At 41.1% G+C, this 115,343-nt stretch carries 113 protein-coding genes, 1 tRNA gene and 1 pseudogene (2 of these 115 cut by a window edge); 69 read left to right on the top strand and 46 right to left on the bottom strand.

Going from position 1 to position 115,343, the window contains the following annotated elements; genetic code table 11:
• The 4 genes in view from mnmC to MST16_RS14105 are tightly spaced (at most 37 nt apart) and all read right to left on the bottom strand, a layout consistent with a single transcriptional unit that may run on beyond the window.
• Nucleotides 1–1,624, bottom strand: partial view of an FAD-dependent 5-carboxymethylaminomethyl-2-thiouridine(34) oxidoreductase MnmC gene (mnmC, locus tag MST16_RS14120; protein WP_180012063.1) — the 5' portion only. The gene continues 323 nt to the left of window position 1, outside the view; only the first 1,624 of its 1,947 coding nucleotides appear in the window; it begins with the start codon at nucleotides 1,622–1,624; the stop codon falls past the left edge of the window.
• Between the two features lie 37 nt (nucleotides 1,625–1,661).
• Nucleotides 1,662–2,177 (bottom strand): hypothetical protein, encoded by a 516-nt coding sequence (locus MST16_RS14115; protein ID WP_180012061.1) that lies wholly within the window; start codon nucleotides 2,175–2,177, stop codon nucleotides 1,662–1,664.
• Between the two features lie 5 nt (nucleotides 2,178–2,182).
• Nucleotides 2,183–2,485 carry a YciI family protein gene (locus tag MST16_RS14110; protein ID WP_078191312.1) on the bottom strand — a complete coding sequence of 101 codons (303 nt, stop codon included), beginning with the start codon at nucleotides 2,483–2,485 and terminating at the stop codon, nucleotides 2,183–2,185.
• Between the two features lie 28 nt (nucleotides 2,486–2,513).
• Nucleotides 2,514–3,125 (bottom strand): inner membrane-spanning protein YciB, encoded by a 612-nt coding sequence (locus MST16_RS14105; RefSeq protein WP_078191311.1) that lies wholly within the window; start codon nucleotides 3,123–3,125, stop codon nucleotides 2,514–2,516.
• 44 nt (nucleotides 3,126–3,169) lie between these two features.
• On the opposite strand from MST16_RS14105, the gene MST16_RS14100 reads away from it, so the two are divergent.
• Nucleotides 3,170–4,027, top strand: coding sequence for a PHP domain-containing protein (locus tag MST16_RS14100; protein WP_180012059.1), 858 nt, complete (start codon nucleotides 3,170–3,172; stop codon nucleotides 4,025–4,027).
• On the opposite strand, the gene MST16_RS14095 is transcribed toward MST16_RS14100, so the two are convergent.
• The 3 genes from MST16_RS14095 to radC form a co-directional block, all read right to left on the bottom strand.
• Complete coding sequence (locus tag MST16_RS14095) at nucleotides 4,014–5,063, bottom strand: hypothetical protein (protein ID WP_180012057.1); 1,050 nt, start codon at nucleotides 5,061–5,063, stop codon at nucleotides 4,014–4,016. The two genes, MST16_RS14100 and MST16_RS14095, sit on opposite strands and share 14 nt — an antisense overlap.
• 77 nt (nucleotides 5,064–5,140) lie before the next feature.
• Entirely contained in the window at nucleotides 5,141–6,052 is a 912-nt protein-coding gene (locus tag MST16_RS14090; protein ID WP_078191309.1) for a bestrophin family protein, read from the bottom strand.
• A gap of 75 nt (nucleotides 6,053–6,127) precedes the next feature.
• Entirely contained in the window at nucleotides 6,128–6,829 is a 702-nt protein-coding gene (radC, locus tag MST16_RS14085) for a DNA repair protein RadC (RefSeq protein WP_180012055.1), read from the bottom strand.
• Nucleotides 6,830–6,941: 112 nt separating this feature from the next.
• Here radC and coaBC point away from each other — a divergent pair, with 112 nt between their 5' ends.
• Nucleotides 6,942–8,213, top strand: a complete 1,272-nt coding sequence (gene coaBC, locus MST16_RS14080; RefSeq protein ID WP_180012053.1) for a bifunctional phosphopantothenoylcysteine decarboxylase/phosphopantothenate--cysteine ligase CoaBC — start codon at nucleotides 6,942–6,944, stop codon at nucleotides 8,211–8,213.
• Between the two features lie 390 nt (nucleotides 8,214–8,603).
• A complete protein-coding gene (locus tag MST16_RS14075; RefSeq protein WP_078194199.1) occupies nucleotides 8,604–9,125 on the top strand; it encodes a hypothetical protein in 522 nt (173 codons plus the stop codon).
• Between the two features lie 118 nt (nucleotides 9,126–9,243).
• Here the strand turns inward: MST16_RS14075 and dusA are convergent, their stop codons facing one another.
• Nucleotides 9,244–10,278 carry a tRNA dihydrouridine(20/20a) synthase DusA gene (gene dusA / locus MST16_RS14070; protein WP_180092395.1) on the bottom strand — a complete coding sequence of 345 codons (1,035 nt, stop codon included), beginning with the start codon at nucleotides 10,276–10,278 and terminating at the stop codon, nucleotides 9,244–9,246.
• Nucleotides 10,279–10,397: 119 nt separating this feature from the next.
• Here dusA and MST16_RS14065 point away from each other — a divergent pair, with 119 nt between their 5' ends.
• Nucleotides 10,398–11,591, top strand: a complete 1,194-nt coding sequence (locus MST16_RS14065; protein WP_180092397.1) for a site-specific integrase — start codon at nucleotides 10,398–10,400, stop codon at nucleotides 11,589–11,591.
• Nucleotides 11,592–11,610: 19 nt separating this feature from the next.
• Here the strand turns inward: MST16_RS14065 and MST16_RS14060 are convergent, their stop codons facing one another.
• The 9 genes from MST16_RS14060 to MST16_RS14020 all read right to left on the bottom strand — a co-directional run bounded on the left by MST16_RS14060 (nucleotide 11,611) and on the right by MST16_RS14020 (nucleotide 15,159).
• On the bottom strand, nucleotides 11,611–11,955 hold the full coding sequence (locus tag MST16_RS14060; protein WP_180092393.1) for a hypothetical protein: 345 nt from the start codon (nucleotides 11,953–11,955) through the stop codon (nucleotides 11,611–11,613).
• Nucleotides 11,952–12,317 (bottom strand): hypothetical protein, encoded by a 366-nt coding sequence (locus tag MST16_RS14055; RefSeq protein WP_180092399.1) that lies wholly within the window; start codon nucleotides 12,315–12,317, stop codon nucleotides 11,952–11,954. Before MST16_RS14055 ends, MST16_RS14060 begins: the two co-directional genes overlap by 4 nt.
• Nucleotides 12,318–12,374: 57 nt before the next feature.
• The gene (locus MST16_RS14050) at nucleotides 12,375–12,803 is read right to left on the bottom strand and encodes a hypothetical protein (RefSeq protein WP_180092401.1); all 429 of its coding nucleotides are present in this window, start codon (nucleotides 12,801–12,803) and stop codon (nucleotides 12,375–12,377) included.
• Nucleotides 12,800–13,051 carry a hypothetical protein gene (locus tag MST16_RS14045; RefSeq protein WP_257245655.1) on the bottom strand — a complete coding sequence of 84 codons (252 nt, stop codon included), beginning with the start codon at nucleotides 13,049–13,051 and terminating at the stop codon, nucleotides 12,800–12,802. Before MST16_RS14045 ends, MST16_RS14050 begins: the two co-directional genes overlap by 4 nt.
• Before the next feature lie 181 nt (nucleotides 13,052–13,232).
• Nucleotides 13,233–13,529 carry a pyocin activator PrtN family protein gene (locus MST16_RS14040; protein WP_373691584.1) on the bottom strand — a complete coding sequence of 99 codons (297 nt, stop codon included), beginning with the start codon at nucleotides 13,527–13,529 and terminating at the stop codon, nucleotides 13,233–13,235.
• Nucleotides 13,526–13,717, bottom strand: a complete 192-nt coding sequence (locus MST16_RS14035) for a hypothetical protein (RefSeq protein WP_180092407.1) — start codon at nucleotides 13,715–13,717, stop codon at nucleotides 13,526–13,528. Before MST16_RS14035 ends, MST16_RS14040 begins: the two co-directional genes overlap by 4 nt.
• A 157-nt stretch (nucleotides 13,718–13,874) precedes the next feature.
• Nucleotides 13,875–14,099 carry a hypothetical protein gene (locus MST16_RS14030; RefSeq protein WP_180092409.1) on the bottom strand — a complete coding sequence of 75 codons (225 nt, stop codon included), beginning with the start codon at nucleotides 14,097–14,099 and terminating at the stop codon, nucleotides 13,875–13,877.
• Entirely contained in the window at nucleotides 14,096–14,413 is a 318-nt protein-coding gene (locus tag MST16_RS14025) for a hypothetical protein (protein WP_180092412.1), read from the bottom strand. The genes MST16_RS14030 and MST16_RS14025 overlap by 4 nt, the downstream gene beginning before the upstream one ends.
• A gap of 104 nt (nucleotides 14,414–14,517) precedes the next feature.
• On the bottom strand, nucleotides 14,518–15,159 hold the full coding sequence (locus MST16_RS14020) for a LexA family transcriptional regulator (protein ID WP_180092415.1): 642 nt from the start codon (nucleotides 15,157–15,159) through the stop codon (nucleotides 14,518–14,520).
• 100 nt (nucleotides 15,160–15,259) lie between these two features.
• On the opposite strand from MST16_RS14020, the gene MST16_RS14015 reads away from it, so the two are divergent.
• From MST16_RS14015 to MST16_RS13870, 30 genes are all read left to right on the top strand, one after another.
• Nucleotides 15,260–15,472, top strand: a complete 213-nt coding sequence (locus MST16_RS14015) for a ribonuclease D (protein ID WP_120367366.1) — start codon at nucleotides 15,260–15,262, stop codon at nucleotides 15,470–15,472.
• Nucleotides 15,473–15,501: 29 nt separating this feature from the next.
• Nucleotides 15,502–15,999, top strand: coding sequence for a phage regulatory CII family protein (locus MST16_RS14010; protein ID WP_180092418.1), 498 nt, complete (start codon nucleotides 15,502–15,504; stop codon nucleotides 15,997–15,999).
• Nucleotides 15,999–16,928: a primase-helicase zinc-binding domain-containing protein gene (locus MST16_RS14005; RefSeq protein WP_180092421.1), complete on the top strand. Its 930-nt coding sequence runs from the start codon at nucleotides 15,999–16,001 to the stop codon at nucleotides 16,926–16,928. The genes MST16_RS14010 and MST16_RS14005 overlap by 1 nt, the downstream gene beginning before the upstream one ends.
• Nucleotides 16,925–18,691 (top strand): DUF5906 domain-containing protein, encoded by a 1,767-nt coding sequence (locus MST16_RS14000; protein ID WP_180092424.1) that lies wholly within the window; start codon nucleotides 16,925–16,927, stop codon nucleotides 18,689–18,691. The genes MST16_RS14005 and MST16_RS14000 overlap by 4 nt, the downstream gene beginning before the upstream one ends.
• Before the next feature lie 343 nt (nucleotides 18,692–19,034).
• A complete protein-coding gene (locus MST16_RS13995) occupies nucleotides 19,035–19,505 on the top strand; it encodes a hypothetical protein (RefSeq protein ID WP_180092427.1) in 471 nt (156 codons plus the stop codon).
• 166 nt (nucleotides 19,506–19,671) lie between these two features.
• A complete protein-coding gene (locus MST16_RS13990) occupies nucleotides 19,672–19,863 on the top strand; it encodes a hypothetical protein (protein WP_075167504.1) in 192 nt (63 codons plus the stop codon).
• Entirely contained in the window at nucleotides 19,838–20,440 is a 603-nt protein-coding gene (locus MST16_RS13985) for an HNH endonuclease (protein WP_180092430.1), read from the top strand. The genes MST16_RS13990 and MST16_RS13985 overlap by 26 nt, the downstream gene beginning before the upstream one ends.
• 322 nt (nucleotides 20,441–20,762) lie before the next feature.
• Nucleotides 20,763–21,242, top strand: coding sequence for a P27 family phage terminase small subunit (locus MST16_RS13980; protein WP_075167502.1), 480 nt, complete (start codon nucleotides 20,763–20,765; stop codon nucleotides 21,240–21,242).
• Nucleotides 21,239–22,999, top strand: coding sequence for a terminase large subunit (locus tag MST16_RS13975; RefSeq protein WP_180092433.1), 1,761 nt, complete (start codon nucleotides 21,239–21,241; stop codon nucleotides 22,997–22,999). The genes MST16_RS13980 and MST16_RS13975 overlap by 4 nt, the downstream gene beginning before the upstream one ends.
• A complete protein-coding gene (locus tag MST16_RS13970; RefSeq protein ID WP_180092436.1) occupies nucleotides 22,996–24,249 on the top strand; it encodes a phage portal protein in 1,254 nt (417 codons plus the stop codon). The genes MST16_RS13975 and MST16_RS13970 overlap by 4 nt, the downstream gene beginning before the upstream one ends.
• On the top strand, nucleotides 24,239–24,988 hold the full coding sequence (locus MST16_RS13965) for an HK97 family phage prohead protease (protein ID WP_180092439.1): 750 nt from the start codon (nucleotides 24,239–24,241) through the stop codon (nucleotides 24,986–24,988). The genes MST16_RS13970 and MST16_RS13965 overlap by 11 nt, the downstream gene beginning before the upstream one ends.
• 63 nt (nucleotides 24,989–25,051) lie before the next feature.
• Nucleotides 25,052–26,353, top strand: a complete 1,302-nt coding sequence (locus tag MST16_RS13960; RefSeq protein WP_180092442.1) for a phage major capsid protein — start codon at nucleotides 25,052–25,054, stop codon at nucleotides 26,351–26,353.
• Between the two features lie 75 nt (nucleotides 26,354–26,428).
• Nucleotides 26,429–26,725 carry a head-tail connector protein gene (locus MST16_RS13955; protein ID WP_180092445.1) on the top strand — a complete coding sequence of 99 codons (297 nt, stop codon included), beginning with the start codon at nucleotides 26,429–26,431 and terminating at the stop codon, nucleotides 26,723–26,725.
• A 1-nt stretch (nucleotide 26,726) separates the two neighbouring features.
• On the top strand, nucleotides 26,727–27,053 hold the full coding sequence (locus MST16_RS13950) for a head-tail adaptor protein (RefSeq protein ID WP_180092448.1): 327 nt from the start codon (nucleotides 26,727–26,729) through the stop codon (nucleotides 27,051–27,053).
• Complete coding sequence (locus tag MST16_RS13945) at nucleotides 27,050–27,553, top strand: HK97-gp10 family putative phage morphogenesis protein (RefSeq protein WP_218951713.1); 504 nt, start codon at nucleotides 27,050–27,052, stop codon at nucleotides 27,551–27,553. The genes MST16_RS13950 and MST16_RS13945 overlap by 4 nt, the downstream gene beginning before the upstream one ends.
• Nucleotides 27,540–27,905 (top strand): hypothetical protein, encoded by a 366-nt coding sequence (locus MST16_RS13940; RefSeq protein WP_180092451.1) that lies wholly within the window; start codon nucleotides 27,540–27,542, stop codon nucleotides 27,903–27,905. The genes MST16_RS13945 and MST16_RS13940 overlap by 14 nt, the downstream gene beginning before the upstream one ends.
• Before the next feature lie 8 nt (nucleotides 27,906–27,913).
• The gene (locus MST16_RS13935) at nucleotides 27,914–28,393 is read left to right on the top strand and encodes a hypothetical protein (protein ID WP_075167492.1); all 480 of its coding nucleotides are present in this window, start codon (nucleotides 27,914–27,916) and stop codon (nucleotides 28,391–28,393) included.
• Between the two features lie 77 nt (nucleotides 28,394–28,470).
• Complete coding sequence (locus tag MST16_RS13930) at nucleotides 28,471–28,857, top strand: hypothetical protein (protein WP_180092454.1); 387 nt, start codon at nucleotides 28,471–28,473, stop codon at nucleotides 28,855–28,857.
• 5 nt (nucleotides 28,858–28,862) lie between these two features.
• On the top strand, nucleotides 28,863–29,168 hold the full coding sequence (locus tag MST16_RS13925) for a hypothetical protein (protein ID WP_180092457.1): 306 nt from the start codon (nucleotides 28,863–28,865) through the stop codon (nucleotides 29,166–29,168).
• Entirely contained in the window at nucleotides 29,149–29,358 is a 210-nt protein-coding gene (locus MST16_RS13920) for a hypothetical protein (RefSeq protein ID WP_180092460.1), read from the top strand. The genes MST16_RS13925 and MST16_RS13920 overlap by 20 nt, the downstream gene beginning before the upstream one ends.
• A 40-nt stretch (nucleotides 29,359–29,398) precedes the next feature.
• Entirely contained in the window at nucleotides 29,399–30,052 is a 654-nt protein-coding gene (locus tag MST16_RS13915) for a type VI secretion system-associated protein TagO (protein ID WP_180092463.1), read from the top strand.
• 56 nt (nucleotides 30,053–30,108) lie between these two features.
• The gene (locus MST16_RS13910; protein WP_180092465.1) at nucleotides 30,109–32,502 is read left to right on the top strand and encodes a hypothetical protein; all 2,394 of its coding nucleotides are present in this window, start codon (nucleotides 30,109–30,111) and stop codon (nucleotides 32,500–32,502) included.
• Between the two features lie 3 nt (nucleotides 32,503–32,505).
• The gene (locus MST16_RS13905) at nucleotides 32,506–33,135 is read left to right on the top strand and encodes a DUF2460 domain-containing protein (protein WP_180092495.1); all 630 of its coding nucleotides are present in this window, start codon (nucleotides 32,506–32,508) and stop codon (nucleotides 33,133–33,135) included.
• Nucleotides 33,132–33,989: a DUF2163 domain-containing protein gene (locus MST16_RS13900; protein ID WP_180092468.1), complete on the top strand. Its 858-nt coding sequence runs from the start codon at nucleotides 33,132–33,134 to the stop codon at nucleotides 33,987–33,989. The genes MST16_RS13905 and MST16_RS13900 overlap by 4 nt, the downstream gene beginning before the upstream one ends.
• A 58-nt stretch (nucleotides 33,990–34,047) precedes the next feature.
• Nucleotides 34,048–36,126, top strand: coding sequence for an SGNH/GDSL hydrolase family protein (locus MST16_RS13895; protein WP_180092471.1), 2,079 nt, complete (start codon nucleotides 34,048–34,050; stop codon nucleotides 36,124–36,126).
• A 16-nt stretch (nucleotides 36,127–36,142) separates the two neighbouring features.
• On the top strand, nucleotides 36,143–36,565 hold the full coding sequence (locus MST16_RS13890) for an NlpC/P60 family protein (RefSeq protein WP_180092474.1): 423 nt from the start codon (nucleotides 36,143–36,145) through the stop codon (nucleotides 36,563–36,565).
• Nucleotide 36,566: 1 nt separating this feature from the next.
• Nucleotides 36,567–39,056, top strand: coding sequence for a phage tail protein (locus MST16_RS13885; protein WP_180092477.1), 2,490 nt, complete (start codon nucleotides 36,567–36,569; stop codon nucleotides 39,054–39,056).
• Between the two features lie 60 nt (nucleotides 39,057–39,116).
• Nucleotides 39,117–39,473: a hypothetical protein gene (locus tag MST16_RS13880; protein ID WP_180092480.1), complete on the top strand. Its 357-nt coding sequence runs from the start codon at nucleotides 39,117–39,119 to the stop codon at nucleotides 39,471–39,473.
• Nucleotides 39,470–40,216, top strand: coding sequence for an N-acetylmuramoyl-L-alanine amidase (locus MST16_RS13875; protein WP_180092483.1), 747 nt, complete (start codon nucleotides 39,470–39,472; stop codon nucleotides 40,214–40,216). The genes MST16_RS13880 and MST16_RS13875 overlap by 4 nt, the downstream gene beginning before the upstream one ends.
• Nucleotides 40,217–40,219: 3 nt before the next feature.
• On the top strand, nucleotides 40,220–40,483 hold the full coding sequence (locus MST16_RS13870) for a hypothetical protein (protein ID WP_180092486.1): 264 nt from the start codon (nucleotides 40,220–40,222) through the stop codon (nucleotides 40,481–40,483).
• Between the two features lie 553 nt (nucleotides 40,484–41,036).
• Here the strand turns inward: MST16_RS13870 and MST16_RS13865 are convergent.
• Together MST16_RS13865 and MST16_RS13860 are read right to left on the bottom strand one after the other, a co-directional pair.
• Entirely contained in the window at nucleotides 41,037–41,522 is a 486-nt protein-coding gene (locus tag MST16_RS13865; protein ID WP_227554803.1) for a transposase, read from the bottom strand.
• A 47-nt stretch (nucleotides 41,523–41,569) separates the two neighbouring features.
• On the bottom strand, nucleotides 41,570–41,875 hold the full coding sequence (locus MST16_RS13860; RefSeq protein ID WP_087547287.1) for an IS630 transposase-related protein: 306 nt from the start codon (nucleotides 41,873–41,875) through the stop codon (nucleotides 41,570–41,572).
• Between the two features lie 40 nt (nucleotides 41,876–41,915).
• Here MST16_RS13860 and MST16_RS13855 point away from each other — a divergent pair, with 40 nt between their 5' ends.
• The 3 genes from MST16_RS13855 to MST16_RS13845 all read left to right on the top strand — a co-directional run bounded on the left by MST16_RS13855 (nucleotide 41,916) and on the right by MST16_RS13845 (nucleotide 44,615).
• Nucleotides 41,916–43,268 carry a methylenetetrahydrofolate reductase C-terminal domain-containing protein gene (locus tag MST16_RS13855; protein WP_180010919.1) on the top strand — a complete coding sequence of 451 codons (1,353 nt, stop codon included), beginning with the start codon at nucleotides 41,916–41,918 and terminating at the stop codon, nucleotides 43,266–43,268.
• Between the two features lie 194 nt (nucleotides 43,269–43,462).
• Nucleotides 43,463–43,873: a hypothetical protein gene (locus MST16_RS13850; protein ID WP_180010992.1), complete on the top strand. Its 411-nt coding sequence runs from the start codon at nucleotides 43,463–43,465 to the stop codon at nucleotides 43,871–43,873.
• A 97-nt stretch (nucleotides 43,874–43,970) separates the two neighbouring features.
• Nucleotides 43,971–44,615 (top strand): HEPN domain-containing protein, encoded by a 645-nt coding sequence (locus MST16_RS13845; RefSeq protein ID WP_180004612.1) that lies wholly within the window; start codon nucleotides 43,971–43,973, stop codon nucleotides 44,613–44,615.
• A gap of 54 nt (nucleotides 44,616–44,669) precedes the next feature.
• Here MST16_RS13845 and MST16_RS13840 read toward each other — a convergent pair whose 3' ends face one another.
• The gene (locus MST16_RS13840) at nucleotides 44,670–45,866 is read right to left on the bottom strand and encodes an MFS transporter (protein WP_180010921.1); all 1,197 of its coding nucleotides are present in this window, start codon (nucleotides 45,864–45,866) and stop codon (nucleotides 44,670–44,672) included.
• Nucleotides 45,867–45,993: 127 nt separating this feature from the next.
• Nucleotides 45,994–46,911 (bottom strand): DMT family transporter, encoded by a 918-nt coding sequence (locus tag MST16_RS13835; RefSeq protein ID WP_180010923.1) that lies wholly within the window; start codon nucleotides 46,909–46,911, stop codon nucleotides 45,994–45,996.
• Nucleotides 46,912–47,852: 941 nt separating this feature from the next.
• Between MST16_RS13835 and MST16_RS13830 the strand changes: the two genes are divergently transcribed.
• The 5 genes from MST16_RS13830 to MST16_RS13810 all read left to right on the top strand — a co-directional run bounded on the left by MST16_RS13830 (nucleotide 47,853) and on the right by MST16_RS13810 (nucleotide 53,079).
• On the top strand, nucleotides 47,853–48,980 hold the full coding sequence (locus tag MST16_RS13830) for a Re/Si-specific NAD(P)(+) transhydrogenase subunit alpha (RefSeq protein ID WP_111885447.1): 1,128 nt from the start codon (nucleotides 47,853–47,855) through the stop codon (nucleotides 48,978–48,980).
• An 11-nt stretch (nucleotides 48,981–48,991) separates the two neighbouring features.
• Entirely contained in the window at nucleotides 48,992–49,312 is a 321-nt protein-coding gene (locus tag MST16_RS13825; protein ID WP_078191287.1) for a proton-translocating transhydrogenase family protein, read from the top strand.
• Nucleotides 49,313–49,315: 3 nt separating this feature from the next.
• The gene (locus MST16_RS13820) at nucleotides 49,316–50,770 is read left to right on the top strand and encodes an NAD(P)(+) transhydrogenase (Re/Si-specific) subunit beta (protein ID WP_180010925.1); all 1,455 of its coding nucleotides are present in this window, start codon (nucleotides 49,316–49,318) and stop codon (nucleotides 50,768–50,770) included.
• A 346-nt stretch (nucleotides 50,771–51,116) separates the two neighbouring features.
• The gene (locus tag MST16_RS13815) at nucleotides 51,117–52,448 is read left to right on the top strand and encodes an ammonium transporter (protein WP_180010927.1); all 1,332 of its coding nucleotides are present in this window, start codon (nucleotides 51,117–51,119) and stop codon (nucleotides 52,446–52,448) included.
• 13 nt (nucleotides 52,449–52,461) lie between these two features.
• The gene (locus MST16_RS13810; protein WP_180010929.1) at nucleotides 52,462–53,079 is read left to right on the top strand and encodes a hypothetical protein; all 618 of its coding nucleotides are present in this window, start codon (nucleotides 52,462–52,464) and stop codon (nucleotides 53,077–53,079) included.
• A gap of 92 nt (nucleotides 53,080–53,171) precedes the next feature.
• Here MST16_RS13810 and rsfS read toward each other — a convergent pair whose 3' ends face one another.
• The 5 genes from rsfS to MST16_RS13785 form a co-directional block, all read right to left on the bottom strand.
• A complete protein-coding gene (gene rsfS / locus MST16_RS13805) occupies nucleotides 53,172–53,564 on the bottom strand; it encodes a ribosome silencing factor (RefSeq protein WP_086178424.1) in 393 nt (130 codons plus the stop codon).
• A gap of 73 nt (nucleotides 53,565–53,637) precedes the next feature.
• Complete coding sequence (locus MST16_RS13800) at nucleotides 53,638–54,435, bottom strand: hydroxypyruvate isomerase family protein (protein WP_078191282.1); 798 nt, start codon at nucleotides 54,433–54,435, stop codon at nucleotides 53,638–53,640.
• A 42-nt stretch (nucleotides 54,436–54,477) separates the two neighbouring features.
• Nucleotides 54,478–55,347, bottom strand: coding sequence for an NAD(P)-dependent oxidoreductase (locus MST16_RS13795; protein ID WP_180010931.1), 870 nt, complete (start codon nucleotides 55,345–55,347; stop codon nucleotides 54,478–54,480).
• Between the two features lie 32 nt (nucleotides 55,348–55,379).
• The gene (locus MST16_RS13790) at nucleotides 55,380–56,168 is read right to left on the bottom strand and encodes a crotonase/enoyl-CoA hydratase family protein (protein WP_180004603.1); all 789 of its coding nucleotides are present in this window, start codon (nucleotides 56,166–56,168) and stop codon (nucleotides 55,380–55,382) included.
• Between the two features lie 111 nt (nucleotides 56,169–56,279).
• Nucleotides 56,280–59,087: an ATP-binding protein gene (locus MST16_RS13785; RefSeq protein ID WP_180010933.1), complete on the bottom strand. Its 2,808-nt coding sequence runs from the start codon at nucleotides 59,085–59,087 to the stop codon at nucleotides 56,280–56,282.
• Nucleotides 59,088–59,240: 153 nt separating this feature from the next.
• On the opposite strand from MST16_RS13785, the gene cysM reads away from it, so the two are divergent.
• The 5 genes from cysM (at nucleotide 59,241) to MST16_RS13760 (ending at nucleotide 65,478) form a co-directional block, all read left to right on the top strand.
• Nucleotides 59,241–60,161, top strand: a complete 921-nt coding sequence (cysM, locus tag MST16_RS13780; RefSeq protein WP_078191278.1) for a cysteine synthase CysM — start codon at nucleotides 59,241–59,243, stop codon at nucleotides 60,159–60,161.
• Nucleotides 60,162–60,193: 32 nt separating this feature from the next.
• The gene (locus MST16_RS13775; protein ID WP_180009011.1) at nucleotides 60,194–61,012 is read left to right on the top strand and encodes a 3'-5' exonuclease; all 819 of its coding nucleotides are present in this window, start codon (nucleotides 60,194–60,196) and stop codon (nucleotides 61,010–61,012) included.
• 6 nt (nucleotides 61,013–61,018) lie between these two features.
• Nucleotides 61,019–62,407 carry a 23S rRNA (uracil(1939)-C(5))-methyltransferase RlmD gene (gene rlmD, locus MST16_RS13770; RefSeq protein WP_180010935.1) on the top strand — a complete coding sequence of 463 codons (1,389 nt, stop codon included), beginning with the start codon at nucleotides 61,019–61,021 and terminating at the stop codon, nucleotides 62,405–62,407.
• Between the two features lie 33 nt (nucleotides 62,408–62,440).
• Nucleotides 62,441–64,747 carry a bifunctional (p)ppGpp synthetase/guanosine-3',5'-bis(diphosphate) 3'-pyrophosphohydrolase gene (locus MST16_RS13765; protein ID WP_180010937.1) on the top strand — a complete coding sequence of 769 codons (2,307 nt, stop codon included), beginning with the start codon at nucleotides 62,441–62,443 and terminating at the stop codon, nucleotides 64,745–64,747.
• A gap of 80 nt (nucleotides 64,748–64,827) precedes the next feature.
• Entirely contained in the window at nucleotides 64,828–65,478 is a 651-nt protein-coding gene (locus MST16_RS13760; protein ID WP_180010939.1) for a hypothetical protein, read from the top strand.
• A 62-nt stretch (nucleotides 65,479–65,540) separates the two neighbouring features.
• On the opposite strand, the gene secF is transcribed toward MST16_RS13760, so the two are convergent.
• The 8 genes from secF to queA form a co-directional block, all read right to left on the bottom strand.
• On the bottom strand, nucleotides 65,541–66,503 hold the full coding sequence (gene secF, locus MST16_RS13755; RefSeq protein WP_111885820.1) for a protein translocase subunit SecF: 963 nt from the start codon (nucleotides 66,501–66,503) through the stop codon (nucleotides 65,541–65,543).
• 10 nt (nucleotides 66,504–66,513) lie between these two features.
• Nucleotides 66,514–68,412, bottom strand: coding sequence for a protein translocase subunit SecD (secD, locus tag MST16_RS13750; protein ID WP_111885819.1), 1,899 nt, complete (start codon nucleotides 68,410–68,412; stop codon nucleotides 66,514–66,516).
• A 54-nt stretch (nucleotides 68,413–68,466) separates the two neighbouring features.
• Nucleotides 68,467–68,796: a preprotein translocase subunit YajC gene (gene yajC, locus MST16_RS13745; protein WP_078191271.1), complete on the bottom strand. Its 330-nt coding sequence runs from the start codon at nucleotides 68,794–68,796 to the stop codon at nucleotides 68,467–68,469.
• A gap of 106 nt (nucleotides 68,797–68,902) precedes the next feature.
• A complete protein-coding gene (gene tgt / locus MST16_RS13740; RefSeq protein ID WP_078194179.1) occupies nucleotides 68,903–70,033 on the bottom strand; it encodes a tRNA guanosine(34) transglycosylase Tgt in 1,131 nt (376 codons plus the stop codon).
• A gap of 80 nt (nucleotides 70,034–70,113) precedes the next feature.
• Nucleotides 70,114–71,010 carry a DUF4303 domain-containing protein gene (locus tag MST16_RS13735; RefSeq protein ID WP_180010940.1) on the bottom strand — a complete coding sequence of 299 codons (897 nt, stop codon included), beginning with the start codon at nucleotides 71,008–71,010 and terminating at the stop codon, nucleotides 70,114–70,116.
• Between the two features lie 81 nt (nucleotides 71,011–71,091).
• On the bottom strand, nucleotides 71,092–71,658 hold the full coding sequence (locus tag MST16_RS13730; RefSeq protein WP_180010942.1) for a LemA family protein: 567 nt from the start codon (nucleotides 71,656–71,658) through the stop codon (nucleotides 71,092–71,094).
• Between the two features lie 54 nt (nucleotides 71,659–71,712).
• Nucleotides 71,713–72,741: a hypothetical protein gene (locus MST16_RS13725; protein ID WP_180010944.1), complete on the bottom strand. Its 1,029-nt coding sequence runs from the start codon at nucleotides 72,739–72,741 to the stop codon at nucleotides 71,713–71,715.
• 21 nt (nucleotides 72,742–72,762) lie between these two features.
• Entirely contained in the window at nucleotides 72,763–73,803 is a 1,041-nt protein-coding gene (queA, locus tag MST16_RS13720) for a tRNA preQ1(34) S-adenosylmethionine ribosyltransferase-isomerase QueA (protein ID WP_078191326.1), read from the bottom strand.
• Nucleotides 73,804–73,981: 178 nt separating this feature from the next.
• On the opposite strand from queA, the gene MST16_RS13715 reads away from it, so the two are divergent.
• Nucleotides 73,982–74,068: transfer RNA gene (locus MST16_RS13715), tRNA-Leu, on the top strand.
• A gap of 270 nt (nucleotides 74,069–74,338) precedes the next feature.
• On the opposite strand, the gene MST16_RS13710 is transcribed toward MST16_RS13715, so the two are convergent.
• Together MST16_RS13710 and MST16_RS13705 are read right to left on the bottom strand one after the other, a co-directional pair.
• The gene (locus MST16_RS13710; protein ID WP_168378735.1) at nucleotides 74,339–74,638 is read right to left on the bottom strand and encodes an HNH endonuclease; all 300 of its coding nucleotides are present in this window, start codon (nucleotides 74,636–74,638) and stop codon (nucleotides 74,339–74,341) included.
• A gap of 191 nt (nucleotides 74,639–74,829) precedes the next feature.
• On the bottom strand, nucleotides 74,830–77,064 hold the full coding sequence (locus MST16_RS13705) for an NADP-dependent isocitrate dehydrogenase (RefSeq protein WP_180004594.1): 2,235 nt from the start codon (nucleotides 77,062–77,064) through the stop codon (nucleotides 74,830–74,832).
• 1,465 nt (nucleotides 77,065–78,529) lie between these two features.
• On the opposite strand from MST16_RS13705, the gene MST16_RS13700 reads away from it, so the two are divergent.
• The 13 genes from MST16_RS13700 to MST16_RS13640 all read left to right on the top strand — a co-directional run bounded on the left by MST16_RS13700 (nucleotide 78,530) and on the right by MST16_RS13640 (nucleotide 93,282).
• Complete coding sequence (locus MST16_RS13700) at nucleotides 78,530–79,831, top strand: sensor histidine kinase KdpD (RefSeq protein ID WP_180010946.1); 1,302 nt, start codon at nucleotides 78,530–78,532, stop codon at nucleotides 79,829–79,831.
• Nucleotides 79,832–79,923: 92 nt separating this feature from the next.
• Complete coding sequence (gene glnE, locus MST16_RS13695; protein ID WP_180010948.1) at nucleotides 79,924–82,683, top strand: bifunctional [glutamate--ammonia ligase]-adenylyl-L-tyrosine phosphorylase/[glutamate--ammonia-ligase] adenylyltransferase; 2,760 nt, start codon at nucleotides 79,924–79,926, stop codon at nucleotides 82,681–82,683.
• A gap of 18 nt (nucleotides 82,684–82,701) precedes the next feature.
• The gene (locus MST16_RS13690; protein WP_078191262.1) at nucleotides 82,702–83,628 is read left to right on the top strand and encodes a branched-chain amino acid transaminase; all 927 of its coding nucleotides are present in this window, start codon (nucleotides 82,702–82,704) and stop codon (nucleotides 83,626–83,628) included.
• A gap of 84 nt (nucleotides 83,629–83,712) precedes the next feature.
• On the top strand, nucleotides 83,713–84,603 hold the full coding sequence (locus MST16_RS13685; protein ID WP_180010950.1) for a mitochondrial fission ELM1 family protein: 891 nt from the start codon (nucleotides 83,713–83,715) through the stop codon (nucleotides 84,601–84,603).
• A 12-nt stretch (nucleotides 84,604–84,615) separates the two neighbouring features.
• Entirely contained in the window at nucleotides 84,616–85,422 is an 807-nt protein-coding gene (locus tag MST16_RS13680; RefSeq protein WP_180010951.1) for a polysaccharide deacetylase family protein, read from the top strand.
• Between the two features lies 1 nt (nucleotide 85,423).
• Complete coding sequence (locus MST16_RS13675) at nucleotides 85,424–86,419, top strand: glycosyltransferase (RefSeq protein ID WP_180010953.1); 996 nt, start codon at nucleotides 85,424–85,426, stop codon at nucleotides 86,417–86,419.
• Nucleotides 86,412–87,440 carry an ELM1/GtrOC1 family putative glycosyltransferase gene (locus MST16_RS13670; protein WP_180010955.1) on the top strand — a complete coding sequence of 343 codons (1,029 nt, stop codon included), beginning with the start codon at nucleotides 86,412–86,414 and terminating at the stop codon, nucleotides 87,438–87,440. Before MST16_RS13675 ends, MST16_RS13670 begins: the two co-directional genes overlap by 8 nt.
• A complete protein-coding gene (locus tag MST16_RS13665) occupies nucleotides 87,437–88,501 on the top strand; it encodes a glycosyltransferase family 4 protein (protein WP_180010957.1) in 1,065 nt (354 codons plus the stop codon). Before MST16_RS13670 ends, MST16_RS13665 begins: the two co-directional genes overlap by 4 nt.
• A 30-nt stretch (nucleotides 88,502–88,531) precedes the next feature.
• The gene (gene rfbB, locus MST16_RS13660) at nucleotides 88,532–89,590 is read left to right on the top strand and encodes a dTDP-glucose 4,6-dehydratase (protein ID WP_180010959.1); all 1,059 of its coding nucleotides are present in this window, start codon (nucleotides 88,532–88,534) and stop codon (nucleotides 89,588–89,590) included.
• Entirely contained in the window at nucleotides 89,590–90,474 is an 885-nt protein-coding gene (gene rfbA / locus MST16_RS13655; protein ID WP_019836454.1) for a glucose-1-phosphate thymidylyltransferase RfbA, read from the top strand. Before rfbB ends, rfbA begins: the two co-directional genes overlap by 1 nt.
• Entirely contained in the window at nucleotides 90,471–91,325 is an 855-nt protein-coding gene (locus tag MST16_RS13650) for a WxcM-like domain-containing protein (RefSeq protein ID WP_180010961.1), read from the top strand. Before rfbA ends, MST16_RS13650 begins: the two co-directional genes overlap by 4 nt.
• A complete protein-coding gene (locus MST16_RS13645; RefSeq protein ID WP_180010963.1) occupies nucleotides 91,322–92,449 on the top strand; it encodes a DegT/DnrJ/EryC1/StrS aminotransferase family protein in 1,128 nt (375 codons plus the stop codon). Before MST16_RS13650 ends, MST16_RS13645 begins: the two co-directional genes overlap by 4 nt.
• Nucleotides 92,449–93,282, top strand: coding sequence for a glycosyltransferase (locus MST16_RS13640; protein ID WP_019836457.1), 834 nt, complete (start codon nucleotides 92,449–92,451; stop codon nucleotides 93,280–93,282). The genes MST16_RS13645 and MST16_RS13640 overlap by 1 nt, the downstream gene beginning before the upstream one ends.
• On the opposite strand, the gene MST16_RS13635 is transcribed toward MST16_RS13640, so the two are convergent.
• A complete protein-coding gene (locus tag MST16_RS13635; protein WP_180010965.1) occupies nucleotides 93,266–94,351 on the bottom strand; it encodes a glycosyltransferase in 1,086 nt (361 codons plus the stop codon). The genes MST16_RS13640 and MST16_RS13635 overlap by 17 nt on opposite strands.
• Before the next feature lie 224 nt (nucleotides 94,352–94,575).
• Here MST16_RS13635 and MST16_RS13630 point away from each other — a divergent pair, with 224 nt between their 5' ends.
• Nucleotides 94,576–96,558: an acyltransferase family protein gene (locus tag MST16_RS13630; RefSeq protein ID WP_180010967.1), complete on the top strand. Its 1,983-nt coding sequence runs from the start codon at nucleotides 94,576–94,578 to the stop codon at nucleotides 96,556–96,558.
• A 136-nt stretch (nucleotides 96,559–96,694) separates the two neighbouring features.
• On the opposite strand, the gene MST16_RS13625 is transcribed toward MST16_RS13630, so the two are convergent.
• From MST16_RS13625 to MST16_RS13610, 4 genes are all read right to left on the bottom strand, one after another.
• A complete protein-coding gene (locus MST16_RS13625; protein ID WP_167846268.1) occupies nucleotides 96,695–97,567 on the bottom strand; it encodes a lysophospholipid acyltransferase family protein in 873 nt (290 codons plus the stop codon).
• A gap of 185 nt (nucleotides 97,568–97,752) precedes the next feature.
• On the bottom strand, nucleotides 97,753–97,974 hold the full coding sequence (locus MST16_RS13620; RefSeq protein WP_180010968.1) for a hypothetical protein: 222 nt from the start codon (nucleotides 97,972–97,974) through the stop codon (nucleotides 97,753–97,755).
• A gap of 115 nt (nucleotides 97,975–98,089) precedes the next feature.
• Entirely contained in the window at nucleotides 98,090–99,874 is a 1,785-nt protein-coding gene (aspS, locus tag MST16_RS13615; protein ID WP_180010970.1) for an aspartate--tRNA ligase, read from the bottom strand.
• Between the two features lie 160 nt (nucleotides 99,875–100,034).
• Nucleotides 100,035–100,814, bottom strand: a complete 780-nt coding sequence (locus MST16_RS13610; protein ID WP_180004577.1) for a DUF4184 family protein — start codon at nucleotides 100,812–100,814, stop codon at nucleotides 100,035–100,037.
• A 147-nt stretch (nucleotides 100,815–100,961) separates the two neighbouring features.
• On the opposite strand from MST16_RS13610, the gene znuD reads away from it, so the two are divergent.
• Both znuD and MST16_RS13600 read left to right on the top strand, forming a co-directional pair.
• Nucleotides 100,962–103,046: a zinc piracy TonB-dependent receptor ZnuD gene (gene znuD, locus MST16_RS13605; RefSeq protein WP_180092134.1), complete on the top strand. Its 2,085-nt coding sequence runs from the start codon at nucleotides 100,962–100,964 to the stop codon at nucleotides 103,044–103,046.
• A 109-nt stretch (nucleotides 103,047–103,155) separates the two neighbouring features.
• Entirely contained in the window at nucleotides 103,156–104,622 is a 1,467-nt protein-coding gene (locus MST16_RS13600; RefSeq protein ID WP_180010974.1) for a phospholipase D family protein, read from the top strand.
• Nucleotides 104,623–104,710: 88 nt separating this feature from the next.
• Here the strand turns inward: MST16_RS13600 and MST16_RS13595 are convergent, their stop codons facing one another.
• Entirely contained in the window at nucleotides 104,711–105,169 is a 459-nt protein-coding gene (locus tag MST16_RS13595; protein WP_180010976.1) for a hypothetical protein, read from the bottom strand.
• 183 nt (nucleotides 105,170–105,352) lie between these two features.
• On the opposite strand from MST16_RS13595, the gene MST16_RS13590 reads away from it, so the two are divergent.
• Nucleotides 105,353–105,835, top strand: a complete 483-nt coding sequence (locus MST16_RS13590; protein ID WP_373687872.1) for an RcnB family protein — start codon at nucleotides 105,353–105,355, stop codon at nucleotides 105,833–105,835.
• Nucleotides 105,836–105,903: 68 nt separating this feature from the next.
• On the opposite strand, the gene MST16_RS13585 is transcribed toward MST16_RS13590, so the two are convergent.
• The gene (locus tag MST16_RS13585) at nucleotides 105,904–106,401 is read right to left on the bottom strand and encodes a phosphate-starvation-inducible protein PsiE (RefSeq protein ID WP_180010978.1); all 498 of its coding nucleotides are present in this window, start codon (nucleotides 106,399–106,401) and stop codon (nucleotides 105,904–105,906) included.
• 170 nt (nucleotides 106,402–106,571) lie between these two features.
• Between MST16_RS13585 and MST16_RS13580 the strand changes: the two are divergent.
• Nucleotides 106,572–107,207: pseudogene (locus MST16_RS13580) on the top strand (FMN-binding negative transcriptional regulator).
• A 44-nt stretch (nucleotides 107,208–107,251) separates the two neighbouring features.
• Here the strand turns inward: MST16_RS13580 and MST16_RS13575 are convergent.
• From MST16_RS13575 to MST16_RS13565, 3 genes are all read right to left on the bottom strand, one after another.
• Nucleotides 107,252–109,033 carry an acyl-CoA dehydrogenase C-terminal domain-containing protein gene (locus MST16_RS13575; protein WP_180010979.1) on the bottom strand — a complete coding sequence of 594 codons (1,782 nt, stop codon included), beginning with the start codon at nucleotides 109,031–109,033 and terminating at the stop codon, nucleotides 107,252–107,254.
• Between the two features lie 192 nt (nucleotides 109,034–109,225).
• Nucleotides 109,226–111,028: an acyl-CoA dehydrogenase C-terminal domain-containing protein gene (locus tag MST16_RS13570; RefSeq protein ID WP_078194152.1), complete on the bottom strand. Its 1,803-nt coding sequence runs from the start codon at nucleotides 111,026–111,028 to the stop codon at nucleotides 109,226–109,228.
• A gap of 318 nt (nucleotides 111,029–111,346) precedes the next feature.
• Complete coding sequence (locus MST16_RS13565) at nucleotides 111,347–111,976, bottom strand: hypothetical protein (protein WP_180010981.1); 630 nt, start codon at nucleotides 111,974–111,976, stop codon at nucleotides 111,347–111,349.
• A 134-nt stretch (nucleotides 111,977–112,110) separates the two neighbouring features.
• On the opposite strand from MST16_RS13565, the gene baeS reads away from it, so the two are divergent.
• The 3 genes from baeS to MST16_RS13550 all read left to right on the top strand — a co-directional run.
• Entirely contained in the window at nucleotides 112,111–113,781 is a 1,671-nt protein-coding gene (gene baeS / locus MST16_RS13560; RefSeq protein WP_180010983.1) for a sensor histidine kinase efflux regulator BaeS, read from the top strand.
• Between the two features lie 12 nt (nucleotides 113,782–113,793).
• Entirely contained in the window at nucleotides 113,794–114,480 is a 687-nt protein-coding gene (locus tag MST16_RS13555; RefSeq protein ID WP_180010985.1) for a response regulator, read from the top strand.
• An 86-nt stretch (nucleotides 114,481–114,566) separates the two neighbouring features.
• Nucleotides 114,567–115,343 carry the 5' portion of a hypothetical protein gene (locus tag MST16_RS13550; RefSeq protein ID WP_218946169.1) on the top strand. It continues 630 nt past the right edge of the window, so 777 of the gene's 1,407 nt are visible here — the first part of the coding sequence; it begins with the start codon at nucleotides 114,567–114,569; the stop codon falls past the right edge of the window.

Raw genomic sequence — 115,343 nt, 5'->3', positions numbered from 1 at the left:
TGGCAAAGTCGGGGAACACACTGTGGATAAGTTCATAGTTATGCACATGATCTTCAGTGAGAGCGTCGGTGTCATCACGGCCGGGATAAAATGACGCGCCCATAATCATCTGTTCGGCATCCAGTTGCATACAATAGCCCCCATAACTATAGGCGGTATGCATATCCATTTGTTGAGCGGGATTGTTCAACCAACTGACTTGTCCACGAATGGCACGCAGTTCTGGATAATCTGTTTGTAGCTGCATACTGTCACGTGCCGCACAGAGAATGACATGCTCGGCAGATGGAAGCTGCTGATCCTGGGTAAATAGCGCAACGCCATTTTGTTGTTGCTCAATGCGTTGAATATCTGCTTGTAACAACTCAATGTGCGGATGTGCCAAGATTTGGTCACGAAGCTGATGTGGACTGACTGCGCCTGCTTGTTTTAAGAGCAGGGTTGGAAATACTGAAGCTAATTGATTTAGCGTGCCTTCTTCAGCAGCTAACACCTCTGAAGGATAAGCTTGAGCTAAATCAAGGTGTTCTACTTTATTTTTTAAAATAGATTGGTGAATCTGTAAGGGACGAAATGCCTTGAAGTTTTGATAATGCTTGAGCGCATATAACCAACTCAGGGTCATCAGATGCTCAGCACTTTGTTCAATTGGACAGAGTTTAGGGTTGAGTAAGGCAAGAGGATTGCCCGACCCGCCGCTGAGTGGTGCTGATTTCTCGTAAATACGCACTTGATGCCCACGTTGAGCAAATGCCCAAGCACAGCTTAAACCAGCGATGCCAGCGCCAATAATCGCGATTTGACGGGGCTTATGTCCTAGAGCGATTTCAGGATTTTTTTTTTCGTCTAAAGTGGGTATGTCAGCAACTTCGGATTGATCATCTGATCTTTCAGGTGCGAGCCAAAAAGCTTTGAGCATTTCACGTTTATGAGCAAAGCCACGTGGTCGTGTAATGGTAATACCATGCTCACGTAAGCCGCGTTTGAGTACACCTGCCACACTAAATGAGGAGAAGGTCGTCCCAATGTCTGATAGACGCACGATATTTTTGAGTACGTTTTCTTCCCACATGTCAGGATTACAGGCAGGTGAAAAACCGTCCAAGAACCATGCATTGACCGTAGCAGTTTTTGCCATGACCGGAAAAACGTCGTGTGCATCGCCTAACCAAAGATCAATTGACAAACGTTCTTCTGGAAAATTGAGTCGATGACATCCCGCAATGGGTTCAGGGTATTGCGCAATCAGTTGCTGTGCCAAAGGTTGTAATTCAGGCCATGCATTTAATGCACGAATGAGGTCTGCTTTAGATAAAGGGAATTTTTCTACAGAAATAGCATGCAGATGACTGTGATTATCTGGACGAACCTGTTGCCATAATTGCCACAGGGCCAAAATATTTAAGCCTGTACCAAAACCTGTTTCGCCGACACTGAAATATTCAAAATCAGTCAGTGCCGCAAGACGAGTGTCGAGGTCATTCCCTTTTAAAAACACATGACGTGTTTCGAGTAGGCCATTGTCCTTCGAAAAATACACATCACCAAACTGTTTAGACACTGGAATATCAATGCCATCGATCATTTGCCAATCGAGATCGGCCGTCTGAATTGCACCTGACAAAACTCAAGCAACCTTTAAATTGAAGTAGAAAAAAGAATTACCATTGACGACGACGTTTGGTATAGACGTAACTGGCCAACAAGAAACCTAAAATCACGCCAACACCAAGTGTGGTCCCGCCATATAAAAACATCTGCGCGCTACGTTCACTTTGTAGCACTTGTACTTGTACGCCCAAGCTATCATTTTTAAGTTGTAATTCTTGGTTTTGCGCCAAGGCTTCAAGGTTAGCTTTTTCTAACTGTTGTAAGCGTACAGATTGGTCTTTGACCATCGCTTTGACTTTGGCATCTTGCAGCGCTTTATTTTTTGCCAGTTGCTCAATGGTCAATGGATTTGCATCTTGAGGTTGACCATTAGGATTGACGGTTGCCGCCACTTTAATGATGCCCGGTTTATTGGCAGGAATGGTATGCGGCACAGGATTGGGAGGAGGTGTTGCAGTCGTTACTTGAGCAGCAGGGGCTACAGCAGGTGCAGGAGCCGGTTCTTCAGCCCATGCAGTTGAACAAATTAAAGATAAGCCCAGTAAACTAGAAACAACGACGCGCATGAACCTTATCCTTTAGGAAATGCTTTGTTAAATGGTTTGACATCAATTTGGCCATAAACCCCTTCTTTGAGGAAAGGTTCATCTGCCAACCATTGGTCTAGGGCTTCACGACTATCAAAATCGACAATGATCGTACTGCCATAAAAACCAGCTTGCGGGTTTGCCGGATCTTTAGGCATCGCACCTGCAACAATCAGACGACCTTCATCATCAAGTTTTTGTAGACGTTCAAGATGTTGAGGACGAACCGCAAGGCGCTTTTCCACTGTACCTTCATTATCTGTACAGCTTACGACGAATAATGGCATGACTTTTCCTGATTTTTGACCGAATGGATTATTCTGAGGTCTTAAAGTATTTACGTAATACAATAAACTGAATAATGATAAAGGAAAACATCACGATCATGTCACCAAAAGCAGTGAATTCACCCCAATATTTTCCGTCTGCAAACAAATAAGCGAAAAAGGTGTGTAAACATGACATCACCACGAACATTGCAGCCCATGCATAGTTCAATCGTTTCCAACCGACAGCGGTTAAATTTAAGACTGGACCAAATAAACGTTCGATGAGTGGTTTCTTATCTTTACTAAACAGTGGAGAAAGTAAAAACGCCCCAGCAAACACTAAGTTCAGTAAAACGGCTTTTAACCGAATATAAAAATCATCGCTTAGCATCAGGGTAATACCACCAAAAATCACGGTCATGAACAACACAATCCATTGTTGTTTATCTAGACGGAATTTTTGCATGACAAACAATGCACCATAAACCACAAGCATGGAAATGATGAGACCTGATGTTGCCACAAGAATGTTATTGTTATCGACACCCCCAGCAGAACCAATTAATTGTAATAATGGGTGCTGCGTATCTTTTGGATCTACAGTTTTATATAAATAAAAGAAAATAATGAGTGGCACAAAGTCTAAAAGTGCTTTCATGTTAGAGTATCTAAATCTGATCAAATAAATGACATAGTATAGAGATGCAAGGCGTAGATTTACATACACACAGTAATATTTCTGATGGTACTTTGTCACCAGAGGCTCTGGTGCAGGCCGCAAGTGCTATTGGAATTCATACGCTGGCTTTGACTGATCACGATACGATGGACGGTTTGTTGGCTGCAGAGCAGGTTGCGCATGAATTAAAGCTGCAATTAATCGCTGGTGTGGAGATTTCTAGCCAGTGGTCGAGACCTGCGACCAAAAAAAGTTATGGTGTGCATATCGTCGCTTTAAATATGCAAAATCCTGCGCCCTTACAAGCCTTATTAATGGATCAAAAGCGTATTCGAGCGGAACGTGCTCGGCAGATTTGTGACTTACTGATACCGTTAATTGGTCAAGATATTTATAGCGATGTGGTTGCCAAAGTCGACCATATTCCAGATCGGGTAACACGTACCCATATTGCCAAAACTTTGGTGGAAAAGGGGGTAGTTTCACGTCCACAACAAGCTTTTGATAAATATATTAAAGAAGGCAAAAAAGCTTTTGTAAAATTTGAAGGTCCGAGTCTTGTTGAGACCATTGAGGTGATTCATGCCAGTGGTGGCTTTGCAGTGTTAGCGCATCCAACGCGTTATGATTTATCTGCGACCAATATTCGTTATTTGATTGAAATCTTTGCTGAAGCGGGCGGTGATGCAGTGGAATTACCACCGGCAATTGAGCCATTATCGACTCGTCAAATGGTGGATCGTATGATTGCTGCCTTTAACTTAAAAGTTTCTGTTGGGAGTGATTTTCATGGTGACAATATGCCATGGATCAAACTCGGCAACATCCCTCGAGTGAAAGAAGGGCAAGTTGGAATCTGGGACAGTTTTAAGTCACATTGACATCAGGATCTTCGATAAACGGTGAAGTTCGATAATGCTGAATGTTACGGTAAAGCAGATAGAGGCAGCCCACGGCAACGCATGCCCAGAACCATGCCTTGAACAAAAACGCGATGATAAAAACACTGATGGCGATTATGCACAACAGTAGACTTGTCACGCGTTGAGGATGCCTCTTGGTCAGCAAGGCAGATTGCATGGTAGGTTGATGTTTAAAATTGCGATAAGGAATAAAATCAATGGCGCTTGAGAGTGCCAATTCGAGTTTATCAAAATGCCGTGCCTGTGAACTGATACGATAGCTCTGCCCATAACTGGTTTTCAGTTTGAGGAGATAACCGGGTTGATCTTCTTCACGAACGGCATGAATTTCCGATAAATAAGGTAAATCCAACGTAAGCCGTGTTGGAATCTGCTCAAAATAGATATTCCCCGTATAGGGCATGGCAAAGTAGTTTTTCATTTGATGAAAATCATCAAGCTGATCATGCGCATATAACTGCACGATGGTGCGCGTACGTGCCAAATAATGCACCCAAATCTGTTGCCCAATGAGGGCAGAATTCAATTGCACATGAATGTTTAAAAACAAAGTACTCGCAAAGACTTGATGGAGATCGACGCTAAACCATTTCGCCTCTTCAAGTTCATTGAGCTTTAAGAGCAATTGTTGCTGTTTGCCTTGCCACCAATGTTCACGGACCTCTCGATAATCCACAATCACAGCATCTGAACTGCGTAAGGCGTGTTCTTTTAAATCCAAAGCCAATTTGGGATCAATCAAATGCTGTTGAATCCAAAATGGAAATTTGATTCTTTGCGATTTGTCACGAAATATACTGATGACCAATAGAGCACTCATCAGGAATAAGAATTGCCAATTGCTTTGCCATGATGTGAATAATATGCCTTGCCATGCTAGGAGTAATGCGATGCTAAACAGCAACACAACGAACATGAAAATCACAGCAAGCGCTTTGCAAGGATGCAGAATCGGTTGTGGCTTATAAGTGAAAATCCGTTTTTTTATTTTCATGATTTTTCCTTATTATGGGTGTTGTATGGATCATGGATCTGAATGCGATCCGTGCATTCAGGCGAAACGCATACCAATTATAATAAATTATGATCTTTAGCTTGAATCGGTGGTGGGGTGGGTTTTCCTAAAGTTCCAAGAAGTTCAATTTCAATAGTACGCACCATCGAGTCCAATGGAAGGTCATTACTTTGTGTACCAAAGGGCTCTTCAATCTCAGAACTCAGCGCATCTAAGCCTAAAAAGGTATAGGCCAAAATCCCGACCAAAAGGGGGGTCGCAAGGCCTAAAGTAGAACCCAAGCTAAAGGGTAAGACAAAACAGAAAAAATAAACGGTTCGATTCAGCAAGACTGAATACGCAAACGGTAATGGCGTGGTGGCAATACGGTCACAGCCGGTTTGTACGGTGCTGAGTTCCATCACATGCTGATTCATCTGGGTATAAATAATATCTGAAATCTCACCATCTTTGAGCGCTTGCATTAGCTCCCATTGAATCAAACTCAACGTGTACTGCGGTGCATTGGCCTGTTGGTATAACTGGGTGATGGCATTCGCACTCATGCCGCTGGTTTCAACCAGTTCAGTGGGATTGGCGGTTTGATGGCGGAGTCGGTCACGTAAAACGTTGGCAAAGACGATCACATGTTGAATCACACGTTCACGACGGCCTTGACTGAGTAAACGGCAGTCACGGTCAAAATGTCGCGCGTTGGCAATCAAAATGCCCCATAAACGCCGAGCTTCCCACCAACGGTCATAGCAGGCTGAGTTTTTAAAGCCCAAGAAAATCGACAGCACGACACCAATTAGGGTAAAGCCGACCAAAGGAAATTCGGTAAAATGGAAGATATCGACATAGGATAAGCCGCCCACAATGGCAGACAGCAACATAACGATCCCAAGCGGCGGTAAAACCTTAGGTAAAATCGTTCCTCGCCAAGAAAATAGCAGTTTAAAAATACTCGGTTGGTCACGGACGATCATGTTCGAATGATAATTTCTAGTTTTAAAAAATTATGATGATCTTCGGGTTTGCTCAAGCACTTGTCAATAACTGTTTCATGCAGATAAGTGTGCTTGGAGCAAGCCATGTTCAGCAAAGGAAAAACTCCCTTCTGTGGAGATAATGCAATGATCGATCAGTCGAATTTCCACCAGCTGACAAGCCTGCTGAATGAGTCGAGTCAATTCCAGATCGGCAGCAGAGGGTTCTGCACGACCGAAAGGATGATTATGTGCAATGACAATACTGCTGGCGTGTTCAGAAATGGCATAACGCAGCAGTTGATTGATGGAAATTTCACAGGTATTGAGGCTGCCATAAAAAAGTTTTTTAAAGTTTATTTTTCTTAAATGCGCATCTAGACAGAGCACGCCAAAGACTTCTTGACGTTCCGCTAAAAATTCAAAGCGAAGAAAATTTTGTAATTGTTCAGAATGTTGCAATTCTAAGGCTTCATTTTGAAAATGTTGACTCACATAGCGTTTACCGAGTTCTTTTACCGCCATGAGCTGCGCATATTTACTGTTTCCGATGCCATGAAACTGGCGCAAATCCTCAAGTGAAGCATCCATCAGCGCTTGCAACTGACCAAAATGTTGGATCAGGAGTCGTGCGAGTTCGACAGCAGAGTGCTGCTGGGAACCAGAGCGTAGGAAAATAGCCAGTAGCTCAGCATCGGATAAACTTTGTGCGCCTTTTTGAATCAGGCGCTCACGTGGGCGCTCTTGTTCAGGCCAATTTTTAATTGAATTATTCATTATTCTTAGACTTTTTTATTATCAGTCAATCGGCTTTTTCAAAGCAGATTGTTGGGTCAGTGCATATTTAATGCTATTGTGAGCGCCACTGCAACAGATAGGTATCCTGTTCGTGAGCTTTGATTTAAGTGTAATGCCCACAAAAAATATTCTTTTAGGTGTCACTGGTGGTATCGCAGCCTATAAAAGTGCCATTCTTGTCCGTCGGTTAAAAGATGCCGGATTTGATGTGCGCGTGGTGATGACTCAAGGTGCGCAAGCCTTTGTGACCCCGCTAACATTTCAGGCGCTTTCAGGCAACCCTGTGCATACCGAATTACTCAATCCCGAAGCAGAAGCGGGCATGGGGCATATTGAATTGGCACGTTGGGCTGATTTGGTATTGGTTGCTCCTGCAAGTTGCGACACGCTGGCAAAATTTGCGGCGGGTTTAGCAGATGATCTTCTTTCGACACTTTATCTTGCTACAAAAGCACCCGTCTGGGTTGCCCCTGCGATGAATCAGCAAATGTGGGCAGCCAAAGCGACACAGCGTAATTTAAATACACTGGTTGAAGATGGCGTACATGTGATCATGCCCGATGCCGGTTCTCAAGCATGTGGAGATGTGGGCTTAGGACGCATGCCTGAGCCAGAAGATTTGGCGGATCAAGTGACGGCCTATTTTCATCAAGCACAGCGAGCTATTGCTGAAAAATTTGGCATGCTTGCAGGCAAACATGTGGCGATTACAGCCGGTCCAACACGTGAGTCGATAGATCCTGTACGTTATATTTCCAACCACAGCACAGGTAAAATGGGTTTTGCACTGGCAGCGGCTTGTTATGCGGCTGGGGCTAAAGTAACGCTGATCGCAGGCCCCGTCAGTTTAGATACACCAAATGGTGTACGACGGATTAATGTGCAGTCTGCAATTAAAATGTTAGAGACTAGTCTGCAAATGTTAGATGAAGGCTGTGATATTTTTATCGCAACAGCAGCCGTTGCGGATTATCGCGTGGCAGAAGTTGCGGAGCATAAAATCAAAAAAGCTGGTGATGAACTCAATGTGGCTTTAATTAAAAATCCAGATATCGTTGCAACGATTGCGCAGCAGTCAAAACGTCCATTTATGGTGGGATTTGCCGCTGAGACACGCAATGTCGAAGAGTATGCAGCAGGTAAACTTGTGGCAAAAAAACTCGATATGATTGCGTGCAATGATGTCTCACGTAAAGACATTGGCTTTGCTTCTGACGAAAATGCCATGACCGTGTTCTTCGCAGATCAATATCAAATGGACAAGCGTGATTTAGAGAAAGCGTCAAAACAAGAAATTGCACAGCAATTGGTGGAAGCCATACATGATGCGCTACATCATGAGCCTGAAATGGACGATGAATAATTTCAGTTGATTCCTTAAAAATCCCCGCAATGTTCGGGGATTTTTTATGGCGCTTTTATGATGTTTTGTTTAAGGCTCTATATTGAATAAATCACGAGGTGTTCAGTTTCATGTTGAAAATTTGAAGATTAGGAAACCACTACCAAAATGGTCATTTTCAACAAAAATATGTCAGCAACAGACCAAGGCTGCCAGTGTTTTAAAACAGCAAAAATGCAATTTAAGTGATTGATATCAAAATTAAATATAAAATTGAGAAATCTTGATAATTTGGCTTGTACTGTGTGTTTTATTGGCTATTATGAAGCAAACAATGAGGAATGTTTGGATCGCAATCTGTGATCGGTCTGACTTTTTCATCAAGAATAAATGCATCATGGGGGATGCAATATGTTTCGATGGCTCACCATTTTTTTACTGTTGAGTTTGGCTGGTTGTAGTTATTTTGTCTCGACAGATGAATTATCTCGGCAGATTGAGCAGCAGATGCAGCACGAGTTTGATCAGAATCCAGATTATCGGCAGTACCATTTACGGATTCAAAATATAAAAGTGTTAGAGCGTAAGGGATTAAGCTTTAAGGCTCAGGCGACGTTGCAGTACGATGGTCAGCCTTATACTGTTTTGGTCGATATTTACAAAGATTTGCAAGGTTATGCATGGAAAATAGATGAAGAACAATTTGCCTTCATTGACGAAGCTGAAATTGCAAAATATCAGGCGCAGTTAGATCAAGAGTTGAATCATTTGGTTGAAGAATTGGAACAACCAACCGAAGAAATTGAACCTGTTACATCGACGCCTGAGAGTTACGTGGGGTTGCGTGAGGAAGAAGATCCATCCGATTATCAATGGACTGGCTATGATGATGAACCTTTTCCCAAAGGGAACATTACGGTCAATAGTCATTGAGTGATGATGTGACTGTTTAGATGATTTAGCTGAGTTGTCGATCTTACCAAGCAAGCACTTTAAGAAACATGAAAAATAAAAAAAGCCCGCAAAATAGCAGGCTTTCACTTTTTGAAGATTAATCTTCTAAAACGACTTTAGGATGATCACGTAAATAGTCTTCAGTACGTTGCATTGCATCTTTAATATTTTGGATGGCATTTTCCACATCTGCAAAGGTTTTGGCATTGCCACCACTTAAAGCCTGACGCCATTTTCGAGCACCTGGTAGATTTTGGAATAAACCTAAAATATGACGGGTAATGATAGAAAGCGGCGCACCTTCTTCCATGCGTTTAGCAATATACGGTAGCATCTGATCGATAATATCGAAACGGTTGGGTAATTCGAGATCCCAAAGCTGACCGATCTCAGCCAATAAATACGGGTTGTGATAAGCCTCACGGCCAATCATCACGCCATCAACATGTTGTAAATGTTGCTGTGTTTCAGCAAAGGTTTTCACCCCGCCATTAATTTCGATCAATAAATTTGGACGTTCTTGTTTCAGACGATAAACATCTTCATAACGTAAAGGTGGCACATCACGGTTTTCTTTTGGCGACAAACCTTGCAGCAGGGCAATACGGGCATGCACGATAAAATTGTCACAGCCAGTCTTTGCCACGGTATCGACAAAATGCAGCATTTCTTCATAAGACTGCATGTCATCAATCCCGATGCGGTGTTTCACGGTCACTGGAATATCAACAGCATTTCGCATTTCAGCAATACATTCAGCCACCAAATCAGGCTCTGCCATCAAGCATGCACCAATTTTATTGTTCTGAACGCGGTCACTCGGACAGCCGACATTGAGGTTCACTTCATCATAGCCCCAGTCCTGTGCCATCTTGGTACAAGTTGCTAAATCTTTAGGATTTGAACCGCCAAGCTGTAACACAATCGGGTGTTCTTCGTTGTTATAGTCCAAATGACGATTCGCACCACCAAATAAAATCGCACCTGTGGTGACCATCTCGGTGTAGAGAATCACATTAGGGTTAAACAAACGTGCAAAGAAACGATAGTCACGAGTCGTCCAATCCATCATAGGTGCAACGGATATACGTGGAAGCCTTGATATATCAGTGTTTTGTTTTAAATCAGTCATTTAAGCACCTATGAGCATTCGTATCATTTACGATAAATTTGTATCTTTTCCTATCTTTTTGCAACTCTTGCAACTATATTTGCAACCATTCCCCGTTCATTTGAGAAATAGTTGCAAGCATGGGCTATATCACAGAGTTAAAATCCAAAACTAAAGGTACCAGATACAAGGCTGTGATCAATATTCGCAAGCCAAGTGAGGGTATCGAGTACTTTGATACTGAAACATTTAGTACGAGAGCTTTGGCAAAAGCGTGGCTAAAAAGAGAAGAGGACAGATTAGAAAAGAATCCTCACTTGTTGTCAACAGACAAAGATGCTGTGGCATCTGCAGCCATGTCTTTGGCATCGGCAATTACCAGGTATAAATCTGAAATTTCAGACTATGGCAGGACTAAGGCATTTACTCTTGAGATGCTGAAAAAGTTCGATATTTCTCAAAAGTCTTTGGCAGATCTGAAGCGTACTGATTATGCACAACATGCTTTGCGTAGACGTGACGGCTATAAGAATGAAAATTATGATTTAGATCCTGTTGAGCCTAGTACTATTCTTTTCGAGTTCCAGTGCATCAAATCAGTATTGGATCATGCAGAATTGCTTTGGGGTGTCGAGATCGACTTCAATGAATATGAAAAAGCAGTCAAAGGTCTGAGAAAGTCCCGTGTCATTTCAGAATCTGAAGAGCGTAACCGGTTGCCAACGTCCAAAGAATTGCAGGATCTGACCACGTATGCGTACATGGATTTTCATTTAAAGAATTATTCAAATACGCCACTATATTTGATCATGTGGCTTGATATTTACACGGGTCGTCGTTTGGGTGAGTTGCCACGGCTTGAAATTCAGCACTATGATCGTGAGCATAAGAAATGGTACCTGGAAGCAGTGAAGCATCCAACGAAAAAGAACAATGACAAATGGTTTGTGGTCTCGGATGAAGCAGCAGAAATCATTGATGAATTACTCAAGCCTGAAATCCGTAAAAAAATGCTTTTACGTGGCGGTGATGATCGGTACCTGATCCCAACACATGAGGAAAATATTGCACGTCATTGGCAGAAAATTAAGAAACGAACCGGCATTGATGATTTACGTTTTCATGACCTTCGCCATGAGGCAGCAACACGTTTGGCAGAGCAGGGTTTAACGGTACCACAGATCCAGCAATACACATTGCACGATGATTGGAATAGTCTGAAACGATATGTCAATTTAGATATTATTCGAAAGGATCTGCTCACATATAAGCAAGCGATTGAATATGCAAAAACCACTGGCATTGCTGAAGCCATTAAAAAAGCCTCTATTTAGAGGCTTGAGTATATTGAAATCACCAAGGTAAATCATCATCGTATTTATTAGATGATTCTTTGACGAATTCTGGATTTACTTTGATATTTCCATTTTTCAAAAAAGTCATAGCCCAATCAGGATGGCATTTGATACACATATCTTCTAGGTAATGTATGTGGCCACAGTGACATTTAGTTATAGCCACAGAAAACTTGTGATAGTTCTGAAAAATTGCATAAGTTCCATGTGATTCATCACCTCCCTGAATCTTAAAATTGAAGCCTTTACTCCGCACTTCAGTTTCAATTTTCTCAATTGAAACATTTGTATTATTTAAAAGAGTTTCAACTAGACTCTGTAATTCAATTGATCTATCCATCACGCCACCGCCATTTTTTTAATTTTATTAAACGTCTTTGAATCCAATTCCTTTTCAGCAACCTTGAAAAAACGCATCGCCAGCTCCTGCGCTGAGTGATTATTTTTCTTCATGATCTTGGCATCTTGATCAAGCAATGTGACGGTCTGATTGATGCGGGTCAGCATAGAATTGACTTGTGACAATTCAATATTCAGTAAAGCAATTGAATTGCCGTTTTTGCATTTGTCCTTGGCTTCAATCAAGCCTGCACGTTTGGCTTTGAGTTGGTCACGTAGATCCAAAAGATCATCACGATTAAATTGTTGGCTGAGTTTTAAAGGACTCAGTTCTAATAACTGTTCTTGTACATTTTCGAGTTTCATTACCATTCTCACATTTTGTATTTAATAAATAAAGTGCCATTTGCTAAGAGCATCAGCTCAAGCATCAACAAGAAAAACTCTGCCATTGGTGAACTCGTCCTGAATGCGTTGAAATTCTGAAACAGCAAATTGTTGAGCCATTTCATTAATCAGTGATTGAAAATGAGCAAAAATATAAAGTCCGAACTCATCCATGTTGAGTAGCTGTGGATCTGCAGAGCTTTTTGATTTGATCAGTTCAATTTCGGCATGGCTTGCAAGCTTGAGCTCAAGCAATAACTGGTAGTATTTATCCAGGTTATGAATATCTACATTCACAGATACATCGGTTGGATCACACATGAATGGTTGGCCACTGTATAAATGGCCAAACACTCGATTATCTTCAAGACGGTCAATAATGCCGTTCCCTGCAAAATGAATTCCTGAAAATTCAGTACTATTTTCAGAAATAAAACTCACTGCCACATGGTCGCCTGTATTCATGCTGCTAATTCCTTTCTTTTGTCTTGAATAATTCTTCTACAAGCAATGCAATGATGTTTGTGAGATGCTTTATATACACGAAACTCTGTTTCACCATGCTTTTGGCACTTGCCAGTAAATAAATCCTTGCCTAATCGCAAGGCTTCTTGCTTTGCTTCAAAGTTGAATTTGCATCGTTGTTGTTCTGCACTTAAAGGTTTTTGACGATCTTTCAAAAAAGGTCGATGGCTACTCACAGATGCAGTCATCGCTTGGCGCATTGTATTTTGAGAATTATTCCATCCTGTCTCTTTCGGTTTATCATTCAGAGCTGAATAGCCTGCAGGTAATTGATCTGGACACTGCTTTTTTTACTTGCGCAGGAACCAGCGAACCTGAATATCAAGTCGTCTTGATTCGGATTTTTTGCGCAAAATGTCATGGCTTGAATTAATGTGCATATTGTTCACCATTCATGGCTTTATGATCGTGCTGAGCCAATGCAGTTTGCTGATCGATGTACACAGCAAGATCATGCAAATTGACCATCCAAGATGCTTTTTGTTTTTCACCTAATCGCACCACTGGAAAGGGCAATTCTTGTTTCACTGCTTTACGTTTGGCAATTTCAAGTGACATGTGGCTCAAATAGTCTTCAACCACATTTTCAAGCGGTACCACTGGAGACATGTAGCGCAACACAAGCATCGTGTACGTGTTGATAACTGGAGCAAATTTACCTTTCACTTCAATTCTCCTAGTTCCTTGAAGATACGGTCAGCCGTTTTTACATCAACGGTTGCAGGTACCACATGCTGACCAGGCATGTGAAAAGTAATCACATGCGCACCATTGTTATTACGGATCACCACGTTGTTCACATTGCTCATATTGATAATGTGCTTAGTGTGGTTTAAATCGGTGAATTGAAGCATTAACGATTCTCCCGTTTCCTTAAAGCTTTGTGATCCGCTTTAAGCTCCTTTTGGTGCTCATTTAACTTGCACATTACAAAAATCACTGCAATTACAAGTAATAGAATTGGATATGCAAGACAGAATGCGATGGCTGCAATTGCGACATATTTATTCATTAGCTCACCTCATTAATTGAAATTAGAGCTGCGTTTAAGTGCTTGTCTTCATCAGATACAGCAGTTGGAGTGTCATGAATCAAACAATGACAGCATTGTTCATCCGTATAATTTGGACATTTCCCTTGGCAAGCATGGCTACCTTTTTTTCGATGCAGTTTTGGCCATGAATCAATGACTGATTGCTCAGGTACGATGCTTTCAGGGGTGATGGATAGGTTCATACATACTCCTCAATCAATTGAGCACGCATAGCCTTTGCAACGTCATCAAGCCATTTAGCTTTTTCAGTTAAGTCAATAAATTCGAAATTGATCGCAGCATCAATGAATGCATTTGCTTGTGCAATTGCGATTGTAAATTCGTGTTGATTGTTTGATTTGTAGATGCTGTGAATAGCAGTCTGTATCTGTGATACAGCACGTTCTTTGTAGAAATCAAAGTCTTTAATTTGTGGTTGGGCAAAGTCGTCTGCGAGTAGACGACTTAAAATGATTTGATCGAATTGATCATTTTTTTGAGGATTTGAACTTTTCATAAAAAAACCTAAGTTGACTTAGAATGTATTTAAACTAAGCTAACTTAGGTTTTATGTCAATTAAATTTCTAAGCTATCTTAGAAATATTTTTTATAAAATTGAATTATAAGAATTTTTTAGATGGTTCAAATTTTCCAATATATTTGCCTTTGTAAATGCAATTTTCTTTAAGGGGGATGATGTTAGGTTGAAAATTAGGATTTAATGCCTGTAAATACATACGATTAGGTTCTCTAACCAATGCTTTGAAAGTAGCTTCATCATCGCAGCGAACTACTACCATTTCGCCAGTTTGTATTGAAGTTAGGTCAATATCTGGATCTATGCAAATATAATCGCCATCTTTGAAGTGAGGTGCATTGCTAGTACCCTGTACGATCATATAAAAACTATTTTTCCCTGCATTTGGTGGTGCAGGTAGCCATTTTTCAATTTCATGTGGCTGTAATGATCGAACATTAGTCCAATTTCCTGCTTGAACGTAATCTAAAACAGGTAGCATTCTTGAGATAGGTCTGAAATCTCTAACGGATTCACTTGTTTCATGTTGTCCATATTTTAAATATTCAATGGATGTATCAAGCATTTTGGATAACGTTTCAAGGTTTTCATATTTGGGTTCATTAACGTCTTTTTCCCAAAATCCAATAGTTACATCCGATACGCCTACTAAATCTCCTAGTTTTCCTTGGGTTAGCTTTTTCTCTTTTCTGAGTTTTTTGATTCGAGAGCCGATGGTTTCCATAAAAAAATTCCGAGATAAATATCTAAGCTATCTTAGCTATTGACTATCAAAGATAAGTTGTGTCTAATTAAATCTAAGTCAACTTAGATTTGGTATTAACATGACTCGTAAAGAAGCAATGGAATTATTGGGCTTTAAAAAATTGATTCAGTTAGCAGATAAGCTTGAATTAACGACCGCCGCTATAGCGCAATGGCGTGACGGGGAGGATATTCCAGAATATCGCGAGTATGAAGTCAGAGAATTAGCCGCTGGTCGCACTCCAAAACGTTTGCTTAAGTCTAAGCAAAATGTAGCTCATGCAAATAACTAAAAAAATGAATGAATTGGGAAATTTTAAACATGCAACTTACAAGCACTCAGCGTTTAGAACGTACAGTACTGTCATTATCTATGGCATTGAAAGCAGCAGTGTATCGCCAAAATGATGATTCAATCATGGCAATTATTGCTGAAAAGAATGGTTTTAATATCAATACATTTCGCAGTTCGTTAAATCCAACGACACCTACGCATAAAGCTAATATTTATCATTTAGAAGCGGTTTTGTCGGAAACTCAAGATGCGCGAATTATGGATAGCATTTGTGCCATTCATGGTAATGCCGCTTGGTTTGAATTGCCGAAACATGAAAATCTAAATATAGCTGATTTTGTCATGAAAATCGGAAAGTTAGCACGTGAACAGGGGGATTTATCACAGTCAATTGCAACTGCAATTGGTGATGGGGTGGTTAGTAAAGATGAATTAGCCATTATTCAAAAAGATGTCATGGATCTCATTAGAGTGGCACTAACACTATTTGCAATGGTAGAGCAGCAACATGAGCAGGTGATTTGATGGCTAAGAAGAAAATACAGGCTGAAGACATTAAACGAGCAGCTGAAGGTAAGTGGATGGATTTAATTTTCCCGCGGTTCGGTATTGATGTTCAGTGGAAAAAGAAAACGCCTTGTCCTGCATGTGGTGGCCGTGATCGCTTTCGTTTTGATGATAAAAATGGCAACGGTGATTATTTTTGCCAACATTGCCAAGGTGGTGATGGGTTGGATCTGATAGGCAAATGCACACATTTATCTTTTCCAGAAGTTGTTAAAGAAGTTGGTGCAATTCTTGGACTTGATGATAGTTCTAAAATTACCGATGCAGACCGTGAAAAATGGCGTAAAGAACGTGAATACCGTGCAAAAGAGCAACGGGAACTTGAGCAAAAGATGCGTGAAAACATTGCGCGTAAGGCAGAAAGTACGTTCCGCAATGCTTATCAGGGTGAATTCAGCTTGTACTTAAAGAACAAGCAAGTTGATAAAGACCCAAAAATTAAGATCACGCATGACGGCAACCTTCTGATCCCTGCATACGATGAGCACGGCAAAATGTGGAATTTGCAGACCATTACGCCTGATGGCCAAAAACTTTTTATTCAAGAAAGTGGTGGTCGTACTGGTGGATGCTTCTTTGTCATCGGTGAAGTACAGCCTGATCTATATGATGCTCATATCATTTGCATCGCTGAAGGTTATGCAACAGGCATGTCAATTCACATGGCAACAGGTCATCCAGTCGCGCTTTCATTCGTTGCCAATAATTTACCAAAAGTAGGTGCGGTATTGCGCCAAAAATATCCAAATGCCGTGTTTGTCTACTGCGCTGATGATGACAGTGCTAAACAAGATACAGGCTTGAAGTACGCCCAAGAAGCACAAGCCACAACAGGTGGAATCATTGTACTGCCTGATTTTACTCAAATTAAGGAGTCCGTTGCATGAATTCTAAGGTCTATACAGACTTCAACGATTTGCATGTCAATTGTGGACTCGACGAAGTCGGAAAGCAGATCCGTTCAGCTATTTCTTCTGTTCAGATTTCCCCCGAACCCCCTAGTAATGCAACCAACAATTTTTGGGGGCAAGATCCCGATTTGGAGCAAAACGATGTTGTTGAACAAAGTGGGGGCGCGGGTATTTCGCAGGAAAATACTGCTCAATCTGAGCCTTCACCTGAAAATCAAATGGAAAAATGGATTGCACGATTCTGCTTAATCGAAGGGGAAACCAACGTTTGGGATGATTATGGGAAAAAGATTTGGAAAAAAACCGCATTTCAGACCATGTTAGGTGGCAAGAAAGTCTTTGATCAGTGGAATTCACATCCAAAACGTAAAACCATTTCATCAGATGATGCAGCTGGGCGTGCAACGGATGAAGGTCATCTCAAAGCAAAAGAGATGATCGAACGATTCATTATGCTTGAAGGCAAAAAAGCATGTTGGGATACATTTCGTCGTGAGCTTGTCGGCACGGATGTTATGAAAGAAAACTGGGCAGGTGCTTATGATGTATGGGCAAAGTCTAGAGAAAAACGCATGATTTGGCATGAAGACCTAGTTTTTGTCCCAAGCATGCATATCAGTGAAGGTCAGATCAATACCTATGACGGCATGGACATTTCACCGATGCTGGATGATAAAAATCAGATTGTTCAAACTTCCGATGCGTTGGAGCTGTGCATACCAATTATTAACTTGGTCAAATTTTTATGTGGTCGTGAAACGGCTGCTTATGAATGGCTGATGAAATGGCTAGCTTATCCTCTGCAACATCCAGGTGCAAAAATGAATACATCTGTTTTGCTGTGCAGTGCCGTGCAAGGTTCGGGTAAATCCCTATTCTTTGAGAAGATCATGACACGGATTTATGGTGAAAAGTACTCTGTCACATTGGGTCAAAATGGTCTTGAATCCATTTATACAGATTGGGCTGAACGTAAGCTGTACTGCCTATTTGAAGAAATATTTAACAATAAGTCTAAGTTCGGCATGATGGGTCTGATCAAACACATGATCACGGGTGAAAAGATCCGTATCGAGAAAAAGTTTATGTCAGGCTATTCGCAGAATAACCACATCAACTGTGTGTTCTTATCCAATGAAGTACAGCCATTGGCTATTGAAGAACGTGACCGTCGATTCTTGGTACTCGAACCAAATCAAAAATTAGGTGATGACCTAAAAGGATTGATTGAAAACTGTCTTGAACCTGACAGCAAAGCAATCAGTGCGTTCTATACCTACTTGTTGTCGATGGATCTGACGGACTTCACCCCATACACTGAGCCACCAATGACCAAGGCCAAACAGAAAATCATTCAGTTCGGTTTACCAGGCTGGAAATTATTCTTAGATGATTGGCGTGTAGGATTATTAGAGCATCCATTTGTTTGTTGTCTCTCAGATGATTTGTACATGGCTTATCGTCAGTGGTGCCATAAGAATGGAGAAAAAGCGATTCCATCTAACAAGTTCTTAAACTTGATTGCATCTGAGCGTGTCGTGGCCAAAGGGCATGGACGGATCTATGAGGATGTTGTCACTGGAGCTGGTTATCAGGAAAGACGCAAAGAGGTGCAAAGGCGCATGGTCTTTACTGCCAATCCACCTGAAGGCGTAAAAAGAGCAGATTGGCTGAGTGGACAAGTGAAAGAATTTCGTGCTAAGTTAAAAGGAGATCATGATGTCCCTAACACACTATAAAATATCAATAATTGTTACGGGTGTTACGGGTCTGTTACGGGTTAAATCAATACCCCGTAACACTGTCAAAGCCTTACACCATCTCACTTTCAGCGACCTTGTTACACCTGTTACGGGCTTATGCGCGCGCGCACGCGTGAAAAAAAAATTATTCAATCTGCTAATTCTTATTTCTAAAGCTAAGAATATTTTTCTTACGTGCGAGAAAACAGCCCGTAACACCCGTAACACCTGTAACAACCATTGTTTTTATTACATTTTTAATCTTTCTACACGTAACAAATCAGCATTTACCCGTAACAAATCGACCTGTACCCGTAACAATCAACAAGGAATGTGAATAATGGAACAATATTTGCGATTGTTAAATCCTAAAACAACGAATTTTGATGCAATTGGTGGTGGTAGTCATGGTTCAATCACAGCGCAGGATGTATGTGTGGCAATGAGTTATGCTCGATTATCGTTACTTCAAGACAATTTAGTCCGTTTAAAGTGTCTAGGTGCGAACTCAATCGAGAATATTGAAAAGTTTGCTACGGTACTTTTGGGTAAGTATGATACTCGGCTTATGAATGCAGGCTTGGCGAATAGGTATCACTTGGCGGTTATTCGTGTTGCGCTTATTGAGTTTTGTAAAGTTCCAGCCAACTACAAGCCGACTGAGCGAAATCGTGAGGTTCTTTCGGGTTTTAGTGATTCAACTGTGCGAAAGCATCTCGCTAAACATATTGATGCAATCCTTGAAGACTTTCAGGATGAATATAAGTTAAGCGAAGAAAAGATATTTTTTCAGCTAAATAAATCTAAGTGAAATTAGATATTGACACAAAAGCAAACTTGGGTTAATTTTTCCCACAATGCAAAACTGTATTTAAAGCGCTGTAAGTTCTTAAGAGTCTCTCCCCAGAGGCTCTTTTTTTATGGCTGTATGTCAGGCGCGGGGCAGGGCATACAGTCTTTTTTTTAAGGATGACCGCATGGCAAATAATCAGATGATCGTTCGCATCTCAGTTCAGATGCCTAAACGTCGAATGGTATTGCTCACAGCGCTTCATGCAGTGGACAAGATCATTCAACTGAAAGCAACACAGAAACTGCGTGAATTAATTATTAAACGTTCCATCAAAGTTACTCCGGTGAAACATGAACAAAGCACCACAGAAAGCTAAGCGTCCATGTCTATCATCGGGCTGTAAAGACTTTGCATCGAACAAAGGATATTGCGACAAACATCAGAGTCGAGTGAAGCAACGTGATCGTGATCGCGGGACTGCACATCAACGTGGCTATGATGCCGAGTGGAAAAAACATCGTGACCAATTCTTGTTGGAACATCCGCTGTGTGTTGAGTGTCGTCGTAAAGGTTACGTGATGCCGGCAACGGTGGTCGATCACATCATTCCACACAAGGGCGATAAGGATCTGTTCTGGAACAAATCAAATTGGCAACCGTTATGTGAAACACACCATAACATCAAGACTGCATCTGAAGATCGCGGGGCTTGGATGCCAGTAGTGAACAAGCCTGTGATAGATCCTGATCGAATGAATCCTTTCAAAGTTGGTGACACAGTGACCATTGCAAATGATGTGATCCTCAGCCGACTTGGTTGTACTGATCAGGATCAATGGGAAGTACTCGATGTGCTCAATGAAAAGATTCTCGAAGTATCCAACGGTATGAAGATACAGCAACTGCATTTCACACATTTCAAAAGACATACTGAGACTGCACACGTTAGCTAGTCTCAATGTTGACAGCTCGGAAAGACGGCACGCTCATGTGTAAGCAAAACTCATGAACGTTATAGGCTCGACAGGGTGTTGAGATAAGGCGGGTACAAGATGGATTTGACTTTGGTGACGGCAAGCCATTAACGCATAAGTTGGCCATAGCAAACGACACTTCGAATCCCTGTCAGCAACGGCAGGGATTTTTAATTTCAAATTTTATTTAGGGGATATGGGGTCAAAAGTCAAAACCGACCTCCCGATAAAGACCGCCCCCCCATGAAATTTTCTCTCCGTGAGAAAAAATCGAAAGGGAGGGGGGTATCAGAGGTGATTTATGACTGATAAAGATTTCACATTCCAAGCTGGATCTGAACTACTGCAACCGAAAGTTGCAGTAAAGGCAAAAATCCCGCCTAAGCCTGCAGGCTTGACCAAAGTTGCAAATGCAGTTTGGGAAGAGTTGGGACCAAAACTTGTTGAAGTTGGTTTGCTAAGTGAAGTGGATGGAGCAGCGTTTACTTTGCTCTGCCGAAATATTTCTGACTATGAGGCTGTCTTGGCCAAGTTACAGACCGTTGATGACTTCGTGGATGAGACACCAAATAAATTTAAGGTCCAATCAGTGTGGTTCACATTAAGAAACCGACTGCATGATGACATTTTGCGACTGTCCAAAGAATTTGGTCTGACTCCAGCTTCTCGAAGTGGTATGCGTGGTGCTCAGACGGATAAGAGTCAGCAATTGGGTCTTGGGTTTGAAACGCCTGAACCAACTAAACCAGAGAGTGCATTTACAGTGCGTAGACGATCATGAGCGAAAGAAATTATTTAGAAATCATGCACCAGTACTGCAAAGACGTGCAAACAGGTGTACGAATTGCGGGAAAGTTTGAAAAATTAGCAGTAAAACGTTTTCTAAATGATTTAAAACGCCAAGAAAACGACCACGATTTTCCATATTCATTCAGTGAAGAGCGCGTGAATCATGTGTGCTCGTTCATTGAAAACTTGCATCACTGGAAAGGTGCTTTAGCACGTAAGAATTTCATCTTAGATCCATGGCAAGTTTTTGTTGTAGGCAACATTTTCGGCTGGGAAGATGATGACGGTATCAGACGTTTTACTGATGCTTATGTCGAAATTTCCAAGAAAAATGGGAAATCGACCCTTGCTGCTGCCATCGGTTTGTACATGTTATGTGGTGATGGTGAAGCGGGTGCGGAAGTTTATGCAGCAGCTGCCAATTATGACCAAGCAAAAATTGTGTGGCAGGATGCCAAGCAGATGGTACTGCTGAATGCTGAATTAAGAGCAACATTTGGTATTGAAACGACTCAGTATGAGATCCGTTCGACCACTGGCAACGACAACAGTATTTTCCGTCCGATTGCGACAGACAAAGAAGGCAGTAAGGACGGTAAAAACGTCCATTGTGCCATTCTTGACGAAATTCATGCACATAAGGATTCTGAAACTTACGACATCATGGCAGATGGTGTCATTGCTCGTCGTGAGCCTTTGGTTTTGGGTATTACCACAGCAGGCAGCAATAAAATCGGGGTCTGTTGGCGTGAACGCTGTAAAGTTGTCGATATTTTGTATGGTAAAGATAATTTAGAACGTTATTTCGGCATCATTTTTACCATCGATAAGGGTGATGACTGGCGAAATCCTGCGGTTTGGCCAAAAGCCAATCCAAGTATGGGCGTTGCTTTTGACACGAATTACCTGCAAGGCAAATATAAAAAGATCAAAACCGCTGCTGAGGAAAGCCGATTCAGACAGAAAAGTTTGAATGAATGGGTGCAAGGTGCAGACAGTTGGATTGCTTCGAGTGAATGGGAGTTGATTGCAGATCCGAGCGTCACTGAAGATGATTTTAAAGGATGTATTTCGTTTGGTGGCTTAGACTTGGCAAGCAAAATGGACTTGGCCGGTTATGTGAAATGGTTCCCAAAACTGATTGATGGGCGTGTGCATTGGTATATTTTTGCGCATCAGTACATCAACTCCAACGTGGTAAATCAAAGACGTGCAATGGACGGTCAGAAACGTCCAGATGAATATTTGGATTGGGTCGAAAGCGGTCATCTGATTGAAACGCCAGGGAACGTCACTGACTTTTCACAGATTTATAAAGATGTGATCGAAAGTCATTTGCAAGCCAATATGTATGAAATTGGTTTTGACCCATGGAATGCAGCGCAATTCGGGCAGAATTTGATTGCCGATGGTTTAGAAGCAATTGAAGTTCCTCAAAAGGTCAATCCGTTGAGTATCGGCATGCGTTGGATGGAAGAGTTGATCCGTGATGGAAGGCTTCATCATGATGGCAATCCCGTGCTGCATTGGTGTATGTGCAATATTGAAGTTAAAGAAGACAACAACAGCAACATTTTCCCACGTAAGCCTGACAAGGCACGAAAAATTGATGCTGGTGTGGCTGCCATTATTGGTGCTACACGGGCAATGCTTTGGGATAAATTGGACGTTTTCGACTTGGTACCAGGTGAAGAAGATGGAAACATTGATGACTGGTTGAATGACATGATTAAGGTAGCGAAGCGATGAGTAAAAAGCGCGATAAAGTGAAAATTCGTGATAAAACAAATCGCGATAAGCTGAAGGTTCGCGGAACGGGACCAAAGCAAGACAAAAGGGGGGCGACATTACATGATCGTCCCCTTTCTACTTTGAGAACAGCAAAGCCTGTCAACTTTGATAGTGCGATGACGCTCAGTGCTGTTTTTGCTTGCGTTAAGATTCTTGTTGAGTCAGTGGCCACGTTGCCTTTGCAAATGTTCAAGATCAATAAGGATGGAACGCGAACACAAATTAAAGATCATGACTTGATTCGATTGCTGAACAACAAGCCGAACCGTTATCAGACCCGTGTTGAGTTTTTTGAACAGCTGATGCTGAACCTTGTCGCAGGCAATAGCTTTGGCAAGCGTGATTACATCGGAAAAAAGCTCACCAGTATTCAAATTATTAACTCTGGATCAGTAGATCTGAAGTTAGACGATAAAGGCAATCCGATTTATCAGTGTCAAATCAATGGTCAGAAAGTCGAATATTCTGAAAAGGATATTTGGCATGTCAAACTTTTTGGCACGGGATTGATGGGAATGTCACCCATTGCTTATGGAGCTCAGTCCATTGGTGTGGGTCTAGCTGGTAATGAGAAAACTACTCGTCTGATGTCCAATGGTGCTAAGCCAACAGGCGCGATTTTGACACCAAAGTGGTTGAAAAAAGAGCAAAGAAACGAAATTCGTGATGAGATGGATATTCTCGTAAATGGTGATGATGGATCAATGCCTGTACTCGAAGGTGATATGCGATTTGAGAAAATCAGTCTAACACCAGCGGATCTGGAATTAATTCAAATTCGAAAAATGTCAGTTGAAGAAGCTTGCCGATACTTTGGTGTGCCACCAATTCTGGTGTATTTGACTGAAGGTGCAACCGCATGGGGCAGTGGTATTGAGCAAATTATCGATGGATTTTACAAATTTGGTTTACGCCCATATTTGGAACGTATCGAAGAAAGTATCCGTATTCATTTGCTTCCGCGTGAAGATTGGGATGATTACGAATTTGAGTTCAAGACCAAAGATTTGTTGAGAGCGTCTTATCTGCAACGAATTGCCTCGAATAAAGATCGAATTCTTAGCGGTCAGGCATCGCCTAACGAGATCCGTCGTGAAGAGGGTGATGCACCCGATGCAAATGGTGATTTCTTATTGGTTCCAGTGAATATGACCACTGCTGAACGTATGAAAAAAGGTACTTATGGAGCGAAAGCTGATGAAAAATAAACTGCATGTGCGGAATAAGTTTTCGCCAAACATGCCAAAAGTGCAATGCCGTCGAATGCCTGTTGTTGCGGATAACTTACGATTTATCAACAAGGACGAAAAAACTGGCATCGTGAAGATCAGCGGTTATGCGGTGAAATGGGATTCAATCAATTATCACGGTGAAAAATTCATTCGTGGTGCATTTGCTGAAGTCTGTGCTGCATTTGCAGCAGGAACCAAGAAAATTCATGCTTATTACAACCATGGTTGGCGTCTTTGGTATGTCGATGCACAGCTAGCCATGCGTATTGGTAAATATACAGTTCTTAAAGAAGATGAAGTCGGTCTTTATGTTGAACTTGAATTTACACCACGCTTAGCCATTGCCAGTGATGTGACTGCCATGGTCCAACATGGCACGGTAGATGGATTCTCAATTGCATTTTTCCCAATCGGTGATTTGGATTATGACGATAAAGGCACTCATATTGAGATTCGTCGAGCTGACATTTATGAAATCAGTGTTGTTGATGAGCCATCAGATGATTCAGCGCGTGTGATCAATGATCAGACCATTGAGGCTATTGAATCAGAAGATGATGCTGAAGAATTTTTGCGTTCGCTGGGTTTGGCTGGGGATTACTCGAAAAAACTGATTGCACGTTTAACCGATGTGCATAAGCCAAAAGAAAATCCACCACCAAAAACTGAACCGAAAAAAGATCCTTTGGCATTCTTGGATCAAATAACCGTTTAATTTTCGTTTTAAATCCTGACCCGCTTACAGCGGGTTTTTCATTTTCTATGCATGGAAAAAAATATGAAAGCACTTTCAAAAACTGCAGTTGCTTTAGCAATGGGCGCAATGGCAACTCAATCAGCTCAGCCACTTTCTCCATTTATGGGCTTGAATGCCCGTGATCGTCAGACGGCTGAAGACTACAACCAAGCATGTGCTGACCTTCAGACACGTATGGCCAATTTGGATAAATTGATCACACGTTATAACGATGCTTTACAGCGTTTGGAAGGTGTGCCAGAAGATCTTCAAGAAGAACTTGAAACACGCGCCAAAGAAAACAAAAAATTGGCAAGTGAAATCGAAGAACTGCAACAAAAATTGGTTGATGGTGTTCAACATCGTGGTGCGGATCCTGACACCGTTGCATCGTTGCTGATTCGAAATAAAGAAGTCGCAGATCAAGCCAATGCCATTTGTCGTGCTCGCGGTAAATTTGGTTTGGATGGCGTTCAGGCACGTAACATCGTGACCTTGGCAGGAATGGGTGCGACAGCATCGTTGGCTCAAAATGATTTGAGTCGTACTGTGGAACGTCCATTGACCATTTTGGACTGGATTAGCTTCACACCAATTACAGCTGAATTGGTGCCATTACTACAAGAATCTGCTTATGAAATCATGGCAGAACTTGCACCTGAAGGTACTGAAAAGAAAGAATCTAACTTAACTTTTGAAGTTGTAGATCTTAAAGCGGGTACCGTGGCGCATTGGATCAATATTTCGTTGCAAACGATGGCAGATATGCCGACATTGGCATCATATATTGAAGGTCGTTTGGCGTATGGTGTACGCCTTAAACTTGAAGCCTATATCGTTGCTGGTGATGGTGTTTCAGGTGGTACTGCTAAATCATTCAGTGGTTTACTTGAAGTTGGCAACCATGAAACTGTGACTGCGGAAGCAGATGATACAGCTGTTGATGTGATTAGCCGCGCAAAATATAAAGCAGGTTCAACTGGCTTATTGCCTGAAGCGGTGATTTTGAATCCTGAAGATTGGGGCAAAATCGAACGTTTAAAAGGTGATGATGGTCATTACATTTTTGGTTCACCTGGTGCAGCAGTTCAGCCTGTTCTTTGGGGCTTACCAGTGGTGCTTTCAGCAGCAATGACATTGGGTAAATATTGGGTTGGTAATATTTCTTTAGGTATTGCGGGCTTTATTCGTGAAGATGTCGCAGTTGAGCTATCAACTGAAGATAAAGACAACTTCCGTAAAAACTTAGGTACCTTGCGTGCAGAAATGCGTGCATGTTGTGGCGTTCAAATTCCTGATGCATGTGTTGCAGGTGACTTGCCTGTGCCTCCTGTCGGTCCTTAATTCGATAAACAATGAAAAGCAGTCCTTTGGGGCTGCTTTTTTTAACTCTTTTCGTGTCGCAAAAAGGCTATTTTTATGAGTGATTTAATTGACCCCAACATTGTCAAAAAACAGTTACGTGTTCTACATGACCGTGATGATGATTACATCGGATTACTCACAAAAGCAGCTCTCAAACATATTCAAAATTTCTTAGATCGACCACTTGAAGAAGTGACGGTCAATAGTGAATTGCATGAAGATTTGACGATTGCAGCCTTGTTGATCATTACCGATATGTACGAGAACCGAGCAGCTCAAACAGAAGTCAATTTATACGTCAACCAAGCAGTTGAAATGTACCTGTTGCCATACCGAAAAATGGGGGTGTGACATGCAGTCAGGTGATTTAGACCATCTATATGAAGTACTGCAACGTACTGAAGAAAAAGACAGTGCAGGTCAAAAAAAATGGGTGTGGAACAAGATCGGTGAATTTTACGGTGGTGAAGTTCCTGTCAGTACTTCGGCATTTTCATCATCTGGTGCAATGGGGTCGGCTCTAGTCGTTCAGATCAATTACCGACCTGAAGATTTTCCAGACTTGTTGCCTGCACATCAGTTACGTGATGCAGACAGCCAAAACATTTATGCGATTACCGGCATCTTGCCTGTCAGTCGTGCTAAACATCGCATCATGTGTGCTGTGGGGAAAATATGATTAATTCGTCTGTGGAAGTTGAAGGCTTAGACGATCTGACAGAAAAGTTGGAAGGCTTAGTCAATCTAGCGAAGCAGACGAGTGTGACGCAATCCGTTTGCCGATTCGCTTTAAAAGAGTTGCATGCCGATGTGGTCGCAGATGCACCACGGGCAGAGGAAGCGTATTACCGATATTCACGGGGATCTGCACGAGCACGTAGACGTGGAAATCCGCAAAATTCAAGACGATTGGTTCAACCAGGTACGCTTCAGGAATCAATCAAATTTAAGCGGATTAAATTGCCTAAAAGTGTCGGTGTCGGCATCTATGTGACGAATAAAGCCTTTTATTGGCGGTTTCCCGAATACGGTACACCGCATATGGCAGCTGATCCTTTTATTCGAAACAACTTTGATGGGCAAAAAGAACGTGTCGTCGAACGATTTAAAACCAGTTATGCAAGACGTATTAAAGCCATTATTAAAAAACAGCAGGTGAATGCAGATGCTGGCGATTGAAATTTGTAATGCACTGCTGAGTGGTGCTGGATTTAAGTGTGGACCTGCACCCATTGCTGCAGGTGAAGACCTGACAGATGGCTATGTCACTTTTCAGGACATCAGCACTGTACCGCAAAACGATGTGAAAGGTTGGACGGGCATTGATTATGTCCGCATGCAAGTGAATGTCTATCATCATGAAAAATTGAAAGCATCACAGCGTGCCAATCAGATTAAAAAATTATTTTCAAAACAAAATCCGTACTGTGAATGCACGCCAGCGGGTGAGCGTGGATCACATGACACTGAAACCTTGCTGCACTGTCAGCAAATCGATTTTTACATGACTCAATCTGATAACAGTTGTTAGGAGACACTATGACTGATTGCGCAGCGGGAACAGTTGATTCCCAAGGGATCGAACTCCATGTGACTGGAGCACCACTTTTCCCTTCACAAGTATTAATTGCAGATGTATTGGATTTGCCTTTACCTGCAGGTGAACGTCCGACTGATGATGTGACTTCAGTGACTTCAAAATTTGCTGAAAAATTGGCAGCTGGTGTCATTGATTACGGCAATATCGAATTGGGCTTACTTCAACGGACTAATGATGATCAGCAGGTGACACTGGAGCGTGCCTTCATTGCTGGTGACTGTTTTGATTGGGAAATCAAATTGCCTGATGAAGCAAAAACTTCGTACAAGTTTTGCGGATCGATCACCAAATTTGCACCATCGCGTGAAGCATCCAAGAAAAACCGTGTAGCGCTGACAATTGCGATTTCTGGTGCAGTGGATCACCTTGAAAATGGGGTTTCAGTATTAGTGGACACGCCTGAAGTTCCTGCAGGCTAATAAGCAAAACTATTCAAAAGACCCCGTTTCGACGGGGTTTTTAAATTCTATCTATTCAAAATAAAAGTGAGGCAATCATGTCTAATTTAGTAAATGCATTCTTGGCAACAGTTGGTAAAAAACAATCTCAAATCGTAGATATTCAAGATGTGGGAAGTGTTGGTGTCTTAACCTCATTAACCATGAAGCAACGTGCTGAATATTTTAATGAGCGTAAAAGTCTTGAAGACTCGAAAGGTAATGCGCTTTTATTGCAAACAACTGTGTTTGACCCCGAAACAGAAGAATATATCTTCAAGAAATTATCATTGGACGATATTAATAACCTGCCAACCTACGTGACCGATCCCATGATCAAAGTGGCACTACAAGCGATTGGTGTAACGCCTGAAATGATTGCACAACAGGCCAATAAAGAAGTGGAACCGCAAGAACTAAAAAACTCCGCGAACGACCAGAACTAATGTTTATGTTTCAGCTCGCACTGCGGTTGGGTCGGACCGTAAACGAGTTGATGAGCAGTATGAGTGCTGAGGAATTCGAGTACTGGAAAGCATTTTCAGTATTCGAGCCAATTGGTGTTCTACGTGAAGATGCATTATTTGCCAATGTCTGTAAAACACTTGCAGATTTACAAGTGAAAAATGAACTGACATTAAGAGATTTCGTTGTGTTCAATCGCAATAAATATGTAGAGCCTGAACCTGATATTGAGCAAACGATGCGTAACATCAAAGCAGTTTTTGGAGCTTTAAGTGCCAAGTCAAAAGCATAATTTCAAGGTCGGTGATGAAGTTCATATTCCTGACCTGTTTGCCCGTCACAAATTTCGGGTACCAGATGATGAACAATATGTCGTAGATAAATTGATTGATGATGAACGTTTGCAAGTCAGTATCGAAGATCGTTCATTTGTTGGTCATTATTCACATTTTGCAGTTGTATCTGCTGGCAAAAGTTCATAATTGTTTATATTCTAACCTCTTATAAATATAGGGGGTTAGAATGGCGATTAAACCTTGTAAAGAATGCGGTTCACCAGTAAGTGATAAAGCACCAACTTGTCCACAGTGCGGTGCCAAGCAACCAAAGAAAACATCTAAGTTGGCTTTGATACTTGCAGGGTTAGTTCTGCTCGTTATATTTGGTTCGTTGCTATCAGGCGGTGATGAAAAAGCTTCAGACGAAAATGAAAATAGCACTGTTAGGCAAAAATGGTTTGTTGAAACTGAAACAGACCCAATGACAGATAAGAAGCGAGTTTATGTTTCAGTTGTTGCTAATAACGTTTTAATGAAAGGAAACGATTGGTCTACTTTGCAAGAACCAATAATGACATTTAGGTGTCAGGATGATTCAACCGAAGTTTTGGTTGATTTTAAGCAACCGTTGAGTCCTGAATACGGTAATGCTTTAAGAAGAACTACAAAATTTAGATTAGATGATGAAAAGCCATTTAATGTCACTTTAGACACAGCTCAAGGTAATTTGAGAGTTTATTTTGTTTCAGATCCCGTCCGAAATTTAAAGAAAATGATTGGTCATCAGAAATTATTAATTTCGTACCAAGCACATAGAACTGGTGAACAAGTTTTAGAATTTGACATAACTGAACTCGAAACTAGGCTAAAACCTATAAGAGAGTTATGTAACTGGTAATTTTTTAATTAAAGAAAACCTCGCTTCTAGCGGGGTTTTTTTTATGGGTGAAATTTATGTCAGGTGATATTTTAAGTCGGATTCAAATTCTGCTGGATGCAAATACAGCGAATTTTGAGCAAAAAATGAAAGATGCTCAAGATACCTCTGTATCAACCTTTGACAAAATTAAATCCAGTGCAAAAGTCATGGGTACCGCAGTTGCTGCGGGTGCAGCTTCAGCAGCAATTGCATTATCAGCGATGGCTTGGGAAACAGCAAATCAAGCTGTTGAGCTCGAAAAATTTGCGCTGCGTGCTAATACCACAACTCAAGATTTCCAAAAAATGGCGGTGGGTGCTCAGGCTTATGGCATTGAGCAAGAAAAACTCAGCGACATGATGAAGGACTTCAACGAAAAGCTGGGTGAATTAACGACTATCGGTGCTGGTGGTGGGGTTGATTTCTTTGAACAAATCGCTGTTAAAACGGAAGGATCTGCAGCAGCAGCCGAAAAGCTGATTCTGAAAATGCAGAAGCTTTCAGGTCCTGAAGCACTCCAGCTCTATGTCGATAAACTCGAAGAAGCGGGGGTGACACAACAACAGATGTCATTCTATCTGGAGTCGATGGCTTCAGATATGACCGATCTCATTCCATTGTTGATCAATGGCGGGGAGGGCATGCAGCTTTATTCCGATGCTGCGGAACGTGCCGGCATCGTGATGAACGATGAAACCATTGCCCAGGCGAAGATATTAAAAGAGCAAATGTATTTGCTCGATTTACAGTTACAAGGTGCTAAAAATCAGCTGATGCAGGCTGTAATTCCTGCATTTGTCGATATTGCACAGGCGTTCTTCAGCGGATCTGAGCAAGGCTTACAGTTTACTGATGTTGCTAATGGCATTGCCGATGGTCTGCGATTTGTCGCCAAAGTTGCGATTGGTGCTGCTACAGCCGTTCAATTGGTTGGTAAAGTTGTTGGTGGTTTACTAGCGACTGGTCAAGCGATTCTTACGGGTAATATTAGCCAAACGCAATCTATTCAAGATGCGATGGTTGCTGATTTAGATGCAACCATGCAATCAGCAGCTGCCAAACTTGATCAGATTAGTAATAACACAGCTTCAACCACAGCCAAACAAATGGCAGCCTTGCGTAGTGTTGAGAAAACAACGAGCGGTGTGAATGCTGGTTTAGGCACATTAGTTGAGAAGCAGGACAAGGCAGAAAAATCAGCATCTAAATTAGCAAAAGCAACATCAAATGGTGCGAAAGCTCAACGCGAAAAAAACCGTGAAATTGAAGAAGCACAACGATTGATCTATGAATACGGTGATGAAATTAACCGTATTAATATGGATCTCGAAAAAGAAATTAAACGTATCAATGATGCTCAATATCTCAAAAGTGATGCTAAGACGCGGATGATCAAAGATGCCCGTGACTTATCAAGTGCTAAGCAAAAACTATTTGTTGCTGAATTAGAATTTGAAGTTACTGAGCACCATTTAGCTGAAGAGGAAAAGTTAAGAAAACAGCTAGATATTGATAAGTTGCGTCTTGAGTCTACGAAAGGACTGCATAAAGCAGAACTTGAAGAGAAAAAGAAAGCATTGGATGCATGGTACAGATTGGATCTGGCACACATTGAAGATCAAAAACGATCTCGTGTGAATGATGCCATGGCTGCATGGGGTGGCACGTATTCAGACATGACAGGGCAAGGTGAAGATCATGCTTTGTCACAACAGCGTTTTTCGCGGACAGATCAGTCGCAGGAACTGTTTGACGCTCAAATGGCGTTGGCAGATACCGCTGAAGAACGTGAAGCGATTTGGGAAGCACACCACAACCGCATGCAGTTCATTGAGCAAGAGTACTTCCGTTCTCGTGCCAACATGCAACTGCAATGGGGCATGAGCTATGTCCAAGGCGCAGCAGGTGTCATGGCTCAAGTCTTTGGTGAAAACTCCAAAGCTTATCAAGCCATGTTTGCTGTGCAAAAAGCGATGGCGATTGCTCAAGTCATGATGAATGCGCCTGCCACATTCTCTGCAGTAATGACATCAGCTTCAGCTATTCCAGTGGTCGGTCCATTCATTGCTCCAGGATTGGCAGCGGGTGCTGTGGCATTACAAATGGCTCAGGCTGCTGCAATCGGGTCTGTTTCATTCCAGCCTGTCGGTATGGCACATGACGGTATTGATCGTGTACCTGAAGAGGGGAGCTGGTGGCTTGATAAAGGCGAACGTGTCTTGAAAGAGCAAACATCATCAAAACTTGATAGCACGCTCGATGAGATCCGTCGAACCAATCGTGAACCTGCGTACGATATGCCATCAGTACAACAGCCGATTTATAACATTCAAGCCTTGGATGGTAAGAGTGTTGAGCGTGTACTAAAAAAACACAATCGGCACGTTGCTGGAAGTATGAAAGGCTATGCACGTAATTTTGGGAGATAAATGATGTCTGACGTTTTATTTCCAGACTTAAGAATTGGTTATGACCTGACGCGGAAGCCAATGTTCAATACCAAGATTATGACTTCTGTGAGTGGTCGTGAACTGCGGGCAAGTTATCAGGCAGTGCCGAAATATGAGTTTTCATTGACTTTGCCAGGTCTTCAGGAACGCAAAGGCGAACTGCAGGCAATTGAAGATTTCTTCATTGCTCGTCGCGGTGCCTTTGATTCATTCCTATTCAAAATGCCTTGGGACAATGAATATGAATGCACCTTCAATGGTGACGGCACGACGACTTCATTTCAACTGTATAAAGGTCAGTTGCCATTGGGAAATACACAATCTCAAGTGGCAATGGATCTTGATCCTACATTTTGGAATGAAGATGACAATCAGCAATTTTGGAGCGATAACGATGACGAATTGTTCTGGGATGATACAAAAATCACAGTCAGCAAAAGTGGTGTAGTTCAAGCAACAAAGCCATTGAACGCAGGGCATAAGTTTTCAGTGAAAGGCACCTTTTATTATCGTTGTCGATTTGCTGATGATAGCCAGGCATTCACGCTGTTCAGTTATCGACTATGGAAGGGTGAAGTCACCTTGATTGGATCATTGGGAAATAAAGTATGAGAGCAGCTTCTGCAAAACTAATTGCGTTACTTGATGCTGATCAGTTCGTGATGGCAGATCTCTACACCATTACGACAGTTCAAGGTGATGAATTCCGATATACGAATTATGACTTTGATTTGACTGTTGCAGGTCAAACATATAGTTCGAGTGGCCCCATCATCAGTCGTGAAGGAATTAGCCTGTCACTGGGTATTGAGGTTGATAATTTATCGATCAGTATTGATTGTATTGATGATAATGAATGGAACGGTATCAATGTTGTTCAAGCGTTTCATAATGGCCAACTGGACGGTGCTCGATTTAAGTTAGAGCGCATATTTATGGATATGAATACACCAACGGATACCAGTGCCGGCACCATCAAATTGTTTGAAGGTCGAATCATTGAGCCTGACTTAGATCGTAATTCAATTCAAGCCAGTGTCGCGTCAGATCTGGATGAATTGAATGTGCAAATGCCACGAAATCTTTATCAGCCAAGCTGTACCAACACGTTATTTGACACGGCATGCGGTCTATTACGTCAAAACTTTATGGTGCAAACAACGATTGAAGCAGGCAGTACTCCAGCACGAATTTTATGCCAGGTGAATCAGCCGCAAGGTTGGTTCACGCAAGGCGTGATTGAATTCTTGGACGGTGGCAATGCAGGACTAAAACGGACGATTCGCATGCATGAATCAGGTGCTTTGTTATTGACTTTGCCATTGTTGGAAGCACCGCAGGCGGGACAACGAATCAAGGTTTATCCAGGATGTGATAAACGTTTAGAAACTTGCCAAAACCGTTTTAACAATTTCGCTCGTTTCCGTGGCGCGCCATTTATACCAGTGCCTGAAACCGCTGTTTAACCAAATTTGTATTAATCCATACCCAGCCATTGAGCTGGGTTTTTTATGGGGTGAGAAAATGCCTTTACCTACTTCAGCTGAATTAACAGATCCAAATGCAACGAATACACAGATGAAGCAGCGTCTTGGACAGTTAGCTGAGAATGTTGCTGCCAGAGACTACGTAGATCAAAAGGATGAGAAGACAATCAAGGGTATTTCTGGAAAAAACCTATTTAATCCAAATGATGATAATGTTGTAATTGGTTATTTCCCAAATAACACGAATGGAAAACTTCAGGCAAATTCGTCTTTCAATACAACTGGATATATTCGTATTGAAAGTGGTCAAAGCTATGCATTTTCTTCAAAGCACTATGTGGCTTGGTATGATGAAAATCGAATTTTCATTTCTGGATCACCTAGTGCCGATACCTCTCGTGTTCTTGTTGCTCCTTCAAATGCAAAATTTATAAGGGCTTCAGCATCGACTGCTGTGTGGCCATCTTTTCAAATAGAGAAAGGCACAGAAAATACAGCATTTGAGCCTTTTCGATTGGCTATTCAGTCTGATAGTCTGCCACCGTCAATTATTTCCAACTCAAAATTGGCAATGCGTGGTGTTGCAATGGAAAAAGTAAATTTCATTCAAGTAGGTAAAAATTTATTTAGCAGGACTGCAGTAACAATAGGTGTTTACATCGGGCATGATGGTTCAACGGGATCAGATGCTAATTTATGTGTATCAGCATTCATCCCTATTGTTGCAGGGCAGCAATATACAGCACGATCAAGCGGAAGTTCGTTTTACGGCATCCGCTTTGCTTGTTTCTACGATATAGAAAAGAATATTTTGCAAGGTGGTATTAATGATTCATCGAGTGTTACCACATCATTTACAGCACCTGTGAATGCGGCTTATGTCCGATTAACAGTAAATATTTCGAGTCTAGGTACGTTTCAGCTTGAGTTGGGTTCTGTTTCAACAGCATTCGAGGCATATAAAGCAACGCTGGTTGGTTCAAGTGGTGAACAAATTACTGTACCAATTCAAGCAAAATCTATAGGGCAAAATGAATTGTCTGATCAAGCTGTTATACCTAGTAAGACAAATTTTCTTCAGCCAAGTAAAAATTTGTTCAATAAAAGTAATGCGACGATTGGGAAATTTATCAGTGGTACGACTGGAACACTTACAGATAATGCTACTTATGATACTTCGGATTATATTGCTGTTTCTGTTGGCTCTCAGTACACATCCAATAAAACGATGCGCTTTCATGCATTTTTTGATGACAACAAGAATTTTATAGCTGGGGGAAGTAATAATTCTGGAACAACATTTACCGTGCCAGCTGGTGTGTCATTTGTCCGATTTACGTTATCTCACTCAGACTTAAATTTATTTCAGCTTGAGTTGGGTTCTGTTTCAACAGGATTCGAATCATACGGTTATATTTTAAAATTTATTGATAATACACCTATTACTATTGACACAATCGCGGTGTCGAAATGGAAAGGTAAAAAGTGGGCGACAATAGGAGATAGTATTACAGCCGGCGCTCATTGGCAGGGGTTTGTTGTCGGTGTTCACCAATTATCTTGGACAAATTTTGGTGTAAGTGGAACGAAAATAAGTGGTGCAGTCGGTGATACAAATGCAATGTGTCAAGATACTCGAATTAATGCAGTACCTGATGATTTCGACTTGATCACATTGATGGGTGGCACAAATGATTGGGCGCAAAATGTACCGCTTGGCGTGATAGATTCTAATGATCCTTTGACGTTTTACGGTGCATTAAATACTTTTGCGATAAAAGCTTTCGCACGTTGGCCAACAAAACGAATTGCCGTAGCAACTACGCCATATGGAGAAATTCCGGCTTATGAATCACGTCCTGGATGGACTAGCCCTGCAAAAAATAGCCTTGGATTAACGACAAATGATTATGCAGAAGCGATTCGACAGTTCTGTAAACGTGCAAATTTGCACTGTATTGATGTGGCATTAAGTGCGGGATGGGGAACATACAACATCACAGAAGCATTAGGTGGAAGTACAACAGACCATCTGCATCCTGTGTCTGGTTCGAGTGCAGCAAAAGGGATTGCAATTGTGCATATCAATGGTCTAAAGAACATTGAGCCTGTCTAATTTTAGTGAGGTGGTTATGAGAAATCTCGAAGCCGTTGCCGAAGCCATGACTTGGCTCGGCACACCATATCATCATCAGGGTCGTGTTAAAGGTGTTGGAGTGGATTGTGGAACTTTGATTTGTGAAGTCTATGAAAAAGTGGGCTTGATGGATCACCTAGATCCACGTCCATATCCACCAGACTGGCACATGCACCAGCTTGGCCAACGATATTTAGAGCACGTTTTATCGGTGTGCTATGAAGTCGATGAGCCACAGCCTGGTGACATTGTTTTATATCACTTTGGCAAGTGCATCAGTCATGGCGCAATTGTCGTTGAATGGCCAACGATTATTCACTCCTATATTCATCAAGGAGTAATACTCCAAGATGGCACAAAAGGAAGTCTAGCTCGCAGAATTGCGGGCTTTTATCGTATGAAGAGGCTAAAAGAATAGTATGGGTGGAATATTTGGAAGCACAACGATCAGTACGTCTGATAAGCGCATCAATTCGATGCGTATTCAGCAATCTGCATACGGTCTGACACAACCATTGATTTACGGCAAAAATCGCGTTGAAGCCAACATGTTTTGGTATGGCGACTTCAAAGCGACTGCTCATACGACAACCACTAAATCTGGTGGTAAAGGGGGTAAGACCAAGACTAAAAACACCACCTATACGTATTCAGCCTCTTTGATGTTGGGTCTATGTGAAAACAAGATCAAAGACATTGGCATCATTTGGCGTGATAAAGAACAGATCGTCACGAAAACTGAAGGCGGTGTGCAGCTCAAGCCAATTGATCAGATCGGCTTTGAACTCTTTGATGGTGATCACAATCCTGTTTGGGGCTATTTAGCTTCAAAGCATCCTGATGAGGCAGTGCATTATCCATTCCTTGGGTATGTCGCATGTGCAAATTATGACTTGGGTGGTAGTGCAGCATTATCGAATCATAATTTTGAAGTGATCAGCAATATTACATTTTCAGAAACAATTCATGATGCCAATCCAGCGGATGTGATTGAAGATTTCATTACAAATCCACGGTACGGTGCAGCACCTAGTTTGAATATGGCAGATTTATCTGAATTTCGAACCTATTGTGCAGCCACTAATTTGTTGATCAGTCCCGCTTTGACAGAACAACGTGAAGCATTTGAAATCATCAGTGAAATTGTGGAAGCTGTGAATTGTGCAGTGGTACCAAGTCCAGACGGTTTAAAAATCCGTTCATACGGTGACAGTGCAGTGACAGGAAATGGCGTGACATTTACGCCAAATCTTGAACCGGTTTATCACTTAACAGATGACGATTTCTTGGGAGAAGATCAACCAGTACGTGTACGTCGAAGCCGTGATACCGATGCATACAACCATTGCCAAATTGAGTACGTGAACCGCTTCAACCAGTACAACACGGAAACAGTTGAAGCTAAAGACCAAGCAAACATTGAAATGTTTGGGCTGCGTACACAAGATCCAGTTAAATTTGACTTTTTCTGTGAGCCGAAAATTGCCCGTCATGCGGTGCAATTGCTGTTACAGCGAAAACTGTATGTTCGAAATGAATATGAGTTCGAATTAGGCTGGAAATACTGCCGACTTGAACCAATGGACATTGTGACCATCACAGATGAATCCTTGGGTTTAAATCAGTTTCCAGTGCGGATCACACGGGTAGAGGAAGATGAAGAGGGTGTGCTTTCGATTACCGCTGAAGAACTTGCAGTCGGATCTCGTTCAGCAGTCGAGTATGACCTGCAATCATCGAATGGGTACCAAGGTGGCAATGAAGAACCAGGTAACGTCAATGCACCAGCAATTTTTGAGCCTCCTTTAGAATTAACCGGTGGCAAAAATCAGATCTGGGTAGCTGCGTCAGGTGGGATCAATTGGGGTGGCTGTAACGTCTGGGCAAGTATAGACAATACAACGTATGAAATGATCGGCACTATCTATGGCTCTGCGCGTTACGGTACATTAGTTTCAGGCATTGATGCAGATGACACATCGATGCAAGTCCAATTGAATACTTCTAGCCAGATCTTTGGCGGGACTTTGCAGGATGCTGAAGTTGATGCAACCTTGTGTAAAGTCGGTGATGAATATATCAACTACATCGATGCAACCTTGGATGGATCAGGGCGTTATACATTAAGTGGCATGCTTCGTGGCCGTTTTGATGATGCAAGTACACATAATGCAGGTGAATCATTTGTTCGTATTGACCGAGCCATTTTTGAATATGACTTCAACTCAAATATGGTGGGAAAACAGATTTATTTGAAGTTCACAAGCTTCAATGGTCTTGAGCAAAAAGAAGAAACTTTGGATGAAGTTACGGCATACAGTTACACAATCAATGGTGGTCGTCCTGCAGGTGTCAAAGGTTTATCTCTGCAGTCTGCATTTGAAGGCACAAGCTTTAAAGTTCAATGGCAAAGTGCAGCTGGGGCGACAGGTTATATTGTTCAGATTTGGTCGAATGGTGTATTGCTTAGAACTGTTGATACAACGAATACCGATTATTCATACAGCATGGATGAAGCAAAAATCGACGGTATTCAACGTGCTTATACAGTACGTGTTGCAAGTAAAAACGGTTCGATTGTCAGCACTTTTGCAGAGCTGAATATCAGTAATCCAGTGCCACCACAATTGTTGAACGTGTATACATCGGCAACTGCAGATTCGATCACAGTGACTTGGATTCCAAGTGAAGTACCGGATCTGAAAGATTACCAGGTGTGGATCAGTACCAATGCGAACTTTGATCCTGATGCAACGGCAGCACGTTGGACAGGAACTGAAAATGCTTGCACGATTACTGGCTTGCAATCAACGACCACATATTATGTGCGTGTTGCTGCGCGGGACGTGTGGAAGCCGACTTCGTGGAATTATTCATCACGAATCACACAGGCAACTGCTGATAGTTAAAGTTTTCAACCATAAAGCACCTTCGGGTGCTTTTTTATTGCATGTCGAAAAGGGGGCAGGATGTCTGAAAATGAGGGTTATGGCCTTAGGCTTGAAAAGAAAATCGATAATATGCAATCAGATATACGCATGCTATCTGATCATGTGACTAGATTGACCTTTATCAATGAAGCACAGAAAACTGCAGCGGAAGAAAATAGGAAAGACATCGATGCGCTTGATGTGAAGGTTTCAAGTCTTGAAAAAAAATCAGCAGCACAAGATGGAGGTATTGGGGTTCTACGCTTTCTACTTGGGTTATGTGGTGGTTCACTCATTGGATTATGTGCATGGGTAGGTTCATCAATTATACAAATCAATCAAGATCAATCACTGATTAAAGAAAAAGTCACTCGACTTGAGGAAATGAGTAAATGAAATTTATAGAACAAAATGCATGGCAATTTTTGTCAGTAAAGCTCCCTGTGTTGGGGGCTTTTTTATTGCTTGTGCTTATTCCAGGCTTGCAATGGGCAGTGGATTTTAAATTGATTCCAGTTGAATACCATGCCTACGTGACAGGCGGTGTGATGGTCTTTTTATCATGGCTGGGTAAAAAGTGGTATCAGCCAAGTTTACATCAGCCTTTGGGGTTTGTGGCTGTTACAGCAGGACATAGTAACTCTGATCCTGGTGCAGTAAATGGCAAGATCAAAGAATCTGAGCTTGTGACAAATTTCCGTAATGCAGTGGCTTTTTATTTACGAGAAGCAGGAATTGCAACAAAAACAGACGGTACGAGTACACGAAATGATCCGTTATCGTCGGCTTTAAAACTGATTAAAGGCTCATCAGTTGCGGTTGAATTCCACATGAATGCAGCAGCTTCAAAACAGGCAAACGGTATTGAAACAATTGCACTGCCTCGCGATAAAAAATTGGCTCAAGATTTGTCGGCAGCTGTGGCCAGTGCCTTAGGTAGTCGATTGCGGGGTGATAATGGCTGGATTGATCAGAGCAAATCGGCCCGTGGCAGTTTGGCATACATCAATGCTGGCGGTTTGATTGTTGAACTAGGTTTCATCTCAAATGAAGCTGAATTGGCAGCATTTCAGGCACGTTATTGGATTGCAGCAAAAGCTGTGGCCAAAGTTCTAATTGAATATGAAAAAGGGGCATAACACATGGCAGCAATAACTATTGCAAGCGCACTTTCTCCAATTGTGGATGCTTATGGTGTTGGTCGTGAAATCGTTCAAACGACTGTCAATGCTATGGATGCAGCAGAAAAGGAGCGTGATTCAGGTGCCGATAAAAAAGCATGGGTATTGGCTTTTGTTAAATCATTCGTGACTGATTTGGGACAAAATTGGGAACGTTGGGCGAAAGTGATTGTCACGTTTATTGACTTCGCAAAGTCCGTATTTAACAGCAAGCGTTATAAGTAAGTGGTCCAATTTTATACATGCCCTTGGTCTTCGGACTGAGGGCATCTTTTTTGTTTGTCTTGCAACTATTTTGCAACTATTGGTTTTTATAAAAATTATAAATTATTGAATAAATTAAAATTATTTTATATTTACTGCCAATCCATCATTGGCGCAACACTAATTCGTGGTTGAAGTTTATTTTCAATGGGTTGGAGATCAGTCATTAAAAAAACACGCCTTAAAAGAACAAGATGGAAGAACGAAATGGAAAAGGGTGAAGAAATACCAAAAGCTGTCTGAAATACGATGAAAAAAACCGCATTTCAAGACGCGCGCAATATTAGCATAAATTGTGGTTTGGGGCATGGTCTTGCTAGCGTGACATATTCAAGGTCAGGCTAGAAAAAGTCGGAAGTGTGGCTTAAGTAATTTAAATTTTTATGTGATTAATCTATAATTTTATAAACTTTATTGTATGGTTTCTTAGCAGATTTAACTGCCTGCCTATATGTCTTTATTTTCCCAATATCTAATGCAACGCCAATTTTGTATCTCGTTTGAATATCTATAGCTAAATACCAAATAAATCATTACAGTAATCTTTAAATAATTTATCAATATCTTTAACTCTAAACTTAGTTCGAATCGCCTTGACTCGTGACCACATATTTTCTATTGGATTTAAATCTGGACTATATTTAGGAAGCCACACAATGTAATGGCCTGCACAACGTATCAACTCCTGAAGTCTTTTCCCTTTGTGAAAGGTCGCATTGTCCATAATCAAAACACTGCTTTCTTTCAACTTAGGTAATAAATCCTGTTCAATCCAACATTCAAATACTTCTGTATTCACAGAACAATTAAACACACCAACTGTCAACAATCTATTTTCGATAATTGCACCGATCGCATTACTGCAATTCTTCAACTGCCAGTTAAATTCACCTTCAGCACGTGTTCCTTGAAGGCTATAACTATGAGTTCTGGTACTTTCACTTTGAAAACCACTTTCATCTATGTAAATCAGAGGCAATTTCCCTTCTAAACACTCTATGAGATTTTGAAATTGCTGACGTTGATTTTGATCTGCTTTAGGATGCTTTAACGTCTTTTTTTACGCGATATTCCTGCGGCATGTAATGCATTAAATACCGCATGAGTGCTTACTCCTAAACGTTCAGCTCGCTCATACTGATAATCATCAGGATATTGTTCAACATCCTTCAATATTTGCTCTCTGCTAATTTTAGCTGGACGGCCAGGAATAGGTTTGTTTGTAGTGGACTTTTTCCAGTTCTGAATCGTTTGTATACAGATGTTAAAATGCTGTGCTGCTTTTCGCACAGACATTTCATCTCGAATCATAATTTCTATGACTTTGTCTTTAAAATCTTTTGAATATCCCATATCTCTATTGTTCTATAGTTTTTAGGATTTGGCTATAACGATGCAAAAAACGCATCTCGTCCCAACGACATTTGCGGGATTTCCTGTGTGCATGACATTGGCTGACCGAGTGCAAAGTGACACGGATATTGCTCCTTTAGTAGCGATGCAAGACTATGCTCAAAGCATTGAAAAAATTCTGCATTATTCGGGGAAAGGTCGAGATATCTCAGATTTTCAAACTTTTCTGAAAGATGCTCAGCAGCATGGGGTAGAGAATTTACTCTTGCTCAGTGGCGATAAGCTCAAGCAGCATCAGGATGGGGCAAATGATCCGAGTTTACGGAGCCGTTATTTAGAATCTGTGAATCAAGTCATGGCAGCCAAAGACTTTGGTGGGTTTTATTTAGGGGTGGCTTTTAATCCGTTTAAATATGCAGAAGCAGAAAAGGATGCGCAGTATTTTAAACTGAATAAAAAAATTCAAGCTGGCGCTGACTATGTGATTACACAGTTGGGCTTTGACATGGATGTGTTGAGCAGTTACCAACACTATATGCAGCAATATTATCCACATGTACCTGTATTGGCGTGTGTCATGCCGCTGACATTTGCCCGTGCCCGCTTTATGGCCAAGCAAAAAGTTGCAGGCATCGTGCTTTCAGCAGATGTATTAAATTTTTTGCAACAAGAACAGCAAACTGATGCCATACAAGCTGAACAAAATGTCTATGCCCGATGCGCTTTACAAATTTTAATGTGTCAGCATTTGGGCTATGCAGGGGTTCATTTATCAGCTTGCCATAAAGTGGAAGAGCAAGAGAAGTTGCAAAAAGCAATTTTGCAATTTGCCACATTAACGTTTGAACAGTGTTTAGCAAAATTGAAAATGCTTTGGCGCTCTAGTGTAGATGTGAACTTCCACCCGACGGGCGCAAATAACCATAAAGCTCCAGTTGAACAAGTTTTGAAATATAAAAGTATGCATGTCATGCATGAGTTATTTTTTAGTTCAAAACTGGCCAAAGGGGTGGGATCTTATATTTTTGCGGCCAAATTATGGCAAAAACCGAAAGCTGATGCAGCCTTGCTGAAAACAGAATTTATCAGTAAACATGGCATCGTGGGCTGTGAAAGTTGCGGACAATGTCGTTTAGGTGAAACCTTGTATATTTGCCCAGAAACCTGCCCCAAAGGATTAGCCAATGGACCCTGTGGTGGCTCCAACCTTGACCGCTGTGAGTTTGAAGACCGTGAGTGTATACACTCGGTCAAAGCGCGGTTGGCGAAAGCCGTGGGTCAAGAAAAAATGCTGAAGCAAGAGCTCATCCCTACCGTTGCAATTGAAACTCGCCATAGTAGCTCTTGGAAAAACTGGTTTGTTCCACCGAATTCGTCACCAACAAAACAATAATTAACTTAAAGCATTATTCAGTCTGAAACCTTCATAAATGTGAATCTTTCAAGCGCTAATCATTCTAAAAATCAGACGAATAGTCGTATAAAAAAATGAAAAAGATGAAAGAAACAATTAAGATCAACAGCAGATGAAAATCAAAAATCAAAAATTAAAAATAGAAATTTGAAGAATTTGGGGAATACCACATGATGAAAAAGACCTGCTTAGGAATAGCTTTAGTTTTCACATTGTCAGGCACAACAGGCTGTTCAGTTGTCATGGCAAGTAAGCAGCCAAACAAGAAAAATACCGAAATGATTCAACAAGGGCTGTCTCGTAACTTGGTGATTGCTGAATTTGGCGCACCGATCACCTCTGAATATAAAAATGGCAAACGCCATGAAATTTATACCTTTACCCAAGGTTATTCGACTGCCAGTAAAGTGGGGCGTGCGTTTTGGCATGGTGCGGCAGATGTGGCGACTGTGGGTTTATGGGAGCTTTTCGGAACACCTGCCGAATCCGTTTTTAATGGAAAGAAAATGTCTTATGAATTGATTTTTGATGAAAATGGTCTTTTAGAACGTTATACCTATCTCACACAAGATGAGACCAAATAGTTGAATACAGAGATATTTTGATTGCATGCCGGTAAACAATTGCGCTAAGTTAAAATGGTAGAAAAATAAACGAATTATCCATTGGAATTTAGCAGGCATGATGCTACTTGAAGAAATATTTAAAAGTAAAAAGTCGGAACATACCGACCAATTTAATTTACGCATTCATCGAGGTTTAAGTTGGCTGAAAAAGTCAATTGATCTTCAAGATGATCTCGATTTGCAATTTATCAGTTTGTGGGTGTCCTTCAACGCAATATATGCGCAAGACTTACAGATTGCGCAGGACAAGCAAAGCTTAAGGCAGTTTTTATATGTGATCTGCCAAAAGGATGCAGAGCATAAAATCTACAATATTTTATGGGAACGTTTTAGTCAGCCGATACGGTTGTTTTTGGATAATCCCTATGTTTATCAGGGCTTTTGGGATTATCAAAATCAAAAAATTAGCCATGACGCATGCAAAGAGGGCCTGGCGCATGAAAAACAGAAAGTACTACGCGCGCTTAAAGAAAAAGATTCCGTTGATATTTTAATGGTGCTGTTCAATCGCATGTATACGCTACGCAATCAAATGGTTCATGGCGGCGCGACCTATAAAAGTTCGGTCAATCGCAAACAACTTCAAGATGGCTGCACAATACTGTTGGCACTCTTACCAGTATTTATGGTGATTCTTTTAGAAAATGCAGAAACCTTGGATTTAGGCAAACCCTTTTATCCTGTGGTGCAGGTCAGCTAATTTCAAAAAAATAAAGCCATAGTAATGTGACTTTAGAGTAATGATCCATACATTTCATTGTGGATATTTTAGTTGCCGCGCAGTATAGAGTTGATCGATCAATACAAAAAATCCAGCAGCAATGACTAAGGCTATCCCTGTCATGCAGGTGGTGGTCCAGCCGCCATGGTGCCATGCAAATACGCCCAAAGCTGAACCACATGCACCACCGACAAAATAAAAAGTCATGTAAATTGAATTGATTCGAGAACGTGCAATCGGGTTGAGCTGGAAAATAATATTTTGATTACAGCTATGCACCATTGCCAAACCTAGGTTGATTAAACCATAGCCCAAAATATAAAAGGCGAGGGACGATCCACCCAAATACAGCAGTCCCCAACTGAGGGCTAAGATGCTGCAACCGAGCCAAGTTAATTTTCGGTTGAAACCCATATCCGCCCAACGGCCAATCCACTGTGTCGAAAGGGCTCCAAACACACCAACTAAAGTCACAACACCGACCCAAACATCTGCCAATTGAAAAGGTGGCTCAGTCAGTAACATGGCAATGGTGGAAAACAGCATACTCATCGCAGCAAAGACACAGCCCCCAATTAGAGAACGGAAAATTAACCGTGGCTCATGTTTGAGTAATGTGCCCATTGACTGGAAAACTTGGCTGTAAGGCATGCGTGTGATGCTGACCACGGGCAGACGTTTTTTGAGTAAGACTGCTAATACCAACATCAAGAGCGCACTGAGGATGTAAATCGATTTCCAATGAAACAGATAGGACAATAAGCCAGAGAGACTGGTTGATAGCAGAATGCCGACCAATAACCCACTCATTAAAAAGCCAACAACAGCACCAATTTTTTCAGGTCGTATCGCAACAGTGACCAAAGGGATAAGAACCTGAGCAGCCACTGAAAATAGCCCCGTGATAATGGTTCCTGCCCAAAGCATGTATAGATTGGTCGAAAAAGCACAGAGGGCTAAACCGACAGTCGCACCAAGCATGAGTAATGGAATAAATTTGGCTTTATTCACAATATCGCCAATCGGCACAATAAACAGTAGACCCAAAGCATAAGAAATTTGCGCAAAGGTGACGGTTAGCGCCACCTCTGATTGTGGAATTTGAAAGCTTTGTTGGATGGAAGCCACTAAAGGTTGGCAATAATAATTGGCACCCGCACATAAACCACATGCAGCAGCCATAAGCCACAACAAGGTTTTATCATGGCTAATGTCGATCGAGGCTTTCATAAATTGTCCAGATATTTGGCGGAAGCGTATGCAAAGAATTTGCTGCCACGCTGTTGTGGTCACTATAAGGAAAATCAAACAGGTCTTAAAGTGTTTCTCTGTGAATAGATAGTATCCCAGCTCGCGATTAGGATTTCTTACTGAGACTGATCATCAAGACACCCAGCATATTCAGACCGCAACCGACCCATTGCCATAGGTTTAAGTGTTCATTCAACAACGCGACGGCCAGTAAAATCGTTAAAATGGGCCCGATAGAGGCAATCATGGCCGATTGTGCAGCCCCCAGTCGGACGATACTTTGCATCATCAAAATGGTTGGAAGCACAGTAACCAATAGTCCGAGCGCTAAACCATACAGCCAGACTTGACTCGGGAGTTGTTGGAGCAAGGCGATAGGCTGTGGTGTTGCAAATAGAAAATGAATAATCGTCCCAACGCAGGCAATGCTCAGGGCTAGACCGGTAAAGTGTAAAGAACCAAACTTTTGCATGAGGCCTGGCGTGAGTAATAAATAAATCGCAAATAACACGGCGCTGGCAAAAACCAAACTACATCCGAGCCAAAAGTACTGATCATGTGGTGTGGCATTTTGTTCTTGTAGCATCACTAAAACTGTCCCGCCATAACTTAAAATCAGGGCAAGGATGGTTTTAAAACTCAGTGGCTTTTTGAATAAAACAGCGGAAGCCAGTACAGTTAATGTGGGGTACAGAAAAAGAATAATTCGTTCAAGCGAAGCATTGATATACATCAAGCCACGGAAGTCGAGCCAACTCGAAAAGTAATAGCCGATTAAACCGGAAATGAGCAAGAGTACCCAATCTTTTCGTTGAATCGTTTGATAAGAACGTCGACTCAGCCATGCAATGACCAAGAAAAACGGCAATGCACTCATCATGCGTAAAGCCATGAGGACAGTGGCATCGACAAGAGGAGAAAGTGCATAGGCTTGCTTAATAAAGATCGCTTTGGTACTAAACAAGAAGGCAGCAATCAGCGCAAAAATTGCACCGATGAAGTGCGGACTAAGGTTTCTTGACATAAGTTAAGGTGTGCCTCATGACGACTGAACGAATTCGACAGCATTGATCCGATAAGTTTGAACTATCATTTTGATTATAAAAAATGCATCGTGTGAGTAAAAATGCAAAAAAAGAATAGTACTTATTCCTTTATGCATAAGGGATTGCTAGATAGAACATGAAAAACAGTGGAAGAAATGACCAATTTGGTTTTGAGATTTTTTAATCTAAACATGACTCGGCAGGTCAAATATATCAGGCTGAAACATTTAAGGTGAAAATTGCACACAAATGGTGCAATAGTGTTTTTTGGGGATAGAAAGTCAGTAGCGATATCATGATGCTAAATATTCAAAAAATTATTTTTTAGCTAAAAAAGTCAATTCTAAGACTTAAGGCGAAGCATCAGGTGGGGAGGGCAAGATCTCAATAAACCCGAAACGTGCGCAAAAATCCATCGAATATTCAAGCTGACCGATTTGACGAGACTGTGGCAGAAAAAAGTCAGTTTTCAATGCAGGTCAGCACGTCAAAACTGTCAAACGAGTCAACGAGCTGATGCAGTCTGCATGAAAGAGTGGCTTTACCTGACTTAAGTCGATTTTTCACGACACGTTCAGGTCATTAGTTGTCGAATGAAAATGTCACAATGATCAACGCACTGAAACAATCTGCACTAAAACCAGCGAAATTATTTATGTTTTTGGTCTTAAGTAATATTAAAAAGTTATAAATGGAATAAAAATGAGTAATAAATCGACAAATAAAACTGAATAAATGAAATATCGCACTATTCTTTTCATGAATCATGAGTTCAAAATATGGGTATTTATTAAATAAATATTGGGTAGTATTTTAAAAAAGTTCAATTAGAATCCAAAAATTGTACAAAAACACATCCTGAGGGGAGACATCGCGGATTGCGATGTTTACTTAAGAAAAATTAGCTTGAGGAACGCTCATGCAGATCGGAATTCCAGCCGAAACTGTTGTCGGTGAAAATCGCGTCGCTGCGACGCCTGAAACAGTAAAGAAGTTGATCAGCGCTGGTCATAGCGTCGTTATTGAACGTGGAGCAGGGGTAAACGCTGCTTACATCGATAGTGCCTATGAACAAGTTGGTGCCAAAATTACGGATGATGCCTATACCGGTAGTCAAATGATTTTGAAAGTTCGTGCGCCTAAAGGTGACGAAATTCAAAAACTCACAGCGGGTACCACCGTTGTGGGGATGTTTGACCCTTACCGCAACACCGAACTTGACCAATTTGCGTCACAAAACGTGTCTGCATTTGCATTGGAACTTTTGCCACGGACCTTATCTCGTGCGCAAAACATGGACGTACTTTCATCTCAAGCCAACCTTTCAGGTTATAAATCTGTGCTTTTGGCTGCGGCAGAATATCAACGTATGTTCCCAATGCTGATGACAGCAGCAGGTACAGTGAAACCTGCACGTGTTGTGATCATGGGCGTAGGTGTTGCAGGCTTACAAGCTATTGCAACAGCAAAACGTTTAGGTGCCGTAGTTGAAGCAACTGACTTACGTCCTACAGCACGTGACCAAGTTGAATCTTTGGGTGGTAAATGGTTAGACGTACCAATGTCACCAGAAGAGCAACAAAAAGCAGCTGATGCTGCGAAAAATGGTTATGGCTGGATGCCGGGTGAAGACTACATTCGCGACCAAGCGATTATTGTTGATAAAGCCGTATCGAATGCTGACATCGTGATTACGACTGCATTATTACCGGGTCGTGACGCACCACGTTTAATCAAAGCAGAAACCGTTGCTAAAATGAAACCGGGCTCAATCATTTTAGATATGGCGGTTGAAACTGGCGGTAACGTTGAAGGTTCTGTTTGCGGCGAAAATGTCGTGACTGCAAATGGTGTGAAAATTCTCGGTATTCCAAATATTCCTTCAACAGTTTCGACTGAAGCGTCGGCACTATACGCACGTAACGTTTTGAATTTCATTGAAACCCTGTTTGATAGCGAAAAGAACTTCGCAATTAACCCTGAAGAAGAAATTCAAAAAGCACTACTTGTCACTCATGGCGGCCAAGTGCTGCTGAAACGTGGTTAAGGAGAATCATCATGGTTGAAACGATTACTATTTTTGTCTTGGCAATCTTTGTTGGTTACTACGTGGTTTGGGGGGTAACACCTGCGCTACACACACCATTAATGGCTGTAACCAATGCTTTGTCATCGATCATTATCGTTGGTGCGATGATTCAAACCGTTGGTATCCCAGGTATTGTGGATGCAAGCGTACAGTTCCAAAGCATTAACGTGGTGAGTATTTTAGGTGCGATTGCCGTTTTCCTTGCAAGTATCAACATTTTTGGTGGCTTTGCGGTGACTGCACGTATGCTTGAAATGTTCAAACCTAAGCAAAAGAAAAAAGAGGGTTAATCCATGGAATTCATTAAAGAATATGCGGATTGGTTCTACCTGATTGGTGCCGTTCTTTTTATCTTAACGTTGCGTGGTTTGTCTGGTCCAAAAACTGCGATTCAAGGTAACCGTTATGGCATGATCGCAATGGCAATTGCTGTAATTACGACATTCTTTGTCGCAGATCATCCAGTGATTTGGATGATTGTGGGTGCAATGGTGTTGGGTGCAGTCGTAGGTATTGCACGTGCAAAAACAGTTCCGATGACGCAAATGCCTGAAACTGTGGCACTGATGCACTCATTGGTCGGTTTGGCTGCGGTACTGATTGCGATCGCTGCAATTCTACATAACAACCAATTGACTGCGGCATTCGCAGGAAATGAAGCGGTATTAACAGCTGCGGGTGTAGAACATGCCCACATGAGCAAAGTTCATTTATTTGAATTGTTTGTAGGCTGTTTCGTTGGTGCGATTACTTTCACAGCGTCTGTATTTGCTTATGGTAAATTGGCTGCGAAGAAATGGGCAAAAACCATTTCGGGTGGATGGGTAAAACCTGTTCAAGCTTTAATTTTCCTTGCAATGTTAGCGTGTGGTATCTACTTCTTCACTACAGGCAACATGAATGCTTTCTGGGCAATGACTGTTCTTGCACTTGCATTTGGTTGGGTATGGATTGCACCTGTAGGCGGTGGTGATATGCCAGTGGTGGTATCGCTACTGAACTCATTCTCAGGCTGGGCTGCAGCAGGGATTGGTTTCACGCTTGAAAACAACATGCTGATTGTTGCAGGTTCACTGGTTGGTTCATCGGGTGCAATTCTGTCTTACATCATGTGTAAAGCCATGAACCGTTCAATCATCAACGTTTTGTTTGGTGGTGCAATGGGTGGTACAGCAGTAGCGGCGGCAGATAATGGTGAAAAAGCACAGCGTAATCACCGTTCAGGTTCTGCAGACGATGCTGGCTTCTTGATGTCAAATGCGGACAGCGTAGTGATCGTACCGGGTTATGGTATGGCGCAAGGTCGTGCACAAAATGCCGTGAAGGAATTGTGTGAAATCTTAAAAGAGCAAGGTGTAAAAGTTCGTTTTGCGATTCACCCTGTGGCAGGTCGTATGCCGGGCCACATGAACGTACTTTTAGCTGAAGCTGACGTTGCATATGAAGACATTCTTGAAATGGACGAGATCAACTCAGACTTCCCAGCAACAGATGTAGTACTGGTGATTGGTGCGAATGACGTTGTGAACCCAGCGGCAAAAGACGATCCAAGTTCTCCAATTTACGGCATGCCAATCCTTGAAGCACATAAAGCACGTACCATTATGGTGATCAAACGCTCTATGGCTACAGGTTACGCAGGTCTAGATAATGACTTGTTCTATAACGATAAAACGATGATGATCTTCGGTGATGCGAAGAAAGTTGTGGAAGATATGACAAAAGCCATTAATGGCGGTGGTCATTAATCCATATTGCCAAAGTCCCGCTGTGATAAAGCGGGATTGAGGAAGATTTAAACCACCTTCGGGTGGTTTTTTGTTTTCTTCGCTTTTATTTTCTTGGCTTTTGATTAATTGATGCTTCACACTAAAAGTGCACAAATATTTAGCGCATCAGGTGCTTGAATCAAATTGATGCGTGTTTTGAAACCAAGGTACAGATCGATGAGCTGTTTTGTTCCATTAAATTCGATCTCAGTGATTCAAAATATTGTCGCGAACTGGTTTTGTGACGCAATGCATTGAAAAATAATTAATTGTCTGAAATTTGGTATTCTTTTTGCACAGCATGGTTATTCTTGGGGGAATAATCATGAAAAAAACATACTTGATGGCACTGTTTCTGAGTGTCCTGACATCGACTGCATGGGCAGTTGACCCGCAAATCGCCAGTAATATTCAAGAAATTCGTATCTCGCTCGACAGTATTTGGGTGGTACTGGGCGGTATCTTGGTGTTCTTTATGCAAGCCGGATTTGCCATGATCGAAAGTGGTTCAGTTCGCAGTAAAAATACCGTGAATGTACTCATGAAAAACTACATGGATGCCTGCTTGGGTGGTCTGGTGTTTTGGTTGGTGGGTTTTGGTCTGATGTTTGGGGTCAATACCACGGGCTGGTTTGGCTTCAGTCATTTTGCACCCGATCAACTGGATGATTGGCACTGGAACCTTCTATTTTTCCAAATGATGTTTGCTGCAACGGCAACCACCATTGCCAGTGGTGCAATGGCAGAGCGGATTCATTTTGTCGCTTATGTGGTGAGTGCGGCCGTTGTATCCGGTTTGATTTATCCTGTCTTTGGTAGTTGGGCATGGGGCAGTTTATTTGGCGGAGATGGTTGGTTAAAAGCACTTGGGTTTATCGACTTTGCAGGTTCGACCGTGGTGCATTCGATGGGTGGCTGGGTGGCCTTAGCGGGCATTATCGTATTGGGTCCACGTTTGGGACGATTTGGACGCAATGGGCAAAGCCATTATTTACCGGGGCATAACTTACCTTTAGTGGCATTAGGTGGTTTTATTTTATGGTTAGCATGGTTTGGTTTTAATGCAGGCTCGACCATTAATGCCAATGTCAGCGTAGGACGTATTGCTTTAAATACGCATCTTGCAGCGTGTGCGGCAGCGGTTGCATATATGTTGCTCTGCCTCATCCGATCTAAAGCCATTTTGATCCGCAGTACGATCAATGCCTCACTGGGTGGCTTGGTTGCCATTACGGCAGGCTGTGCAACGATGTCTCCACTGTATGCGGTCATCACCGGCTTATGTGCAGGTGTCATGGTGACCTTCCTGCCAATGTTCATGGAAAAAATGAAACTGGATGATGTGGTGGATGCGGTGACGGTACATGGTTTCTGTGGCGCATGGGGAACATTGGCTGCAGGGATCTTCCTTGAAAATAATATGTTTAATGGCGATGTCATCGCGATACAAGGGCTTGGAGTGATTGCTGCCTTTTTATGGGGCTTTGGCGTTGCGTTCATTGTATTTAAGGTCTTGGATCAATTGTTGGGTGGCTTACGGGTGAGTAAGCAACATGAACAACGGGGTTTGGACTATACCGAGCATGCTGAATTGTCTTATCCCGAGTTTCAAAAAGATGTGACTTTTGAAACGGATGATATGACTAAACGTCATTAACAGGAGTAAAGCAATGAGCACCGAACTGTTGAATTTGGCACAACGCCGCGAAGCTTTAGAAAAAGGCTTACAACAATTTATTCATGGGACTTTACTCGACAGTGCGCTACGGCACTGGGAACAGCAGTACAGCATGAAACCGTCATTTGTATTGAATCGCTTCTTAAATGATATCTGTACCACAGAGGAGCTTCGCTTTTATCGTAAAGATATGCTGAAGCAAGTTTTGTATGAGTTATCTACCTTAGAAAAGCAGGAACTGTTACGGGTTGAAAAACCGCAGGAGCAGGTACAAGAAGACGAGCTCATTGCAGAAACGATTAGCGAGGCCTTTTTAGGCTTTATCGAGTCAGTCATGCTGACGGTGAAATCTACAGATCAGGCTGATTTCACCCAAGATGTGATTGAGCAATTAGAAGAAATCGGGCTGGCAATTGCGGCAAATGCACAAATAAATACGGCGAGTTTTGTCGAGTTTTTGCCCTTGACCAGTTATGCCAAAGTTTTAACGAGCATTTATGAAGTGTATTGTGACTTTTATGGCCCGATGCGTGCAGACCAAGTTTATGCACAAACCAAGCTGAAAATTAAAGCCAATTATCCTGAGGTGGATTTACACCAACTGCTTTAGTGTCGGGGGTAAAACACCATGAAGCTGATTGTCCGTGTATAAAGTGAAGGGATAAAAAAAGCGACCTAATTAGGTCGCTTTTTTCTGGAAGCTTAAGCTACAGTTTCTGGAGCTGTACGCCATAAGCTTTCTAAATCATAGAATTTACGTGCTGTAGGTAACATCACATGTACCACTACAAAACCGAGATCAATCAGGATCCATTCTGCATCACGTTCACCTTCAACGCCAATCGGGCGGAATCCAGCTTTACGTGCTTCTTCTGCCACGTTGTCTGCAAGAGACTTAATGTGACGAGTTGAAGTACCGCTCGCAATTACAATCGCATCTGCGACATTGCTGATTGCTTTGATATCAAGTTCAACAATATCTTTGGCTTTTACATCTTCAAGTGCTTCACGTACAACAGCTAAACAAGCTTGTACATCTTTGATATTTGCGAGATCGTGAGAATTAGAAGCGCTGGGCGATGGTTCTAAATTCATAGAGGGTATGATTTCCTGACAATTTTACATGTTCTAATATAGCGGTTTTGTTGATGAATTTCAAATCAACACGTCATTGACCATTGGCTAAATGAGGGAAGTATTTGTCTTTCCACGCAAAAGAATGTGATGAGTTGCTTCGTGGTCGGTATTCAGCCGCGATGTAACCTGTATATTGGCTTTGATCTAACCATTTAAAAATCTCAGCAAATGGAATCTGCGCTGAGTCAGGTTCATGTCGCCCCGGACAGTCAGCAAACTGTATGTGACCGATATCCTGAATATTTTCTGCCAAAGTACTGAGAATATCTTCACCCATCATCGCCATGTGGTAGCAGTCATATTGCATCTTCAAAGTAGAGTGTTGTACAGCTTCAAGCATTTCCTGAGCTTGGGCAATATTTTGGACCAAAAAGCGCGGCATATCAGTGCCATTAATCATTTCAAATACCGGCTGAATATGATGTTCAGACAACATGTGGCACGCCAGTTTGAGGTTGCTCGACAAGGTATTTAAACATGGGAGCAAGTCAGCATCTTGTGGCTGTTTGCCGGCTAAAATATTGACACTCGGTACATTTAACGCAGTGGCATAGCGAATGCATTGTTCTAAGGCCTGATGAAATTGATTTTCACGCCCCGGAACTCCCGCAAGACCATCACCGCCTTGCATCAAATCACCCGCAGGGACATTGATTAAACATAGGCTTAAATCATTGATGGTGAGTTGGGTTTGGATTTGCTCAATACTCAGCTCATACGGAAACTGAATTTCTACATGCTTAAAACCGTGTTCACGAGCCAAAGCAAAACGCTCTAACAACGGCACTTCGGTAAAAATCATGGATAAATTAACCGCGAGCTGAGTCATGTATATCGTCCTTGAAGCAATTTACTTCTAAAGTGAAAGTCGTTAGTTTTGTTCGACATGTTGAATGATGGTGGCTAAATCTTTTTCTGCAAAACCATTGTCCTGATGGGCTTTGAGTTGCGATAAAGCTAGGCTGGCAACAGGGATGCTTAATTCAAACTGGGCAGCCAGTTGGACTGCATTATTCAGGTCTTTAGATAAAGTTTGAACTTTCCATTGCACGGGTTCGAACTGATGCGTTGCCATACGTGGGGTTAAAATCTGAAAAGGCTTTGAATCTGCAAATCCACCGGCAAGCGCTGGTGCCAATAACGTGGTGTCTACACCTGATTTCTCGGCCAATGCGACAGCTTCTGCGATTAACGTGCTATTGGCAGCGACGATCAGCTGATTACAAATTTTGGTGGCTTGACCTGTACCTGAGTCGCCCATGCGGGTAACACGTTGAGATAAAACATTGTAAATCAGACTCAAATCTTGAATCGTTTGAGCATCACCACCGGCAAAGATGACCAAAGTGCCTTGTTCAGCACCTGCTGTGCCCCCCGAAACAGGAGAGTCAATCCAAGTGACTTGTTTCAACTTTGCAGCTTGAGCCAATTGATGGGATTGATTCACAGAAAGACTCGAGAAGTCGACAATAATTTGTCCTGCCGCTAAATGGGTTTCGATGCTTGCATACACCGCGGCAACAGCAGCATCATCTGCGAGACAAGATAAAACCACAGGATAATGGGCAATCTTGTCCAATTGAAGCGCTGTCGCGCCAATCGCAATCAACTCATCACACGCAGCGGCAGTTCTGTTCCATACCGCAACTTCAAATCCTGCCTGAATGAGACGCGTGGCCATACGGCTACCCATCAGCCCCATACCTAGAAATGCAATTTTTGTATTACGATCAAACGCCATGTGCTGTACTCAATCTATCCTGTGTGACTATTTTACTTATATTGGCGTGGTAAAAACTGAACCTCTGGGTTCTTATCTTTTTTACGTGCCAATTGGCTGTTTTTGCCGAGCAGTAATTTAAATTGCCAGATTTTTTCTAAGCGTAAAGAGCGTTTTGGACTATGTTCCATGGCATCTAGCACTTGTTTTGCCGCTGCCAAGGCATCTGGTGAACGTTGCGATAATTCTTCGGCTAACTGCTGTGCCTGAAGCAAAGGCTGTACATTTAAATGCGTCACTAAGCCAATATCCTTGGCATATTCTGCGTCAAAAATACGTGCTGTAAGGGTTAATTCTTTGGCTAAATCCAGTCCAATCACACCTTTGAGTGAGCGGGTTAAGCCCATATCAGGGACTAAGCCCCAACGACTTTCCATAATCGACATTTGCGTTTTCGGGTGGGCAATACGGATATCGGCAGCCAAGGCAAGTTGCATGCCTGCACCAAAGCAAAAGCCTTCAAGTGCGGCAATCACCGGCACAGGAAGTTGCTGCCAAATCAGAAAGGCTTTTTGAAATAAACTTTGACCGGGTTTTAACAGTTCCCATGCAGCATAGGCACGATTTTTCGGATCATTTAGGTCAGCCAAATCAATGCCAGCACTAAATACATTGGCTTCACCGGTTAAAATGACACAGCGTAAGCTACGATCTTTTTTTAATTTTTCAGCGGTGCTGACCAATTCTTTGAGCAATGCAAAGCTCATTGCATTACGTTTTTCTGGACGGTTTAAGTAAACCGTTGCAATGCCATTATTTTTTTCTACACGTAATAAAGCCATGGTAATTACTCTTGTTGTTTCTGCGCCCGAGCATAGCATGCACCCTGACAGGATACATGACAGTGCAGTCACAACAGAAGCTAGACGGCACTGACTTTAGTCGGACTGCGCTTAATTATTTTGTTTGGCTAAGATTTGTTGAGCTGCGTGTTCAACTTGTGCCATGACATTTTTTAACTCATCGAAACGGTTCAGGGTTTCTTGGACAAAAGCGTCATCCGCTTTACGGCGTTCCTTACGTAAGGTCGAAACAAATTGCTCAAATTGACCTGAAACCTCTTGGAGGGTTGGAGCGCCCACATAGCGGGTTGCGCCATAAAGCCGATGTAGCACATGCTCTAATTGTGGAAAATCTTCATCTTCGATGAGCTGTGCCATTTCATGGATTTCTTGCTCAAAGCTATCGACGAGCATTTTCAGTAAATCGACTGCAAGGTCTTCTTTATTCGCGGCCAACTGCAAGCTTTGTTGCCAATCTAAAATGCTCGGCTCTAGGGCTTCAATCACTGAACTGCGCTCTAAAACCGGCACTTTCTTAAAGTTATCGGTAGTCCATTGGGTCAAGATTTGAATAATTTGATCCATTTGAATGGGCTTTGTGACATAGTCATCCATACCACTTTGCAGAAGCTTTTGTTTTTCATCAGAGAGCGCATGTGCCGTCAAAGCGATAATTGGAAGGCGCTTATGATTTTCAAAAGTCGACTCAAGAGAACGAATGGCACGCGTGGTATCGACACCTGACATCACAGGCATTTGAATATCCATAAAGATGAGGTCAAAAGCCCCCAAACCTTGCTCTTGGCGAGCTTGAATGATTTCAATGGCTTCTTGTCCACTCAAAGCCTTGGTGGTTTTCACATTTAACTCAGAGAGCAGGGCTTCAAGCACAATCAGGTTTGGCAAATGGTCGTCGACAGCCAAAATGTGCAGACCTTGACCATTAAATTCTTCATGCTGCTCTTGATCAAACCAAGGCTCATTACTCAATAACTGAATCAGCGCTGTACGGCTGAGTGGTTGATGCAATGGGCGAGCACGGTACTCGTTCAACATGCTTGGATCGAGCATCATTTGGTAGCCATAAACCGCTAAGTTACCGCTATAACGATGACGAATTTCTTTCAGTAAGGCTTCGGAGTCACCACTGTGATCGACGATCAACCAGGTATTTTCATTGGTTTTTAGCTGATTGAGTCGACTAAATAAATCAAGGATCGACTGCGTTTCAATATGTTCAACATCATAATTTTCTAAGTAATGACGCAGGACATTGGCGGTTGCTGGATGTGCTAAGTAGGAAACGACTTGTAGATTGCTAAATTGTGGATGCACAATTTCAATTTCTTCATCGACCACAAAGCGCGCAGTAAACCAGAAGGTTGAACCTTTTTCTGTTGGGGCACGTTCTTGGTTATCTTCAAAACCAATTTGTCCATGCATCAGGCTGACTAATTGTTTGGAGATGGCAAGACCTAAACCTGTACCACCAAATTGACGGGTAACAGATGCATCACCTTGCGAGAAGGATTCAAACAGTTTCTTACGGTCGGTACCGCTTAGGCCGATACCACTGTCTTGCACACTAAAGTGCAGCAGACATTGACCGATGTCATCATGCTCCATACGGACACGGACAATAATTTCACCATCTGGAGTGAATTTAATTGCATTTGAAATTAAGTTGGTCAAAATTTGCTTGAAGCGTAGGACATCACCAACCACAAATTTCGGCACATTGTCCGCATAGTAGAAGGTCATATCGATGTGTTTTTGTGCTGCCAATGGCGACAACATATCCATCACATCAAAGACGGCTTCTTCTAAGTCGAATTGCGCAGTTTCGAGTTCTAGTTTGCCTGCATCGATTTTCGAGAAATCAAGCACGTCATTAATTAAAGCCAATAAGTGCGCAGAAGATTTACGAATCGTTTGTAGATATAAATTTTGTTCATTACTGAGGTTGCCTTGGCGCAGTAAAAGATGAATAAAACCATCAATACTGTTAAGTGGCGTGCGCAGTTCATGGGAAATATTGGCTAAGAACACCGACTTCGACTGATTGGCATGGATTGCTTGGTCACGTGCTTGACGGTAGGTAATATTTTGCACTTCTAAAGTATCAAGCGTGCGTCTTAAGTCATCTTCCGTTTGTTCGGTATGTTCACGTAACTCTAAGAAACTGAAATGTAAGCGTTTAACCACATTGGCAATATCACGCTGTAATAAACGAAGTTCGCCAGTACTGTTAATGATCATGTGCTGATCTAGAGTGTCGGCATTTAAACGTTGTAACTGCATGCGAATTTCGTACATTGGTGCGATCCAACGACGTGAATAAAAATTCAAACACAGCAAAAGTAATAAGAGCGTCAATAAACCCGTTGCAATCAATACGATTAACACGCGATAGCGGGCAATTTGCAGCGGTTGATTGTCCAGTTCAATGCTTAACCATGCCGGCGTCTGGGTTGAATCTGAAATTTTCAGGGCATAAATATGGTTGCCCTGATGTGCAATCGGTCCAATAAAAGACGCTTTACTGTCAAAAGCAGGCCAAATATCTTGATCTTGAAAGCCAATGCTCAGGCGGTTGTTGCCTTTAAGATCTAAAATCGCAGCACGAATCAAATGTTTTTCGTTCAACATGCTTTGCATGGCATTACGAGCTTGATCAAATTGCCACGGATAATGGTTGAGCAACTCTATGGCAGATTCTGACGTGGGTTGATAGCGCGTCAGGATCGCGACAGCCATCTGTTTTTGTTGTGCTTTGGCTGCATTGGAGGTTTCTGTTATTACCAACATCGCACCGACACAAGCCAAAATGGTGATCGGCACAAAAATAAGTGCAATCAACTGACCATAGGCATGATTTAAGTGTAGGCGTTTAAAAAGCTTTTTGTTGATATTTGACATGGTTTAAGCAGTTTATTCCTTATGCCCCGAATATTAGCATGGATTATTTAAAACTGATTGTGCTTTAATCACTTTCGCGAAAAAGCGAGGCAAATGGGTGCAGGCAAAGGCATTTTTTCATACAATAGGCGCACCTCGATATAGGTGTGAATAATGAGTAATACAACCCCTGATTTTCAAGCAGACGATTTTTTATTAGACCATTACGTCGGCAACACGCCGTTAGTGCGTTTACAACGTCTGGCAAGTCATACTCAAGCAACAGTATTAGCCAAGTTAGAAGGCAATAACCCAGCGGGTTCGGTCAAAGATCGCCCTGCATATAACATGATTATGCAAGCGGAAAAGCGTGGTCAGATTAAACCGGGTGATACGTTGATTGAAGCGACGAGCGGAAATACAGGGATTGCTTTAGCCATGGTTGCTGCAATGCGTGGCTATAAAATGACTTTGATCATGCCTGCAAGTTCTAGCCAAGAGCGTAAAGATGCCATGCGTGCCTACGGTGCCGAACTGATCGAATCAGAAAACATGGAAGAAGCACGTGATCTTGCCCTTCAAATGGAAAAAGACGGCAAAGGTTTAGTCCTAAACCAGTTTGGTAACCCGGACAATGTAGAAGCACATTACCTCACTACGGGTCCAGAAATTTGGAAACAAACGGGCGGTAAAATTACACATTTCGTCAGCTCTATGGGAACCACCGGGACCATTATGGGGATTTCGAAATATTTAAAAGAACAAAATCCGGATATTCAAATTGTCGGTTTACAGCCGTCTGAAGGCTCAAACATTGCTGGTATTCGCCGTTGGCCACAAGAATATCTTCCTACGATTTTTGACCCTTCACGTGTCGATCGTATTATGGATATTCCGCAAATTGAAGCGGAAAAAACGGCTCGTCGTTTAGCGCGTACAGAAGGTATCAGTGCAGGTACATCATCGGGTGGTGCGGTATGGGCTTCAGTTAAATTGGCTGAAGAAAATCCGGATGCCGTGATTGTTTGCATCGTATGTGACCGTGGTGACCGTTACTTGTCTACTGGTCTATTCTCTGTTGTTGATCCTGAATAATTACAGTGGCCGAACGGCACTGGTGAGTACTTATGCGTTTACCTGTTTTAATTTTTGATATCGAAACACTGACAGATTTGAAGTCAGGTGCGCATTTGTATGGACTGGATCTGCCTGAGGTGGATCTAGATGCTGCGCTGACTAAACTGCGTCGCCAAGAGGCGGGCACGGATTTTCAGCGTTTGGCCTTGCATGAAATTGTCTGTATCTCTGGACTATGGATTGATGAAAAGGGCATGAAGTTGTTTTCATTTAGCCGTGAAGACAATAGCGAAGCTGAAATTTTAAAAAAATTCGTTTCTATTTTTGAAAAGCGTCATCCGACCTTGGTCAGTTGGAACGGTTCACAGTTTGATTTGCCTGTGATTTTGTTCCGTGCCATGTATCACGGACTATCTGCACCAAGTTTGTTCGATCAGGGCGAGATTGATACGCAAAAGCGCTATAATAACTACCAGAATCGTTATCATCATCGTCATGTAGATTTGATGGATGTCATGGCCATGTTCCATGGTCGTCATTTTCAAAAGCTCGACGATGCAGCACATTTACTTGGTTTCCCCGGTAAACGTGGTGATGGTGGCTACCATGTGCCTGAATATGTGCGTGAACAACAGTGGATGGAACTGACCAGCTACTGTGAAGGTGATGTGCTCAATACATGGTTGATTTATTTACGCTGGCTGTTGCTGAAAGGACAGTTATTGTTAAATGATCATCAGCACTTGATTCAAAGTACGATTCAATATTTACAAACTCAGCCGCAACACGCTGACTTTTTATTGGTATGGCAGCAAACCTCGCAACGTACCGAATTCACCCAATCTGATTTCCCATCTTCCACACATTAGGTACGCATGAAACACAAAGCCAAACCCCAAAAAGCCCAACAACCCATTTATACATTTCAGGTTGAATCGCTTTCACATGAGGGGCGAGGCATAGCGCACTTTGGGACGCATCCAGATCATCCTGCAGAAAAACACGGTAAGAAAGTCTTTATCCGTTATGCCTTGCCGGGTGAAACGGTGCGTGCGCGTATTACCAATGTCGTTAAGCGTCTTGAAGAAGCAGACAGTCTGGAATTACTGAGTGAAGAGTCTGCTCTACGGGTTAAACCGGCCTGCCCACATTATGGGGTTTGTGGTGGGTGTAGCATGCAGCATATTCATCCCGACGAGCAAATTCGTTTAAAACAAGATGTTTTACAATCACATTTGCAACATTTTGCTGGGATACAACCTGATCAATGGTTAGCTCCTTTACGTTCATTGCGTGAAGACTACCGTCGCAAAGCACGTATTGGTGTGCGTTACCTACCTGCAAAAGATAAGCTTGTGGTTGGCTTTCGTGAAAGCCAGTCAAATAAACTGACTTCGATTGACCGTTGTATGGTGTTGGATCGTGAGTTTGGCTCCATCACCACACTCAAACAATTGTTACAAAGTCTGCAAGGTAAAGCAGATATTGGGCATATGGAACTGGCCATGGGAGATCAAGAAATTGCCCTCCTAATTCGTCATACGGCGGAACTTTGCGCGGAAGATGTCAACCAATTAGTAAAATTTGCGTTACATAAAGAGTGGCAACTGTACTTGCAACCTGAAGGGCCAGACAGCTTACATCGCGTGGATCATCCCGATGCACCGATGCGTCTGCACTATGGTCTAAGTGACTTTGCTGTGGAATTTGGCTTTAATCCTCAAGACTTCACGCAAGTGAATTCCACGATTAATCCGCAAATGGTGAAACTGGCATGTGAATTGCTTCAGTTACAACAAGGTGAGCGAGTTCTAGATCTGTTTTGTGGCTTAGGAAACTTTTCTTTACCACTTGCTCAATGTGTGGGTTCAACGGGTCAAGTCGTTGCAGTTGAAGGGAGTGAAGAAATGGTTCAGCGTGGTGCAGAAAATGCACAAAACAATGGCCTTTCGCAACTGAAATTTTATTCACAAGATTTAACAAAAGATTTTTCGCATCATTCTTGGGCAAAACAAGGATTTGATGCATTATTGATAGACCCACCACGTTCTGGTGCAGAAGAAATAATGCGTTATGTGCCCAAATTTGGTGCAAAAAGAATCGTTTATGTGTCATGTAATCCTGCAACACTAGCACGCGATGCTGGAATGCTGGTACAACAAGGCTACCGTTTGAAAAAAGCGGGTGTCATGGACATGTTTACCCATACAGGGCATGTCGAATCGATTGCTTTGTTCGAAAAAGAAAATCAGATAAACGATTAAAAGTTATGAAGCGTAGAAAACTAGGAGTAGGGTATGGTCACAGTACGTGAACAATTACCTGGACGTCTCAATGAGCTGTCTCAGGAAACGACTGTAGAACATGCCGAGCAAGCACAGCATGATTTGGCTGAATGGCTAGAGCGTGTGAGTGGCATGTTTGACGGGGCTCCTCTAAATCAACTCGAAGAAGTTGCACATCTGACCTTACAGAATGAACTTGAAACAACGGTCAACCATCGCTCGAATACCTTCTATACGGGTATTGAAATGGCGGATATTCTTGCTCATCTGTATGCGGATGAAGATACGTTATCAGCAGCCATGCTGTATCGAAGTGTTCGTGAAGGCGTAACCAGTTTAGAAGAAGTCCAAAGCAAATTTGGCGATCAAGTGCATGCTTTGGTGAAAGGCACGCTTGCCATGGGTAAGTTGTCTGACCTGATTGAGCAAAATAAACGTTTAGAAGATCATTTTAATAATAACCAGCGTGAACATTTGACCGGCATTTATAAAATGCTGATTTCGGTGACCGAAGATGTTCGCGTTGTATTAATCAAACTTTCTGAACGTACCTATGCATTACGTGAGTTAGCGCATTCAACCAAAGAGCGTCAAGAGCGTGTCGCACGAGAAATTTTAACCATTTACTCGCCGCTCGCGCACCGTTTAGGGATTGCACAGCTTAAGTGGGAGCTTGAAGATCTCGCTTTCCGTTATCTAGCACCTGAACGTTATAAAGAAATTGCATCCTTACTAAATGAAAAACGTTTAGAGCGTGAACAATATATTCAGTTCGTAACAGAAAAGTTGCGTAAAGAACTGTTAGATCATGGCATTGAGGCCGAGATTAATGGTCGGGTTAAACACATTTATTCGATTTATCGAAAAATGAAGAGTAAGAACCTGAGCTTTGATCAGCTTTATGACATTCGAGCGGTTCGTGTTTTGGTGGATAATGTACCTGAGTGTTATCATACACTGGGGATCGTTCATCAGATTTGGCGTCATATTCCGCATCAGTTCGATGATTATATTACCAACCCGAAAGCCAATGGTTATCGCTCACTGCACACGGCCGTGATTGCAGAGAACAAATCTTTAGAAGTGCAAATTCGTACGCACAATATGCACGAAGAAGCTGAACTCGGGGTGTGTTCGCACTTTAACTATAAAGAAGGCTCTAAAACCACAGATTATTCATTTAATCATCGCTTACATTCTTTGCGTGCAGTGCTTGAACATTATCAAGAACGAAATGATGCCAGCGCACATAAAGAAGATGAAGATTCTGAAAACTTCGAACAAATCCAAGAGTTTGAAGATTTTGAGAAAATCTATGTGTTTAGTCGTGATGGTGATATCAAAGAATTACCACGCGGTTCGACCGTGCTCGACTTTGCCTATCATGTGCATACTGAGGTGGGCAACAAGTGCTATGCGGCACGAGTGAACCAACGTTATGTGCCTTTAACCTATACCCTCAAAACTGGGGAACAGGTTGAGATTTTAACCAAGAAAGATCGTGAGCCGAACCGAGATTGGTTGGTAAACTCACTGGGGTATATCAAGACGGCTCGTGCACGTGACAAGTTACGTCATTGGTTCCGTCAGCAAGACCGTAGTAAAAATTTGGAAGTGGGACGTGAGATTCTGAATAAAGAATTGTCACGTTTGGCGATTCACCCGAAAAGTATCGATTTGAATGATTACTGCAATCATTTTAATGTGAAATTGGGTGAAGATATATTGATTGGCTTGGTGAGTGGCGACATTAGCTTACATGCCTTAATCAATCAGGTTAACCGTCATATGCACCTCGATCAGGATGAGCCTGAACTGGTGTTAAAACCGACCTTGAACCCTCGTGCAAGTCATACGCTTTCGGCGCATGGTATTTTGATTGATGGTCTGGACAATGTAGAACTACACATTGCTCAGTGTTGTCAGCCTGTGCATGGTGAATCGATTGCTGGTTATATCACACTGAATCGTGGCGTGAGTATCCATAAGGTCGCATGTCCGGATTATATCCGTATGATTGGACAAGAGCCTGAGCGTGCGGTTGAAGCGGATTGGGAAATGCAGCCAACTCGTGGTCAAAGTGTGCAAATCGTGGTGGAAGCTTATGACCGTCGTGGTTTGCTTAAAGATCTGACTCAAGTGATTTTCTCAGACCAAATCAACATTCGTCAGGTGAATACGATTTCCGAAAGTGATGGTATTGCCAATATGAAGTTATTGATTGAAGTGAAGGGCTTGGCGCAGTTGTCGAAACTGTTGGCACGTCTAGAGCAACAACCTGGCATTATTAGCGCCCGTCGATTGGTGCAAGGTAGCTAAAAATAAAGCTGTATAAAAAAACCCGCTGTGTGCGGGTTTTTTATTATATTGAGGGAGAGAAATTATAAAATTGAGTGCTTATGCTCCCTTCAGAGCTTTTTGAAAAGCGTCGACAGAATTTAACACGAGCTATCGATCATTGGGTGTCAATTGGCCCTTTTAAAAATGGTAAAGCCGTATGTGAACATTTTGGCTTATCAGTTCCTTTAATTTCCCAATTATTAAATAGTCATCGGCAGATTGGAGAGAAATTTGCACGTGAATTAGAGTCACAATTGGGACTCATTAAGGGAAGTTTAGATCATGAAGTTCAGTTTATAGAACAAAACAAGTGCACTGAGGAGCAAGCAAGCTTGGTCCTTTTTGAAATGCAGGTGGTTGAGACACAGGCATTTTCGTTAAAACCGATTTCAAATGATTCATCTCAATATTCAGCATTATTTAAAAACACTCAAGACCTGTATTTCATTCGCATCACAGCGTCGTATTATGCACCTATATTACAAGAGGGTTGGCTTGTGGTCTGTGACGAACGGCGAGGGGTAGAGAGATCGGATCTAGCCTGTGTATATTTGCGAAATGGCTTAAATTTAATTTTAAACGTGATACAGCAAACAGATGATACATGGCAATTTGCAAGTCTAGACCAAAAACGACAGGTAGAATTCCTGCAATCCGATATTGAAAAATTACATCCTATTATTGCGATCTTACCTAGCCCATTTATTTAAGGTAGTCGCATAAAAAAACCCATCCGAAGATGGGTTTTGATCTGAACTATAAGTTGAAAGGCTTAAGGAATCTCTTCTTCTTCAAATTCAGGCTTCACTTGTACAATGAAGTCTTGACGGTTCAGGCCACGCCATAACGCGAAGGCTGTACCAATGTAAATTGATGAATATGTACCCACAAATACACCAACAAACATTGCAACAGAGAACCATTTCAGACCATCACCGCCCAGTACCATCATCGCTACAACAACCAGTAACAGTGTCATAGAGGTGTGAATGGTACGGCGAAGTGTTTCAGTCAAAGCACTGTTCACAACTTCAAGAGGTTCAGCACCGCGAATCTTACGGAAGTTTTCACGAATACGGTCAGATACAACGATGTTATCGTTGAGCGAGAAGCCGATAATCGCGAGTAGCGCAGCCAAAACTGTTAAGTCAAACGGCCACTGCATCATAGCAAAGATACCAATGGTCACCACGATATCGTGGAATAAAGACAGTACAGCGCCCATCGCAAGTTTGAACTCAAAGCGAATAGTGACATAAACCAGCATGAGCAGTAGGGCAAGACCAACAGCGCCCGCAGAACGCACGTAGAGTTCATTACCGACTTGACCACCAACCACATCAACTTTATGTACTTCTGCTTTATTGCCTGGCAATTGAGCGGCAGTCGTAATGGCTTTGGTTAGGTCTTCAGCTTCAATGTCTTTTTGAACTGGCATACGAACCATCAGGTCGCGGTCAGATCCTAAGGTTTGTACCACAGGGTCTTTAAAACCAGCTTTTGTCAGCGCTGAGCTCACATCGGTAGATTTTACTGGTTGACTATAGTTCAACTCTGCTGCCACACCGCCAGTAAAGTCCAAACCGAGGTTTAGACCTTTGGTGCAAATAAAAAAGATACTTGCGAGCGTTAAAATAATCGATATCAAGGCTGCCGGTTTGGCAATCTTCATAAACGGAATAATGCGCTCGTTGTCAGGACGGCCGTATTGTTTCGGTTGAGTATTTTCAGTCATCTTCGATCTCCTAAATGCTCAACTTCTTCAGGTTACGTTTTTTACCATAAATGATTTGTACGATTGCACGTGTCACAGTAATTGCTGTGAACATTGAGCAGACAATACCAATCATTAGGGTAACCGCGAAGCCTTTAATTGGGCCTGTACCAATTGCGAACAGAATGAAAGCAACCAAGAATGTGGTTAAGTTGGAGTCAAAGATGGTGTTATACGCACGATCATAACCCGCAACAATCGCCTGTTTCGGCGAGGCACCCCATTTAATTTCCTCTCGTATCCGCTCACAGATCAGTACGTTGGCATCGACCGCCATACCAATGGTAATTACGATACCTGCAATACCCGGAAGGGTGAGGGACGCGCCAATCCAAGACATGATGGTTAAAATCATGGCAAGGTTAACCACGAGTGCAAAGTTGGCAATCAAGCCGAACACACGGAAGAAGACCACCATCCAAATCGCAACCAATAAGAAACCGATTTGAGTTGATAATACGCCTTTGTCGATGTTTTCTTGACCGAGACTCGGACCAATCACACGTTCTTCAACGAAGTACATTGGCGCTGCCAAAGCACCTGCACGTAACATCAATGCAAGTTCAGATGCTTCTTGAGGTGAATCTAGACCGGTAATACGGAACTGAGAACCCAATACAGCTTGAATCGTTGCCGCATTGATGACTACAGATTCGGTATAAGGTGTACGAACTTCAGTTTGTGTACCTGTTGCAGGATCTGCAACATAACTAATTTTTTGTTTGTTCTCGATGAACAAAACAGCCATTCGTTTGCCTACAGCATTACGAGTAGCTTCAGACATCAACTTACCGCCCGCAGTGTCCAAAGTAATATTTACTTCAGCACCACCTGTATCTTGGCTAAAGCCTGATGACGCGTTTTGTACACGTTCACCCGTTAAGATACGGTTACGGTTAAGCAATAATTGACGACCGCTGTCCAAAGATTCATAAGCAAAAGCTTCTGTACCCGGCGGTAATGAGCCTTTTGCTTGACCTGTGTATGGATCGATGTATTGATCATTTAAGTCAGAAACTAAGCGGAACTCAAGGTTTGCAGTACGACCAAGTACACGTTTTGCTTCAGCAGTATCTTGTACACCCGGTAATTCAACCACAATACGGTTGCTACCTTGGGTTTGCACCAATGCTTCCGCTACACCTAACTCGTTAATACGGTTACGTAAAGTCGTTAAGTTTTGGTTAACAGCATAAGACTGAATTTCTTGTTTACGTGTATCTGTGTAGCTTAAACGTAGTGTTGAACCTTCAGTTGTTGCAACCGCTTGTTGAGTATATTCATTGCCGTTACGACGAAGGAAATCCATAGCTGCAGAACGGTCATCATTATTTGCAAATTGCATAGTAATGGTGTTGTTGTTCAAAGATAAGCTATTGAATTTTAATTTATTGTCACGAAGTTGGCGACGTAAGTCAGCCGCGGACGTTTCCATACGTTGTGAAATGGCTTTGTCCATATCCACTTCAAGTAGGAAATGTACACCACCACGTAAATCCAGACCCAGCTTCATTGGTTTAGCACCAATTTTTTGTAGCCATTCTGGCGTAGTAGGCGCAAGGTTTAATGCGACGACATAATTTTCACCGAGCCCACGACGCAGTGCTTCTTTCGCTTTTAATTGTTGTTCGCTCGAATCAACACGTAATAAAGCGGCATTATTGGTGAAGCTATTGTCATGGCTGGCAATATTTTCAGATTTTAAAATTTGCTCTGCTTTTTGTACGATGCTTTGGTCAATCTGGGTACCGGCTTTGGCACCTGAAATTTGAACAGCAGGTTCATCAGGATACAAACTTGGCAGGGCATATAATGTACTGATGACTAGTACCACTAGAATCAGTAGATATTTCCATGCTGGGTAACGCATTCGTTTTCTTCTTAAAATGAAAAAAGCCGTGCGGGTGCACGACTTATTTTTTGATTAAAGGTTATTTAGAGTGCCTTCAGGCAGAACTGAAATCACACTTGCGCGTTGTACTTTTACTTCTACGCCACGGTTCAGTTCAACAACTGCAAAATCACCTTCGATTTTTGTGATTTTACCCATTAAACCGCCCGCAAAAACAACTTCACTACCAACACCTAGGCTTTCAATTAGTGCACGATGTTCTTTTGCACGTTTTGATTGAGGGCGCCAGATCAAGAAGTAGAAGATTGCGACAAATACCGCAATCATCAACAGGTTTGCCATCATGCTTGGTTGCTGTGCAGCTTCACCTGCCGCGTGAGCAGTAGAAATAAAAAGGCTCATTTCATTTTCCTAAACTAAAAAAACTGGTTATCAATACTTTGATAAATAAATTGGACTTGTTCAGCAATTTACCTTGTCTTTTTCATCAGCGCAAATGCTGAAAGAATTAATCTTGAGGACAAGGTGGCACTTCCATGCCGCGACGACGATAAAAGTCTTCAACAAACTCATCAAAAGTGCCATGATCGAGAGCATCACGCATCGCTTCAGTTAGACGTAGGTAATAACGTAAGTTATGAATAGTACCGAGCATCGAACCGAGCATTTCGCCGCATTTCTCAAGATGGAAGAGATAAGATTTGGTGAAGTTTGTACAGGTATAGCAGTCGCAATGTGGGTCAAGCGGACTTTGATCATGACGATATTTGGCATTGCGAATACGCACTAAACCATCAGTCACAAAATAATGACCATTACGTGCGTTTCGTGTTGGCATCACACAGTCAAACATATCGACACCGCGACGAACTGCTTCTACGATATCTTCTGGTTTACCGACACCCATCAAGTAACGTGGTTTATCCGCAGGCATTTTCTCTGGAAGATAATCCAATACTTTGATCATTTCTTCTTTTGGTTCGCCAACAGACAAGCCGCCAATGGCATAACCATCAAAATCAATTTCTTTCAGACCATTTAAAGATTCATCACGTAAATCTTCGTACATGCCGCCTTGGATAATACCAAACAGGGCATTACGGTTTTTCAGCACGTCATGATGTTGAGTCTTACAACGTTTCGCCCAACGCAATGAAAGCTGCAGTGATTTTTGCGCTTCTTCATGTGTCGCAGGATAAGGCGTACATTCATCAAAAATCATCACGATGTCTGAATTCAGCGTGTGCTGAATATCCATCGAAATTTCAGGAGATAAAAAGACTTTAGAGCCATCAATCGGAGAGCGGAAAGTCACGCCCTCTTCTTTAATTTTGCGCATAGCGCCAAGGCTGAAGACTTGGAAACCACCTGAATCTGTCAAAATCGGATTATTCCATTTCATGAATTGGTGTAAGCCACCATGTTCACGAATAACATCTAGGCCTGGACGTAGATATAAATGGAAGGTATTGCCCAAAATAACTTGGGATTTAATTTCTTTAATGTCGCGTGGGAGCATGCCTTTTACAGTACCGTAAGTACCGACAGGCATGAACATAGGTGTTTCAACAACACCATGTTCAAGGGTTAAACGGCCGCGACGAGCACGGCCCGATTGCGCCAATTTTTCAAACTTCATACAAGGTCCAGATCAAGGCGAAAAAACAGTTCGCTGATGGTAAGAGTGCTAAAAGTGCTCTATTTTCCTTGATTCTGCGGTTAAACGCTAGCTTTGTCGGGTGTTAAGTCTGTAAATTTATAGATTGCATCTTGTGACAAGGTTTCATCTGAACTCTTGGCATTAAAATAGAACTGGTTAATTCGCTGCAAAATTTCTTCTTTTTCCATCGCAAATGTGCCTTTCGGTTCCGATGTCATGGCCACGATACTGTCAATAAGCTTTTGAATATAAGGATTCGTGGTTGCATAGCTTTTTTCTAAGCTTAAAAGATAGACTTCATTGGCTACATGTAAATAGTTATAAGGTTGTATTTGAACGATTTGAGCCAAATCAATCAGCAGGTCTTTATCATACTGAGACAGCTTCATACGCTTGGGTAAGCTGTCGAGCTTGAGTGGTTGTTTGGATTTGAGAAAATCGTCAAGTTGTGTGCTTGGAGTATTTAAAACCTGAGCTGAATAAATTTCTATTTCGGGCTGTGTCTGGACCGTGATAAAAAACAGAATATTGTCCAGTTCTATGCCGTAGGACTGAACCAAGTCGATTTTTGTTTGTTGTATGGCATTGAGCAAGATTGAAAGATGGTTAGCCGATTCAGACTTTATCGTACTTTTTATAGAAGATGGATCAAGGTTTAAATGGCCCACTTCATTTACAGATGTCAGTTTAAACTGCGCCAAGTCTTGGTCGAGGGAAAGGGCACTATGATAGCGCCATTTCGGCACATTCCATCGATCATGCGCTGCAAGATATTGAGCAGAATCTTCATCTTCGGCAAAAACACTACGCTGCGTAGAGACAGTGATATAGTCCATGGATAAATAGGAATTGAACACCAACGTACATGCGTAAATATGGTCGTCTTGGTGCTGCTCATAGAGTTTGAAAAATGCCTGAATCAGCACATTTTTCAGTGCATTAATTTGATTTTGCATATTTTATTTTTCTTTCTAGTTTTGGAGGTGCTTGATCACCTCATCATTATTTTTTTTACTTTTGTGCATTAAAGCCCGAACTTAAAAGTTCGGACGATAATCAAAATTTTGGCTGGCAGCTTGATCGCGGAAAGGGCGAACCGCTTTTTTACTCAGCAATAGCGTATTAATAATATTGTTAGGAAATACTTGAATGTGGTTGTTGAACAACTCGACGTTGCGGTTAAAAATAGTAATCGCCGCACCGACATTTTCGTTTTGTTCTTCAATTTCATTCATCATTTTAAGATAAATATCATTGGCTTTGAGCTCTGGATAGTTTTCAACCACAACATTCAGGCTGCGCATTAGATCTTGATTTAAGGCTTCGATACGCTGTAATTGGCTGACATCGGTACTGCTTACGTTCAAATTCATAATATTTTGACGGAGTTCAGTGACTTTTGCCAAAGTCCCTTGTTCAAAATTGGAATATTGCTCAACCAAAGGCTGTAATCCATCTAAAATTTTGATTTTTTGACGTTCATAGCTGGCTACATCTGACCATGCACGAATGGTTGCATTGTGATGTCGGACAATGTTATTGCGAATCATGATTGCACCAATCACCAATGCAATGATGATTAAAACAAAGATCAAAAGCCCCATAAAATTTTATCCTCAAGATAAAAGGTCGTAATTTAAAACATTATTGAATGAAATCTATTTTAAAAACTGCGTTAAGTCGTTTTTCAAATTTTCTAAAGCATTTAATTTAAAGGTTCTGAGATGTCCACGCAATGCAGAAACATCCTGAATTCGTTTTGCTTTACTACTGACTTTAAATAAATCTGTAGAGCCAAGATAGCACATTATTCGGTGGCTCGGATGAAATAGCAGATCACCTTCACGGTTTTGAAAAAAATCCGCCAGTCGGAGTACAAAGCCCGGGCTGAGTAATTTAGCGATTTCCATTTGGTTATCGCCATAAAACTTTAATTTTTGATTGGTTTGAATGTCGCTGCTGTGCCAAGGAAAACTATAGGGATAGCCAAAGTTTTTACCTGTTGCAGATACGGCAAGCCCATGGATGCCAATATCAAAAACGAATACACCCCACAGGTCTTTATGGATTTCTTTGACCGTGACTTCATCACCGTCTTTGTCGCGTACCTTCAGTTCACTCACATAGTGATATTGAAAGACCATGACTTGATGCTGTTGCTGATTTTCATCTTCCCAAACCGTACTGGCGAAGGTCTGAATGTCATTCGAAAGGCTGCCTTGCTTAAACACAGGGAACATACGTTTAAGATTGCCAATAAACTGTAGATTATTCAGCGGCATCGAAATGTATTCAGGCTGTCGGTTAAAGGCCAGTTGGTATTTTTTTGCAATGCATTCGGTTTCTAAAAATGCAATTACATCTTCGATCGGATCATCTTTTTCATAGCTGATATACGCCCAAAACACCATGACCAATCCCGCAGCAAAGCAAAGCTGTGCCCAGCCATGATCGGGCTGAATCACAATAAACAGCATGAAGCCGATACCCAGTGCGGCTAAAGCCAGCGGCAGTAAATTTTCAAATTTGAGCGTAATGGGCGCGTTCCAAGGGTGCAACCCATCGAGGAGCTCTTGGTGTGTTTTTGCGTTTCGGCCTATATCCCATAGCCGAGCAATATTCTGAAAAACAACTTCATTCTTTTTGCGACGAATATGGATGGAATGCTTTACAGAATCTATCGGCATAGGGATGATTTCAGCGTTCGATTATTTGTGGTTAATGTTATCAATTAACATCGCATCGCCATAACTAAAGAAGCGATATTGGCTGTCGACGGCATGGTGATAGGCATTCAAAATATTATCCCGATTGGACAACGCTGACACTAACATGAGCAGGGTAGACTCAGGTAAATGGAAGTTGGTAATTAAACGATCGACTACTTTGAACTCATAACCTGGGTAGATAAAGATTTGTGTATCACCAGTCCAGCCCTTGAGTTCGCCGCCATTGGCTTGAGCGGCACTTTCAGTCGCGCGAGTCGCTGTAGTACCGACAGCAATGACTTTATTGCCACGTGCTTTTGTCTCACGGATTAAAGCCATAGATTCTTCTGATACGTCACACCATTCGCTGTGCATGATGTGATTTTCAATGTCATTGGTGCGCACGGGTAAGAATGTGCCTGCACCCACATGCAAGGTAACAAAGGTTTTATTTACGCCTTTGTCTGCCAATTTTTTGAGTAGCGCTTCATCAAAATGTAAGCTTGCTGTTGGTGCTGCAACTGAAGCCAATTTGGTTGGGTCGTTAAACACGGTTTGATAACGTTCGGTATCAATCGCTTCTGCTTCACGGTTAAAGTAAGGCGGAATCGGTAAAGCACCGTATAAATCTAAAACTTGTAAAATAGGCTGTGAAAATTCCACAACAAATAAGTTTTCATGACGGCCTTGAACGGTCACTTTAACTTCGTCTGGACCAATAAATAACTCCGCACCTTCTTTAGGTGTATTGCTGGCTTTAATGTGGCAATGCGCGGTTTTCGGGTCAAGAATACGTTCAACCAGGACTTCAACTGCACCGCCTGTTGCTCGTTTGCCTTTCAAGCGGGCTTTCATCACTTTGGTATCGTTCAGTACCAATAAGTCACCTTCATTGAGCAAGTCTAAAATGTCAGTGAAATGATGGTCGTGATATTCGCCATTCAGGTCGAGATGGAGCAGGCGTGATGCACTACGTGTTTCAAGCGGATAGCGGGCAATGAGTTCGTCGGGGAGATTGAAGTTAAAGTCAGAAAGTTGCATGTTAAGAAATCTGAAAAGGGGATAATGAAATTTGGCTTAGTATAAGCTTTTTTGGGTTTTAACGCTGAAATTGATGGATTATCCATCTAAAAATTCTTATACGGTTTATTTTTAATCAAATGAGAACATCATGCGTTGACAAGTTTTTGAAACAGTTTATTATACGTTTCAACACCTTCCCGAGGTGGTGAAATTGGTAGACGCGGTGGATTCAAAATCCACTATCAGAGATGATGTGTCGGTTCGAGTCCGACCCTCGGGACCAAAATTCTAAAAGACCCCAAGCTTATTAAGACTTGGGGTTTTTTTATGTCTAAAAGTAATGACTTATATAAAATTTCTAGAAAATTTCCAATGATTTCACTAGCCACGTTTCAGGTGGTCACTTCGTAAAATGAGTACTCGGATGAGTACCTGAATTTTGTTTGGGTACTCATGGTGGAATCAGATGCTAAGCTTAAATTATTAGATCAATACAATAATCAAATGTGATTGATCGGGTGTCTTATAGGGCTTGTAGTATTTAAAAGCTTTATTAACTATCTAAAGCTACTTTGATGACATCTGCAATTGTCTCAGTGTTGACACCTCTTTTTCGAGCATTCTCAGAGTGGAACCAAGTTGCTAAGTCTTTATTGCCTTTAGATGCATTGCAGCCAACACAGCACAATGCAATATTGGTTAAGGTTGTAATTCTTATATCGTTGATAATGTGTTCCCAAGACTTCTTGTTGGCTCTTTCAGTGCCAAATTTTTTGCCGCAATATACACAGCACAGGTCTCGCTCCGAGACCGCATCTTCTATGTGCTTTGGTATTCCCCATGAATTTGCCATTTTAGGTTTTCCTTATTTTATGGCTGTAGTTGGATGAAAAAGCCTACCTTTGATAGCTCACATTCATAAAATTTAGAGCAAAGTATTAAATGAAAGAGTTGTCATAACACTATATAAATGAGGGTATAAAAAAACCAGCGCCGAAGCGCTGGTTTTTTTACATCACTAACTTAAGTTAGTTTTGCATCAACTTATTGAGCAGCATCAAGAGCAGCATTCAAAGTTGCGCTTGGACGCATTACAGCATTTACTTTCGCTGTATCTACAGCGTAGTAACCACCGATGTCCGCAGCTTTACCTTGAACTTCAGCAAGTTCTGCAACGATTTTTTCTTCGTTGTCAGCAAGAGCTTGAGCAAGAGGAGCGAATTTCGCTTTAAGATCTGCATCTTCGTCTTGCGCAGCAAGTTCTTCAGCCCAGTATTTAGCAAGGTAGAAGTGGCTGCCACGGTTGTCTAGTTCGCCAGTACGACGTGATGGAGACTTGTCATTGTCAAGCAATTTACCAGTCGCAGCATCAAGCGTATTTGCAAGAAGTTTAGCTTTCGCGTTGTCTTCTTTGATGCCCATTTCTTCAAGAGAAACAGCAAGCGCCAAGAACTCGCCTAAAGAATCCCAACGTAAGTGGTTTTCTTCTACAAGTTGTTGTACGTGTTTAGGCGCAGAACCACCCGCACCAGTTTCGTACATGCCGCCACCAGCCATTAGAGGCACGATAGAAAGCATTTTCGCAGAAGTACCCAATTCCATAATCGGGAATAAGTCTGTTAGGTAGTCACGTAGGATGTTACCAGTTACAGAAATTGTATCTAGGCCACGAGCAACACGTTCAAGTGTATAACGCATAGCACGTACTTGAGACATGATTTGAATGTCTAAACCAGTAGTGTCGTGCTCTTTCAAGTAAGTTTGAACTTTCTTGATGAGTTCGTTTTCGTGTGGACGGTACGGGTCAAGCCAGAAGATCGCAGGCATTCCTGAGTTGCGTGCACGAGTCACAGCAAGTTTCACCCAGTCACGGATTGGAGCGTCTTTCACTTGGCACATACGCCAGATATCGCCTTCTTCCACGTTTTGTGACATCAACACTTCACCAGTTTCTAGGTCGGTGATGTTTGCAACACCCGCTTCAGCGATTTCGAAAGTTTTGTCGTGTGAGCCGTATTCTTCAGCTTTTTGCGCCATCAAACCAACGTTAGGTACAGTGCCCATAGTGCGTGGGTCAAAGTTACCATTCCATTTACAGAAATTGATCATTTCTTGGTAGATACGCGCGAAAGTAGATTCAGGCATTACAGCTTTACAGTCGTACTGTTTGCCGTCAGCACCCCACATTTTACCGCCACCACGGATCATTGCGGGCATAGATGCATCTACAATTACGTCATTAGGTGAGTGGAAGTTAGTGATGCCTTTTGCAGAATCCACCATTGCAAGTGCAGGACGGTGTTCTTGGCAAGCATGTAAGTCAGCAATGATTTCTTCACGAAGAGAAGTCGGAAGAGTTTCAATTTTTTCGTAAAGACCAGACATACCGTTGTTGATGTTAATACCTAACTCATCAAACAATTTGCCGTGTTTTTCGAATGCATCTTTGTAGTAAATCTTCACACAGTGACCGAAAACGATTGGGTGAGACACCTTCATCATGGTCGCTTTTACGTGTAGAGAGAACAAAATGCCTGCTTCTTTACAATCATCTAATTCTTTTTCATAGAAGTCGCAAAGTGCTTTTTTGCTCATGAACATTGAGTCGATGATTTCGCCGTCTTGAAGCGCAACTTTAGGCTTAAGAACAATAGTTTCACCAGACTTAGTGATCAATTCCATTTTTACATTGCGAGCGCGGTCTAAAGTCATAGACTTTTCGCCGTGGTAGAAGTCACCTTCGTCCATGTGAGAAACGTGAGTTTGTGACCACTGTTTCCATTCGCTCATAGAGTGCGGATGTTTCTTCGCGTAATTTTTTACTGCAGTAGGCGCACGACGGTCAGAGTTACCTTCACGAAGTACAGGATTTACAGCAGAACCTAGGCATTTGCTATAACGTGCCTTGATTTCTTTTTCTTCCTCAGTCGCTGGGTTTTCTGGATAGTTCGGAATTGCAAAACCTTTAGACTGTAATTCTTTAATGCAAGCAGTTAATTGGCCAACTGAAGCACTGATGTTCGGAAGTTTGATAATGTTTGTGCTTGGATCTTGGGTTAATTGTCCAAGCTCTGCCAAGTTATTTGGCACCTTTTGTTCTTCGCTTAGGTAGTCTGAAAATTCAGCGAGTACACGTGCTGCAACTGAGATATCGCGTTTAACGATTTCAACGCCAGCAGGTTTAGTAAAGGTTTCAATGATCGGCAGCAGAGAGTAAGTCGCCAATAATGGCGCCTCGTCGGTCAGTGTGTAGATGATAGTTGACTTTCCACCAGCCATATATAGCCCCTTGCTTTAGATTGTGTCTTTGAGGTCCGAGCTTGTGGCTCGCCTCTATGAACCGATTTGCTTAAATAAAACTATGAAAGTATCGGGGTTCATTGCTTTTCAGTCAACGCAAGATCCTGTGATGTGGTCATTTCGTAGAAAAATGATACAAAAGAAGTGCAGTTTGACGCCCAATTTTAGCGCAAAACCGAGAAGGGGAATATTGAAAGCTTGTTATTCATAGCTTAAAGCTATTGAACAATTAAATTTATATCGTTTTCTTGGGGCTGATCTGTTCTTTATGGCTCGTTCGAAATTTAGTTGTAAAGCAAAGCGTAGGACAGGTCAAACCGAAAGCCTTAGCTTTTAGGTGTAGATTTGGTGCGTAAGTTCGAAAATTAGTCAGGATCTGTGACTTTATAAAAGAACGACGTGAGTTCAATGCTCTATTTGACTTTGAGCGCTCTCGGAATGTTTATACGATAACTTATATATCTGATGAATAAGGCATGGCTATTTTTTAGCTTCAGTCATTTGGGTGAATGAGTTCATGTACAGTAGAAGCATAAATCGAATCTTTAGCTTAGTTTAATAACTGATGTTACGCAGTAACCATCAAAGCGCAATTTGCTTCAAATAAAAGAACGATACACGGTAAGGTCATCCACAAGTGTTTGAGACAGGACTACTTCTAATCAAAAATGTTTTTGCGATGCTTTGAATAATTTGACGGTAGTGAACGAGTTTTGCGCTGAGGAGCATTGCTCCGCAAGATGGTTTCCTTACGAAGCTTCGCTTCTCATTTTGCCGAAACAAAAGTACCTCCAGCCGAAGGCTAATCCCTTTATTCAATCCTTAGATGTAAGACTCCGTCGAATAGACTTAAAAATCATTTTAAAAGTGCATAAGTACTTTTACGTGCGTAACATCAGTTAATAAAGAAAAAGCGAGAAGGTCTAGTTTAAAGCAGCAACGATACTCACAACTCATAAATACTAATAAATTAGTCTAATAGAAAAACTTAAAAATAGATTCATTTAGTGTAGCTGACTGAAACGAGCATCCTGATGAGCAATCTGGTCATAGAATAGTCATAAAACTCACTATTTTTTGTGATGTAGTTAAAGAAAATTAAACCCAGTTTTTTAGGTCTTATGTAAGTAAATATTTCTTTTGGTCATGTTTTTAGTTTGAATAAAACGCGAAAAGTACGATTTAAAATAAACAGTTAATAAAATTTAAATTAATTTAAGTTTCTAATTTTATTGTTTTAATTTTTTTTTACCTTTAATGTTATGTTCTTTATAGATATTTTTATTTTCTAATTGGATGAAAGTTCGATTAAATAGCGCATTCGTAAATGATGTTTGTTTTTTTGTTGGGTTTTGTTATTGAGTGTTTGGGCTATTTTTGCTATTAATCTTGAACATAACAGTTGGTTTTTATCTTTAAGATAAACCCTGAGGAGAGCAACGGGATGGCTTTACGTTTACTGGATATTGGTACACAAACCGAATTATTAACTGCCTGTCGTTTGTCTTTATTGATGGGGGTTTATACGGACGACAACCGCATTGCAGAATTTTTAAAGTTCGCGCGTGGTATTGTGCAAGTAGAGAATGCTGTCCTCACATTTAAAAATGAACCTTATATATGGTATGCGTCAGAGCACATATTTAAGGCCTTTATGGCCGAAGCTGATGATGATCGTCTCGATCAGTTTTTTGCTGAACAGTCTCGTATAGATCACGATGCTGAAAATTACCAAGCTTATTCCAACTATATGCAAGAACTTGGATTAGGGCATCAGCGTTTAGTCGCTTTCGATTTAAAATATGACCAAGAATCTATCGGTAAAGTAATTTTGTTTGATGATCAAGTCACTGCATTTGAAGCTAAACAATTAAAGATTGTCGAAGAATTTGTACAAAGTCTAGTCAATATTATTCAACTCCGCGTTGAAAATGCCGAATTAAAAGAAGCCTATGAACAGCAGTCGGCACTCAATTTTAGTAAAACTAAATTTTTCCAAATTATTGCTCATGATTTACGAGCGCCTTTTCATGGTCTACTGGGCTTTTCTGAAGTTTTGGCGCAGGAACGCAATACCTTAGATGATTCAAGTGTGCAAAATATTGCAGACTATTTATATGACACCACACAGTCGACGTATAACCTTTTAGAAAGCTTATTAAACTGGGCTATGGCAGAAGGTGGTCGCTTTGTTTATCACCCGATTAATTTTGATTTACATCAGTCTGCAAAAATCGTCAGTGATGTTTTAAATAGCTTGGCTGTGAAGAAAAATATTCGACTGATCAATGCCGTACCTGAAGGTATTAAAGTCAATGCAGATATCAATATGATCACATCAGTGATGCAAAACTTGGTGTCAAACGCATTGAAATTTACCCATACCGATGGTAGAGGTGTGGTGACGATTTCAGCCGATCGAGATGGAGAACGGGTTGTATTCACTATTCAAGATACTGGATTGGGGATGACCCAAGCTCAGATTGATGATTTATTTCAGCAAAAACTGACGGTTAGTATTAAAGGTACGGCAGGAGAGCGTGGTACGGGGTTGGGTTTAGTCCTTTGTAAACGTTTTGTGGACTTAAATCAGGGTGAAATTGTGGTGAACTCGAAAGAAGGTGAAGGCACACAATTTAAAGTCTGGTTGCCACAGGCGACGAGCCTGCATCAAACCCTAAATACCGAGAGCAGCAGTGCACAGAAAGATGCGACCTTAAAAGATGCGACCTTAAGTGAACTTTAATGCGCATCTATTGGTATAAAAGCCTAAAAATACTTTTCCCTAAGCGTTATCAACTGTTATAACTAGAAAAAAATCACGCTAGGGTTTGTGAAATGAATGCGGAGCAATTGCAGAAAACATTACGTGCCAGTCAATATGCTGAACAGGTGCTCGGAATCCATCAGGCCAGTTTAGAACAAGACTATGCAATTGATCAGTTTCAAACCTCGCTGAGTACGGCACAAATTCAACATTTTGTCGCAAGCAGCCTCGCCGATATCCAAGATGAAAATAGTTGGATGCGTGCAATTCGTGTGCTGCGCGCACGTCTGATGTTTCGTTGGATTTGGCAAGATGCCAATCAACTCACCGATGTCGTCACCTTAACTCGAGAGCTTTCAGACTTTGCCGATGCATCCATCTGTGCGGCAAAAGATTTTGCACTAAAGCCGTTGATTGCGAAATATGGCGAACCGCTAAGCTATAAGGGGAAAGTTCAAGACCTGATTGTGGTTGCCATGGGAAAACTTGGTGCACAGGAACTTAATCTTTCAAGTGATATTGATCTTATTTTTGCCTTTGATGAACAGGGCGAAACCAATGGTCGAAAATGTATCGATGTACAGCAGTTCTGTATTTTATGGGGACAAAAATTAATTTACCTGCTTGACCATATTACGGCAGATGGTTTTGTCTTCCGTGTAGATATGCGCCTTCGCCCATGGGGTGATGGTTCTGCCTTGGCAATCAGTCATGCGGCATTAGAAAAATATTTAAGCCAGCATGGACGTGAATGGGAGCGCTATGCCTGGATTAAGGCACGTATCGTCACGGGCGGTAAAGAAGGCGCCGAGTTACTGGAAATGACCCGACCTTTCGTCTTCCGAAAATATGTCGATTACACCGCTTTCGAAGCCATGCGTGAAATGAAAGCCATGATCGAACGTGAAGTGCTACGTCGTAATATCGAAGATGACATTAAACTCGGTGCAGGCGGAATTCGTGAAGTAGAGTTTATTGTTCAAGTTTTTCAGCTCATCTATGGAGGTTCAAAACTCGAGCTGCAAGACCGTCAATGTTTAGTGAGTCTGCATCATTTAGGCGAAGTCGGATTATTAGAAAAAACCGCAGTTGCTGATTTAGAAGATGCGTATTTATTTTTACGTCGTATTGAACATGCGATTCAAGCACTCAATGATCAGCAAACCCAATCGTTGCCACATGAGCCTGAACCTCGCCAACGTATCTTAGATACTTTAGGTTTTGCGACCTGGGATGATTTTTTGCATGTGCTCAATCAGAAACGCGCCAAAGTCATTTACCAATTTGAGCATCTTATTAAAGAAAAAGAACCCGATCCGTTACTGGAAAGTTTTAGTCATTTAGAAGCCCAGTTGAACGATGTTTTAGATGATGATGCCAAAAATTTAATTCACGAATTTTGGTATGGACATGCGCTGAAAAAATTACCTGCCAAAGCAGTACAGCGTTTAAAAACCTTTTGGCCACATCTTATTGAAGCGATATTACAGTCAGATAAACCTCAGGTGGCCTTACTACGTCTCATGCCTTTGGTGGAGTCGGTGCTGCGTCGCACAGTTTATTTGGTGATGTTGATAGAGAGTAAAGGGGCATTACAACGATTAGTGAAAATGGCGACAGTCAGTCCTTGGATCTGCGAAGAATTGACGCATTATCCCGTGCTGTTGGACGAGTTTTTGTCGATGGATTTTGAGCTGCCAAAACGTAAAGATTTGGAAGATTCTCTACGTCAGCAATTGCTTCGAATTGAAATTGATCAAGTTGAAGATCAAATGCGTGTTCTTCGATTATTTAAAAAATCCAACGTCTTAGCAGTTGCTGCTAGTGATGTTTTGGCAGAAAGTCCGTTGATGAAAGTATCGGATGCATTGACCGATATTGCTGAAGTATCGGTGAATGCAACCTTGCATTTGGCATATCAAATTGTTGCCAAAAAACATGGCTATCCAATTGATGCAGAAGGGCAACGTTGTTCGATTGATCACACGGCTTTTGCGGTAATTGGCTATGGCAAGGTGGGTGGCATCGAGTTGGGTTATGGTTCGGACTTGGATTTGGTGTTTATTCACTATATGGATGAACAAGCCGATACTGATGGACAGAAACCAATTAGTGGCTTTGAATTTGCCATGCGGGTTGCACAAAAATTTATGTCCTTAATGACCACGCAAACCCTAGATGGCCGAGTGTATGAAGTGGATACACGTTTACGACCTTCGGGAGAGGCGGGGTTATTGGTGACTAGCTTAAAAGCTTTTGAGCAATATCAACATAAAAATGCTTGGGTCTGGGAGCATCAAGCTTTGGTACGTGCCAGAACGATTGCAGGTGAGCACAGTTTACGGATTGAAATTGAAAACTTGCGCTGCAATATTTTGACTCAGCCACGCGATGAGAACAATGTTCGTGCAGAAGTGCTAAAAATGCGCCAAAAAATGAAAGACCATCTAGGTTCTTCTAAAGAGCAGCAAAAAGATGGAATTTTTCATTTAAAACAAGATGCAGGTGGTATCGTTGACATCGAATTTATGGCACAGTATGCAGTATTAGCATGGAGTGGGTCGAATCCCGATCTCGCCCATTACTCTGACAACGTACGAATCCTTGAGGATGCCGCAAGAACGGATTGCTTATCCAGCGCCGACGCGACAGCATTGATTCAAGCTTATCTCCGTGAACGAGCCGAGAGCCACCGTTTAGCACTTGCGAATCAATCCATGCAAGTTTCAGCTGACGATTGGCACGATACCCGAGTGGTCGTTTGCAAGCTATGGCAAAGATTAATTGATCCAACTGCAACGTTTGCATTGGATAAAAATGACTGTGTATAAAAATTTGGAGTGTGTGCCATGAACTTGGCTGATCGTGATGGTTTTATTTGGCAAGATGGACAATTAGTTGACTGGCGTGAGGCGAAAACTCACGTATTAACACATACATTGCATTACAGCATGGGTGTGTTTGAAGGCGTCCGTGCTTATGAAACTCCGAATGGAACGGCTATTTTCCGTTTAAAAGAACACACTAAGCGTTTATTAAATTCTGCAAAAATTTATCAAATGAAAGTCCCATTTGATCATGCAGCATTAGAACAAGCTCAAATTGATGTGGTTCGTGAAAATAAATTGGCTTCTTGCTATTTACGCCCAATTATTTTTATTGGTTCAGAAAAATTAGGTATTGCAGCAACTGATAATACAATTCATGCCGTTGTTGCTGCATGGAGCTGGGGTGCTTACCTTGGTGATGAAGCGATGGCGAAGGGTATTCGTGTTAAAACGTCTTCATTTACGCACCATCATCCAAACGTGACCATGTGTAAAGCAAAAGCATCTGGTAACTATACTTTGTCAATTCTTGCCCACCAAGAAGTGGCACATGCTGGCTATGACGAAGCAATGTTACTCGACCCACAAGGTTATGTATGTCAAGGTTCAGGCGAAAACGTATTCTTAGTTCGTGATGGCGTGATTCATACTCCTGACATCGCGGGTGGTGCACTTGATGGTATTACCCGTCAAACCATTATTACGATTGCGAAAGACCTTGGTTTTGAAGTGGTTGAACGTCGTATTACACGTGACGAATTCTATATCGCTGATGAAGCATTCTTCACAGGTACTGCTGCTGAAGTGACGCCAATCCGTGAATATGATGACCGTCAAATTGGTGAAGGTTGTCGTGGTCCAATCACTGAGCAAATCCAAACTGCATTCTTTAATGCGGTTCAGGGTAAAGACCCTAAATATGCGCACTGGTTAACTTACGTAAAATAAGCTGATCGGTTAAGATGAAAAGGCGAAACTAAGTTTCGCCTTTTTTATTGGCTTGAAGATATTGAATTTTTTTGGAACGAGACTATGCATATTGTTTATGTCAGTGATGGTAAAGCAGGACATCGCTCACAGGCTCTAGGTTTATTTAAGGCCATGCAGCGCCAATCTCAGGAAGCAGTCACATTTCAAGAAATTTCAATTGATGATTTGCCTATAGCGACACTTATTTCTGCACTGTTTAGCCATCAAGTTCATGCCGTAGAACACGTGCCAACCTATATTTTTGGCGTCGGCAGCCATACGCATTTTCGAGTATGGCTGTTAGGCAAAGTGTATAACAAAGCCAAAACCATTATTTTAATGAAGCCAAGCTTGCCGTTTGCATGGTTTGATTATGCTGTAATTCCACAGCACGATGGTATTCAGGCATCAAATAAAGTACTAACCACACAGGGTGCGTTAAATCCTATTGTGAATGAGGAGCGACATCAGCATGGTCGAATCCTGATCGCTTTGGGTGGCTCTTCGAAACGCCATCAGTGGAATGCGGCTAAAGTACTCCAACGAATTGAACAAATAGTCGAGCAAAATCCAAATTCACAAATCCTTTTGACCACTTCACGGCGCACACCAAAAGCGTTTTTAGCAGAATTAAAACAGTTAAAGAATATTGAAAAAGTACAGATTTTCCCAGTTGAAGTCACTCCGCAAGGTTGGATTTTCGAAGAAATGCAAAAAGCCGAAGCGGTTTGGGTAACTGAAGATAGTGTTTCAATGATTTACGAGGCTCTCACCGCGGGTTGTAAAGTCGGGGTAATTGAAGTGGATCGGTTGAAGGAAGATCGGATTACAGGTTCAATAGATTTGATTTTGCAAAAGGGCCTGGTTTCTTTATCAAGTTCAATTTTGCAATTGGCTGAACCTAGCGCTTTTAAAGAAGCGGATCGTGTGGCAACATATCTTCTGACAAAATAACTGGTCTTAACCGTGATTTATATATTCATTTTTCTGTTGGTTTTGATGATTGCATTTAGTTTTAAATATGCATGGTGGAAGCCAGCAGTAGATTGGGATAGACCACGAATTTTAATGTATCACATGGTACGTGAGCATATAGATGGTGCAAAGTTTAATAAATTACGAGTTAAGCCTACTGAGTTTGAAAAGCAAATAGCATGGTTAAAAGCAGAAGGTTTTAACTTTGTAACTATGCAGGAATTACAAGATCATTGGGGGGAGCATCCTGCAAAAACTGTTGCAATCACTTTTGATGATGGTTATTTAGATAACTTGGAAAATGCTTTTGCAATTTTAGAAAAATATCAAGCCAAAGCGACGATTTATGTAGTGGTAGACCGACATGATCGAGATTGGTCAACCTACAAAAAAGCGCATCATAATAGTGGTGAACTTGCCCGTGAACCTAAATTAAATGATGAACAAGTCAAATTTTTATCAAATTCTGGTTTGATTGAAATTGGTTCACATACAATGACCCATGCGAATCTTGCAAAGTTGGATGATACTGAATGCTTAGATGAGTTAACACAATCCAAGCAATCACTTGAAAGTTTGATTCATCGCTCTGTAAATAGCTTTGCATATCCATTTGGTATTTATGCAGCGCGTGATGTAAGTTTGGCGCAGCAGGCAGGATATACCAATGCAGTAACAACACAAGAAGGCATAGATGGGAAAATGCCTGATCTTATGCAATTGCAACGTATTAAAATCAGCGGAAAAGATTCATTATTTGCTTTTAAATTGCGAATGAAATTGGGGAAGCGGAATTAAGATGCATATCTGTTTAGTGATGGCTGGCGATGAAGATGGTGGTTTGGAAAAGCATGTTGTTGAGTTAGCGAATGGCCTAGTTAAGTATGGTCATAAAGTTACTTTAATTGCTCATGAAAAATACCAATCCCGAGTTGATGGAGTTGATTTTAAAGCATTAGATTTAAGCAAGGGGCGTAGGAATCTTATTTTATTATGGCAACTTTATCATCTTGTTAAATCAATCAGAGCAGATGTTTTACACGTACATGCAAATAAAGCTGTAACTATGATTGCTCCATTTTTAACGTGGTTAAAAATTCCAAGTGTAGCAACTTTACATAATTTTAAGAGGAATATAACAGCATTTGAAAAATTTGATCGAGTAATAGCGGTAAGTCAGAGTGTAGCGAATCAATTTTCAAATCAACAGAAAGTTAGAGTCGTTTTAAATGGAGTAAGTGTACCTAAAAATGAAGTTTCTGAAAAAAAAATTAATAGCAATATACAGGCTTTAGCAATTGGGCGATTAGTGCCAGCAAAAGGTTTCGATCTTTTAATAGAAGCATGGCAAGGTATTTCTGCAAACTTAATTATAATAGGTGATGGACCAGATAGAGAAAGCCTGCAACAACAAATTGATTTGTTAGGTTTACAGCAAAACATTCAATTATTAGGATATAGAAGTGACGTCAATGAGCTGCTATATAATTCAGATATTTTAGTAATTTCTTCTAGAAATGAAGGTGGGCCATACACATTATCAGAAGCATTGCTTTCGAATCGTCCAGTCATTTCTACGAATGTTGGCATGGTTTCTGATATTTTGCCTTTTGAATTTATATGCCCAATACAAGATGTTTTAGCATTACATAATTTAATTGAAAAGCATTTTTCCAATTTTAAAGATCTACAGCAGTCTTTTAAACCAATTTATGAATTGGCAAAGCAGAATCTTACTATTGATGCCATGCTTGAGCATACTGTTCAAGTATACCAGGAACTAATACGTGGTTAAAAAAGTGAAACAAAAGAAAATAGTATGGGTGGTTAGTGATGGCATACCTGGACATTTTAATCAGTCCAAAGGGGTGCTTTTTGCATTAGAAATACTATTTGATTTGGATGTTTATTGGATCGATTTAAAACTGAGAAATAGTTATTTACGTCGACTATTAGCATTTATATTAAATTTTAATATTCCAAAGCTATCAAAAATTAAATATTTTTATAGACTTTCTTTACTACCTAATAATCAGCCAGATATCGTGATTGGAGCTGGTGGGAATGTATCTTATGCTGTGGCTTGGTTGGCTAGAGCAAAATGTGCTAAAAATATTTTCTGTGGATCTTTGAGGCATTTAAAAAAAGATTTATTCGATGTCGTATTGGTTTTAGAGCCAAATATGCTTCCCCCTTTTATAAGTTTAACAGTGTCTGCAATGCCTTTAAGTCAAAGAATTTTATCGCTTGCATCAAAAAACTGGGTAAAAGAGCATTCAGATATACAATGTGTCGTTTGGACTATGTTAGTTGGAGGAGATGGGGCTGGAGCTAAATATACGATATCAGATTGGGAAAATTTAGCTAAGCAAATGAATTTGCTGGCCGAGCAAAATAATATTTCTTGGTTTGTTAGTACTTCTAGGCGTACAGGTGTAGAGGCAGAAAGAGCTTTAAAAGGAATATTAAAACCTGAATATATCATAGATACTGTATGGTGGAGTGAGCAACCTCGTCAAGTTTTACATGCCTTTTTAGGTTTAAGTGAGAGGGTATATTGTGGAGCGGATTCTATGTCTATGATGATGGAGAGTCTAGCTGCTCAAAGAAAGTTGGTAGTTTATCATCCAGAATGCTTTAAACCAGATACTAAATTTCAAGGAGTTTTAACACATTTGCAGAAGAAAAGTTTTATCCAACTAATTCCAATTTCTGAAGTTGATAGAGCTAGTGGTGTTTTAGAAAAGTTGAAAGTATTAGATTATGAGCCAAGTGAAAAGTTGGCAGAGTTGCTTAACGAAAGGTTATTTTCTTGAAAAAATTAAAAATAGTTCACACAGTTTATGGAGATGCTTCAGGTGGGCGTTGGCAAGCAATGCTGAACACTTTTGATGCATTAGAAAGTAAGGGGTATGAAGATATTTTGGTATATGGTGATGAAAATAAAAAGTTAAAATCTGAAAATTATCCAAAGTTTCTTCTTAATAGCTCAGGATTTTATGACCTAATTGCTGCAGTAAAACTCGCTTTATGGCTACGTTCTTATCGTCCTGATGTTGTGATTGCTCATAGTGGACGTGCTGTTTACTTATTTAAAAATGCGATGTTTTTTTCACAAATCAAATGCCCTGTTATTGCGATGAATCATAGTCATAATGTGAAAAGGACATTACGCGCAGATGGATTTATTCATATTACTCCTTATGTAGCCCAGTGTGTTGCTGATGCTGCAAAAAAGAAGGGTGTGGATTTGAGAAAAAAACCACAAGCGGTTATTCCAAATTTAATACATTTGCCAGATGATGAACCTTCTTTTGCTAAAAAACTTGGGGAACCTGTGGTCTTAGGGATTATGACGCGCTTGGTTGAATATAAGGGTACACACATAGCAATTTCTGCGGTGGAGCAATTAAAGCAAAAAGGATACATGGTCAAGTTGTTGATTGCAGGGGATGGTGAACAGAAAGAGTTTTTATTTCAGCAAGTTAAAGATTTGAATTTGGAGAGTGACGTAGAGTTTTTAGGTTGGATTGGTGGGGAACAAAAAAGAAAGTTTTATAAAGATATTGATATTGCACTCGTTCCTACAATGAATGATACCCAACCCTTGGCTATATTAGATGCTTTTGCTTGGGGGAAACCTGTTGTTGCGAGTGATCATATTAGTGTCCAACAAATTATTCGGCAAGGTGAAAATGGTTTGATGACAAAATGCGGAGATGTTCAAGATCTAGTTAATAATCTAATTATTTTGATTGAATCCCCTGAGCAAATTAGTAGAATTGCACATCTTGGGCACCAAGATGCTAAAAATGAATATCAATTTTGCAAAGTCGCGGATAAGCTGATCACTTTTCTTGATTCTACATATATTTAATAATGTCATTATGGTTTATTTGGGTTGGCTATGAAAATTTTAGTTACAGGCGGTGCAGGATTTATTGGTTCAGCTGTCATCCGCCATATTATTCAAAATACCAACAACCACGTTCTGAATATCGATAAACTGACTTATGCGGGTAATTTAGAATCGTTAAAAGAAATTGATCAACACTCGAACTATGAGTTCAAACAAATTGATATTTGTGATACAGAACAAATTACAGCAGCAATAGATGCATTTCAGCCTAATGCAATTATGCATTTAGCTGCGGAGTCACATGTAGACCGCTCAATTGATGGTCCAGCAGCATTTATTCAAACCAATATTGTGGGAACGTATACTTTATTGGAAGCCGCTCGAAAGTATTGGATGGGGCTTGATGCCGAAGCTCAACAAAATTTTCGTTTTCATCATATTTCAACTGATGAGGTTTATGGTGATTTAGAAGGCACGACAGATTTATTTACTGAAACAAATTCATACGCGCCAAGCTCTCCATATTCTGCCTCTAAAGCCAGTTCAGACCATTTAGTACGTGCTTGGCACAGAACTTATGGCCTACCTGTTATAGTCACCAACTGCTCAAATAATTATGGGCCTTACCATTTTCCTGAAAAATTAATTCCATTGGTGATTCTAAATGCACTGGATGCTAAACCTTTACCTGTATATGGTAATGGTCAGCAAATTCGGGATTGGTTATTTGTAGAAGATCATGCACGTGCTTTATATAAAGTGGTGACCGAGGGTGTGGTGGGTGAAACCTACAATATTGGTGGGCATAATGAAAAGCAGAATATTGAAGTAGTCAAAACTATTTGTAAAATTTTGAATGAGCTAAAACCACAGGTAAATGGTCAAACCTATGAATCACTGATTACATTTGTAAAAGACCGCCCTGGGCATGATTTACGCTATGCGATTGATGCTACAAAAATTCAAAATGAATTAGGTTGGACACCTACAGAAACTTTTGAAACTGGAATTCGTAAAACGGTGCAATGGTATTTAAATAATTTAGATTGGTGTCATCGAGTGCAAGATGGCAGTTACCAACGCGAAAGATTAGGTGTAAATTCATAATGTCAAATACAACAAAAGGTATTATTTTAGCGGGCGGTTCAGGTACACGTTTATATCCGATTACCAAAGGTGTATCTAAGCAATTATTGCCTATTTATGACAAGCCAATGGTGTATTACCCGCTTTCAGTGCTGATGCTTGCGGGTATTCGTGAAGTACTCATTATTAGTACTCCTGAAGATATTGATGGATTTAAGCGTTTATTGGGGGATGGCACTCAATTTGGAATTCAGCTTGAATATGCCGTCCAACCTAGCCCAGACGGCTTGGCACAGGCTTTTATTATTGGTGAAAGCTTTATTGGGGATAGTAATGTTTGCTTAGTGCTTGGCGACAATATTTTTTATGGTCAAGGTTTTACCCCAATGCTCCGTCAAGCCGTCGCTCGTCAAAAAGGTGCAACGGTATTTGGCTATCAGGTGAAAGACCCTGAGCGTTTTGGTGTAGTTGAGTTTGACGAACAAAAGCGCGCAATTTCTTTAGAAGAAAAGCCAAAACAACCTAAATCTCACTTTGCTGTCACAGGTCTATATTTTTATGATAATGATGTGATTCAAATTGCTAAACAGGTAAAACCCTCTGAACGTGGAGAATTGGAAATTACCACAGTCAATCAGATGTATTTAGAGCGCGGTGATTTAAATGTAGAATTGCTTGGACGTGGTTTTGCTTGGTTGGACACAGGTACACATGCGAGCTTACTTGAGGCAGCACAATTTGTAGAAACCATCGAAAAACGCCAAGGCTATAAAGTGGCGTGTTTAGAAGAAATTGCCCTGAATAATGGCTGGCTGAGTAAAGAACAGGTATTAGAAATTGGTCAAAGCATGAGTAAAAATGATTATGGTCAATATCTAATTTCATTGGTGAATGAATTAAAATGAGTTTAATAAAACTAATTTATTTGCCGAGTTTGGGAGATCAGCGAGGGGGATTGGTTGCAATAGAGTCTAATCAATCCATTCCTTTTGAGATTAAGCGTTTGTATTATATTTTTAATACAACCAATCAGTCTCGTGGCTTTCATGCACATATCGATTTAAAGCAAGTCGCGGTGTGCGTCAAAGGAAGTTGTCGTTTTATTTTAGATAATGGTCATGTTAGAGAAGAAGTGATTCTTAGCTCACCAACGCAAGGCCTGTATATTGAGGCTCTAACTTGGCGAGAAATGCATGACTTTTCGGATGATTGTGTTTTATTGGTATTGGCAAGTGAACATTATGATGAAAGCGACTATATTCGTGATTATCAAGAATTTTTAAAAGAAGTACATAAGCCGTTTATTCATCCTTTGGCAGATGTGAAATCCCAAAAAATTGGTCAGAAAACCAAAATTTGGCAATTTAGTGTCGTTTTACAGAATGCAATGATTGGTGAGAATTGTAATATTTGTGCGCATACCCTCATTGAAAATGATGTCATCATTGGCAACAATGTCACCATAAAATCAGGTGTCTATGTATGGGATGGAATCACCTTAGAAGATAATGTCTTTATTGGGCCATGTGTGGCTTTTACCAATGACAAAAAACCAAGATCGAAACAATATCCTGACTCTTTCGCTAAAACAGTAATTGCGGAAGGTGCAAGTATCGGTGCAAATGCGACTATATTGCCTGGAATAAAAATTGGTAAAAATGCATTAGTAGGTGCTGGTGCTGTTGTGACTAAAGATGTGCCAGAAAATGCAATAGTCATTGGTAATCCAGCATTTATTAAAGGTTATATAGAATGATCCCTTTCCTTGATTTAAAAAATATCAATCAGCAGTATCGTGAAGAGTTGGTTACGGCTTGTACGCGAGTGATTGATTCAGGTTGGTATATTGATGGTAAAGAGTTAGAAAGTTTTGAAAAGAACTTTGCTGAATATTGTGGTACACAGTTTGCAATTGGTGTTTCAAACGGCTTAGATGCATTGATTCTGACACTACGTGCATGGAAAGAGCTAGGCAAACTTAAAGATGGAGATGAGGTTATTGTTCCATCTAATACGTATATTGCTAGCATTCTTGCCATTACAGCAAATAACTTGACGCCAGTTTTAGTTGAGCCAAATATTTCTACCTACAATATTGATCCTATAAAAATAAAAGAAGCAATAACGGCTAAAACCAAAGTGATTTTACCTGTCCATTTATATGGTCAATTGGCAGAAATGCCAGAAATTATGCAAATTGCTAAACAACACAATTTATTGGTTTTAGAAGACTCCGCACAAAGTCACGGGGCACAAATACAAGGTAAAAAAGCAGGAAACTGGGGGGATGCTTCAGGTTTTAGTTTTTATCCTGGAAAAAATTTAGGTGCACTAGGTGATTCGGGTGCAGTTACAACCAATGATGCAGAATTAGCGACCATGTTAAAAGCATTGCGTAACTATGGCTCGCATGAAAAGTATAAAAATTTAGTTCCTGGTGTGAATAGTCGGTTAGATGAAATTCAGGCAGCGATGCTTGATATTAAGCTAAAATATTTGGAGCAAGAAACTCAACATAGACGTCACATCGCAGGCTTATATTTAAATGGAATCAAAAATCCACTAATTCAACTGCCATTAGGCGATGTTAATGCTGAATCCTATATGCAGCATGTTTGGCATTTATTTGTAATTCGCACTAATCAACGTGATGCTTTGCAAAAATATCTATTAGATCATGGTGTTCAAACATTAATCCATTATCCGATTCCACCACATAAACAACAATCGTATAAAGAATGGAATAATCTAAGTTTTCCATTAACGGAACTCATTCATCAGCAGGTTCTTAGTTTGCCAATTGGTCCAACGCAAAAGCTGGAAGATACATTGAAAGTGATTGAAGTGTGCAATGCATTTACACTCAAAGGTGGTGTTTAATGCAACCTTTAGTTTCAATTGTAATCCCTTGCTATAATCATGAGTGTTTTATTGAAGACACTATCCAGAGCATCATTGATCAAACGTATGAGCGTATTGAACTCATCATTATTGATGATGGCTCAATAGACCTTTCTGTTGCTAAAATTAAAGCAATGTTACCAATATGTCAAAAACGGTTTGAGAGTGTTTATTTTACTACGCGTCCGAATAAGGGTGTGTGTGCAACTTTAAATGAAGCATTAACGCATTGTCATGGTAAATATGTCAGTTTTATTGCATCTGATGACCTTATGTTGCCTCAAAAAACCTTTATACAGGTTAAATACTTAGAAAATCATGCCGATATAACAGGTGTATTTGGAGGGATTTTTCTTATTAATGATCAAGGTGAGGTTGTTGGTGAAAGAGTCTCTCAAATTACAGAATATACTTTTGAGGATGTCATTAAATCTAAACATGACTTACCTGCACTAACTCAAATGTATTTGTTGTCAGTTCTAAAAGATATTGATGGGTTTGATCCAAATATAAAAATTGAAGATTGGGATTTGCTATTGAGATTACTTCAAAAAAAATATAAGTTAGCTTATATTCCTGAAAAACTTGCAAAATATAGGGTTCATAATACAAATTTTTCAAAAAATAGTTTGCGAATGGCTATAGAAATGCAGAAGGTACTTGAAAAATTTAAGCACGAGCCATATTATTCTTATGTAAATTATAGATTAAATAGAACTATCTTAAGAGAGAGGTTTAAAAAAAGAAATCCTATAAAATATTATATAATGAAAATAATAAATAAAATTAACTATATTAGATCAACGATATAAATTGATCAGCCATATTTTTTATAGAAACTTTATTTTTACATATTTGTGGGTGAACATAAGGTTTTTGTATGCATTTACTTAAAGAGAATGCTAAATCTTGAATATTTTGTTTATTTACTAAAATATCTTTTATGATATTTGCACAAAACAAATCTTCAATACCATGTGAGGAGTTATAGGTAACCACTGGTACATCTAATAAGATTGATTCAGCTAATATAACTGGGCTCCCTTCATACAGTGAGGAGAGCACTAAACACCTACTTTGAAGCATTACTTGATAAGGTTCTTCAATCCAACCTAAAAAATCAACTCGATCGGCTATTTTTAATTCTTTGGTCAACTCTTCTAGTTTTTGTCTTTCTGTGCCATCACCAACAATTGCCATTCTGCCATTTGTATTAGACATAGAAAAAGCTGTGATCGCATGATCTACTTGTTTAATAGGGACTAATCTTCCAACAAAAACGACATCCCACTTTTTTTCTGTTGTTGGATATCGATTGAGGTATTTGGATGGAATATTTACACCATTCGCAATCGTTTTAATGGAATTTGGATTGGAGTATGCTCTAGCTTTATTTTCTAGATCACGGTTAACAGTGATTAAATTTCGATTGTGGAATAATTTAGAAAATTTCCTTTTATTTTTGAAAAAACGTAAGTGTTCTTTCAGTTGCTTCAAACGGTTATTAAATTTACGAACTTCTAAAAGGTCGCCATGGATCCAGTGCCATACATTTCCTTTCAAATAGGGAGTTAACCAATGACCATTATTATAACCTGTCACAATTAGATCAAAATTGTGATTTAGTAACTGAGAAATTTTGTCTTGTTCTGCTAATGTCAGCATTTTATTTTTCCACATTTTACCGTAAGCAAAGGATTCAGCTATTTGCAGATCCATATAGTGGACAAGGGAAGAACAATGATAGTGATTACGTTGTCCATTAAGGACAGCTAAATAAATAATATGATCTTGTTTTGCCAGGTATTCAGCAAGTTGCAGTGTAATCCTTTCTGCACCTCCACAACCTAAGTGGTCGATAATAAACAAGATCTTTGACATTTTTTTAGCAATAGTAGATTGTTGTCATCAGTATATCAGCAAGATTTTTTTTGTAAATTACACTTTAAATTATTACTTTTAAGTCTATTCTAGAAAATCGTATATTAAATAGTACTTTATCTGCATATTTGGCAGGTTATGTTATTTGTCACTTGTAAAGTTATTGTTGTAAATAGCAACCAAGCGAATAGAATAAGCAAAAAATTTTGATTGGCTAGTTGTATATGAGTATAAAGTATAATGCTGATATTGATGGTTTAAGGGCAATAGCAGTTCTCTTTGTTATTTTTAACCATCTTCATGTCAGTTTATTTCAGGGTGGATTTATTGGGGTAGACATTTTCTTTGTGATTTCTGGATATCTGATTACGTCCATAATCTATAAAGAAATGCGGGAAGATCGCTTTCGTATTGGTCACTTTTACAAAAAAAGGGTGATCCGGCTCGCACCGGCTTTTTTTACCATGCTTGCGGTAGTTTCTATTATCAGTTCTTTACTTATGCTTCCACATGAGTTGATGTCTTATTTTGAGAGTGTAATTTACTCAACTTTCTTAATGGCAAATGTATACATGCGTAAAGAGGTTGGTGGATATTTCTCAACAAGTGTTGAGGAGGTGCCTTTACTTCACTTATGGTCATTAGGGATTGAGGAGCAGTTTTACTTATTTTGGCCTTTACTTTTATTGTTCTTGATAAAAAAAATAAATGCAAAATGGCTGATATGGATTGTTATAAGTTTAATTATGCTGTCTGTATTTTATGCAGAGCAACAAATACTGAAAAATGCCGGTAAAGCCTACTATAAAATGCCAGTTCGTGCCTGTGAAATGTTTTTAGGTGCTTTGATTTGCTTTTTGCCGAAGATAAAATTAAAAGGAATATTTATACAAATTGGTATTTACTCAGGTGTTTTATGCTTATTTGCAACAGCGATGATGTTTAATCAGCTGACCAAATTTCCAGGTTTGAATGCCCTGATTCCTTGTCTGGCTACAGCGCTTATTATCTATTTAAGTCAGATCTCGGCTAAAAAAAGTTTTATCTTAGGTAATTCCTATTCTGTTTGGTTTGGGAAAATTTCTTATCCCATGTATTTGTGGCATTGGCCTCTCATTGTTTTTTGTAATATTTATTTAATAGAAATAGGGTTAATGACTCAAGTTTTGATTTTTGTCACAACAATAAGTTTGGCTTATTTTACCTATAAGTATATTGAACTCCCAGCAAGGAAGTGGGTGATATGGTCTAATAAAAAAGTCATTGTATTAGGATTTTTATTACCAAGTATAGGGCTTTCTGCTATAGCAGGAGTTGTGAAATATACTCATGGTTTGCCTGAACGGTTTGATGAAAATGTAAATCGTCAAGTGATGGCACTTCAGTCAGCTGCACATGTAGTAAGGAAGGATTGTCATGATGCACCGAAGGACAAAGTAATTTTGCCTGATACATCATTATGTACTTTAGGTAATGAAAAGAAGAACAATATTGATCTAATATTGCTTGGAGATTCACATGCTAATAGCTTAGCAGGAGCTGTGGATCTTTGGGCAAAAGATTTAGGTTTGAGAGGATATGATCCAACGCAAAGTACAACGTTATATTTACCTCAGATAGAATTGTTTGAAAGACGAGCCAATGATGAATATGTTCTTTTATCTCATTTCAAAACAAGAAATGACAGTTTGACTAAATTATTGCAAGATCATCACTATTCAATAGCTGTAGTGTCAGGTTATTTCTCAGCTTATTTAACTGAAAAAGTCAAACTATCAGACGGCACTGGCAGGTCTAATCAGGAAGTATTTGAAGATGGAATGCGGCGGGCATTTAAAAACATTTCAAAAGCAAGTGATAGAGTCGTTGTGATTTTAGATGTGCCTGAATTGAAGAAGGTCAAAGCTAATTGTGAAGCACGAGTAAAATCGCTTGGGTTATCTAAAAAATGCACAATCTCTGCTAAGGAAATAAAATCTCGGGATCGACAGTATTTAGAAATTCTTGAACGCTTGAAGACTCAATTTCCAAAGCTTGAAATTGTTGATCTTAATCCGCTGTTATGTGATCAAACAGAGTGTCAGACTAGTTTGAATGATATTCCTTTATATCGAGATAAAGACAATCATCATTTATCTTATTATGGAGCGTTAGAGTTAGGCAGAGAATATTCGGAACAACAAGAAAATCCTCTTAAAACAAGATAGCTAATAATGCTGTTTATTTATCAATAACCCAGATTTTTTAGGGTTATTGATAAATCTAATAGCACATAAATAACCACTGAGCGACTAAAAAAACAGCATGATTCTATGGTTGTGTATGGCAATATAGCATCGCTTTTTATCTAGGGTTTGATGTATAAAGATTTTTATTCCCTTCAATATTTCTAAAGCGCTTATAAGACCAAATATATTGCTCGGGTGCGATATTAATCATGTCTTCTAAATTTTGATTCAAGCTATCCACTGAAGTTTGTAGATCCTTCGATAAAATCTGATCGGATAGTGGTGAGCAATACACATTAAAACCCGATGTTTCATCACGAATACAATTGAGGCCTACTATATTGCATTGGGTCTTACTGACCAGTTTTGACACCAGCGTGGTAGATAAGGTCTTTTGCCCAAAAAACTCTGAATAAATACCTCCCGATGCTTTCGGAAGATGATCTGGTAAAATGACCGTTAAGCCTCCTTGCTTCAGATGTTTAAAGATGGCACGTACGCCATTTTCATCGGTGGGGACAAGCGTGGCATTCAATCGCTGGCGCGCTTCTAGCATAAAGCGATCCACTGCTTTATGTTTATTGGGCTTGTACATGATCATCGGGGCGGCATGTAAATTCAGCCATGCATTTAAAAATTCCCAACAGCCCAAATGTGCAACCACAACTATAACGCCTTTTTTATTGGCTAAGGCTTCTGTAAGATGCTGCTCTCCGTAAATATTTTTGATCTGATTTAAGCTGTATTCAGGCGGCATACCCCAACATTTGATTGATTCTATATAGGTCATACATTGACTTTTTAAGCTTTTCTTGAGGAGAGTCTGGTAGGCTGTTTCATCTAGTTTTGGATAAGCCAGCTTTAAATTGATGCTGGTAATTCGTTTGAGTGAGGAATTGAAGGAATACAGCAGAATTGCAATGCAGGATGCCAGAAGCTGTAAAAAAAACAACGGAAATCGGGAAATGACTTTGAGGAAAAAATACATAATGTCGTAACTCTTTGAAAACTACACTGGTTATAAGAAGAAAATTTTGCAAAGAGTTTTATTACAGCAAGGATGATGCTGCCCCTATGTCTAAATCACAGATAAGGAGTTAAACATTTTCAGAACAAAATAAAACGAGATAAAACCACTGAGGAAAGTCACCACTCAGTGGTTAAAGAAGGGAATTATTCGACTTTCTCTGCGTTGCCTTTTAAAACCATATAAATCAGCCCCACAAAAATCACAAATGCACCGCCAATAGAACTTAAGCTAAAGTACAAAATGCGGTCATTGGTGTCTAAGGCAAACATGTTATTGGCCAGAATATAACGCATGAATAACCATTGAGCGACAGCAAATACAATTAGCATAATGCCACGATTACGAACTGCAGGACGCATAGCCATAGTAACGCTCAACTTAAAATTCAAAACGAAGCGCTATTATGCCACTAGCTTGGCTTTATCTCAATTCATAAAAAAACCCTGCAAATTTGCAGGGTTCTTCTCACATTCTCAAAACTTATTCTTGAGATTCTGCTTTAGGTTTTTCGCGTAAACGAATACCTAGGTCGCGCAATTGGGTTGCTTCAACTGGCGCAGGCGCTTGAGTTAAAGGGCATTCCGCAGTCTTAGTTTTCGGGAATGCAATCACGTCACGGATAGAAGATGCACCAGTCATCAACATCACTAAACGGTCAAGACCGAATGCTAAACCACCGTGAGGAGGCGCACCGAATTTCAAGGCATTAAGCAAGAAGCTGAATTTCTCTTCTGCTTCTTCTTCAGAAATACCAAGCGCTTCAAAGATCGCTTTTTGCATTTCTAGGTTGAAGATACGTAATGAACCACCACCGATTTCAGTACCGTTCAATACCATATCGTAAGCAACAGAAAGTGCAGCACCTGGGTTGTTCTTCACTTCTTCAACGCTTGATTTTGGCAGCGTGAATGGGTGATGAACAGACGTCCATTTACCGTCATCAGTTTCTTCAAACATTGGGAAGTCAACAACCCAAAGTGGTGCCCACTCGCAAGTTGCAAGTTTCATGTCGTGACCGACTTTGATACGTAAAGCACCCATCGCATCGTTTACGATTTTCGCTTTATCTGCACCGAAGAATACGATATCGCCATTTTCAGCGCCAACACGTTTCAATAGATCAAGCACGATTGGCTCGATGAATTTAACGATTGGAGATTGAAGACCTTCAATACCTTTTTCAAGTTCGTTGACTTTGATGTAAGCCAAACCTTTCGCGCCATAAATGCCAACGAATTTAGTGTATTCGTCGATTTGGCTACGTGGAAGCGCGCCAGCACCTGGTACGCGAAGCGCAACAATACGGCCTTTAGGATCTTTTGCAGGACCTGCGAATACTTTGAACTCAACGTCTTGCATCATGTCTGCAACATCAACAAGTTTCAAAGGAATACGTAAGTCAGGTTTATCAGATGCATAGTCACGCATTGCGTCTGCATAAGTCATGCGAGGGAATTTGTCGAACTGAACGTTTAGAAGTTCTTTGAACATCTTAACCGTTAAACGTTCCATCAAATCCATAATGTCATCGTCACTCATGAACGATGTTTCAACGTCGATTTGTGTGAATTCAGGCTGACGGTCAGCACGTAAGTCTTCATCACGGAAACATTTAGCAATTTGGTAGTAACGATCAATACCGCCAACCATCAACAACTGTTTGAACAATTGTGGAGATTGTGGAAGCGCGTAGAAGCTACCGTTAGAAACACGACTTGGTACTAAATAGTCACGCGCACCTTCAGGAGTCGCACGAGTCAAAATCGGTGTTTCAACGTCTAGGAAACCATTTTCTTCGAAGTAGTTACGAATAAGGTTGGTTAATTTAGAACGGAAACGTAAACGATCTAACATTTCTGGACGACGAATATCGAGGAAACGATATTTCAAACGTACTTCTTCAGAAATATTGGTATTTTCGTCATTCAATGGGAATGGAGGAGTTTCAGACGCAGCAAGAACTTCAATTTCTTTGCCTAAAACTTCGATTTGACCACTCACGATATTCGCGTTTTCAGTACCTTCGTAACGACGACGTACACGGCCTGTAATTTTTAATACGAATTCTGAACGTGATTTATCAGCAGTCGCGAAAGCTTCAGGAGTATCAGGGTCAATCACCACTTGAACAAGGCCATCACGGTCGCGCATGTCAAGGAAGATTACACCACCGTGGTCACGGCGACGGTGAACCCAACCGCATAATGTAACGGTTTGGTCGATTTGGGCTTCAGTAAGTGAGCCGCAGTAATGAGTTCGCATCATAGCGTTAGAAATCCAACTATATGGGTTAAGGTCAGCGAATACGTAAACAGCGTACCGCTTTTATTCGAATAGGGGATTATGCCTCTTTTTGGCTGTTTTGTCACAAGGACTTATTGCTAAAACAGCCAAATTTACAGCAAATTTTCGGTCAATGATGGGCTTAAGCCGATGACGTAGAAAAAATGTTAGTGCTCTTGCTTAAGATCAGAAATATCAGACTACCAAGGCTAAACGTGGCCAAAAATGCACGAAAAAAATAATTAATGGCTTTGCCGACATAGGCATACAGGTCATGCACAAAGGCATCTGAATAAATACTGTCAGCAAAATAAAAATAACTTGCGATGCCCGCAGCTAAAGACAGGGCCGCTAAACCATATACATAGACTTTGATGGATGCGGGGACGCTTACTATACTTCGATAATGAAGATGATGACGATAAATCATCCATGCCAAAACGGGGAGGGCCAAGCCAGATAATCCAATTTGCAACACACGATGTAGGGGATATGAATGACCGAAAAATTGAATCGGCAGACTTAACAGATCCTTAAAAGCAAAGGTGCGAAAGTCAACATGGGTCAAGCCATCCCAAACAATATGCGTCGAAGTTCCAATGATGAGTGCGAGGATGAGGCTGAGGATAAACCCACAACATTGATTAAGACTCTGTAGATGCAGCGGCTTATTTAAACCAAAAAAAGCAAATAACATCGGGCGATAGAGCACATACCACAGCACACAAAACAGCAAACCAAGGATTAAGTTTGGAAAAATTAACCCCGACCATTGATGTGAACCTGCATAGTCAGCATTAGTAAATAAACGGAATAAATCTGGCACCATGCTACCAATTGCGAGTGCTGCAATAGGCAGGCGATTTCCGCTTAATTTGGAAATAGGCGGTGCGAGTACAGCATGGGATATGGTAAAAGGCATTGAATTAAAATAAATATATGAATAAATACAATGTGGTATAGGTGAGTGTATATGATTTGGGCAAATTAGAATGTTTTTTATTGCAAAACGAATGAAATGTTATATTATAACATTATTCAAAAATAGCCTGATTTGAGTCTCTCCAACATGTCTTTTCATAAGAATTTAATAACTGTTTCGATTTTTGCAGTGATTGCACCCAACCTTTATGCCGATGACCCAGAACAACAGGTACAAAAGCTCGAAGCTATTAATGTTCAGGTCCATCCTTTAAACCAAAGTGCGGCAGATTTTGCTGTTGCCGATAATGTCATTCAACATAAAGCTCTTGCACAAGGTGGCGTCACAATTGGTGATGCGTTAGCCGGACAGCCGGGTGTATATTCAAATCAGTTTGGTGCAGGTTCAAGTCGTCCTGTGCTGCGTGGTCAAGATGGCCCTCGTGTCAAAGTCTTAGAACACGCCTCAGAAACTGCAGATGTTTCGACCTTATCTCCTGACCATGCGGTTACGGTAGATCCGATTTTGGCAAAACAAATTGAAGTGATCCGTGGGCCATCAACGCTGTTATACGCGGCAGGCACAGTTGGCGGTTTGGTCAACGTGACGGATCAAAAGATTCCTACCTCTATTCCTGATAAAGGTTATGAAGGGCAAGTTGGGGTTCGTTATAACTCAGGCAGTGATGAAAAATTGGCGAGTGCCGGTGTGACGGCTGCTTTAGGTGAGCAATTTGCCATCCGTGTAGAAGGTTCGAAACGCAAAGCCAATGACTATATTGCACCCAATTATTTCCATGACCATGAGGGTGAGTTAGAAAAAGAACGTCGTGTCGGCAACACCTTTGCAGAAGGGCAAAATGTCAGTGTGGGCGCGTCATGGATTCATGATCGAGGTTTTGCTGGACTTTCTTATAGCAACCGTCAAGACCAATATGGCTTGCCGGGACATAGTCATGAATATGAAAGCTGTCATCCACATGATGACCATTTACATTGTGATGGTCATGACAACCATGGGCATACCGATGAGCATGATCATTCAGCGCATGACGAACATGATCACGATCATGATGCCGCAGGCCCATGGGTCGACTTAAAGTCAGAACGTTATGATTTCCGTACCGAACTTGCGAATCCGTTTGCGGGCTTCCAAAAAATCCGTGCACATGCAAGTTATACCGATTATCAACATGATGAAATTGAAGGTAATACCGCAGCAACAACCTTTAAAAGTAAAGGTTACGATGGTCGTTTAGAGTTAGTGCATAACCCGATTGCGGATTGGGAAGGTGTGATTGGCGCCCAATACAATCAGCAAAAGCTCAATATCAGTGGCGAAGAGTCATTGATGAACCCAAATAAAACCCAAAAATGGAGTGTATTTGGTTTAGAACATAAACAATTTGGTGATTTTCATGTCGAGCTGGGCGCCCGTGTCGATCAGCAGAAAATTCAGATCGATTCTGCACAAAAAGATTATGACGATTATGGTATTTCCTACTCTGGTGCTGTGAATTGGGCGTTTGCACCCAATTATAAATTGTCCTTGGTGGGTTCTCATCAAGAGCGTTTGCCGTTGGCGCAAGAGCTGTATGCTGATGGTAAGCATTTTGCGACCAATACCTATGAACGTGGAAATGAAAATCTAGATGTTGAAAAATCTAATAATCTAGAATTAGGTTTCCATTATGAAAAAGATCAGTTGGATTATCACGTTCATGTGTACCACAACTGGTATGACAACTACATTTATGCTGCAACTAAAGATAATTTTGAAAACTTCCGCTTAGTTGATTACACCCAAGACAAAGCCAAGTTCTATGGCGCGGAAGCTCAAATGGGTTATGCCATTAATGATATGTATAAACTCAGTGTCTTTGGTGATTATGTACGCGGCAAAATTGATGGTGAAAATGCGCCACGTGTGCCTGCAGGGCGCTTAGGAACCAAGGTCGATGTTGACTTTGCCGATGGTTGGTCAGGTCTTGCAGAATATTCACATGTATTCAAACAAGACAAAATCACTGCATTTGAGCGTGAAACAGATGGCTACAACATGGTGAACTTGGGCGTGGCCTATAGTGGCCAGTTGAAAGATCAAAATGATTATCGGGTTTATTTCAAAGCCAATAATTTATTGGATGAAGATGTTTACTCTCACACGTCATTCCTTGCCAATATTCCACAAGTCGGTCGTAATTTTACAGTTGGTCTTGAATTTGGTTTCTAATTGAATTTGCACAGACTTTTCTAAGGAAGTCTAGGTGAAGTCACAGAAATCCTCTTGAAAAATCAATGAATAAAACCTAGTCTGAGCGCATTAGACTAGGTTTTTTCTTATGCGCATCATTCAACGAATACATCACAAGCTCAATTGGTCACGCCGTCGCTATGTGGGTGTGGTCATTGGTTTATTGGTTTTAGGTTATTTGGCATCGGCAACCTATCACACGCTAAAACCACTCCCTGAAGGGCTGAACTACACGGGGAAACTTCGCCATGCTGAAGTGAACTTTTTAGTGGATGAAACCTATATCGATGCGCAAGGAAAGCAGCAACAGGAACATCGCATTTTTAAAGAAATGCTAAAAATGATCGAAGAAGCACAGTCGACCATTGTGTTGGATATGTTTCTCTTTAATCCGCAAGTTGGCGACTCTCAATTAAAACATGAACAATTAACACAGGAACTGACCGATGCACTGATTTTGAAGCGTCGACTATCTCCTCAAGTGGAAATTTTTGTGATTACTGACCCGGTCAATTCGGTCTATGGCGGCATTCAACCCGAGCATTATCGTCAATTACGGCAAGGGGGGATTGAGTTGATGGAAACCAATTTGGCGCCGCTTCGTGCGTCCAATCCTGCATGGTCAGGTTTTTGGTATATCTGTTGTCAAGATATTGGCAATAATCCTGAAAAAGGCTGGTTACCGAACCCATTGGGAACCGAAAAGGTGACGATCCGCAGTTATATGGATCTGTTTAACTTTAAAGCCAATCATCGTAAAACCTTGGTGGTAGATACCGTTGAAGGTTGGAAAGGTTTGGTCACCTCTATGAATCCGCATGATGGTAGCTCACGACATTCTAATGTGGCCTTAACCGTCAAAGGCATGACCGCGATTGATCTGTTAAAGACCGAGCAAGCCGTAGGCATGATGTCCAAAGCCAATATTCCATTTGTGGTGATTAAAGATGTTGAAGCGGCGAAAACTCAGCCACAGGTTCAAGTACTGACTGAAAAAGCAATTTATGATGCCACACTCGACTTAATTGATAGCGCGAAGAAAGCTGGAACTGAAATTGATATCGCGATGTTCTACTTGTCAGAACGTAAAATTATCAAAGCACTCATTGCTGCACATGAACGTGGCGTGAAAGTGCGGGTATTACTCGATCCCAATAAAGATGCTTTTGGTCGAACCAAAAATGGTATTCCAAATCGTCCTGTTGCCTCTGAATTACACGATGCGGGTATTGATGTACGTTGGTGTAATACCCAAGGTGAGCAGTGCCATAGCAAGATGATTTTAAAACGAACAGCTTATCAGGCAGATATGATTTTAGGTTCTGCCAATTTCACAGCGCGTAACCTGAAAAATTATAATTTAGAAACTGATTTACGCGTGATTGGTTTGAAAGACGCTCAAGTCTTTAAAGAGGCAAATCAATATTTTAATACGGCTTGGTCAAACCGTGATGGTAAGCAAATGAGTGTGGATTATGACACGTATGCCGATGACTCTAAGTTGAAATATGTGTTGTATCGCTTTATGGAATGGAGCGGATTATCTACTTTTTAGAATTGTCTTAATCTCCCTAAATCCCTCTTTTGAAAAGAGGGACTTTCCTCCCTTTTTTAAAGGGAGGTTAGGAGGGATTTAATCAGTTTTAATTCTTCGGTTCAGGATTTGGCGGAACGATTTGATCTAAATCTTTATCCGTCATTTGATCCAATTCTTTAATATCGGTTTTGATTTTCCATTTATCGGCATCATCTACCGGTTGAGGTAAACGAGCTTCTAACCAGTCACAGATGACATCTGGAGGAAAGTCAGCATGGTTACATTGAATCACCCAAGACAAGAATTGTTTTGCTTCGCCATTCATATATGGTGGCGGAGAAACCGGTAAAAATTGAGTCGGTAAGCGTTCATTTTTAGAAATATAGTTCAATACATGGCCCAATTCTTGAACAGTTTGCCATGCTAAAGGGTGATCTACATTAATTTGAAATTTGAACCACCACGCATTTTTGCCATCGGTGCCGTAGGAGTCGATTAAGGCTTCTTGGATACTTGGTACTTTCGAAAAAAATTGATGAAGTCGGTCAAAACTTAATTCAGACACAGCGTTTGATCCACTACGAAATAAAAGGCATCTTAGCATATTCCGTCGAAAATCGAGTGCATCATCTGCTGATCAGAATCGCGTGGAGTATTTAACAAATCATTGCATTTGATGGATTTTTATCCATTTTTTCTCCTACAATGGAATTTATACTGAGCGTATAAACTGTCGAGGAGAGCTTAAGTGAAAACCACATTATTCTATGCGATTGCAGGTGTGATGCTGATCAGTGCTTCAGCTAGTACTTTTGCGGAAAACAAATGGGCAAATTACCAAGGTGTAGATACGTCAAAGACACAACACCGCCCACCGTCGATGAATCGGCCTGGTTATCCCCAACATGGTCAAAGCTATCCACAGCATGCTCCCAATTACCCGCAGCATTACCCGAACTATCCTCATCGCCCTCAATATCCCAATTATCCAAACCGTCCATATCCACCACAGGTGCAAAATGGCATAAGTATTCAATATCAAGCACCGACTACGATTATCCAAAATTCACAAAGTTATAGCTGGGTAAATGGTGATCCTGCCAGCGCGAGTATTTCCAGTTCAACCTATACTTTTATCAGTGATTGGCAGCGTTTAGGTTTACCAGCACCACCCAATGGAATGTACTGGATTTTTGAAAATGGTCGCTATGTATTGGTGCCTAATCGATAAGGTTTATAACCTCTCTCTTGCGTAGTAGTGCTACTCGTCTCCTAAAAGGAGAAGGAACGAATTAGTGTTTAAGCCAATTCATCATCTTGCGGACGTGGGGTTTTTCCTTCAGGTAATGGCTTCTCGGAATGCTTATCTCGAATAACCGAAGGGTAAGTCCAAGAGGCAAAGCGCACAATCAAAATGGCCACAGCTAAAATTAGAATCGAACCTGTAGTAATGACCAAGCCCATATCTGCTTTATGGTCGTGTTGAATGTCCGAAATCAGTAAACGGGTCAGGGCAGTAATAGCAATATAAATCAGGAAGCGTACCGGCATGTGGTTAGTTTTAAAATAAATACCGACCATGGCACCGAGTTCGAGGAAAATAAACAATAATAAAATATCGTCAATCGTGGCGAATTGTTTAACTGTAATAATTTCAAAAATGGTATGACCCGCAGACCATAAAATCATACAGCCGATGACAAACAGTGCAAGATAATGAAAACCTTCTACAGCAAGGTTGCCAAAACGGTCAAGGAGGGCTTCAACTTTTTCTACTTTGGGATCACGGTGTGTCATATATATTCCTCCTGTGTAAATTGCGTGAATATTCAATGATGAACTAGTCATTAAATACCAAGCAAATTTCATGCACATGAAGCGCATATGACAAAAATATTTTTTAGGTTTAATAAAGTTTTTAATGTTAAGTTTGAGCTTAAATTTTGTCCTATAAGAATGAAGCGACGATGTATCAACCAACGCATTTTAAACATGATGAACTCCCTGATCTGATTGATCTTATGCGTAAGTATGCTTTGGCGACAGTAATACTGACTGCACCCAATGGTGAGTTGGAAGTGAATCATTTACCACTAGAATATGGCGCTGAGTCAGGCGAATTGGGCATATTGCGCGGTCATATTGCCAAGGCTAATCCAATGTTTGAATTGCTAAATTAGTCAGCGCAAGCCTATGTGATTTTTCATGCCGATGATGCATATATTTCGCCAAGCTGGTATGAAGGAAAACAGGAGCATCATCGCGTTGTACCGACATGGAATTATCGCGTGGTACATGTCAAAGGCACAATTCGTAAAGTTGACCATGAAAAATATTTGCGGGGGGGTCTGACTCGGTTGACTCGACAACATGAAGCTAGCCAACCCGTGCCGTGGAAAATGTGCGATGCGCCTAATGATTTTATTGCTGAACAGTTAGAGAAAATTGTGGCGATTGAAGTCGATATCCAGTCGATGATCTGGAAATTTAAAGTCAGTCAAAACCGAAGTGCTGTAGATTCGATGAATGTGGCAAAAGCTTTGGAAAATGCGAATTCTGAAATGGCTAGGTCAGTCAGGAAATATTATCACTACAATGAATAAAAAAATGCCCGATAAATCGGGCATTTTTGATTTTGTACGGCTAATTAAGCTTGGTTGGTAAAGTAATCTTCAGAGAAGTTCATGATCACTTCAGAACCTGCTTTCACTTTAGCAATGCGTAAAGCCAATTCAGGCAAAATACGCTGCGTGAAGTAAAGGGTTAGTGCAAGTTTGTTTTGGTAGAACTCGCCATCTTTGTCTTTTGCTGCATCTGCAATGCGGGCAAACATATAGGCAAAGCTGAGTAAGCCTACAGCATGTAGGTAATCAACGGCTGCTGAGTTCGGGAACTCAATGTTTTCACGAGCAGCTTCAAGTACATATTGAGTCACAGCTTCAACTTCAGCTGCTGCATCTAAGGTTGCATCTTTGATGTAGTTCAAGCTGGCATCTAAGTTATTGGCAAAATCACGGATTTCTTGGATATATTCAGCAATGAATTCACCATTGCACTTAATGGTTTTACGACCAATTAAGTCTTGAGACTGAACACCGTTGGTTCCTTCGTAAATCTGTGCAATACGCAGGTCACGGATACATTGTTCCATACCCCATTCACGAATAAAGCCATGACCACCGAAGACCATTTGCGCATCGAGTGTTGCTTGGAAAGCTGTATCAGTTAAATACGCTTTCGCAATCGGTGTTAATAGCGCAACACGGTTATTGGCTGCTTTGACTGCTTCTGGGTCAGTAGAGAACTTGGTAATGTCCAGTTGTTGACCAACATAAACCGCAAATGCACGAGACGCTTCATTGTTGGCACGTGCGTTCAGCAACATACGACGTACATCACCATGAACTAAGATGCTGTCTGCAGGTTTTGCAGGCGATTGAACGCCAGAAGCGCTACGGCCTTGTAAACGATCAGTCGCATATTGCGCTGCATTTTGATAAGCAAATTCAGAAGCACCTAGGCCTTGAATACCCATAGACAGACGTTCGTAGTTCATCATGACGAACATCGCTGCAAGGCCTTCATTTTCTTTACCAACCAGGTAGCCTTTTGCGCCATCAAAGTTCATCACACATGTTGCAGACGCTTTGATCCCCATTTTATGTTCAATAGAACCAGGGCCTACAGCATTACGCTCACCCAATGAACCATCTGCATTCACCAAGAATTTAGGTACGATGAAGAGTGAAATTCCGCGTGAGCCCGCAGGCGCATCAGGCGTTTTCGCTAAAACTAAGTGGATGATATTTTCAGAAAGGTCGTGGTCACCGCCAGTGATGAAGATTTTCGTACCAGTAATGTTATAAGTACCGTCTTCATTACGTTCGGCTTTAGTTTTAATAATGCCTAAGTCTGTACCTGCATGCGGTTCAGTTAAGCACATCGTGCCTGACCATTCGCCTGTATACATTTTCGGCAAATAAGTTTCTTTTTGCTCTTGTGATGCATAGCTGTTTAATGCCATGCCTGCACCTACAGAAAGAAGTGGGTAGAGCATGAATGATGGGTTGGTTGCAAACAGCATTTCGTCAGACAGAACAGTCAGCATTTTTGGCATGCCTTGACCGCCCCATTCTTCATCTGCGCCTAGACCAATCCAGCCGCCTTCTGCATATTGTTTAAATGCTTCTTTGAAACCAGCAGGAGTCGTGACATTGCCATTGCTATAGCTTGCGCCTTCTTCATCACCTGTGCGGTTTAAAGGATGAGTGACGTTTTGCGCAAATTTTGCCATTTCTTCAAGAATGGCTTCTGCAGTTGCAGCATCAACGTGAGCAAGATTTTCGTTGTTTTGCCAGAATTGTTCTGCTTTAAAAACATCATTTAAGATGAATTTCATATCTGCAAGTGGCGCATTATAAATTGGCATGTTCGTTCACCTGTTTATTGTTTGAATCTATGGACTTGGGGCAATTTGTATCGACACAAAGCGTGAAGAAAATTGGCCTAAGTAAAACTGTGGGACTATTTATAAAGAAAAAGGACTGCCAATGCTATGACCGTCCTTTCTCTATTTCTGCACTCAAGAGTACAATCTTTTGAATATGTTTAGATATTCACATTAGAATGCAAAGTGTTCTGCATCCAATGCCATAAGAGGATCTAGGCCACCTGCAATCACTTCTACATGAGAGCGAACGCGTGGTAAGATTTTCTTGAAGTAGAAACGGGCAGTCGTTACTTTTGCATTGTAGAAATCAACATCTGTTGTTCCTGCAGCTAAAGTTTCTTGTGCAACTAGCGCCATGCGAGCCCATAAATAAGCAAGCGTCACATAACCAGAGAAGTAGAGGTAATCGACTGCAGCAGCACCTACTTCTTCAGGGTTTTGCATTGCTTTCATACCAATCTGCATGGTTAAGTCGCCCCATTCTTTGTTTAGCGCAGCAAGCGGCTCAACAAATTCTTTCATGGCAGCGTTGTCTTTGTTAGCTTCAACAAATTTATGGATGATCTTGGTGAAGTCTTTCAACATTGCACCTTGAGTACCCAATACTTTACGGCCTAACAAGTCAATTGCTTGAATTTCAGTCGTACCTTCGTACAAGCATGAAATACGTGTATCACGTACAATTTGTTCCATACCATGTTCAGAAATGAAGCCGTGGCCACCAAATACTTGAACACCGTGTTTTGCAGATTCAGAACCTGTTTCAGTCAAGAATGCTTTAGCAATTGGAGTTAGTAGAGACAAAATGTTGTCAGAGAACTTACGTTCTTCTTCCGTTGCACCTTGTTCCACGATATCGGCATGGAAAGACAATAAGTAAACCAGAGCACGACCAGCTTCAGCAAATGATTTTTGCGTAAGCAGCATGTTGCGTACTGCAGGGTGAACGATAATTGGATCTGCTTCTTTTTCAGGTGCTTTAGGGCCTGAAAGTGAACGCATTGCCAAACGGTCTTTTGCGTAAGCAAGTGCACCTTGGAAAGCGCCTTCAGAAGCTGAAAGACCTTGTACAGCAGTACCGATACGTGCAGTGTTCATGAATGTGAACATGCAGTTTAGACCGCGGTTTTCAGGGCCAATCAAGAAGCCTTTTGCGTTATCAAAGTTGATGACACAAGTCGCGTTACCATGGATACCCATTTTGTGTTCAATCGAACCACAACGTACCGCATTGCGCTCACCAATTGAGCCATCAGCATTTACATTGAATTTAGGTACGATGAATAATGAAATACCTTTCGTGCCTTTTGGTGCACCTGGAAGACGAGCAAGTACGATATGGATGATGTTTTCAGCCATGTCGTGTTCACCAGCAGAGATAAAGATTTTCTCGCCAGAAATTGCATAGCTACCGTCTGCTTGTGGTTCAGCTTTAGAGCGGATAATACCTAAGTCAGAACCTGCATGAGATTCTGTTAAGCACATCGTACCAGTCCATTCACCTGAAACAAGTTTAGGAAGGTAAGTGTCTTTTTGTTCTTGTGAACCGTGGTGTTCTAAAGTACGTACAGCACCATGAGATAGACCAGGATACATACCCCAAGCCCAGTTTGACGTACCCACCATTTCTGAAATGATGTTACCTAGTGAAACAGGTAGACCTTGACCGCCATACTGTTCTTCAGCAGATAAAGACGGGAAACCGAGTTCGATATATTTTTGATACGCTTCTTTAAAACCAGTTGGTGTTGTGACAACGCCATCATTCCAAGTACAACCTTCACGGTCGCCGACTTGGTTAAGAGGAGAAAGTTCATTTTCACAGAAGTCAGCAGCAGCTTCTAGATATTGGTCAACCAACTCACGGCTTACGGTGTCTGAAAATGCAGGCAGTTGTGCATAGTGATCTTCTGCTTTTAAAAGTTCATGCAGAACAAATTGCATATCACGTAAGGGCGCTTTGTATTGTGGCATATCGTTTTCCTCAATACTGGTTTCTACCAGCGTTAGTAATCCTAAATAAACATTTGAACGTGTCTTCAATGACACGTATTGGAATGGTTCTAATCGTGCAACATCTTCTTATTGGGTACAAGCATTTCAGGGCGATTTGTTGGTGACTGTAAAGTCAAAGAAATATCCCTTGAAAATGCTAAGTGCATTGAGTGTAAACACTTTTGGCTGAAAATGAATGACACAAATAGTCAAAAAGCGTAAAAAGATATGTCCAATAAAAAAGGCACTCCTTGGAGTGCCTTTTTTTACGCAATGGTATTGCGATCTAAGTTTGGATTATTTCACTGGTGCTGGCGTTGGGGCAACAGGGGCTTTAGGTTGGAAGCGCACTTCACATTTACCATTGATTTGCTGTTCGCCAACTTTAATGGCAACCGCACTGCCATCAGTCTTGCCTTGGCATGCTTTCATAATGGCTTGTTGCTTCGCTTGGCGTTCTGCTAAACGTTGATCAAACTGTTTAGTCAGTTCTGCACGTTTTGCATCAGTCAGTGGCTCACCGCGTTGCATCTGACCACGTATGTCACCACGCATTGGACGATGTTCACCGCGCATTGGTTTGTGTTCACCACGCGCTTTTTTCATGTCCTGACGGTCTGCTTTGAACACCATGGTACATGTACCATCAATGTTTTTTTCGCCAGCTTTTACTTGAACAGTTGAACCTATCGTCTTGCCATTACAAGCTTTTTGCATATCAGCAAACACTTGACGTTGCTCGGCACGCATTTGTTTAAAATGTTCACGTTGCTCAGGTGACATACGACGATCTTGATCACCATGATGTTGTTTCATCATACGGCCATGATCGTTATCTTTTGGTGCGGTTGTCGATTGACAGGCAGTGAGTGCACCCATGCTCAATACGCTTGCACCGATTAAAGCCATTTTGGTCATTTGTTTCATAGTCTTTACCCCACCAGATTAGATATTTTTTCAATGGTTAAAGATTAAATAATAAAGATGTAGAAACAATGGAGAGTTTTTTAGTAGCGTGTTCGCTACAATAATGAATATAGAAGAAAAATGAGAGTTCTCTTTTGAAAATACGTCGTATCCCGATTGCCTTACGCTTGTTTCTGACTGTGCTGTTGACGACGCTCGTCATCACAACGGTAAGTCTTGGCGTGTTGCATTGGAATATGCAGCGTAATTTCACCAAATATGTGGCCGATGTCGAGATGCAAAAGCTTGACCATGTCATTGAAAATTTAGCCGATGTGTATACGGTTTATCATGATTGGGGAAATGCGATTCAGGCGCAGATTCTACAAATTGAAGGGCAGGCAGCACCCGATGACTATGATCGTCTCTCTCGGTGGTGGCTACGTCGTCAATATGACATTGCATTGCAGCAGCGCTATTTCCAAGATCATAGTTTAAATGCAGCATCGATGCTGGCAACACCACAGCATACGGCAGAGCAAAAAATTGAAGAGCTAAAATGGCTGGAACAAAACTTACCATCTGAGTTCCAACCCTTTGAAGGTTTAAAATTTCCTTTAAGTACGAACCAAAATGTATTCCGTCCAAAAGAGTCGAACACGGATGAAAAAGATGCAGATCAATCCTCACAAAGTAACAGTAATAATGGTGGTAAGAAACAATTTATCCAAATGCCTGACCGCTTGGGCTTGAGTTCGCGTTTATCTTTATATGATGCACATCGCCAATTTGTTGTGGGTGAGCCGACAGATGAACAGATTTCTTATCGTCCGATTATGGTGAATAATCAAATCGTGGGATATTTGGGGCTCAAACCTGTCCTCGATCAAGATGATGCGATCAGTATTAACTTCTTTAGTAAGCAAAAACGTTATTTATTATTGGTTTATGCGCTTACGTTTATTGCAAGTTTGATTGCAGCATTGTTATTGGCAACATACTTTAAAAAACCGATTCAGCGTTTGTTAATGGGAACACGTGAATTAACCAAGGGCAATTATCAACATCAAGTTGCAGTGAACCGTAATGATGAGCTTGGTGATTTATCGAATGAATTGAATCAGTTGGCCGTAATTCTCGATCAGCATGAAACGTCACGTCGTCAATGGGTGGCTGATACTTCACATGAATTGAAAACGCCATTGGCCGTGTTACAGGCTCAAATTGAGGCGATGCAGGACGGTATTCGTAAGCCAACGCCAGAGCATTTTACTTCGATGCTGAATCAAGTGAGTAGTTTGAAAAAATTGACCAAAGATTTGGCAGATTTGGCACAAGCCGATGCACAACAACTGAATTGTTATTTGACCACGCTCAATCCTTGGGATGTAGTGATCCAAGAGGTTGAAAGCTTTAAGCCGAAGTTTGAGCAAGCAGATTTGAAAATTACCGCAATGGGCGAAGGGACTTCATTACAATTAGATATAGACCGTTTTAAACAGATTATGGTCAACTTATTGGGTAACAGTATTCGTTATACGGAAGCTGGTGGTGAAGTGCATGTTCATACTGAGCAAGATGAAACCCAGTGGACCGTGTATGTTGATGACAGCCCATTTGGTTTAACTGATGAGCAGTTGGCACGTTTAGGTGAGCGTTTCTATCGTGTGGATGATTCACGTACGCGTGCAACTGGTGGTACAGGATTAGGATTGGCGTTATCCGTAAAAATAGCTAGAGCATTGGGTGGAGAGTTGAGTTTTGATCATTCTCCATTGGGCGGTTTGCGTTGCAAATTGACATTTCCCAAACAGATGAAATATTAAAAGGAAGCATGCATGAAACATATCATGTTGGTTGAAGATGAAGTGGAACTTGCACAGCTGGTGCGTGATTATCTAGAGGCTGCAGGCTTTGAAGTCAGCATGTTTCATGATGGGCAAGAAGCCTATGAGAGCTTCACGCAGCGTAAGCCGAGTCTAATGATTTTGGACCTAATGGTGCCACGTATGGATGGCTTAACCATTTGCCGTAAAGTCCGTGAGCAGTCTGATCTGCCAATTATTATGGTGACTGCACGCACTGAAGAAATTGACCGTGTATTGGGGCTCAATATGGGTGCTGACGATTATGTCTGCAAACCGTTTAGTCCGAAAGAATTGGTGGCACGTGTGCAAGCGGTATTACGTCGTTTAGAACGTAAAGCAGAGCCAGAGGTGAATGATTTATTCCGTATGGACAAAGCACAGCAACGTATTTGGTATCAACAAAAAGCGTTGAGCTTAACGCCAACAGAGTTTCGTTTACTTGAGTTGTTTTTAGAGCATGTAGGGCAGGTGTATTCACGTGCGCAATTGCTTGATCATATTAACCCAGACAGTTTTGAAGTGGCTGACCGTGTGATTGATAGTCATATTAAAAATTTACGTCGTAAGATTTCAGATGTAGCGGAAACTGGCAACCGTCATGAATGGATTCAAGCCGTGTATGGCGTTGGCTACCGTTTTGAATATCCAGAAGATTAATGTTACTTTTTGTTCTTGAATCTTTTTTTAAAAGCCTTTAATTTTTAAAGGCTTTTTTATTTGTATTTTTAAGAGGGAAAAACATAATGATTTTAAAAAAAACCTTATTAGCAATAAGCTGTTCTGTAATTTTAACTGCATGTGGCGGTGGTGGCGGCGGGTCTTCTAGTAGCGGTGGGACTTCAGATAATGGCGGTTCAAATGGGGAAACAGCTAACCCATCAAATCCAGCAACAGATTTAGAGAAAGCTAAAGTATTAATCAAAACTACGAACAATATTATTGCCTATTTTGACAGTTTTAAAGGTTTGCAGTCTCAGTATGAGCCTGCATTTGATGCTGTAAGTAATGCAGGAAATGATATTAGTAATGCTTCTGATCTCATCATTACTTTAGCTTCATTGGCGCAGAAAGATGCTCAAGGTTCCACAAAAGACTATACCGCTGCAGAATTAGAGGCACTTTTAGAGGATGATGCGACCTATGGGGGGATATATTATCCAGATTATATTTTGAGCAAAAATGGTCTTAAAATCAGCGTAACACCGACTTCAGTTTCTGTTAATGGAAGTGTATCGGCTAAATATTGGATGGACTATATTTGGGATAGCAGTACTTTTACTGGAAAAGATGTTTTTAGCGATGCGGTTTTGATTACTGTAAGCAATTTAAAGTTGGATGCGCCATTCACAGCATCTGCAAAACAGCATGATTTTAAAATAGTTTCAGGCGGTAAAATCACAGCTAAAAATGCGGATGGATTAGAATCAAGCTTAGGGTTTAATAGCAACAGTACCGCTCAAGTTGTTTATGATACAGCTATCAAGCTGGAAGACTCAGAAAGTGAAAATGCTCCGGTTACG

The sequence above is a fragment of the Acinetobacter sp. YH16040_T genome (genome assembly GCF_024605785.1).
Taxonomy (GTDB): Bacteria; Pseudomonadota; Gammaproteobacteria; order Pseudomonadales; family Moraxellaceae; genus Acinetobacter; species Acinetobacter amyesii.
Note: the sequence above shows the minus strand (reverse complement) of the source record. Positions and strands in the feature narration are given on the sequence as shown.

Excerpts from the sequence above, each read along its gene's own strand:
- MST16_RS14115 (WP_180012061.1), bottom strand. The coding sequence starts at position 2,177 with ATGCGCGTCGTTGTTTCTAGTTTACTGGGCTTATCTTTAATTTGTTCA.
- MST16_RS14110 (WP_078191312.1), bottom strand. The coding sequence starts at position 2,485 with ATGCCATTATTCGTCGTAAGCTGTACAGATAATGAAGGTACAGTGGAA.
- MST16_RS14105 (WP_078191311.1), bottom strand. The coding sequence starts at position 3,125 with ATGAAAGCACTTTTAGACTTTGTGCCACTCATTATTTTCTTTTATTTA.
- MST16_RS14100 (WP_180012059.1), top strand. The coding sequence starts at position 3,170 with ATGCAAGGCGTAGATTTACATACACACAGTAATATTTCTGATGGTACT.
- MST16_RS14095 (WP_180012057.1), bottom strand. The coding sequence starts at position 5,063 with ATGAAAATAAAAAAACGGATTTTCACTTATAAGCCACAACCGATTCTG.
- MST16_RS14090 (WP_078191309.1), bottom strand. The coding sequence starts at position 6,052 with ATGATCGTCCGTGACCAACCGAGTATTTTTAAACTGCTATTTTCTTGG.
- radC (WP_180012055.1), bottom strand. The coding sequence starts at position 6,829 with ATGAATAATTCAATTAAAAATTGGCCTGAACAAGAGCGCCCACGTGAG.
- MST16_RS14075 (WP_078194199.1), top strand. The coding sequence starts at position 8,604 with ATGTTTCGATGGCTCACCATTTTTTTACTGTTGAGTTTGGCTGGTTGT.
- dusA (WP_180092395.1), bottom strand. The coding sequence starts at position 10,278 with ATGACTGATTTAAAACAAAACACTGATATATCAAGGCTTCCACGTATA.
- MST16_RS14065 (WP_180092397.1), top strand. The coding sequence starts at position 10,398 with ATGGGCTATATCACAGAGTTAAAATCCAAAACTAAAGGTACCAGATAC.
- MST16_RS14055 (WP_180092399.1), bottom strand. The coding sequence starts at position 12,317 with ATGAAACTCGAAAATGTACAAGAACAGTTATTAGAACTGAGTCCTTTA.
- MST16_RS14050 (WP_180092401.1), bottom strand. The coding sequence starts at position 12,803 with ATGAATACAGGCGACCATGTGGCAGTGAGTTTTATTTCTGAAAATAGT.
- MST16_RS14045 (WP_257245655.1), bottom strand. The coding sequence starts at position 13,051 with ATGACTGCATCTGTGAGTAGCCATCGACCTTTTTTGAAAGATCGTCAA.
- MST16_RS14035 (WP_180092407.1), bottom strand. The coding sequence starts at position 13,717 with ATGCTTCAATTCACCGATTTAAACCACACTAAGCACATTATCAATATG.
- MST16_RS14030 (WP_180092409.1), bottom strand. The coding sequence starts at position 14,099 with ATGAACCTATCCATCACCCCTGAAAGCATCGTACCTGAGCAATCAGTC.
- MST16_RS14025 (WP_180092412.1), bottom strand. The coding sequence starts at position 14,413 with ATGAAAAGTTCAAATCCTCAAAAAAATGATCAATTCGATCAAATCATT.
- MST16_RS14020 (WP_180092415.1), bottom strand. The coding sequence starts at position 15,159 with ATGGAAACCATCGGCTCTCGAATCAAAAAACTCAGAAAAGAGAAAAAG.
- MST16_RS14015 (WP_120367366.1), top strand. The coding sequence starts at position 15,260 with ATGACTCGTAAAGAAGCAATGGAATTATTGGGCTTTAAAAAATTGATT.
- MST16_RS14010 (WP_180092418.1), top strand. The coding sequence starts at position 15,502 with ATGCAACTTACAAGCACTCAGCGTTTAGAACGTACAGTACTGTCATTA.
- MST16_RS14005 (WP_180092421.1), top strand. The coding sequence starts at position 15,999 with ATGGCTAAGAAGAAAATACAGGCTGAAGACATTAAACGAGCAGCTGAA.
- MST16_RS14000 (WP_180092424.1), top strand. The coding sequence starts at position 16,925 with ATGAATTCTAAGGTCTATACAGACTTCAACGATTTGCATGTCAATTGT.
- MST16_RS13995 (WP_180092427.1), top strand. The coding sequence starts at position 19,035 with ATGGAACAATATTTGCGATTGTTAAATCCTAAAACAACGAATTTTGAT.
- MST16_RS13990 (WP_075167504.1), top strand. The coding sequence starts at position 19,672 with ATGGCAAATAATCAGATGATCGTTCGCATCTCAGTTCAGATGCCTAAA.
- MST16_RS13985 (WP_180092430.1), top strand. The coding sequence starts at position 19,838 with ATGAACAAAGCACCACAGAAAGCTAAGCGTCCATGTCTATCATCGGGC.
- MST16_RS13980 (WP_075167502.1), top strand. The coding sequence starts at position 20,763 with ATGACTGATAAAGATTTCACATTCCAAGCTGGATCTGAACTACTGCAA.
- MST16_RS13975 (WP_180092433.1), top strand. The coding sequence starts at position 21,239 with ATGAGCGAAAGAAATTATTTAGAAATCATGCACCAGTACTGCAAAGAC.
- MST16_RS13970 (WP_180092436.1), top strand. The coding sequence starts at position 22,996 with ATGAGTAAAAAGCGCGATAAAGTGAAAATTCGTGATAAAACAAATCGC.
- MST16_RS13965 (WP_180092439.1), top strand. The coding sequence starts at position 24,239 with ATGAAAAATAAACTGCATGTGCGGAATAAGTTTTCGCCAAACATGCCA.
- MST16_RS13960 (WP_180092442.1), top strand. The coding sequence starts at position 25,052 with ATGAAAGCACTTTCAAAAACTGCAGTTGCTTTAGCAATGGGCGCAATG.
- MST16_RS13955 (WP_180092445.1), top strand. The coding sequence starts at position 26,429 with ATGAGTGATTTAATTGACCCCAACATTGTCAAAAAACAGTTACGTGTT.
- MST16_RS13950 (WP_180092448.1), top strand. The coding sequence starts at position 26,727 with ATGCAGTCAGGTGATTTAGACCATCTATATGAAGTACTGCAACGTACT.
- MST16_RS13945 (WP_218951713.1), top strand. The coding sequence starts at position 27,050 with ATGATTAATTCGTCTGTGGAAGTTGAAGGCTTAGACGATCTGACAGAA.
- MST16_RS13940 (WP_180092451.1), top strand. The coding sequence starts at position 27,540 with ATGCTGGCGATTGAAATTTGTAATGCACTGCTGAGTGGTGCTGGATTT.
- MST16_RS13935 (WP_075167492.1), top strand. The coding sequence starts at position 27,914 with ATGACTGATTGCGCAGCGGGAACAGTTGATTCCCAAGGGATCGAACTC.
- MST16_RS13930 (WP_180092454.1), top strand. The coding sequence starts at position 28,471 with ATGTCTAATTTAGTAAATGCATTCTTGGCAACAGTTGGTAAAAAACAA.
- MST16_RS13925 (WP_180092457.1), top strand. The coding sequence starts at position 28,863 with ATGTTTCAGCTCGCACTGCGGTTGGGTCGGACCGTAAACGAGTTGATG.
- MST16_RS13915 (WP_180092463.1), top strand. The coding sequence starts at position 29,399 with ATGGCGATTAAACCTTGTAAAGAATGCGGTTCACCAGTAAGTGATAAA.
- MST16_RS13910 (WP_180092465.1), top strand. The coding sequence starts at position 30,109 with ATGTCAGGTGATATTTTAAGTCGGATTCAAATTCTGCTGGATGCAAAT.
- MST16_RS13905 (WP_180092495.1), top strand. The coding sequence starts at position 32,506 with ATGTCTGACGTTTTATTTCCAGACTTAAGAATTGGTTATGACCTGACG.
- MST16_RS13900 (WP_180092468.1), top strand. The coding sequence starts at position 33,132 with ATGAGAGCAGCTTCTGCAAAACTAATTGCGTTACTTGATGCTGATCAG.
- MST16_RS13895 (WP_180092471.1), top strand. The coding sequence starts at position 34,048 with ATGCCTTTACCTACTTCAGCTGAATTAACAGATCCAAATGCAACGAAT.
- MST16_RS13890 (WP_180092474.1), top strand. The coding sequence starts at position 36,143 with ATGAGAAATCTCGAAGCCGTTGCCGAAGCCATGACTTGGCTCGGCACA.
- MST16_RS13885 (WP_180092477.1), top strand. The coding sequence starts at position 36,567 with ATGGGTGGAATATTTGGAAGCACAACGATCAGTACGTCTGATAAGCGC.
- MST16_RS13880 (WP_180092480.1), top strand. The coding sequence starts at position 39,117 with ATGTCTGAAAATGAGGGTTATGGCCTTAGGCTTGAAAAGAAAATCGAT.
- MST16_RS13875 (WP_180092483.1), top strand. The coding sequence starts at position 39,470 with ATGAAATTTATAGAACAAAATGCATGGCAATTTTTGTCAGTAAAGCTC.
- MST16_RS13870 (WP_180092486.1), top strand. The coding sequence starts at position 40,220 with ATGGCAGCAATAACTATTGCAAGCGCACTTTCTCCAATTGTGGATGCT.
- MST16_RS13860 (WP_087547287.1), bottom strand. The coding sequence starts at position 41,875 with ATGGGATATTCAAAAGATTTTAAAGACAAAGTCATAGAAATTATGATT.
- MST16_RS13855 (WP_180010919.1), top strand. The coding sequence starts at position 41,916 with ATGCAAAAAACGCATCTCGTCCCAACGACATTTGCGGGATTTCCTGTG.
- MST16_RS13850 (WP_180010992.1), top strand. The coding sequence starts at position 43,463 with ATGAAAAAGACCTGCTTAGGAATAGCTTTAGTTTTCACATTGTCAGGC.
- MST16_RS13845 (WP_180004612.1), top strand. The coding sequence starts at position 43,971 with ATGATGCTACTTGAAGAAATATTTAAAAGTAAAAAGTCGGAACATACC.
- MST16_RS13840 (WP_180010921.1), bottom strand. The coding sequence starts at position 45,866 with ATGAAAGCCTCGATCGACATTAGCCATGATAAAACCTTGTTGTGGCTT.
- MST16_RS13835 (WP_180010923.1), bottom strand. The coding sequence starts at position 46,911 with ATGTCAAGAAACCTTAGTCCGCACTTCATCGGTGCAATTTTTGCGCTG.
- MST16_RS13830 (WP_111885447.1), top strand. The coding sequence starts at position 47,853 with ATGCAGATCGGAATTCCAGCCGAAACTGTTGTCGGTGAAAATCGCGTC.
- MST16_RS13825 (WP_078191287.1), top strand. The coding sequence starts at position 48,992 with ATGGTTGAAACGATTACTATTTTTGTCTTGGCAATCTTTGTTGGTTAC.
- MST16_RS13820 (WP_180010925.1), top strand. The coding sequence starts at position 49,316 with ATGGAATTCATTAAAGAATATGCGGATTGGTTCTACCTGATTGGTGCC.
- MST16_RS13815 (WP_180010927.1), top strand. The coding sequence starts at position 51,117 with ATGAAAAAAACATACTTGATGGCACTGTTTCTGAGTGTCCTGACATCG.
- MST16_RS13810 (WP_180010929.1), top strand. The coding sequence starts at position 52,462 with ATGAGCACCGAACTGTTGAATTTGGCACAACGCCGCGAAGCTTTAGAA.
- rsfS (WP_086178424.1), bottom strand. The coding sequence starts at position 53,564 with ATGAATTTAGAACCATCGCCCAGCGCTTCTAATTCTCACGATCTCGCA.
- MST16_RS13800 (WP_078191282.1), bottom strand. The coding sequence starts at position 54,435 with ATGACTCAGCTCGCGGTTAATTTATCCATGATTTTTACCGAAGTGCCG.
- MST16_RS13795 (WP_180010931.1), bottom strand. The coding sequence starts at position 55,347 with ATGGCGTTTGATCGTAATACAAAAATTGCATTTCTAGGTATGGGGCTG.
- MST16_RS13790 (WP_180004603.1), bottom strand. The coding sequence starts at position 56,168 with ATGGCTTTATTACGTGTAGAAAAAAATAATGGCATTGCAACGGTTTAC.
- MST16_RS13785 (WP_180010933.1), bottom strand. The coding sequence starts at position 59,087 with ATGTCAAATATCAACAAAAAGCTTTTTAAACGCCTACACTTAAATCAT.
- cysM (WP_078191278.1), top strand. The coding sequence starts at position 59,241 with ATGAGTAATACAACCCCTGATTTTCAAGCAGACGATTTTTTATTAGAC.
- MST16_RS13775 (WP_180009011.1), top strand. The coding sequence starts at position 60,194 with ATGCGTTTACCTGTTTTAATTTTTGATATCGAAACACTGACAGATTTG.
- rlmD (WP_180010935.1), top strand. The coding sequence starts at position 61,019 with ATGAAACACAAAGCCAAACCCCAAAAAGCCCAACAACCCATTTATACA.
- MST16_RS13765 (WP_180010937.1), top strand. The coding sequence starts at position 62,441 with ATGGTCACAGTACGTGAACAATTACCTGGACGTCTCAATGAGCTGTCT.
- MST16_RS13760 (WP_180010939.1), top strand. The coding sequence starts at position 64,828 with ATGCTCCCTTCAGAGCTTTTTGAAAAGCGTCGACAGAATTTAACACGA.
- secF (WP_111885820.1), bottom strand. The coding sequence starts at position 66,503 with ATGACTGAAAATACTCAACCGAAACAATACGGCCGTCCTGACAACGAG.
- secD (WP_111885819.1), bottom strand. The coding sequence starts at position 68,412 with ATGCGTTACCCAGCATGGAAATATCTACTGATTCTAGTGGTACTAGTC.
- yajC (WP_078191271.1), bottom strand. The coding sequence starts at position 68,796 with ATGAGCCTTTTTATTTCTACTGCTCACGCGGCAGGTGAAGCTGCACAG.
- tgt (WP_078194179.1), bottom strand. The coding sequence starts at position 70,033 with ATGAAGTTTGAAAAATTGGCGCAATCGGGCCGTGCTCGTCGCGGCCGT.
- MST16_RS13735 (WP_180010940.1), bottom strand. The coding sequence starts at position 71,010 with ATGCAAAATCAAATTAATGCACTGAAAAATGTGCTGATTCAGGCATTT.
- MST16_RS13730 (WP_180010942.1), bottom strand. The coding sequence starts at position 71,658 with ATGGGGCTTTTGATCTTTGTTTTAATCATCATTGCATTGGTGATTGGT.
- MST16_RS13725 (WP_180010944.1), bottom strand. The coding sequence starts at position 72,741 with ATGCCGATAGATTCTGTAAAGCATTCCATCCATATTCGTCGCAAAAAG.
- queA (WP_078191326.1), bottom strand. The coding sequence starts at position 73,803 with ATGCAACTTTCTGACTTTAACTTCAATCTCCCCGACGAACTCATTGCC.
- MST16_RS13710 (WP_168378735.1), bottom strand. The coding sequence starts at position 74,638 with ATGGCAAATTCATGGGGAATACCAAAGCACATAGAAGATGCGGTCTCG.
- MST16_RS13705 (WP_180004594.1), bottom strand. The coding sequence starts at position 77,064 with ATGGCTGGTGGAAAGTCAACTATCATCTACACACTGACCGACGAGGCG.
- MST16_RS13700 (WP_180010946.1), top strand. The coding sequence starts at position 78,530 with ATGGCTTTACGTTTACTGGATATTGGTACACAAACCGAATTATTAACT.
- glnE (WP_180010948.1), top strand. The coding sequence starts at position 79,924 with ATGAATGCGGAGCAATTGCAGAAAACATTACGTGCCAGTCAATATGCT.
- MST16_RS13690 (WP_078191262.1), top strand. The coding sequence starts at position 82,702 with ATGAACTTGGCTGATCGTGATGGTTTTATTTGGCAAGATGGACAATTA.
- MST16_RS13685 (WP_180010950.1), top strand. The coding sequence starts at position 83,713 with ATGCATATTGTTTATGTCAGTGATGGTAAAGCAGGACATCGCTCACAG.
- MST16_RS13675 (WP_180010953.1), top strand. The coding sequence starts at position 85,424 with ATGCATATCTGTTTAGTGATGGCTGGCGATGAAGATGGTGGTTTGGAA.
- rfbB (WP_180010959.1), top strand. The coding sequence starts at position 88,532 with ATGAAAATTTTAGTTACAGGCGGTGCAGGATTTATTGGTTCAGCTGTC.
- rfbA (WP_019836454.1), top strand. The coding sequence starts at position 89,590 with ATGTCAAATACAACAAAAGGTATTATTTTAGCGGGCGGTTCAGGTACA.
- MST16_RS13650 (WP_180010961.1), top strand. The coding sequence starts at position 90,471 with ATGAGTTTAATAAAACTAATTTATTTGCCGAGTTTGGGAGATCAGCGA.
- MST16_RS13645 (WP_180010963.1), top strand. The coding sequence starts at position 91,322 with ATGATCCCTTTCCTTGATTTAAAAAATATCAATCAGCAGTATCGTGAA.
- MST16_RS13640 (WP_019836457.1), top strand. The coding sequence starts at position 92,449 with ATGCAACCTTTAGTTTCAATTGTAATCCCTTGCTATAATCATGAGTGT.
- MST16_RS13635 (WP_180010965.1), bottom strand. The coding sequence starts at position 94,351 with ATGTCAAAGATCTTGTTTATTATCGACCACTTAGGTTGTGGAGGTGCA.
- MST16_RS13630 (WP_180010967.1), top strand. The coding sequence starts at position 94,576 with ATGAGTATAAAGTATAATGCTGATATTGATGGTTTAAGGGCAATAGCA.
- MST16_RS13625 (WP_167846268.1), bottom strand. The coding sequence starts at position 97,567 with ATGTATTTTTTCCTCAAAGTCATTTCCCGATTTCCGTTGTTTTTTTTA.
- MST16_RS13620 (WP_180010968.1), bottom strand. The coding sequence starts at position 97,974 with ATGGCTATGCGTCCTGCAGTTCGTAATCGTGGCATTATGCTAATTGTA.
- aspS (WP_180010970.1), bottom strand. The coding sequence starts at position 99,874 with ATGATGCGAACTCATTACTGCGGCTCACTTACTGAAGCCCAAATCGAC.
- MST16_RS13610 (WP_180004577.1), bottom strand. The coding sequence starts at position 100,814 with ATGCCTTTTACCATATCCCATGCTGTACTCGCACCGCCTATTTCCAAA.
- znuD (WP_180092134.1), top strand. The coding sequence starts at position 100,962 with ATGTCTTTTCATAAGAATTTAATAACTGTTTCGATTTTTGCAGTGATT.
- MST16_RS13600 (WP_180010974.1), top strand. The coding sequence starts at position 103,156 with ATGCGCATCATTCAACGAATACATCACAAGCTCAATTGGTCACGCCGT.
- MST16_RS13585 (WP_180010978.1), bottom strand. The coding sequence starts at position 106,401 with ATGACACACCGTGATCCCAAAGTAGAAAAAGTTGAAGCCCTCCTTGAC.
- MST16_RS13575 (WP_180010979.1), bottom strand. The coding sequence starts at position 109,033 with ATGCCAATTTATAATGCGCCACTTGCAGATATGAAATTCATCTTAAAT.
- MST16_RS13570 (WP_078194152.1), bottom strand. The coding sequence starts at position 111,028 with ATGCCACAATACAAAGCGCCCTTACGTGATATGCAATTTGTTCTGCAT.
- MST16_RS13565 (WP_180010981.1), bottom strand. The coding sequence starts at position 111,976 with ATGAAACAAATGACCAAAATGGCTTTAATCGGTGCAAGCGTATTGAGC.
- MST16_RS13555 (WP_180010985.1), top strand. The coding sequence starts at position 113,794 with ATGAAACATATCATGTTGGTTGAAGATGAAGTGGAACTTGCACAGCTG.